Origin of the sequence: Ensifer sp. NPDC090286 (assembly GCF_044769565.1) — a bacterium.
Taxonomy (GTDB): Bacteria; Pseudomonadota; Alphaproteobacteria; order Rhizobiales; family Rhizobiaceae; genus Ensifer.
Window position 1 is genome coordinate 166,737 of sequence record NZ_JBIVYF010000005.1, and the last position, 112,960, is coordinate 279,696.

Sequence of the window (112,960 nt, forward strand, 5' to 3'; positions counted from 1 at the left end):
CGCCGCCCTTCGTCGAGCAGTCGACGAAACAGGCTGGTGAAGTAGGGGTTGCGTCCGCTTTCCGCGATCGCCGCATGGAAGGCAGCGTTGGTGGCGATCATCGTCAGCGCGTCGCGCGTCTGCACGGCTGCCGCATAGTCTTCGTGGAAGCCGCGAATGATCGCCAGGTCTTCCGGCCTATGGTTCTGCGCCGCAAGCCTTGTCGTGACGCGGTACATCAGCACCAACGCGTCGAAGAACGGATTGAGATTGAGGAAGTCGATGTTCGCGACCATCGTCGAGCGGTTCGGCAGGGTGTCGATCAGCCCTTCGCCGGCAAGGCGCACCAGCGCCTCGCGGATCGGCGTTCGCGACATCTTCAGCCGCTCGGCAAGCTGCACTTCGTCGATCGGGCTGCCTGGCGGCAGCACCAGGTCGAGGATCTCGTCGCGCAAGAGGTCATAGACCATCTTTACGCCGGAGCCGCGCTTGCGCTCGGGGATGGGGCTGTTGTCGGTGTCGATATCGGTCATGTCAGATTCCTTTGTCGACAAAAGAAATACTTGTCTCTGCCGCAGGGATCAACCGTTTCCGTGATGATGGGTGCATGGTGGCGGGTATATCCAATTACGTGTGTTTGCCTTCAGCGGCACTTTGTTGAAGGCCCTGCGCGGTTGCAACGCGCGTTTCATAAAAGCGCTGTTTGGAAACAGCATTGTGCAATCGGGCCGCCCGAACTTGCGGCTGACCCGGTGCTTTCTTCCGACCCATGCATTTCCCACATGGGAGCGCTGAGTTTTGAGCGCTGCAACTTACGGAAAGCCTGAGCTATAAGGTGTTCATCGAAGTGAACGAGGCGCCACGGACTGGCAGCCAGGCTTCGAAAGCCCATTGAAAGGGGGATCAAATGAACATCGCACGCTCCATCAACAACTGGCGCAAGTACCGTCAGACGGTCACCGAACTGGGCCGCATGTCGAACCGCGAACTTCGCGACCTCGGCATCGAACGCGCCGACATCGACCGCGTTGCACGCACGGCCTTCGCCCGCTAAGGCGACCTACATAGACTGAAGAATTGCCAAGCGCCTGCATCTCCTGCGGGCGCTTTTGCTTTTTGGCGCCTTCATTGCGCCATTGTCGTCGCACACATCGCTGGCACTGCGATTTGATTAATCGATTACTCCATTAATCCCATCTCTCGCCGCTTCCCGCAGGCGCGTGTTCCTTCAAGAGATAATGTGCCATGCCATCGTTTTCCCCTGAGATTGCCGATTTCTGGAGCGCATCCTTTGCGGGCGATGTTCTCGCAAGCGCGGATCGGTTCACCGTCACGGTCAATCCCGACCTGGACGACGACAGCCCGGCCATGGTGCTGCACACCGCTGAAAACGGCGTAAGGGCCGTTCTGTCGCCGACGCTCGCCGCCGCGCTACCGCCGATGGCGGGAGAGATGCTTACAGAGGCGACCCTTCGCCAGCGGCTCCGCAATGCCGGCATCGTTCTGAACGGTGCCGATAACCTTTTCTATTTCACCGAAGCCGACACGGCCGTGCTGCTGCGGGAGACGTCGAGCGACCATGTGCGCGCGCTCACGCCGGAGGATGCGGCGGCCTTCGCCCTGTTCCAGGGCTCCGCCTCGGAAGAGGATCTCGATGCGGCCTATGTGGAGTTGGATCACTGGTTGGTCTACGGCGCCTTCGATGGCGACCGGCTGGTCTGTGCCGCCAGCATGTACCCCTGGCAGGAGCGGCAGATCGCCGATCTCGGCGTGCTGACGCTTGCATCCGACCGGGGGAGGGACCACGCCCGTAAGGTCGTGCGCGCCATCAGCCGGGCTGCGCATGAAAGGGGCTACCAGCCGCAATATCGCTGCCAGCTCGACAACCATGCGTCGGTGGCGCTTGCCGGAGCCGCGGGCTTGACGCTTTTCGGCCAGTGGGAAGCGCCCTCCGAAGAGGGCTGAGACGCGGCTCGACGAGTATGCCGGGCCGTCAAAACGATGCTGACAGAATCTGGCAGGGGTCGCGCGTAAAGTGGTCGCAGGATAAGAGATCGAGGGATTGCAGATGTCGGCGCAGGATATGTTTCAGATGGGTGCAGCAAACAGGTCGGGCGAGCGCAATTTCTGGATCGGCGCGGTTTCCGGCGATGACCTGCAGCATGCTGCGGAAGACGGCTTCTCTCGCTTTGGCTACGGCTACGGCAATGTCCAGGCGATGACGCGCATGAAGGCCGGCGACGGCTTCATCGGTTATGCGCCGAACGCCGCCTTCAACGGCCGGGCGGGGCTCGCCTGTTTTGCCGCCATCGGCGTCGTCAAGGAGCGCCCGCCCTACTTCTTTGCCATGGGCGGTGTCGCGCCGCATCGCGGCGACGTCGACTGGGCCGACAGCATGGAGGCCCCGGTTCGCCCCTGGCTCGACAGTCTGGAATTTGCCGAAGGCAACCGCAACTGGGACCAGAAGCTGCGTGTCGGCCATCTCGCCATCAGCGAGCGAGATTTCCGCGTGATCGCGCGGGCCATGCATGCCGACCTCGGCATGGTTTTCCCGAGAGCGTCTGCCTATCGCCAGCAACTTGCCGGCTGACCGCCGTCGCCCTCAACCCGTCAATAGCACTGTTGCTTCCTCCCCCGTGTCGACCGGTTGCTCCACGGAGCCGGCCGGCACGCTGGCATACATGCCTGTGGTTCTGAATTCGGTCGGGCTCAGCCCGAACGAGCGGCGGAAGACCTTGGCGAAGTAGTTGGGATCCTCGAAGCCTGAAAGGATCGCCACTTCCTTGACCGGCAGGCTTGCCGTTTTCGTCAGCAGTTTGACCGCGCGCTGCAAGCGCTTCTGCAGCACATATTCGGCCGGCGCCATGCCTTCGCTGGCGGCAAAGACGCGGGAGAAATGCGCCCGGCTCAAACCCGAAACCCGCGCCAGTTCCTCCACCGGAAGCGGGTTCTGCAGGTTGTTCATGATGTGGTCGACGACGCGGTGCATCGTCTTGTGCTCATGACTGAACACCGGATGCGAGCCGAAGACGTCGTCGTAAAGCGCCATCGCCGCCTCGTAGGCGATCGCTGAGGCCTTGCCTGGCGTCTCGCCGCCGCGGATCAGCCGAAGGCTGCAGTCGGCCAGATGCTCGATCGTTTCCGGTTGCAGCTTCAATACGGGGCCGGTGACGGCAAGCAGGGCGCGGTGGATGCGCAGCGCCTCGTCGCCGTTCATCGAGATCCAGAAAAACTCCCAGCGTCCACCGTCTTCCAGCCAGTAGCGATGATTGTGCGGCACGAGCAACAGCAGCGTCTCTCCCCCGCGTATCCGATAGCTGCGGTTTTCGTAACGCAGATTTCCGGCGCCCGCGATCGTGTGCTGCAGCACGGTGAAGGGCGTGTTTCCGCGCTTTCTGCCGTCCCAGTCATAGGTCGCATTGTTGCGGATTTCATAGCCGGTGCTGGTCGGCATCGCATGCAGGCTATGGCGTCCCCGCGGTAGCGAAACCGTGCGCATAATCGGGCCGTTGTCGATCAAATCTTGCAGCATAAAATTACCCATGAAAGCACAATACCGCTCTGGCGGGGTCGGTAATTATACACATAATGACCGCCAACAGCGCAACAGGCAGTGCTTTCGGCCCATAAGAAATGAGGGGATGCATCGAAGTTGCGCGCGGAGACGGTGAGAAACCGTGAATTGATTTTACCCTTTGTCAGAAATGCATGCAGTTCATGAGGAGTGAGGGCATGGCAACGTTCAAGATCGCCATCATCGGCGCGGGCAGCATCGGCTTCACCAAGAAGCTGTTCACCGACATTCTCGCCGTGCCGGAATTGCGCGACATCGAGGTTGCGCTGACCCACCTCAGCGCCCGCAATCTGGAGATGATCAAGGCGATCCTCGACCGGATCGTCGAGGTCAACCGCATGCGGACGAAGGTGACGGCAACCACCGACCGGTTGAAGGCGCTGGAAGGCGCCCGCTACATCATCAGCTGCGTGCGCGTCGGCGGCCTCGAAGCCTATGCCGACGACATCCGCATTCCGCTCAAATACGGGGTCGACCAGTGCGTCGGCGATACGATCTGCGCCGGCGGCATCCTCTACGGCCAGCGCAACATCCCCGTTATCCTCGACTTCTGCAAGGATATCCGCGCCGTTGCCGAGCCGGGCGCGAAGTTCCTGAATTATGCCAACCCGATGGCGATGAACACCTGGGCGGCGATCGAATACGGCAAGGTCGATACGGTCGGCCTCTGCCACGGTGTTCAACACGGCGGCGAGCAGATCGCCGAAATCCTTGGCGCCGGCGAGGGCGAGCTTGATTACATCTGCTCCGGCATCAACCACCAGACCTGGTTCGTCGACGTCAGGCTCAAGGGCCGCAGGGTCGGCAAGGACGAACTGGTCGCGGCCTTCGAATCGCACCCGGTGTTCTCCAAGCAGGAGAAGCTCCGGATCGACGTCTTGAAGCGTTTCGGCGTCTATTCGACCGAGAGCAACGGCCATCTCTCCGAATATCTTCCCTGGTATCGCAAGCGCCCGGAGGAAATTACCCGCTGGATCGACATGTCGGACTGGATCCACGGCGAGACCGGCGGCTATCTCAGGCATTCGACCGAGACGCGCAACTGGTTCGAAACCGAGTTTCCGCAGTTCCTGGAAGCGGCCGGAAAGCCGCTCAATCACGCCAAGCGCTCGAACGAGCATGCGAGCCATATTCTCGAGGCACTGGAAACAGGCCGGGTCTATCGCGGTCACTTCAACGTCAAGAATAATGGCGTGATCACCAACCTGCCCGCAGACGCCATTATCGAATCCCCCGGTTTCGTCGATCGTTTCGGCATCAACATGGTCTCGGGCATCACCCTTCCTGAGGCCTGTGCTGCCACCTGCCTTTCCTCGATCAACGTCCAGCGCATGTCGGTCCATGCGGCCGTGACCGGCGATCTCGATCTTCTGAAGCTGGCGATGCTGCACGATCCGCTGGTCGGCGCGATCTGCACGCCGGACGAGGTCTGGCAGATGGTCGACGAGATGGTGGTCGCGCAAAACCAGTGGCTGCCGCAATACGCGCACGCGATCGATGGTGCGAAGGAGCGGCTTGGCCGCGCCACCGTCAAGACCCGCGAGTGGAACGGTGCCGCGCGGCGTCAGGTACGCTCGCTCGACGAGTTGCGCGCCGAGCGCCAGGTCCGCGCCGCCGGCTGATGATTGCAGTGCCGCTTGCGTGAGGAGACGCGATCAGCGCTGCCTGAACTGCAGACTTTTCAAGGAGGAGGCCGCGTTCCGGCGCGGCGAAAGAGGGAGAATCTGAGCCAATGACCAGCCACAGACTGACGAAAATGGCGAGCCTGCTGCTTGTCGGCATCTCGACCTTTGCCTTGGAGGCGGCCGCCTCCGAGCCCACCGTCGTGCCGCAGCAGCCGGCATTTCCGGCCGAGGGCAAGATTACCTATGTGCCGCGCGACTCGATCGCCGAATTCAAGGCGCTGCCGGAATACAAGGAACCGGTCTGGGTTACCGAGAAATACGTCAAGACCGGCAAGCTGCCACCGGTCGCCGAGCGCCTGCCGAAGGAACCGATGGTCTTCAAGACCGGCAACATGCCCGACGGCGTCGGCGTCTACGGTGATACGCTGCGTCACGTGATCGGCGGTCGGCCGGAAGGCTGGAACTACTCGGCCGGCCAGAGCCAGGGCTGGGGCGGCATCGATATCGGCATGTCCGAATGCCTGACGCGCACGGCGCCGCTCTTCCAGGTGGAGGCCAAGGACGTCGAGCCGCTGCCGAACCTTGCCAGGAGCTGGGACTGGTCTTCTGACGGCCACAAGCTGACGATGCATCTGGTCGAGGGTGCCAAGTGGTCGGATGGCGATCTCTTCGACGCCGACGACGTGATGTTCTACTGGGAAGACAACGTGCTCGACCCGAGCGTGACGCCGTTGAACGGCGCAACGCCGGAGACTTTCGGCGCTGGCACGACGCTGAAGAAGATCGACCAGTATACGGTCGAATGGACCTTCAAGGAGGCGTTCCCGCGCCAGCATCTCTATGCCATGGCCTATGGCACCTTCTGCCCCGGCCCGTCGCATATCTTGAAAGCCAAGCATCCGAAATACGCCGGCACCACCTATGACCAGTACAAGAACGCCTTCCCGCCGGAATACATGAACATCCCGGTCATGGGCGCCTGGGTGCCGGTCGCCTATCGTCCCGACGATATCATCGTGCTGCGCCGCAATCCGTACTATTGGAAGGTCGACGAGGCGGGCAATCAGCTCCCCTATATCAACGAGCTGCACTACAAGCTCTCGACCTGGGCCGATCGTGACGTGCAGGCAATCGCCGGCTCCGCCGACCTCTCCAACCTGGAGCAGCCGGAAAACTTCGTCGAATCGCTGAAGCGCGCAGCGCAGGACACGGCGCCCGCTCGGCTTGCCTTCGGCCCGCGCCTTATCGGCTACAATCTGCACATGAACTTCTCGGCCAACGGCTGGGGTGAGCCGGACGAACGCGCCAAGGCCGTGCGTGAGCTCAACCGCAACGAGGATTTCCGCAAGGCGGTGACCATGGCGGTCGATCGCAAGAAGCTCGGCGAGGCGCTGGTGAAGGGCCCCTTCACCGCGATCTATCCCGGCGGGCTTTCTTCCGGCACCAGCTTCTACGACCGGGAGTCGACCGTCTACTATCCCTTCGACCTCGATGGCGCGAAGGCTCTGCTTGAGAAAGCTGGCCTGAAGGACACCGACGGCAACGGCTTCGTCAACTTCCCGGCTGATAAAGCCGGCGGCAAGGACGTGGAGATCGTGCTTCTGATCGACAACAGCTATGCGACCGACCGCAACCTCGCCGAAGGCCTGATCGGCCAGATGGAAAAGCTCGGCCTCCGGGTGGTTCTGAACTCGCTTGACGGCAAGCAGCGGGACGCGACCAATTACGCCGGAAAATTCGACTGGATGGTTCATCGCAACGCGGCCGAATATGCCTCCGTCGTGCAAAACACGCCGCAGCTGGCGGCCGCCGGTCCGCGCACCAGCTGGCATCACCGTGCACCGGAAGGCGGACAGCTTGACCTGATGCCCTTCGAACAGGAACTCGTCGACATCATCAACAAGTTCATCGCCACCAACGACAATGCCGAGCGCGCGGAGTTGATGAAGCAGTACCAGAAGGTCGCGACGACGAACCTCGATACGGTCGGCCTTACCGAATATCCGGGCGCGCTGATCATCAACAAGCGCTTCGCCAACGTGCCGACGGGCGCGCCGATCTTCATGTTCAACTGGGCCGAAGACACGATCATGCGCGAGCGCCTCTTTGTTCCCTCGGACAAGCAGGGTGATTTCGAGCTCTTTGCTGAACAGCTTCCGGGCAAGCCCGGCGACAAGGGCTTGAGCAACTAATGCAACCGCTCCTCCGGCTACAGGCCGGAGGAGCGCTCGATCACCCCAACGACAGAAGGAAACGGCATGTTCAGGTTTCTGCTTGTCCGCCTCGCCTCTGCCATTCCGGTGCTGCTTGTCTTGAGCGTGGCGACCTTCGCCATCATCCAGGCGCCGCCCGGAGACTATAGCGATTACATTCGGTCGCAGCTGATCAACCAGGGTGGCGCGTCCTACGAGGAGGCCGAAGCCCAGGCGCAGGCCTACCGCAAGGAGCATGGCCTCGATAGGCCGCTGCCGGTGCAATACCTCAACTGGATGACCGGCATCCTGACGCGCGGCGATTTCGGCCACAGCCTCTATTACAACAAGCCGGTTGCCGATGTCGTCGGCGAACGCTTGCCGCGCACGCTGGCCTTGGCACTCGTCTGCCATATCCTCGCGTCCATCATCGGCATCTCCTTCGGCATCATCGCCGCGACACGGCAATATTCCTGGATCGACAGCCTGCTTTCGACCGTGGCCTTCCTCGGCATGACGGTGCCGCGCTTCCTGATGGCGCTGATCATCGTCTATATCCTCGTCTTCCATTTCAATGTCAGCGAAATCAACTCGTTCCACTCGGCCCGCTACGGTGGTGCGCCCTGGTCCTGGGACAAGTTCGTCGACCTCGTCAAACATGTCTGGCCGGTCGTGGCGATCGCCACCTTCGGCGGCCTCGCTTACAATATGCGGGTGATGCGCGGAAATCTGCTCGACACGCTCAACGCCCAGTATGTCGAAACCGCCCGGGCGAAGGGGCTGAGCGAAGGCGCCGTCGTCATGCGCCATGCCGTTCCGAACGCCCTGCATCCGCTGATCATGTACCAGGGCGTCGTACTGCCCTACATGCTGACAGGCGAAATCGAGACCGCGATCATCTTCGCGCTGCCGACCGTCGGCCCGGCCATCGTCGGCTCCATGTGGGTGGGCGACGTCTATGTCACCGCCACCTTCATGCTGGTTCTGTCGGCAACCCTTATCCTCGGCAACATCATCGCCGACATGCTGCTGGCCGCGCTTGATCCGCGCGTGCGTCTCGGAGGAGCCCACGCATGACCGCCGAGATGCAAACGACAATTCCGCTCGCCGCCGAACCCCGGCAGGAACATCACAACGAAAGCTACCAGGCGCTCGTCTGGCGCCGGCTGAAGCGGTCCTGGACCGGCATGCTCGGCCTCGTCCTCGTCGGCCTGCTGATCTTCATGGCGGTCTTCGCCGACTTCCTGTCGCCGGTCGATCCGAAGGCGACGGGTGTCGCCTTTGCGCCACCGCAGGCGATCAGCTTTGCCGACAGGGACGGCAATTTCGTCTTCTCGCCGCGCAGCTATCCGCTCACCGAAGGCACCGAGCTTGACCCGATCACCTTCCAGCCGATCATCGGCCCGGACTACGACAACCCGCAGATCCTCGGCTTCTTCGTCAAGGGCGCGCCCTATCGCCTCTTCGGCCTGATCCCGGCCGAACGGCATTTCTTCGGCGCGGTCGATGGTTCGCCGGTGCATCTGCTTGGCACCGACAAGTTCGGTCGCGACGTGCTGTCACGTATCCTCGTCGGCTCGCGCATCTCGCTGATGATCGCGCTGATCGTCGTCTCGATCGTCACCGTCGTCGGCACCACCGTCGGCATGGCGTCCGGCTATTTCGGCGGCCGCTTCGATGTCTGGACCCAGCGCTTCGTCGAGCTGGTGCTCGCCTTCCCGCAACTGCCGCTCTACCTGGCGCTGACCTCGCTGATCCCGGTCACAGCGCCGACCAACGTCTTCCTCGCCTTTGTCATCATCGTCATGTCGGCGCTCGGCTGGGCGCAGATGTCGCGCGAGGTGCGCGGCAAGACGCTGGCCTTGGCGCGTATCGACTATGTGCGTGCGGCGATCGCCGTTGGCGCCAGCGACCGGCGCATCATCTTCCAGCACATCCTGCCGAACGTGATGAGCCACGTGATCGTCGCGGTCACGCTGTCGATCCCGCAGGTGGTGCTCTTGGAATCCTTCCTTGGGTTCCTGGGCTTTGCGGTCAAGCCGCCGCTCATTTCCTGGGGGCTGATGCTGCAGGACACCTCCACCTATTCCGTCATCGGGTCCTATCCGTGGATCCTGTCGCCCGTCGCCTTCGTGCTTGTCACTGTCTTCGCCTTCAATGCCCTTGGCGACGGCCTGCGCGACGCCATCGATCCCTATTGAGGAGGACGCATTATGACAGAAACAATCGACGTCCTCACCGCCGCGCCTTCCGAGCGCAGGGACCTTGCCGAACGGGATGGCCGGCCGGTCATCGACGCCCGCAATGTCGCGGTTCGTTTCAAGGTCGAGCATGGCACGGTAGACGCCGTGAAGGACGTGTCCTTCCAGCTTTACCGCGGCGAGACCATCGCCATCGTCGGCGAGTCCGGCTCGGGCAAGTCGGTCACGGCGCGCAGCGTCATGGGGTTGCTCTCCAAGCGCGCGACGATCGCCGCCCAATCGCGGATCGAATATGACGGCAAGGACGTGCTGAAATTCTCGCCGCGAGAACGGCGGAGCTTGCGCGGCAACCGCCTGGCGATGATCTTCCAGGAGCCGATGAGTTCGCTGAACCCGGTCTATACGGTCGGCACGCAGATCATCGAGGCGATCCGGGCGCATCGCCGGATGAGCCGCCGTGCGGCAACCGAACGCGCGCTCGAACTGCTGCGCCACGTGAAGATCCCGGATCCGGAGCTTCGCATCAACCAGTATCCGCACCAGCTCTCCGGCGGCCAGCGCCAGCGGGTGATGATCGCCATGGCGCTCGCCAACGATCCGGATGTGCTGATCGCCGACGAGCCGACGACGGCGCTCGACGTGACCGTCCAGGCGCAGATCCTCAACCTCATCCGCGACCTGCAGCGCGAACTCGGCATGGCGGTGATCCTGATCACCCACGACCTGACGGTGGTGCGGCAGTTCTCGGACTATGTCTATGTCATGCAATATGGCGAGGTGAAGGAGCACAACACCACGGCTGATCTCTTCGCCAATCCCTTGCATTCCTATACCAAAAGGCTGCTTTCGTCGGAGCCGTCGGGTGCTGCCAAGCCGTTGCCGGACAATGCGCCGATCGTGCTCGAGGGGCGGGACGTGAAGGTCTCCTTCATGCTGAAGAAGGGCGGCCTTTTCCGCTCGCAGTTTTCCGAGTTGGTGGCGGTCGACAGGCTCAGCCTCAACCTGCGCAAGCACGAGACGCTCGGGCTCGTCGGCGAATCCGGCTCCGGCAAAACGACATTCGGCCAGGCGCTGATCCGCCTTCTCAACGCCGATGGCGGCGAAGTCTTCTTCGACGGCATCCCGATCCACGACAAGGACCGTACCCAGATGCGGCCCTTGCGCTCGCGCATCCAGATCGTCTTCCAGGATCCTTTCGCCTCGCTCAACCCGCGCATGTCGATCGGCCAGATCATCGAGGAGGGCCTGGTCGTCAACGGCATCGGCGAAAACCACAAGGAGCGGGTCGACCGGGTGGTGGATGCGCTTGTTGCCGCCGGCATGCCCGGCAATATCCTGTCGCGCTTTCCGCACGAGTTCTCCGGTGGCCAGCGTCAGCGCATCGCCATCGCGCGGGCGATCGCTCTCGAGCCGGAATTCATCCTGCTCGACGAGCCGACCTCGGCGCTCGACCTTTCTGTCCAGGCCCAGATCATCGAACTGCTGCGCAAGCTGCAGGACGAGCGGGGCCTGAGCTACCTCTTCATTTCCCACGACCTCAAGGTCGTGCGCGCGCTCTGCCACCGGGTGGTGGTGATGCAGCACGGCAGAATAGTCGAGGAGGGGCCGGTGAGCGAAATTCTTTCCAATCCCAAGACCGCCTACACCGAAAGGCTCGTGAGAGCCGCCTTCGATGTGGCAGCATGACCGCTAGAAAGCAGAGGCAATCCATGACCAGACAACCCAAGATCACCTTCATCGGCGCCGGCTCCACCGTCTTCATGAAGAACATCATCGGCGACGTGCTGCAGCGCCCGGCGCTGTCGGCCGCAACGATCGCGCTGATGGACGTCAACCTTGAGCGCCTCGGCGAAAGCGAGATCGTCGCCGGCAAGCTGGTGCGCACGCTCGGCGTCAAGGCCAAGATCGAGACCCACTCGAACCAGAGACAAGCGCTCGAAGGGGCCGATTTCGTCGTCGTCGCCTTCCAGATCGGCGGCTTTGAGCCCTGCACGGTCACCGATTTCGAGGTGCCGAAGAAATACGGCCTGCGCCAGACGATCGCCGACACGCTCGGCGTCGGCGGCATCATGCGCGGCCTTCGCACCGTTCCGCATCTCTGGAAGATCTGCGAGGACATGCTGCAGGTCTGCCCGAACGCGATCCTCTTGCAATACGTCAACCCGATGGCGATCAACACCTGGGCGATATCGGAGAGGTTCCCGACGATCCGCCAGGTCGGCCTTTGCCATTCGGTCCAGGGCACGGCCTACGAGCTTTCGCGCGATCTCGACATGCCGGTGTCGGAGATCCGCTACCGCGCCGCCGGCATCAACCACATGGCCTTCTTCCTCAAGTTCGAGCACAAACAGGCCGACGGCAGCTTCCGCGATCTCTATCCGGATCTGGTGCGCGGCTATCGCGAAGGCCGCTTCCCGAAGCCCAGCCATTGGAACCCGCGCTGCCCCAACAAGGTGCGTTACGAGATGCTGACGCGGCTCGGTTATTTTGTCACCGAAAGCTCCGAGCATTTCGCCGAATACACGCCCTATTTCATCAAGGACGGCCGGCCCGACCTGATCGAGAAGTTCGGCATTCCGCTCGACGAGTATCCGAAGCGCTGCGTCGAGCAGATCGAGCGCTGGAAGGGGCAGGCGGCCGCCTTCAAGGAGGCCGAGACGATCGAGGTGGCCGAGAGCCACGAATACGCCTCCTCGATCATGAACTCGGTCTGGACCGGCGAACCCTCTGTCATCTACGGCAACCTCAGGAACAACGGCTGTATCACCTCGCTGCCCAAGAACTGCGCGGCGGAAGTTCCCTGCCTCGTCGACGCGTCCGGCATCCAGCCGACCTTCATCGGCGACCTGCCGCCGCAGCTTACCGCGCTGATCCGCACCAACATCAACGTCCAGGAACTGACGGTCGAGGCGCTGATGACGGAAAACCGAGAGCATCTCTACCATGCGGCGATGATGGATCCGCACACGGCAGCCGAGCTCGACCTCGACCAGATCTGGTCGCTCGTCGACGACCTGCTCATCGCTCATCGCGACTGGATCCCGGAATGGGCACGGGTGTCGAAGAAGGTCCAAGCAGCCTGATTTTTTCTCCCGGTCAGGCCGCGTCGAGCCCCGGAACTTCATGCCCTCTTCCCCATGTCCTAGCCGATTCAAGGGAAAGCAGCGTAGGTTCCGGGGCTTGTTCTTTTCAGGCCGTCTTGGCTGCCGCCAGCGGCAGCACGATGCGCATGCAGGCGCCGCCGGACGCCGAGCGGGCGACATCGACGTAGCCGCCATGCAGGTGCACGATCTTCTGCACGAGGTTGAGGCCAAGCCCCGCGCCCTTGCCGTCCTTGCGCAGGCGCTGGAACGGCTCGAAGATCCGGTCGGTTTCGCTGCGCGGAATGCCGTCGCCGTCGTCGCAGACATCGATCGCGCCCATCCGATCCACCTTCACCGTGATCGTGCCACGCCTACCGCCGTGATCGATGGCGTTCTGCACGAGATTGGTGAGCGCCCGCTCCAGCGACGCCTCGTCGCCGGAAATCATCACGGGTCGTCGATCCGCCTCGAAACTCATCTCGTATCCGGCGCCGAAGCCGAGCGGTGCGAGCGCGACGATCACCCGCTCGGCCAACGCCGCAAGATCGACCGGCCTGAACTCGTCGTTCTCGGCGTCGAGCCGTTCGAGGTCGAGGAGCTGGCCTGCAAGAATGGAAAGGCGCGTCACGTCCTCGTTGAGCCGCGTCTTGTCAGGTCCGGGCGGCAGCGAGGCGATGCGGGCACCGAGGATCGCGACCGGCGTGCGCAGTTCGTGGGCGGCCTGCGCCAGGAAGCGCTTGTGCCTCGTATAGCCGTCGTCGAGCCGCGTCAGCGCATCGTTGACCGCCGTCACCAGTGGCAGGAACTCGTTGGGAACGCCCGTCACCGGCATCTGGATGCCGCGCTGGTCATATTCGATGTGGGCGGCATGCGCGGCCGCGTGCGACAGGCCAGAAAGCATCCGTCGTACGACGATCGGTGTGACCACCACGGTCGCAAAGGCGAGCAGCAGCAACATCGGCACGAAGATGGTGAGGAAGGCGCCGGTGGTTGTGAGCAACAGACGGCCGAGGGTCAATTGTCCCTCCGTGCCGCTGAAGATCTGGACCATGCCGGCGGGCGCCTCGAGCCATTTGACCACCGCCTCCGGGCGCGCGTTCTTGTCGGGGGAGCGCCGGAAGCGGGCGTCGTTCATGCGCTCGAGTCCGGCGACGGCAAAGGCGAATTCTTCCGGCACCGTGCCCTCCGCGAGGCTGTGCCCTTGCTTGTCGCGGACGATGAACCAGATCGTTCCAGCCTGCTGGCGCAGTCGCTGCAGCTCGGGCGTTTCATGAAGTTCGAGCCCGCCATCGGCTTTGCGGGTGATCGCATCCTTCAAGACGTCGACATTACCGTTCTCGTAGCCGTCGATGAGATAGCCGGTCACCCAGAGCAGGCCGACCGCAATGGCGATGACGATGAGGATCGCGACCGTTTCGAACAGCACGAGCCAGCCGACGAGCCGCCATTTGAAGGAATGGGAAGCGCGGACGCTCATTGGTCTTCCCGTAGCAGATAGCCGACGCCGCGGATGCCGTTGATGGTCACGCCGGCGTCCGCGTCTGCCAGCTTGCGGCGCACACGCGAGATATGGGTGTCGAGCGCATTGGACTGGATCTCGTCGTCGAGGCCGAAGACCGCCTCCATCAGCGCGGCGCGCAGCACCATGCGCCCCATGCGCCGGGTGAGTGTTTCGAGCACCAGAAGCTCGCGCCGCGGCATCTTCAGCGGTGTGCCAGCCACGCTCGCCTCGCAATGGGCGAGATCGAAGGAGAGCCGCCCGACGGTGACGACATCGGATTGCACCGGAACCGGGCGACGGGCCAGCGCCCGCAGCCGCGCCAGCAGTTCCTCGAAGGCGAAGGGCTTGCCGATATAGTCGTCGGCACCGCCATCGAGCCCGGCGACGCGGTCGGCGAGATCGTCGAGCGCCGTCAGCATCAGCACCGGCACGGTGTTGCCGCGCGCCCGTATCACGGGGATGAGCGAAAGCCCGTCGCCATCGGGCAGCTTGCGATCGAGCACGACCACGTCATAGACGGCATCGTTCAGGATCAAGGCGGCCTCAGTGAGATCGCGCGCATGATCGGCGATCATTCGGTGATGGCTCAATGCGGCCTTAAGCGCCCCCGCCAGTTCCTTCTCATCTTCGACCAGCAAGACCCGCATGAATGCGCTTTACCCCGTGCAATGTGCCTACGCGCGCGACCTTAGTGCCGCTTCATTGAGGGAACCTGTCATCCCGCCGCAAGGTAATCCCGATTTTTCCCGCCGCACAATCATTCGTTGCGAGCGCCCTGCATGACATGCAGGCTCAATCTTGATCCTTAGGCTTGCGCGCCAGTGACACCTGGAAAGACAGGTCTCGCGGGCAGAGCCAACCCGGATCACGGCGCATGACACTGAGCAAACGGACGTCGATTACAATCAGGCAAGGCAGGCAAAGGCCGGCTGGTGACAGCGTGGCCCGCCCGGTTGTGCTTGCGCGCGCCACCCGGTTCCTGCGCCACGGTACCCTGGCGCTCGCCTTTGCTGCAGCCGGCTGCGCCGGCCCGGACGTGACGCCCACCAACAGGCGACTTGAACTGACGACGGGCGCTGTGCCGCTTGCGCAATCGACGCCGGATGTGAGCGATACCGGCATCATCCTTGCCTTATCCGGCGGCGGCGCCCGTTCTGCTGCCTTCGGCTACGGCGTCCTGTCGGCGCTGGCCGAGGCGCCGTCTCCGGGTGGGCGAGGGCGTCGGCTAGCCGACGATGTCGCGGTTGTTGCCGGCGTCTCCGGTGGTGCTGTGCTCGCCTCTTATTTTGCCTTGAACGGCCGCGCGGGCCTTGAGGGCTTCCGCAAACGGTTTCTCGGGCGCGATGTCGAGGCCTCCCTCAGGACGTCGTTTTCACCGCCCAATATTCTGCGCGGTTATCGTGGCGGCGTGAACGATCGCACCGGGTTCCCAGCCTGGCTCGATGCCAACCTGTTCGAGGGCGCGACGCTCGGCAGCCTCGAGCGTCGCCCTGGTCAGCCGCGCTTAGTGATCCACGCGACCGATCTCTACAACCGTGCACCGTTCATCTTCGACCGCGCCTCGTTCACCGCCATCTGCAGCAGCTACGACGACTATCCGCTCGCCTATGCGGTCGCGGCCTCGGCCGCTGTTCCGGTCGTTTTCGCGCCGCTGACCTTGCAGAATTTCCGAAGCGGTTGCGAGGCGCTACCGGAGGCGAAAACATCGAAGACAGGGCCCCGGGCGCCGGGCTCGCTGGTTGCGCGCGAATACGCCGGTTCCCTCAGGCGCTACGAAACGGCAAAGGATCTCAACTATCTGAAGCTCTACGATGGCGGTCTCGTCGATGGCGTCGGTACACAAAGCCTGCTGCACCTGATGGGTCGGCCGGCCCCGGACCCCGTCCCGGTGGAGCGTGCCTTGCGGCTCAGGCATCTGGTCGTCATCGTCGTCGATGCTTCCACGCGAATTGGCGGGGACCTCTCGAAGACCGTCGACAGCCCCAGGGCTCCCGATGCGATCGTCGCCGCCATCGACGCGATGATCAATATTCCCAATCTCCAGAGCTTCGACGCGCTGCGCGATCAGCTGCCGGCCTGGCGGCAGAAATTCGTGAGATGGCGGTGCGGCAGTGGCGGCGGCAAGCGTGGCTGCGGCGATCTCGATGTGGATATCGTCCGGCTGGCGCTGTCGGATGTCTCCGATCCGGCGCTGGCGGAGCGGATCCTCGGGCTGCACAATCGGCTGAGCCTCAAGGAGAAGGACGTCGATTTTCTTGCCGGTCTCGGCCGGCGCCTGTTGCGCGACCATCCCGGCTATCGGCGGTTCCTCGACCGTATCAACCACGGCGGGCCGAAGGTGGCCCGCGCGGGTTGAGAAGGCGTAAGGTCAGATCAGAGAAACGAGAGGCGTGCCCGCCGGCTCAGTTCGCCCGTGCCTCCAGCCAGTCGTGCCACTGGTCCTCGCTGCCGTGGAAGACGTTGAGGTCGATCTTGCCATCGACGCCCTGCGAAAGGCCGGAGCCGGAATACTGCCAGAACAGCCATTTGCGGTTCGGGTAGACGATCGACGGGTGCTGGGCGACGGCACGCAGCCAGAACGGATAGTTCTTGAACGCGCCCTGCAGGTTGTCGGCATAGAAATCCGGCGCCGTGTAGATGATCGGACGCTGGCCGTAATGGGCCTCCAGCTTGTCCATGAACACCTGCATCTTTTCGCGCACGCGCTCGGGCGACAGGCGACGCTTGCAGCTGGATTCGCCGTTATATTCGACGTCGATCACAGGCGGCAGCGCGCCCGGTTCACGCGGAACGTTGCGGATGAACCAGTCGGCCTGTTCGCCGGCGGTGCGGCACCAGTAGAAGAAGTGATAGGCGCCGCGGCGCATGCCGGCCGCCTTGGCGGCACGCCAGTTCTTCTTGAACATCGGGTCGAGATGGTCACCGCCATCGGTCGCCTTGATGAAGGCGAAATTGGCGCCTTGCGTGCGCAGCTTGGCCCAGTCGATGTCGGCCTGCCAGCGGGAGACGTCGACGCCATGCACCGCCATCTTGCGCGGATTTTTGGCGCGGCCGAAGTTGATCGGCTTGGCGTCGCGGAAACGGTGACCGTAGATCCGCGAGCGGCCCTGCGGCATCGCCTGGGTCACCGGATTTTCCGGGGCGACGAAGGCGACCGGACGCGCGTCCGGAACAGGCGCGGCGAGCGTTGTCGTCGTCGTCGTGTTTGCCGCGGGAGCGAAGGCTTCCGGTTCCGGAACGGGGCCGGCCCAGGCGAGCATTTCCTGCGGCGGTGCCGATTGGACGCTCTGCGGTGGCGTCACCTGCCCGACCCGTGCACCGACATTGGCGGCGGGCACCGGTGCGGCCGACATCGCGACCGAACTGGTCGTTTCGCGCGAGGGCGGCGCGATGGTGTCCAGGCTGGAACTGGAGGAACAGCCCGAAATGAGGCCGGCAAAAAGGATTGCGGTTGCAGCTGAAAGACGCATGGGCACCCGTACGCAAAACAAGGTCGACGGCGATCGCCGGCCGACAGGTGTGAAATAGCTAACGGAAGCTTACTCAAAAAGTTTGAATCCAATCTTACCAAGCGAACCCAATTTCACGCACTGGAGGTTGCATCGGGCCGGGCACTTTGACGCAGGCGTGGTGGCGCCTTCAGCCGGACGAATGTTCGATGCCGGTACCCGTCCGTTGCCGGCGGCTGTTGCGGAATTCGAGGTTGCGGGCGATGGTTTCGTCGAGCGCGCCGGACGCGTCGGTGATCATCGTCGGCGCAAAATGCGAACGGAAACATTCTCCGACCCGGAAGGCCGGCGTGTAGAGCGGGCCGAGCGGCTGCGTCGTCGTCACGTAGGTGAGATTTTCGTCGCTGCCCGAGCGCGTCGGCAGGCCGTGGCGATGGAGGACGGAAGGAAGCGCCAGGCGCAGGCTGTTGGCAAGCAGATGGATCATCTGCCGCCCGGAAAGCGAATGGCGGTAGTTGCGGTAGAACCCCAGGCAATGGCGCAGGATCCTGGCTCGGTTGCCATCGAGGCGCGACAGCTTGCGGGCAAAGAGCGCCACCTCCTCGAGACCGTCGAGCGGACGGGTCATCAGGGTGAACCCATCCATGTCACGCAGCTTGGCCGAGGGCAGGAAGCGTTCGTCGGCGACGCATTCGTCGAAGAGCGGCGTGCCGAGCAGCGGGATCGTTAGGCTCAGGAACGCCGGCAAAGGCATCGTGGTTTCGCCGGTGATGAAGGAGAGTTCTTCCTGCATCGCCTCGATCGTCTGCGACGACGGGTCGAACATCAGGCCATACTGGAAGGCGACGCCGGCATTGAGGCAGGTCTTGATCGCCTCCAGCTGCGGCACCACCAGGTTCTGCTTCTTCTGGTAGCGCTTCAGCTGCGCTTCGCTCAGCGTCTCGACGCCGCTGAACAGACCGAGACAGCCGGCCGCCCGCACCGCTTCGAGATTTTGCGGATCGCGGTAGAAGTCGCCGGTGACAAGGGCGATCCAGCCCTGAAACAGGCCCTGTCGCCACAGCGAGCGGATCACCTCGAGCTTGGCATGGAAGACGTCCTTGCTGTTGCCGTAGAAGTTGTTGTCGATGAACAGCACGTATTTCTTCGGCGGGGCGTTGCGCAGCTGCGCCTCGATATAGACGGGGTCGTAGCTGTGGTAGCGCCGGCCTTCGGCGGTCAACGCACAGAAGCTGCACTTGAAATTGCAGTAGCGGCTCGTCTCGACGTAGCTGACCGGACCGCGCCAATTGGCAAGGTCGAAGCGCGGCAGGATCGTCTCGGAGACGGCCCATTCGCCAAACACCTCCCGGATGACCGCCTGCATCTCCTCGACGTCGCCGTCGCAGGCGTAATCGAAGGTCTCGGCGCTCGAAACCGGCAGATTGCGCACGACCGGCCCGCCAGCGACGACGACGCAACCGGGCGACTTGGTGCGGGCATAGGCCGTCAGGTGCTGCATCCGGTCGAAGGCCGCGGTCACGCCGGTCAGCACCAGCATGTCGAGTTCGGCGAAGGCTGCCTCGTCGACGAGTGGTCCGTCGTGGAACTCGCTATAGGCGCGAAGATCCACGCGGTCGCGGGCGAAGGCGCCCGCCAGGAACAGGTGACCGGTTCCCTGGGGAATGAAGTCGGGGCGGCCCCTGGGGTTCCGGGTTTCATCGAAATGGGCAAGCACGATCAGGATGCGGGGAGGACTGGTACGGTTCATGCGCGGCTTCCCTGGGATCTGGCAAACTGGACATCCGGCGCCTGGTCGGTTTGACCAAGCGGAAGAACCTCGCACCAGGTGGCCCGGCGCAGAGAAAACATCGTCTCGAACGCCTGGCGCGATTCGGCATCCCGGGGGCCGGCGGCATGCTGCAGGGCGGCGAGCGCCACGGCCGGCATCTCCAGGCGGATCGCTTCCGCGAAGGCATATTGGGTGACGCGCTCGGCGCGGCGTTGCTGGCCGCGGCGCAGGTGCAGGGTCGCTTCGCCGAGCGCCGCCGCCGGACGGCCGATCGGGTAGACCCGCGCGAAGCGCTCGAGTTTTCTAAGGACAAGCTGAGCTGCCAGCAGGTCGCCGCCATCGGGGTCGCTTGCGACATCGAAGAGACGGGCAAGCGCCGGCAGCGTCCGCGTCTTCATCGCCGGGTTGAGCGTCTCGCACCAGGATAGCGCCCGCTCGAGCCAGCTTGCGGCCTCCGTCGTGTTGCCCCGTCGCCGCGCGGCCTCGCTCAGGAGCGATGCGCCTTCGATCGAATGGACGAGTTCCAGCCCGTCGCCCTTTTCGCGAAGGATCTGTTCGAGTTCGTCGAGGTCGGTCTCGATCGCGTTCCACCGGCCAAGCGCCGCATGGCCCCGGAGACGGCCGAGCAGGCCGCAGCCGAGCACCTGCATGTCCCCGCGCCGGCGTCCTTCCTCGCAGATCCGTTGCACGAGGATCTCCCAGGGCGCGATGCCCTCGAAGGCGGAGGTCAAAAGCCATGGGCCGGAAATCGTCTCCAGCCCGACCGCCACCTCGCACCAGCGCCTCAGGTCGCCGACCGTCGCCGCATTGTTGAGGCCAGCCTCGAAGGCCCGCTTGCCCGCGTGCCAATGACCGATGCCGATCTGGTACATGCCCGACAGCAGGTCGACGCGCACGCGCGTTCCCAACTGGTCGACGCGTTCGGACAATGCCGCCGCCAGCCGGCTGTAGTGTTCGGCCTGGCTGTGCAGCGGGATCACGCCGCAGATGGCGCCGAGGCTGGCGTAATTGGCGGCGGTCGTCGGCGAGACGTATTTGTTTCTCTCGGCAAGGTTCGTCGCTCGCAGCGTCGCATGGATCAGCCGCAGCTTCTCGCTGGTGAAGTAGTAGATCCGTGTCAGGTCCTCATGCGCCTTCGCCGCCAGCAGGAAGGGATCGGACGGCGATCGCGAGATTTCACGTTTCAGGATCCAGTCCGCGTCGCGATGGGTGGTGCGGCGCCACACCTGTTCGGCGAGATCGAGCACGAGATGCAGCGCGAGGCCGGCGGAGGTGCGCGGCAGCGGCAGGCCGGAAAGCCGCAGGCCTTCCTCATAGGCATGGCGGGCCGCTTCGGCGCGGCCAAGATTGAGGCTGGCTTCGCCGAGCAGGAAACAGGCGGCCGCCCGTCTGGCCGGTAGAATGGTGATCGAAAGGTCGCGCGCCGTCTTGAAGAAGCGTTCGATCAGGTCGACGACGGCGGCGTTGTCGAACTGGCGCAGCCGCAGTTCGGCAACGCGGTCCAGATAGTTGAAGGCCTGCGCGGCGTCGCCGGCGCGCTCCCAGTGGCTGAGCACGCGCGGCAGGTTTTCGGCATTGTCCGGCTGCCCGCCTTCTTCCATCGCCTTGGCGATGGCGCGATGCGCTTCATGGCGCTGTTCCGACAACAGGCTCTCGTAGATCGCCTGGCGGATGACGGCATGGCTGAACATGAACCGGCCCGGGCGGTCGTCGGCAGGCTTGATCAGGTGCGCCGCCTGCAGCCGCTCGATGCTCGCCTCGATGTCCAGTGCCGTCTTCCTGATCGGGGGCAGCGCGCCAAGCTCGGCAAGCGAGAAGGTCGCGCCCATGGCGCTTGCGATCTTCAGCAGCACTTGCAGCTCCGCCGGAAGCTGGTCGGTCCGGGCAATCACGGTCACCTTGGCGGTGTTGAGCAGGGTCGCATCGTTCGAGCGGGGCTCGGAGAGCAGCGAGACGGCTGCGGCAGGCTCGGCCGCCTTGGGCAGCCGGCGCTCGCCGATCATCCGGCAGATCTCGCAGATCAGCAGCGGGTTTCCGGCCGATTGCGCATAGACCGCCTCACCGAAGCCGTCGGCGGGCGAGTTGCTGCCGATCGATGCGCGAACGAGCGCGATCGTGCCCTCGAAATCGAGCGGCAAAAGATCGAGCGTCTGGGCGCCGTTATGGTGCAGGCCGGTCCACCGGGTCAGGTCTTCCTGCGTGCGGGTCGTCCGGGTCGACACGACGACCGGTACCGGTGCCGCCCCTGAAACCAGCCGCCCCAGCAACTGACCGGACGCCTCGTCGAGCCAGTGCACATCTTCAAGTACGACGAAGCCCTGCCCTCCGGCGAGGCTGTCGGTCATGAGTTCGCTCAGCAGTTCGCGCAGCCGGTGGGAGCGCCCGTCACCGGACATGGCCCGCGTCTCCGGTGTGTCCGGCAAGGTGAGGTTGATGGCGTCGTTGAGCAGCGGCGCAAGGGACGCAAGCTCCGGTCTCTCGGCAAAGAAGAGCCCCACCTGGTCCGTGGCCTCGGCGCCGCGCAGGTCGCCGATGCCGAGCAGGTCGCGGATGACCCCGCGCCAGGCAAAATAGGGCACGTCGCTCTCGATGTCGTCGGCATTGCCGACGAGCACGCGGCTGCCGCGGTCGCGACAGCGCTCCACGAAGGCGCGCAGCAGGGCCGACTTCCCGACGCCGGAATCGCCCTTGACGATCATGATGCCGGACCCCCTGGGCGCGCTGTCGAGATAGGCCGAAAGGGCCGTCATTTCGGCTGCGCGGTTGAGGAGTGCCGGCGACTTGGTGTCGATCGTCGCGACCGTCTCGGCGATCGGCGCGAAGGCGGACACGCCGCCGCGCACACCCGGTATGGCCAGCGACCACGGTCCGGAGAAAGCGATCTGGCTGGCCGTCTCCTTGGCCGTCGCCTGGTCGACGAGGATGCGCCCGGCGGCGACGCTTGCCAGGCGTGCGGCCATGTTCACGGCGGCGCCGACCACCGTGTAGTCCGCGCGGTGGCTGGCGCCAAGCGCGCCGCAGAAGCTCTCGCCGGTGGAAATGCCGGCCGAAAGGCCGATATCGGGATCGTCGAGCTCGCCTGAAAGACGCAGTGCGGCAACGATCGCGCGACGTGCGTTGTCTGCATGTTTGGGGCCGGGCAGGCCGAAGACCGCGAAGATCTCGAGACTGTTTGCGTGAAGTGCCGTATGGAGGATTTCTCCGCCGGTGCGGCCGACGACGGCGATCGATCGCGCGACGAGCTGGTTCAGCCGGTCGAGATCTTTCTCGAGGTCCGGGCCGACGATATGCACGAACAGGGCGGTCACGGTTCTCAGGTCCGCCAGCCACTCCGAAAGCGGCGACAGAAGCCGGCCGCGCAGCGAAAGCGGCAGATAGGTTTCCAGCCGCTTGCTGGCGGCGCCCGAAAGGGCGCGGGGTGGCCTGGTCGCGGTCGAATAGGGATCGATGCGTTCGAGGCGGGCGGTGCCTTCCCGGCCGGGCGCGCCTGTTGCCCGCTTGCCGATCAGCCGCCACACGGCGTCGGAGACGAGAATTTCGCCGGCATCGCTCAAAAGGCCGCAATGGTCCGCCTGCGCCAGACAGTCGCCGCCGACGATCAGCCAGCGCTGATCGACACGGGGAACGAGGTGCAGCAGGGTGATGGTGCCGACGCCGACGGCGATGCGTAGTTGCAGCGCGTCCTCCGGCCCGCCGGGGCCGCCGATCTCTTCACGGATGCGGCCGGCGCAATAGCAGCTGCGCCAGGCGGCCTGCTCCAGCTCGCTGTCGGAGGCAGCCTGCCAGCCGGCAAGCAGGCTGTCGCCGGCAAAGCTCAGCACCGTGCCGCCATGTTCCTCGATATGCCGGACGAGTGGTCCCATGTAGCCGTTGAGCAGCCGGCTCACCCGTTCGGCGCCGGCGGCGCGGTCGCTTTCGGACCATTTAGCGGTCAGCCGGGTAAAGCCGGAAATGTCGGCGAACAGCAATGTGCCGGGAAAGTCCTCGCGCGTCGGGCCAGCCGAATCCGTCGCCGCCGGGGCAGACCATCGAACCAGGGCTCCCGACAGGTAACGTTGGAATTCATTCTTGCCGGCGCCACCTACCACGCAAAATTCTCCCCAAGATTTTAGAGTAACATGCCTCCTTTCGCACTTAAAGTCCGCCCGTGTTGACCTACGGGGTTCCAGTAACGGCAAGTAAATATCTGTTCCACGCCGCTTGCGAACGGAGTAATGTTTGCCCGATTGTTCGAGGGGGTCTCGCAACAGGAGGGGACGATGGGGGTCGACTGGGGTGGTCCGGTCGCCGCCGTGACACGCCGCAATGTCTTGCGGCTGTTCTCGGCAGGCGTGATGGCGAATGTGCTTTCGGGATGCCGACACGACTGGCCACCGGCTGCGGCCTGCGAGCTGCCCTATCCGATCGTCGACGTTCACTGCCATTTCTTCAACGCGGCCGATGTGCCGGTGGAAGGTCTGGTGCGCTATGTGGCGCTGCGGGAAAAGCTGCCGGAGGCGAGGCTCTCCGCCGATCCTCTACAGTCGAAGCGCCTGGAAAACGCCCTGGTGGTCTTTCTCGTGACGGCCCTTGGCGACGTCGCGCCCAAGGCCAAGGTCGAGGACGCCATTCTCAAGAGGCGGATGCCGCGCCCGTCCGACGCCGAGTTCGAGCGGCAGAAGGACGAGCAGTTGCGCACCGCCGTCAAGCAACTGGTGGCGCTAGCGGGCGAGCAGCGCGCGTCGTTGACCGCACGAAGCGGCGCCGAAACGCCGGATTATCAGGGCCTGCTGGAACAGATCGGCGGCGCCCCCGGCCTGCCGCAGGGCCTGCAGCGGCGCTCCGGCAGCGTGGAGGAGACGGATGTCGATGCGCTCGCGTCGGCCGCCAAGGCCCACGACCAGATCGGCAACTACCTTTCCTTCGTTCGCCTCATGCAGGACTACCGGGAAAACCTCGCGGAAACCTATGCCCGGATCTTCGCGTCGAAATGCCGATTTTCAATGATCACGCCGAGCATCCTCGATTTCGAGAAATCGATCGGCGGCAGGGCGTCGCCGCAGCGCGACCAGATCGACGTGATGGACGAGATCCAGCAACTGGTGATCAAGCGGCATGGCATCCACATGCACAGCTTCGTCGGCTTCGATCCGCACCGGGAGGCGCAGAAGCGCGGCTCGTCGCTGGAAAACGTCCGCTATGCGATCATGGAAAAGGGCTTCATCGGCGTGAAGATCTACCCGCCGATGGGCTTCAAGGCCTGGGGCAATGCGGATCCGGCGATCGATGCGGCGCTGAAGCGGCTCTACGACTGGTGCCGCGACAACAGCGTGCCGATCATGGCGCATGCGGAAAACAGCATCGGCGCCGGCTGCGGCTATGGCAACATGGCGAGCCCCGCCTACTGGAAGAAGCTGCTCGATACCAACCGTTACAATGACTTGCGCATCAACCTCGCGCATTTCGGCGCCTTCGATGAAGTCATTCGCCCTGGCGCGCCGACGGGGGTCATGGTGTCCTGCGCGAAAGACAAGTTCTCCGGCCCGCCGACCTGGGAGGACATCATCGGCAGGACGATCGACCACGGGCGCCGGCCGAACCTGTTTGCCGACCTGAGCTACCTCAGCGAACTCGTCACCGACAACACGCCCGGGCTGCACGAAAAGATCCGCGCGCTGCTCGACAAATGGCTGAAGGACTACGATCCCGGTGCGCGCCATCTGATGTTCGGCACCGACTGGTCGATGATGGCGCTGGAGAAGGACTACAACGCCTATGTCCCGCGGATCGCCCAGCAGCTGAAAGAGGCCAATGTCAGCGAGGAGGACCAGCAGAACATCTTCTGGAAGAACGCCTCCCGCTACCTCGGCCTCGACCGGCCGGGGCCGACCCGCCAGCGGCTCGCCACCTATTGCCGCAAGCGCGGCCTGGATGCCTCCTGGCTCTCGCAGCTGGAGATCGCCTGACCGCGGAGATCGACGCCCGCGATCTGGCACCTGCTCATCGCCACGGTGCAGTCCTGGTAATCCATTCGCGGGTCCGGCCTTCCGGGTCGGCATTGCGGGTGATGTCCGTCACCACGGCGGCGATGTCGGCGCCGTGCTCGAAGACGCCGGCAATCCGCTCGACGTTGAGGCCGCCGATAGCGACCAGCGGCAGGGACCCGACGCGGCTCCGCCAGGCGGCAAGGCGCGGCAGTCCCTGCGGCGCCCACTTCATCGCCTTGAGGCTGGTCGGGTAGACCGGCCCAAGTGCGATGTAGTCCGGGTCGGCTGCCAGCGCCGTCTCCAGTTCCACCTCGTCATGGGTGCTGAGGCCGAGCTTCAGGCCGGCGGCGCGGATAGCAGCAAGGTCGGCCTCCGCCAGGTCCTCCTGACCGAGATGGACGAAGTCGCAGCCTTCGGCGATCGCCAACTGCCAGTAGTCGTTGACGATGAGCTGGCAGCCCTGCTCGTCGCAAACAGCCTTGGCCGCGCGGATCTCGCGGCGGATCTCCGCTTCCGGACGATCCTTGACGCGCAGCTGTACCAGCTTGACGCCGAGCGGCACCAGCCGCTCGATCCAGGCCGCGCTGTCGACGATAAGGTAGAAGGGGTCGAGTTTCACGCAAACACCGCCTTTCCGATGACGGGGGTGGAAGGAACGGCAAAATCGCGCGGTTCGAGCATGCCTGCCTCGAAGGCCTGCCGCCCGGCATCGATCGCGCCCGCAAACGCCGAGGCCATCAGCGCGGGCCTGGCGGCGCCGGCGACGGCCGTGTTGAGCAGGACGGCGGCGAAGCCGAGCTCCATCACCGTCGTTGCGTGCGAGGGCCGGCCGATGCCGGCATCGACGATCAGCGGCACATCGGGGAAGTTCGCCCGCATTGCCCGAAGCGCCTGGATGTTCTGCGGCCCCATGGCGCTGCCGATCGGCGCGCACCAGGGCATCAGCACCTTGCAGCCGGCTTCCAAGAGTCGCTCGGCAACCACCAGATCATCCGTGGTGTAGGGAAAGACCTCGAACCCTTCGGCCGAGAGGATGCGCGCCGCCTCGACCAGCCCGAAGACATCGGGCTGCAGCGTGTCGTGGTGGCCGATCACTTCGAGCTTCAGCCAGTTGGTGCCGAAAACCTCGCGCGCCATCTTGGCCGTCAGCACCGCCTCGGACACCGAATGGCAGCCGGCAGTGTTCGGCAGCACGTGCACCCCGAGCGCCCGGATCAGTTCGAAGAAGGCGCCGCCCTGGCGGCCCCCGGCAGTTTCGCGCCGAAGCGAGACCGTGACGATCTCGGTGCCCGAGGATCGCACCGCATCTTCGAGCACGGCGGGGGAGGGATAGCGGGCGGTGCCGAGAAGCAGTCTCGAGCGCAGGTCCTGTCCATAAAGCGTCAGCATGTCTCAGCCTCCTTTCATCGGCGAGAGAATTTCGATGCGGTCTCGGTCGCAAAGCGCATGACCCGGACGGTCGGCCCGGTGCACCAGTTCGCCGTTGACGGCGGTGGCGAGCCAGTCGCCCTCGAAATCGAGCGCGGTCAGAAGCTCGGCGAGGGTGGCGACGGCGAGGTCGTGATCCTCGCCATTGACGGTCAGTCTCATGCGGCATCTCCCTTCAGGTCCCGCGCAAGCGCAAGGTCGGCTGCTTCCGCCGCCAGGGCCGGCGAAAGCAGGAAGCCGTGGCGGTAAAGTCCGTTGATCGTGATGGTCTGCCCGGCGCGCAGGGCACGCGGCAGGTTGTCAGCGAAGGCGGGGCGGACGCCGGCGCCGGTCTCGACGAGGCGCGCTTCGCCGAAGGCCGGATGCAGGGCATAGGCGGCGTTCAGCAGTTCCATGAGCGAACGGGCGGTGATCGGTCCGCCGTCATCCGTCTCGATCATCGTCGCCCCGCACATGAAGAGGCCGCCGCCGCGCGGCACGATGTAGAGCGGGATGCGCGGATGAATGAGCCTGACGGGCCGCGACAGTTCCACGTCGCTTGTCTCAAGATAGAGCATTTCGCCGCGCACGCCGCGCAGGCCGGGCGTGTCACCGATACGTGCCGCACCGGTGCAGTCGGCGACGAGATCGTGCTGTCCGTTGTCGCTCGCCTCGGTGACGAAGGCGATGCCGCGATCGACAAGCTTCTTCCGCAGCCGGGCGATCGCCCGGCGCGGGTCGAGATGCGCCTCTCCCGGAAAGAACAAGGCCTCTCGGAAGCGCCCGGCAAGTGTCGGTTCCAGCCGTTCGATCGCCGCTGTGTCGAGCCATTCGAAGCCGGAGGTGCGCGAGGCAAAGCGCCTGAGTTCGCCGGCGTCCCGTGGCGGGGCGACGACCAGCGTACCGTTGCGGGAAACTTCGCCTGGCAGGACGTCGTCCCACCAGTCGATGGCGCCGATACCCTTCGTCAGCACCGCCTCTTCGGCGCTTTCGCGCTCGCACCAGGGCGCCAGCATGCCGCCGGCACACCAGGAGGCCGCACCGGCAAAACCTGGCTTACGCTCGACGACCGTCACCGCGACACCGCGGGCGCTGAGTTCATGGGCCAGACAGAGCCCCGCGACGCCGGCACCTTTCACGAGGACCCGCATCGCTCAGCGCTCCCGTGCGGCGCGAACGGGCCGTCGTAGGCAACGAAGCGGGATGGTGTTGGCGGTGTGCATGCCGAGGCTCCAAAGGTGGAGACCCAGTTCACGAGCGGGGGAGGGGAAGGACGCCCTGCCGATTGATCCGTCACGTGAGCGCGACGTTTGCGGCAACGAATCTGCACCGTCCCTACGCCAGTATGAACTGGATCAGGTTCAACGGGTCACTGCGCCGCGCAACCGCATAGCAGAATCTCAGCCCCTTGGCGGGACACCCCTGGTGAATGCTCCAAGCTGACCGCTCGGGGCCGTTTTTGTCAAGAGCCAGCATTCGTGCTGACTGTGATCTGACTGCCGAAAAAATTATCTATAATTTGCGGCGACAAAGCGGAGGCGTCGGTGGCGTGATGGAAGGAAGAGTGTTGGCCGACCGGAGTGAAGCTTGGAATGCCGGAGAAGTCCGGATTCGCAATGGTTTCGGTGGCGGCGTGCGCGAGACTTCGGGGTTGGCGCGCGAATGATTGATTGTCGGTCCTCGCCCTCTGTCGACGGCGTCCGGACCTTCATGTGATCCAAAAATACAACCAGAAGAGTATGTTATGTAAACATTTCTCCGCTTGGGTGCTTGCGAATTTCCGTTTCCGACAAAATTATAGATAATATTGGATTCTATCTATTTTACGATGGCGACGACCTGGAGGACGAGCTGAAATGCTGGACAAGAACCGACCGACTGGTGCTGATTTTATCCCGGGCGACAAGGCCCAATCCCGCTGGACCCAGGCGGAAGCGGAGAAAATCTATAATCTGCCGTTCAACGATCTGCTCTACCGCGCCCACACCGTCCACCGTGCGCAGTTCGATCCCAACGCCATTCAGATGAGCCGGCTCCTCTCGATCAAGACCGGCGGCTGCGCCGAGGATTGCGGCTACTGCAGCCAGTCCGCCCACTACCCGACAGGGCTCAAGGCATCGAAGCTGATGGAGGTCGAGCGTGTGCTTGCCGAGGCGCGCAAGGCGCGCGACGGCGGCGCGACCCGCTATTGCATGGGGGCCGCGTGGCGCAGTCCGAAGGATCGCGACATGGATGCCATCGTCGCCATGGTCGGCGGGGTGCGGGCGCTCGGCATGGAAACCTGCATGACGCTCGGCATGCTGACGCCGGCCCAGTCTGCGCGGCTCGCCGAGGCCGGGCTCGATTACTACAACCACAATGTCGATACGTCCGAACGCTTCTATAGCGAGATCATCACCACCCGCAGCTTTGCCGACCGGCTGGAGACGCTCGCCAATGTCCGCGACGCCGGCATCAAGGTCTGCGCCGGCGGCATCCTCGGCATGGGCGAGACGGCCGACGACCGGATCTCGATGCTGGTGACCCTCGCCAACCTGCCGGTGCCGCCCGAAAGCGTGCCGATCAACATGCTGATCCCGATCCCGGGCTCTAAGCTGGCCGATGCGGCACCCGTCGATCCGATCGATTTCGTCCGCACCATTGCCCTTGCCCGCATCCTGATGCCGCAATCGCATGTCCGGCTTTCGGCCGGACGCACCGACATGAGCGACGAGACGCAGGCGCTCTGTTTCTTTGCCGGCGCCAATTCTATTTTCGTCGGCGAAACCCTGCTGACCGCCGACAATCCCGGCGAGGACCACGATGCAGCACTCTTCCGGCGGCTGGGATTGAAGCCGATGGCTCCGCCGGCAAGGCAGGACGCGGCGGAATGACCGCGGGTCTTTTTGCGCGCTACGAGAAGACGCTGGAGGGCCTCGAACGCAAGGGCCGCCGGCGCGCTCTTGCCCCCGCCGGCGGGATCGACTTCACCTCGAACGACTATCTGGCGCTCGCCGCCTCGCCACGGCTGAAGGCGGCGATAACGGCCGCAATCGCGCGCGGCGTGCCTGTCGGCTCCGGCGGCTCAAGGCTGTTGCGCGGCAATCACGAAGAACACGAGGCGCTGGAGGCGGAAGCGGCCGCCTTCTTCGGCGCCGAACGGATGCTCTTTTTCGGCAGCGGCTATGCCGCCAATGCTGCCTTGTTTTCGACGCTGCCGCAGCGTGACGATCTCATCGTTCACGATGCCCTGATCCATGCGAGCGCCCGTGAAGGCATCGCCGCAAGCAAGGCCGATGCGGTGGCAGCAGTGCACAACGATGTCGGCGCCTTTGCCGATGCCATCGGAAAATGGCGTCGGGCCGGCGGAGCGGGGCGCCCGTGGATTGCCGTCGAAAGCCTCTATTCGATGGATGGCGACCGCGCGCCGCTTGCCGACCTCCTCGCGCTTGCCGCGCAGCATGACGGCTTTCTCGTCATCGACGAGGCGCACGCGACCGGCGTCTTCGGACGGGAAGGTCGCGGTCTGGCGGCGGAGTTGGAAGGCCGGGAGAACGTCGTCGTGCTGCACACCTGCGGCAAGGCGCTCGGTGTTTCCGGCGCGCTGGTCGGGGCAGGCGCCGTCCTTTGCGACTATCTCGTCAACCGCGCCCGCAACTTCATCTATTCGACCGCGCCTTCGCCGCTCGTCGCGGCTGCGGTGCGTGAAGCGCTCGTAGCCCTCGTCGATGAGCCGGAGCGCCGTGCCGCATTCGACAGCCTCAGGTCCTTCACCAACCGGGCGCTCGCCGAGATGCTCGACATCGAAGGCAGCGGCTCGCAAATCCTGCCCATCCCGATCGGCGACAACGGCCGAGCGCTCCGCATCGCCGCCCGCATGCGCGCCGAGGGCCAAGATATCAGGGCAATCCGCCCGCCGACGGTGCCGGAAGGCACCGCGCGTCTTCGGATCGCCATCACCCTCAACGCCGACCAGGCCGCAATCGCGCAGATGCTGCAGCAGTTGAAGAGCGCGATCGCCAAGGAGCGGACATGAAAACCCGTATCGTGGTCACCGGTACCGATACCGGCATCGGCAAGACCATCTTTTCCGCAGCCCTCACCGACGCGCTCGACGGCTGCTACTGGAAGCCTGTGCAGTCAGGTCTCGACGAAGAAACCGACAGCGAAACCGTCGCCCGGCTTGGCCGGTTATCAGCCGACTGCATCCTGCCTGAGACCTACAGGCTCGCAACGCCGGCCTCGCCGCATCTGTCGGCACGGCTCGACGGCGTCACCATCGACCCGGAACATCTGTCCCCGCCCATGGTGGATCGACCACTGGTGATCGAGGGTGCCGGCGGGCTTCTGGTGCCGCTGACGGAGCGCATGGTCTTTGCGAATGTCTTTGCGCGCTGGCAGATCCCGATGGTTCTCTGCGCTCGCACCGGGCTCGGCACGATCAACCACACCCTGTTGTCGCTCGAAGCGCTGCGTCGCCGCGCCATTCCCGTTCTCGGCGTCGCCTTCATCGGCGACGCGCAGGAGGACAGCGAAGCGGTCATATCCGAACTTGGCGCCGTGCGGCGTCTCGGCCGGCTGCCGCGGCTCGATCCGCTGACGCCCGACCGCCTGCGCAACGCCTTCGCTGAAAATTTCAACATCGCCGATTTCCTGGAGGTGCCGGCATGAGAAACTCCGCCGTCTGGTATCCCTTCACCCAGCATGCGCTGGAACCGGCGATGCGCCGCATCGTCGGTACCGAGGGCGCCTACCTCGTCGACGAGGACGGCGCGTCGATCCTCGACGCGATTTCGTCCTGGTGGGTCATCACTCACGGCCACCGTCACCCCACCATCATGGAGGCGATCCGCAAGGCCACGGAGACCTACGACCAGATCATCTTCGCCGAATATACCCATGCGCCGGCTGAGGAACTCGCGCGCGGGCTGATCGAGATCGCCCCGCCCGGGCTCGCCCATGTGTTCTATTCCGACAGTGGTTCGACCGCGGTCGAGGTCGCGCTGAAAATGGCGCTCGGCTTCTTCCACAACAACGGCCGGCCGCGAAACCGCATCTGCGTGCTGGAGCACGGCTATCACGGCGACACGATCGGCACGATGTCGGCGGGCGAAAGAGGCGTCTTCAATGCCGTCTACGCGCCGCTGCTCTTCGCCGTCGATCGCTTGCCCTTTCCGGAGACGGGCCGGGAGCAGGCGACACTCGACGCCTTCGAGCGGGCTTGCGCCTCCGGCGAGGTTGCCGCCCTGTTGATCGAGCCACTGCTGCTTGGCGCCGGCGGCATGAAGACCTATCCTGCTTCCGTGCTGTCCGAGCTCAAACGCATCGCCGAACGGCATGGCAGCCTGCTGATCGCCGACGAGGTGATGACCGGTTGGGGGCGGACGGGCCGCCTGTTTGCCTGCGAGCAGGCCGGGATCACGCCCGATATTCTCTGCACCTCGAAGGGGCTGACCGGCGGCGCGCTTCCCCTGGCCGCGACGCTTTGCAGTTCGGAGATCTTTACGGCGCATCTTTCGGCCGACCGGCGCAAGACCTTCTTCCATTCGAGTTCCTACACGGCCAACCCGATCGCCTGTGCCGCGGCACTCGCCAATCTCGCCGTCTGGAGACAGGAGCCGGTCGAGGCGCGCATAGAAACCTTGGTCGCACACCAGCATCGGCATCTGGCGCGCTTCGCTGATGATCCGCGCTTCGCCGACGTCCGCCAACTCGGCACCATTACGGCCCTCGATCTCGTGGTGCCGTCCGGCGGCTACCTCGCCGAGGTCGGCCCGCGGCTCCGGGCGTTTTTCCGTAGGCGCGGTTTGCTGATCCGTCCGCTCGGCAACGTCATCTATCTGATGCCGCCCTATTGCGTCACCGATGCCGATCTCGGGCGGGCCTATGACGCGATCGACGAGGGGGCGTCGCTCTTCGGGGCCGGGCAGCTATGAGGCCGGCTCGCTCCTCCCGGATCGTCGGTTTCGGCCATGCGGTGCCGGAGCGGCGTGTCGCCAACGGCGAAATCGAGATGACGCTCGGGCTTGAGCCCGGCTGGATCGAGCGCCGCACCGGCATTCGCGAGCGGCGCTGGGCCGCGCCTGACGACACGCTTTCGGGGCTCGCGGCAAAGGCGGGCGCAATGGCGCTCGATGATGCAGGCACCCCGCCCGACGCTATCGCCCTGGTCCTGCTTGCGACCTCGACGCCCGATCACCTGCTGCCGCCGTCCGCGCCCCTGCTTGCCCACCATCTCTGCCTTTTGAAGGCAGGCGCGATCGACCTTGCCGGCGCCTGTTCGGGCTTCCTCTACGCCCTGACGCTTGCCGACGGCTTCGTGCGGACGCAGGGAAAGCCGGTGCTGGTGGTGGCCGCCAACGTCTTGAGCCGCCGCATCAACCCGGCCGAACGGGCGAGCGCCGTGCTCTTTGCCGATGCCGCCGGTGCCGTCGTCGTCGCTCCCTCCGATGATCCGAAAACCGGTCTGCTCGGCGTAGACCTCGCCGCCGACGGCAGCCGCTACGATCTGATCTCGATTGCCGCCGGCGGCAGCAACAGGCCGTTTTCTGCCGACACCAGGCCCGAGGATCTGCTGATGACGATGCGCGACGGGCGCGAGATGTTTGCGCAGGCGGTGGAGATGATGACGGCCTGTGCCGTCAACGCCATGGACGCCGCCGGCTGCGTGGCTGCGGATATCAGCCGCTTCGTGCCGCACCAGGCCAATGCGCGTATCTTCGATGCCGTCTGCGACCGGCTCGGCATTGCGCCGTCGAAAACGGTGCGCACGATCTCGGACTACGGCAACTCGTCGGCTGCGACCATCCCGCTGTCGCTATCCCTGTCGCACCGGCAAAAGCCCTTCATCACCGGCGAAAAGCTGTTGCTGACGGCGGCCGGCGCGGGGCTTGCGGGAGGGGCGGCGGTGCTCGCAATCTGATGAGACGCCGAGGATGGCAACGCCCCGTATCGCGAGGCGCCGTGATTTCAGCGCGTTGAGGGCGCAGCGCACGAGCCGCGTTTCATCAGCATTGGCTGCAGCTTGTATTCCTCCTGCAGCGCATGGCTGCCGAGCACGCCTTCAAGCGCCAGCCGGGCGATCTCGTCGATCGGCTGGCGAATGGTGGTGAGCCGCGGCAGCACCAGAGAGGCCAGCGGGATGTCGTCGAAGCCGACGATCGAAAGGTCGATCGGAACCCGAAGCCCCATGTCGTCGGCAGCGCGCAACAGGCCGATCGCCTGCTGGTCGCTGGCGGTGGCGATCGCCGTCGGGCGGGTTGCTTCGGATTGCGTCAGCAGCTGCTTACCAAGTTCTTCGCCCGAGCGGTAATCGAAATGGCCCTCGACGATCTGCGGCTGAACGTACTCGCCTGGGTGGCTCTTCCGGAATTCGTCGAGCCGTTGAACGAAGCCGCCGCGGCGCTCGCCGGAGACCTCGGTCGTGCCGGGACCGCTGATGTAGCCGAGCCGACGATGGCCGAGCGAAAGCAGATGGTCTGCGGCGAGATAACCGCCCTGGCGGTTGTCGACGGAGACGAGCGCATGCCCGCTCAAGGGCCGGTCGACTGTCACTGTTCGCGTGCGCGACGCCAGCCCGTCGGCAAGGCTGTTGCTGACCGGCACGAGGATCAGCCCGGCCGGCAGGCGTCCGAGCAGGGTTTCGATCTGCTGCTTCTCGGCGCCCGGGTCGTCATGGGTGTTGGCGAGCAGCACCGAGTAGCCCTCGGCGGAGGCCAACATCTCCACCTGTTTGGCAAGCTCGGCAAAGAACGGGTTGGTGATGTCGGGCACGACGAGGCCGATGATGTCGGTCTTCGCGAGCCTGAGGCTGCGGCCGAGAATGTTCGGCCGGTAGCCGATCGCGTCGATTGTCGCTTCGACCTTCGCCCTGATGTCCTCGCTCACCGTCTTGTTCTTGGCAAGCACACGCGAAACCGTGCCGACAGAGACGCCGGCGCGCTGTGCAACATCCTTGATCGTCGGGTTCAAACGTTGTCTCCCACTTACGCATGTGCGACCGGCGACAAGCGAAAATCGCGCGCCAGATCAAAGTCTTGCGCCAGCGACCGCGGGTTCGCCCAACGGCGCTGGCCTTCCTCTTAAATCAGAGAATGCCGCGAACGGGTAGCAGCTTCCAGCACAATTTTCTTTTCGATGAAACGTTTCATATTGACAGCGATGCTGCCTTTCTATCTTCTAAAGTTCGAAACGGAACACGCAGGCTCATGTGATGAAACGTTTCATCGATGGTTGGAGGACCATCTTTTCACCGGAGGAGAACCCATGAAATTTTCCCTGTACGCATCTATCGTCGCACTTACCGTTGCCACCGCATTGCCGACGCTTGCCGTGGCTGCCGACAAACCCGTCGTCGGCCTCGTCATGAAGTCGCTGGCCAACGACTTCTTCAAGAACATGCTGGAAGGCGCCGAAGCGCATGCCAAGAAGCGTGGCGACTACGAACTCAAAGCCATCGGCATGCAGAACGAGACCGATTTCGAAAGCCAGTTGAACGGTGTCGAGAACTTCATCACGCAAGGCGTCGACGCGATCGTAATTGCGCCGGCGGACTCCCGTGCAATGGTCGCGCCGCTGAAGAAGGCGATGGATGCCGGCATTGTCGTCATTAATTTCGACGTTTCGCTCGACGAGCAGGCGAAGAAAGATGCCGGCGTCGATCTGGCCTTCGTCGGCCCCGACAATCGCGGCGGCGCCAAGATGGTCGGTGATGCGCTCGCCAAGGATCTCGGCACCGGCGGCAAGGTCGTGATCCTCGAGGGCAATCCGGGCGCCGACAATGCGGCGCAGCGCAAGCTCGGCTTCGAGGATGCGATCGCGGCAGGCAAGCTCGATCTTCTCGATTCCCGCACGGCGCATTGGGAAACGGAAGAGGCCAATTCCGTCTTCTCGACCATGCTGACGGCACATCCCGATATCCAGGGTGTGCTCGCCGCCAACGATTCCATGGCCATCGGTGTCGTCAAGGCGCTGGACGCGGCGGGCCGCAACGACATCAAGGTCGTCGGCTTCGACAATGTGCCGGCGGTCGCCCCGATGCTGAAGGATGGCAAGCTTTTGGCAACGGTCGACCAGTTCGGTTCGCAGATGGCGGCGAACGCCATCGACAAGGCGCTCGAAGTCGTGGCCGGCGGGCCCAAGCTCGAAGGCTGGGTGAAGACCGACATCGAGCTCGTGACCAAGGACAACGTGAAATAACCCTGAGACCGCGCGTGCGCACCGGGCGCTGCCCGGTGCGCTTCGGCAAGGACAGCATCCGCCGCAAGCCAATGGTTTGCGCGCGTGATTGCTGCGTTTCAAAAGGGCTAGGTCATGATGAACACGCAAACCGTGAAGGCGGAAGCGGCTGGCGTTTCGATGCCGCCGGTTCTGGAACTGCACGATATCAAGAAGGCCTTCGGTGGCACCAAGGCACTGAACGGCGTCAGCCTCTCCATTCAGCCGGGCGAAGTGCACGGCCTCATCGGCGAGAACGGTGCCGGCAAATCGACTTTGATCAAGGTTCTCTGCGGTATCGTCCGTCCGGACGAGGGCGCAATCAATCTCGCGGGCCGGCCTTACGCGCCGGCAACACCGCGCGAGGCCAAGGCCAACGGCCTCCAGGTGGTGCACCAAGAATTCAACCTTCTGCCCCATCTGTCGGTGGCGGAGAACATCTTCATCGAGCATCTGCCGCGCAACGCCTTCGGCGTCGTCAGGCGGCCGGAAATGCATGCCGGCGCACGGGCCGCACTCGACGCCATCGGCCTCAGCGATATCGACGTGCACTGGCCGGTCTCGCGCCTCGGCATCGCCCACCGACAGTTGGTCAAGGTGGCGCGCGCGTTGATGACGGAAAGCCGTATCCTCATCCTCGACGAACCGACGGCGACGCTGACATCGCGCGAAACCGAGCGGCTGTTCAAGATCGTCAGCGACCTTCGCAGTCGCGGCGTCTCGATCGTCTTCGTGTCCCATCATCTCGACGAAGTGTTCCGCATCTGCGACCGGGTGACGGTGTTGCGCAACGGTGAGACGGTGTTCTCGCGGCCGATCGCCGAGACCAATCAGGATGAGCTGGTGCGCGCCATGGTGGGCCGCAAACTGCAGCAGCAGATGGCGAGCGAAGTGGTCTCGTTTGCTCGGCCGGCACAAGCGTTGTCGCTTAACCGGTTTCGGCCGCCGCAATCGCCGCACGCCGAGGGCATTTCACTTGAACTGCACAAGGGCGAAATCCTGGGGATCGCCGGGCTTGTCGGCTCCGGTCGAACCGAGCTTCTGCGGGCGATCGCAGCCGCTCAACTGCCGCTCTCCGGCGAGCTCTTCCTTGAGGGGAAACGCACCTCCTTCCGCTCGCCGCGCGAGGCGATCAATGCCGGCATCGGCTTCGTGACCGAGGACCGGAAGGAGGAGGGTCTGATCCTCAATATGCCGATTTCGGCCAATGTCACGCTCGCGTCCCTCTCGGACATCTCGCGTGCCGGAATTCTCGACAGGAAGGCGGAAATCGAAGTGACGGAACGGCTCGGCGCCGAGCTCAAGCTGAAATATGGCGGCCCCGGCAAGAATGCCGCGACGCTTTCGGGCGGCAACCAGCAGAAGGTGGTGCTCGCCAAATGGCTGGCACGCAACCCGAAGGTCCTGTTGCTCGACGAGCCGACACGCGGCGTCGACGTCGGCGCCAAGGCGGAGATTTATGCCCTGATCCGCCAGTTCGCCGAACGCGGCTTGGCGTTGTTGATCGTCTCGTCCGAGCTGCCGGAACTGATGACCCTCTCGGACCGCATCCTCGTGATGTCGCAGCACCGTGTCGTCGGCGAGCTGTCGCGGCCGGAATTCTCCGAAGAACGTATCCTGCAATTTGCCTACCAGGGCGAGCAGCAACAGGTGAGGCAGTAAGATGCAAGCACTCGAAAAGACACAATCCGGCGAAACCATTGACACGCGCCGGCTTTCGGGCTGGTCGCCGAAGGTGCTTTTGCGCGACGCCGGCATCGGCCTGGCGCTCCTGCTCCTGATCGTCTTCTTCTCGGTCTCGACCGAGCACTTCCTGACGGCCAACAACGTCTCCAACATCCTGACGCAGATCACCATCAACCTGATCCTCGCCGTCGGCATGACCTTCGTCATCCTGATCGGCGGCATCGATCTCTCCGTCGGCTCGATGCTCGCCTTCTGCGCCGTCGTCGGCGGCACGGTGCTGACGATCCCCGATCTCTCGGTGTTTCAGGCAGTCGCGCTGGCAACGCTTGCCGCTGTCGGCACCGGCGTCGTCTGCGGTTTCCTCAATGGCTGGATCAGCGCCTTCTGGGGGCTACCCTCCTTCATCGTCACGCTCGGCATGCTCAATATCGCCCGCGGTGCAGCACTTCAGGTGACGGATGCGCGCACGATCTATTCGTTTCCGCCGAGCTTCAACGCCTTCGGCTCGCAGATGATCTTCGGCATCCCGGTGGTCTTCCTGATCGCGCTGCTGCTCGTCGCGATCGCCTGGTTCGTGCTGTCGAAGACGGTGTTCGGTCGGCTGCTCTATGGCATCGGCAACAATGAGGAGGCGGTGCGTCTCGCCGGCCATTCGCTGATGTTCTACAAGGTGGCGGCCTTCACCATTGCCGGTGCGCTCGTCGGCATCGCCGCCATGGTCTACATGGCCCGCCTCAACATCGCGAGCCCGATCATCGGCATCGGCTTCGAGCTGAACGCGATCGCCGCCGTCATCATCGGCGGCACCAGCCTCAACGGTGGCCGCGGCACGGTCATCGGCACCCTGCTCGGCGCCTGCATCACCGGGGTGCTTGCCAATGGCCTGATCCTGTTCGGGCTCAGCGACTTCATGCGCCAGATGATAACAGGCGTCGTCATCATCCTCGCGGTCATCATCGACAAGTATCGCGAGCGGCTAACCGGCATTTAGGACCGGGAGCCACGTGCGAGCGGATCGTCGCCCGCCGCGACCGACGAGACACGGTGAAGGACAGGGTGGTCGGATCGATGGACCTGCCCGCGGGGACCTCTGCGGCCTGGCTTTCACCGCACAAGCAAATGAGGAAGGTAAGGCTGATGCTCAAGAACATCGATCCGGCGCTGAACGCCGACGTGCTGCATGCGCTGCGCTCAATGGGACATGGAGACCGGATCGCGATCGTTGACGCGAATTTTCCCGCCGACACCGTCGCCCGCCACACCCGGCTCGGTCTGCCGCTGCACATTGCGAATGTCTCGGCCGCGCGTGCGGTGCGCGCCATACTTTCCGTCATGCCGCTCGACACGCCGCTACAGCCTTCGGCGGCGCGGCTGACGCCGGACGGGGCGGCGGGCGAGCTGCCGGAGGTCCAGCGCGAGGTGCTGGCCGAGGTCGCGCGCGCGGATGGTCCTCTTTCGAAGATGTATGCGATCGAGCGTTTCGCCTTCCACGAGGAAGCCAAGCGCGCCTATTGCGTCATCGTCACGGGCGAGGCGCGCCGCTTCGGCAGCTTCCTCTTCACCAAAGGCGTGGTGCCGCCAGCCAGCCACTGGGACGAGACCGTCGCCGGGTGAGAGCCACCTTGGGGAATAGTCGCCGGCGGCGAGCGCCGCCAATCAAAGGGTCGCAAGCTCCCGATTGGAAAGCATGCCATCATCGGCGCGCCTTATCTCGACCTTTCGTTCGAGCTCCGCGACGATGTCTTCGCTGAACTCGATCGAGGTCAGCTCGGCGATTTCGGGCAGGGCACCGGGCGTGAAGACATTGACCTCCACTAGCTTGTCGCCGACGACGTCGAGGCCGACCAGGAACATGCCGTCGCGCACCAGCTTGGGGCGCATTTCCTCGGCGACGGCGAGCATCGCCGGGGTGACGACGGCGGCGACGGGCCGGCCGTTGACATGCATGTTGGAGCGCAACTCGCCTTCCGCCGGAACGCGCCGCACGGCGGCGTAGGTATCGCCACGCTTGAGCGGCCTGCCGTTCATCAGGAACAGGCGGACGTCACCTTCCTTCGCTGCCGGCAGATACTCCTGCGCGATCACATAGCCCATCTCGCTGACGGCCTCGAAGATCTGGTTGAGGTTCGTCTCATGGCTGGAGCCGACCTTGAAGACGTTCTTGCCGCCGGAGCCCTGCAGCGGCTTCAGGATGACGCCCTCGGGATGGGCGTCGAGGAAGGACCGGACCTCCTCCATGTGCTTCGTAATCAGCGTGGTCGGACGGACGACCTCGGGAAAACCCTGCAGATAGAGCTTGTTCTGTGCTGAGGACAATCCCTCGGGGTCGTTGACGACGATCGCGCCGCGCTCGGCGGCGAGCCGTCCGAAGATGATGCCGGCCTGGGCCGCCCAGGGCCGTGTTGCGACATCCTCCGACGGGTCGTTGCGCAGAAAGAGGATCTGGATGTCCGTAATGTCCAGGACCTCGCGCCGGGTCGTGTCGCCCCGCAGCGCCGTTATGAAGGTTTCGGCCTTGCGCGGCTTTGCCGTTCCGAGAGAAAGCGCATGGACGATCAGTCGGCCGTCGGGTGTCAGAACGAAATCGCCGGGCGTGAGGTAGACGATCTCGTGGCCGCGGGCGAGCGCTGCGAGCGCCAGCGACGTCGTCGCATAGAACGTCTCTTCACCCTCGATGGAGTTTACGAGAAAGGCAATGCGCATTCGGTTTCCTACTCTGCGATCAAGTCGAGCGGGGACAGTCCCCCTTGGGCTCGCTGAAGTCGGTCGCGCGCTTTGACCTCATCGAGAAAGATAGGGCGGAGCGCTGCGGCACCAAGGAGGCCGCGCAGGCTCAGCTCCTGGATCGCGCCGAAATGCGAAGCGGCGATCTTGCCCATCCAGAACGGTTCGAGACTGCCGCCGCGGGCCAGATGATCGAGAAGCTGCAGCAGGCCGCGCAGGTAGATCGCGTCCTTGACCAGCCCGCCGCCGCGATAGATCCGCAGCGTGATGTTGAAGGCTTCGGCGGCGGCAAAGCCATGTCCGTCGACGAGCAGCCGGTAGGTCTGCGGAAAGGGTGCGCCGTCGAGCATGGCGGCGCAGCCGACGACCCGTGCCGCCAGGACGCGCAACCGGTCGATCGTCATGCCGGCGCTCAGATATTCGGCAAAGACCGCGAGCCCCTCCTGCATGCCTTCGTAACCGGCCAGTCCGGAGCGGAGGATCCTCAGCCCCTGGGCAGAACCGTTGAAATAGGTCAGCAGATGCACGCCAACCTCGTGGTTGAGCAGCGCCTCGACGCGATCGGCGTCGAGCGCGGAACTCCTGGCGATCAGCAACTGGCCGCGCGAAACGAGCAGGCCGGCCGGCAGGTCGTCGCGGATGTCGATGGAGGCGGAAAAATCGGCCGACTGGCGCCGATAGGCCGCTATCATCGCCTGGGCGCGCTCCCTTATGTACTCGCAATCGCGCCGGTCTGCGCTCGATGACGGGGCGTCGGGATCGGGCGCCGTGCGCGCCAGGATTTCGGAGGCGGCGTCATGAAGCGTGGCTTCCACCGGGCCGTAGAGGGCGCGGCCGAACTCGACGAAGGTGCGGGTTTCCCGCGCCGAGATCATCGACAGCTGCAGGTCGACCTCCTGCTGCTTTTCCCGGTAGAGGGCATAGAGCAGCGGATCTTCGAGGTGTTCGAAGTTGAGGGAAAAGAGCTTCCGCTTGGCCGTCTCGATCTGCAGCGTCAGCGGCCGGTAGTAGAGGCGCGGGCTCTTGGAGAAGCCGCCCGAGGCGAACTCCGCCCAGGCTGCTTCCGCGTTGATGGGGGTCACTGCCAGCAGGAAGTCGAAGCTCGACGCGATTTCGTCGATGCCGCGGTCGGCGCGCACGACGGCATCGACGAAGGCCTTTCGGCCAAAAGCGCGGTGCGTCGGCAGTCGAAAATTGTCCGATCTTGCGCGAGCGAAAGCGGCAACGGCTCTCAGCCCAGCGTCGAAGACGCTCGCGACCAGCCGCTCGCGCAGTTGCGGATAGATGCGGCGCGTTCCCGGCTCGCAGTAGATCGGCGCGAAGCGCACCGTCAGATGCGGATAGTCGAGCGCAAGCGCCTTTCGGCCTGTCGTCGTCGGACGCTCGACGAGCGTCACATGCGGCGTGCGGAACTTGCCTTCGATCGTCGCTGCCGTCTCGATCAAGGCCTTGGCGGCGACCTGTTCGGCGGCGCGCGCGCCGGCAACCACCTCGATCAAGAAGGGCGGCAGGAAGGGCGCGTCCTTGGCCGGCGGTTCATCGCTTTCGAGCTCGCCGAATTCGAGCACGATGAACAGGCCGAGGCGCTGTTCAATCACCCGCCCGACGCGCTCGATGATTGCGGCGGCAGTATCGATGTCCGGCGCCAGCAGATAGGCGGCGTTTGCTTGGGCGATGTCGCGCGCCACCGGCTGCTGGTACCCGGCGGCAATGTGCACGCAAAGGAAGGGAACGAGGCGGTCGATGTGCAGCCGCCCACCCTCGCCGAAGTCCCGCCGAACAGCGCGGCCTTCCGTCAGCCGGCCGATGGCTTCGTCGAGCCAAATCGGGGCCGTGCTTGTGGGTGCCGCTTTCTCCTCCATCATCCCTGCCTCGCCAGCGTTTCGGTCAGGATCGGGACGAGCGAGCAGACCAGCGTCCGCAGTGAACGAAGCGCCTCGATATCCGGCTTGCCGGTCCACTCGTCCATAAAGGTCTTCTTGAATTCGATCGCGATCGCGCAGCCGGTTTCGGGAAAATGTTCGTGGATGAAGCGCGTCTGCTCTCCGCGTCCCTGGAAGGCGACGTTCTCGCGCACATCCACCGGTCGGCCGTCGATCCGCGCGGCACTGAGCGCCGACATCAGCATATCGATGACGCCGGCCCATCTGAGCCGATCCATCGAGGCGGTCCCGATGTTGATTTCCGGGGCTTCGTCGGGGGCCGTGGGCGCGGCCTCCGGTCCCTGTCGCCGGTGGTTGTAGCTGTGCATGTCGAGCACGATGAAGCGACCGTGGCGGCGCTCGATCGCCGTCAGCATGGCATGCAGCATGGCATAGTATTCGTCATGGACGGCGAGCGACGCCTCGATCAGATCGATGGGCGGATGTTCCCGCCAGACGGAAAGGCCCCAGGCCTGCGCCGGCTGGAGATAGACCGCGCCCGTGCGGGCCCGGTTGAGATCGACCTCGAAGCGGGACCTGTGAACGACGATGCGGTTGGCAAGATCACGGATGACGAATTCCGTGTACGGATCCTCCTCGCGCAGCCGTTCCTCGTCCGTCAGGGCGGTGAGCGCGCGGGCGTCGCCGCGCATGGCATGCCCGTTGTGGATCGCGGTGCCGACGATTGGCCCGTCGCCGCGTTGCACGGTCCACCAGGTGGTTTCGCTGGCTGAGCGGAACTGTTCCGTCGGCTCGCTTGGCATCTTCGCTCCGGCACTCCCTCGCTCTGGTCGCTACGGGGGTGCAACTCCCCGGCGGCCCGAAGGGTTCCGGGGCGCAGGAAAATTCCCGGGGGCCGTCGAGACGCAAGATCACCTGCTCCGACAGCGGTCTTCACGGTTTTTGCTGGCCGATCTCGCCGAGAATCCACTGGCGGAAGGCGCTGATTTTCGGGGAGTTTCGCCGGCTTTCCGGATAGACCAGCCAATAGGCTTGGCTCTCGTCGCAGAGCAGATCGAAGGGTTGGATCAGGCGCCCGTCGGCAAGTTCCGCGGCAAAGAAGGCCGGCGTCAGGATCGCGACGCCCTGTCCGGCGGTCGCCGCATTCCCCTCATAGACCTGGGCGCCCATGCTGGCGCCGGGCCGGCTCGCAAGCCCTTCCACCGGCACGTTGGCGGCGGCAAACCACCGTGCCCACCAGGGATCGCCGGGGTCGAGAAGCGGCAGCCGCAGCAGGTCGGCCGGTTCCTTCACGCCGCCGATGCTGGCCGCAAGGCCCGGGCTCAGCATCGGTGAAAAATCAGCGTCGATCAGCCGGTGGGCCACAAGTCCCGGCCACGCGCCGCGACCCGAGCGGATGCCGATATCGACCTCCTCGCGGCTGAAGTCGACGAGATGCGGCTCGGTCTGAAGGCGCACGGCAAGCGAGGGGTGGGCGATCTGAAACGAGCCGAGGCGCCGCGCCAGCCAGTTGGAGGCAAAGGTCGCGATCGTGCTGATGACCAGCGTTCCCTGGGCACCGCCGCGCGCGTTCACATAGGCTTCGCTGAGCTGCTCGAAGACCTGCGTCACCACGGGGGCGAGCCGCTGGCCGACCTCGGTGAGCGCGATCTGGCGCGGGCGGCGCAGGAACAGCGGCGCGCCGATCCGATCTTCGAGCACCTTGATCTGATAGCTCACCGCGGCTTGCGTCATGCCGAGTTCGCTTGCGGCGTTGGTGAAGCTTCCATGGCGCGCGACCGCCTCGAAGACGCGTATCGCCGTCAATGGTGGGAGCGGAAGTGTCTTATGCATTAAATGGCCTTATGCATGGTGACCGATATTCGATTGGAAGTTGATGCCGCCCACAACCATTTTCAAGGTCCGTCCATTAGACGGATTGATGAAGAGGATGACGGCTATGACAACCATTCAAGTACGTAGTTTTTCGTCGACAAACGATTTTTCCGTCGGTTCCTGGCTGGCGTTCCTGTTCGCGAGGAAGAGCCGGACGACCGATGTCGTCGACGTCAGGGATCTGTCGGATCACCTGAAGCGGGATATGGGCTTTCTCGACGGCAACCGCCCCGAGGAGCACGACCTCCCGACCACGTGATTTCGCCCGTCCGCATGATTTCGCCCTACCGCATGATCTCGAAAGACCCGGGCGGCCCTCCCACCGCCCGGGTCTTTTCATGCCCGCGACGCAGCGTCGTCGGGGAGCAGTTTTCCACGACCCGCCCGCTCTTTGGGTCACAATTCCTTTAATCTACTAGTTAAGTGGATAATCATCGGTGATGTCCGGTCGACGCAGCTTTGCGGCGGCCGCCTGAGATGAGGTCCATGATGAGCATGCTGCGGCAATATGAGCGTTTGAGTGCGATCCGCGAGGTCCTGCAGGGCCGGCTGGAACTGCACGAGGCACGCGATTGTTTTGGTTTCGAGGATATCGAGGATGGCACGGTTCACGAACTCAAGGACCGTATCGCCGAACTCTCCGAGGAGATTTCGACCTTGAAAAGCCGCTGCGATCGCTATCAAAGCTTCGGCCGTCGGTGATCAAACCCTCCAATAATGACCCCAAGTGACGGCGGAACGCCGTCGATGAATGGAACATCCCCATGACATTGCATGTGAATTCCCGCGTCGCAGATTATGCGATCAACCCGCTTTTCCTCGAGCGCTGGTCTCCGCGCGCCTATTCGGGTGCCGAGATTTCCGAGCCCGAACTGTTTCAGATTCTCGAGGCTGCCCGCTGGGCGCCGTCCGCCTACAATGCCCAGCCTTGGCATTTCGTCTATGCGCGCCGCGGCGGCGAAGGCTGGGAGAGCCTGCTCGGCCTCCTCAACGAGTTCAACCGGAGCTGGGCAGCGGAGGCCTCGGCGCTGATCTTCGTGCTGTCGAAGACCTCTCTGCTGCCACCGGGCGCCAGCGAGGAAGTGCCATCCTACACCCATTCCTTCGACGCCGGGGCCGCTTGGGGTGCGCTGGCGCTGCAGGCCGCCCATTCCGGCTGGCAGGCGCACGGTATGGCCGGTCTCGACTATGAGCGGGCGCGCGCCGAGCTTGGCGTGCCGGAGAACTTCCGGATCGAAGCGGCCGTCGCGATCGGGCGCCTCGGCGACAAGGCGCTGCTGCCGCAAGCGCTGCAGCAGCGCGAGCAGCCTAGCCCGCGCAAGGCGCTGTCGGAGATCGTATCGGAAGGCCGGTTCGTCGCTGGCTGATCCGTGAAACCAGGTACCGCGGGGAGGTGGGGCTTGCCGGCCCGACCTCTCAGGGGTCGTCGGTCTCATCCCGACCGGTCTCGTTCAGCGCCTGCACGGTGACAGCTGCGACGAGGCCGGTGAGGACGATGCCGGAAAAGCCGATCACCAGTGCCAGCACCCGCGCGCTCAGATGTTTGGGCGTGATGTCGCCATAGCCGATGGTCAGGCCCGTGACGAAGGTGAAGTAAAGCGCTTCGTCGAGCCGCCAGTCTTCGATGCGCCAGATGATGATGCCGGCCCCGACCATCACGATCAGGATCGCCGAGAAGATCGGCCAAAGCAGCTGAAGCTGCTGGTAGAGATTGTAGAAAAAACGGCGTCGCATTCTTTTCGTCTGTCGCCGGCGTTGAGACTCTGCCACGCCACCCTCCCTCTCGCGGGTAGGCCCAAGGCGAACCAGCCACGCCCTCGTGACGCTCCGCCCACGGCCCGCTTCCCGTCGTCGAAATCCCCTCTCGGCGCGAACTGCCGTGATCAGGATAGACCTGAGTCGGGATGGCTTCCAGCGCCTGTTTTGCCGGTCGCCAAGCTTGGGCGGATGCGGACAATTGCATTTCTTGCAACCGCTTTGGTCGAGTGTTATCGAATTAGAATAATCTCATGAATCTCCTGCCGAAGGACGATCCCGATGGCATCGCATGAGCATTCACTTGCCGGCGACGGCCGCGGCCTCTCCGCTGGCCTGCGGCTCGACGTGATCGCAGGCCTGACGGCCGCTGCCGTGGTCCTGCCCAAGGCGATGGCCTATGCCACGGTCGCGGGCCTGCCCGTCAGCGTCGGTCTCTACACCGCCTTCGTGCCGATGATCATCTATGCGCTTCTCGGCACCTCCCGCGTCCTGAGCGTTTCGTCGACCACCACCCTTGCGATCCTTGCCGGCACGCAGCTCGGCCTTGCCGTCCCCGACGGCGATCCCGCCAAGCTCCTGACGGCAACCGCGACGCTGACCGCCCTGACGGGCGCGCTTCTCTTCCTCGCGTCGCTGCTGCGCTTCGGTTTCGTCGCCAACTTCATCTCGTCGCCGGTGCTGATCGGCTTCAAGGCCGGCATCGGCCTCGTCATCGTGCTCGATCAGGTGCCGAAGCTGCTCGGCATCCACATCACCAAGGAAGGCTTCTTCCGCGACATCCTCAGCATCGCCGGCCACCTCTCCGAGACTTCGTTGCTGACGCTCGTGATTGCCGCCGCGGCGCTTGTGGCGCTGCTGGCGATGGAACGGCTCTGGCCGCATTCGCCGGCGCCGCTTCTGGCCGTGGCCGCGGGCATCGCGCTTTCCTGGTTTGCCGGGCTGCAGGCGCTCGGCGTCTCCACCGTCGGCTTCATCCCGCAGTCCCTGCCGTCGCTGACGCTTCCGAGCCTCGGTCTTGTCCAGGAACTGTTGCCGGGCGCGCTCGGCATCGCGTTGATGAGCTTCACCGAAACCATTGCCGCCGGCCGCGCCTTTGCCGCGCCGTCTGATCCGCCGATCCGGGCGAACCGGGAATTGCTGGCAACGGGTGCTGCCAATTTCGCGGGCGCATTCTTCGGCGCCATGAGCGCCGGCGGCGGTACGTCGCAGACCGCCGTGGTGCGGGCTGTCGGCGGCCACAGCCAGATGGCGTCGCTGGTCACCGCGGCGGCAGCGGCGGCGACCATGCTGGTGCTGGCGCCACTTCTCGGTCTCCTGCCGCAGGCCGTCCTTGCGGCCATCGTCATTGTCTACTCGGTCGGGCTCATCAAGCCGGCGGATTTCCTCTCCGTCCGCAAGGTTCGGCTGATGGAGTTTCACTGGGCGCTGGCCGCCTTCCTCGGCGTACTGTTCTTCGGCACGCTGCAGGGCATCATCGTCGCGATCGTGCTGTCCTTCATCGGGCTCGCCCGCCAGGCGGCCTCCGCAAAGGTCTATGTCGTCGGGCGCAAGCGCGGAACCGATCGGCTGCGGCCGCTCTCGCCCGAGCACCCCGATGATGAGACCTTCGAGGGGTTGCTGATCATTCGGCCGGAGGGCCGGCTCTTCTTCGCCAATGCCCAGCAGGTGGCGGACCAGGCGCAGATGCTGGTCGCGCAGCAGAAGCCAAGGGTTCTCGTGCTCGACATGAGCCGGGTGATCGATATCGAATATTCGGCGCTGCAGATGATGATGGAGGGCGAGCGGCGCATCAGTGGGCAGGGCGTTACCGTCTGGCTGTCCGAACTGAACCCGGATGTGCTCGCCTATGTGCGCGCATCCGGCTTTGCCGACCAACTCGGCCCCGACCGCCTGTTCGTCAATACCCGCACGGCGCTGCAGCATTATCTGGCCGGCACCGCGGCGGCCTAAAGCAATTCCAGGAAAAGTGCGCAGCGGTTTTCCGTCCGGAGTTGCGGGGCAGGAAAACCAATTCCAGGAAAAGTGCGCAGCGGTTTTCCGTCCGGAATTGCGCTCTATTCCGGCATCATTTCGCCCGTTCCGCCGAAGGCCGGCGGGAAGTCGCGATATTTCGGCAGGCCGTCCTTCATCGGCAGCACTGTCTCCTGATAGTTGACGTGCAGCATCGGTTTGAAGGCAAGCGACGGGATTGCCGCGGCAAAGACGTCGGTGACACCCCAGAGCGGATGCTCGGTCATGAGATGTCCGCCGCAGGCCTTGCACCATTTGCGTACGCTCGTCGCCGTCTTCTGGTAGCCGACGAGATTGTCCGCACCCTTGACGATCTTGACCTTTTCCGGTGGCCAGAGCGTGAAGGCGTTGACCGGGCCTGCCGACCAGCTGCGGCAGGAACTGCAATGGCAATAGCCCATGGCGGCCGGATCGCCGCTCACTTCGATCTCGACTGCGCCGCAGAAGCACTTTCCGTTGAGGCTGCCGTTTCCTGCCATGACTTTCTCCTTTCGGCTCTTGTCACCCGGAAATCTGGCTCTAGCGGATCACCGGCGTGAACCCTGACTGAGGGTCTCACTCTGAGCCCTGAGGTCAACGCCTCCTTTCGAGCTAGTTGCATTGCCGGCGGTTTCGGAAATAAAAGATGAGTACAATACTCATATTTGTTGTGTGTGCTGCGAGGACGCGCTAATGAACGCCGGCGCTGCCTCGTGCGCGCCGCGCCATGTCTCTCATCTTCGCTCTGCCGACGGCTCCGGATCGGCCCTGAAAATTGTCATGCCAGAGAAATCAGCTTCGCATTTGATGCTCGACGACGCGATCGTGGCCTACTACGACGAGCTTTGCGCGATGACGCGGCGACGTGGTCACCAGGCGGCAACCGCAAACGAGGTGGTGCACGAGCTTTATGTCCGGCTGGTCGATCGGCGCACGCCGCTTGAGGGCAAGTCTTCGCTGAGGGCGTTTCTGCGCCGCGCCTGCGCCAATCTCGGCATCGACCGGCTGCGGCGCGACCGTTTCGAGCTCAAGCTCTTCTCCGGCAGCGAAGAAGACGCGCTGGCGGTCGCCAGCGATATCGCCTCGCCCGACGCCAACATCGATCTTCCCCGGCGGCTGACGATCCTGAAGAGGGCGATCATGGAGATGTCGCTGCAGCGGCGGCGCGTCTTTCTCGCAAGCCGTATCGGCAACCTAACCTCGGACGAAATCGCCATGCGCACGGGCATCAGCCGCAACATGGTCGACCGCCATCTGCGCAAGGCCTATCTGCATTGCCTCGACCGGCTGGAGGAGGTGTTGTGACGGCGCGTGACAGGCGGGTGCGCGAGCAGGCGGTGGATTGGCTGGTTCGCCTGACGGGCGATCCCGGCGACGAAGCGTTGCGGCTCGCCTTCGAACGCTGGCGCGCGGCGGATCCTGCCCATGCCGAGATTTTTGCCCGCGCCCAAAGGGCGATCGGCGACGCATCGCTGTTGATCCGGCGCGAACCGGAATTTGCCCAAAAGGCTGTGACAGCGACCGGGACGCGGCGAAAAACCGTGACAGCGCTGGCGGCCATCGTCAGCATCGGCGCCGGGCTCTTTCTTGCGTTCGACGGCCCCATGTGGATGCGGGCGGACGTCATCGCCGGCAAGGGCGAACGGCCGATCCTTGCGCTTGAGGATGGCTCGACCCTGCAACTCAACGCCCAGTCGGCCGTCGCCTATCAGTTCACTTCCGCCGAGCGGCGGATCGTGCTGCTGCGTGGCGAGGCCTTCGTCCAGGTCGCAGCCGACAGCAGCCGACCCTTTGTCGTCGAGGCTGGAGGCGGCAAGACGACCGCACTGGGCACGGCATTCGACGTCAATCTTACCGACGACGGCACCAGCGTCACTGTGCTCGAACACGCGGTATCGGTCGCGACCGACGCAGCGATGCTGCCGCGCCGCGTCGCGGTCAACGAGCAGGTCCGCTACGACCATGACGGCCGTCTCGGCGATATCACGCCGATCGATCCGTTCGTGGCGGCAGCATGGCGACAGGGGCGCCTGGTCTTCGAGGAACGCACGATCGCCTCGGTCGTCGAGGAAATCGGGCGCTACGTTCCCGGCAAGATCCTGATCGCCGATGCCGGCGTCGGCGCCAGGCGGGTGTCCGGCAGCTTCGATCTCTCCGATCCCGTCGGCGCACTGCAAGGTCTTGCCGAAGCCTTCGACGTCAAGGTCACTCGGATTGGACCCTACGTCACGATCCTCCGCTAAAAAAATCGAGGACGAGGTATCCCTGAACCGGCACCTCGTTCGTCCAGAAACCAGACCCCGGCCGTTTCGGCCATCTCTCTGTCTGGAACCATCATGCCATATTCGAATACGACCGGCCGCCGCCGCCAATCCGGAATTTTCAGCCTGCTGACGGCAGGCACCGTTTTTGCCCTCACCACGACTGTCGCGCTCGCGCAAGATGCGTTGCGGTACCCGGTCGACGTGCCCGCGGGCAAACTGACGACTGCCGTCAACCGCCTGGCCGCGCAGCTCAAGCTGCAGGTGGTGTTCGACAGCTCGGTCGCCTCAGGTGTCTCCACGCCAGGCCTTTCCGGCGAGATGACGGCCGAAGAGGCGCTGGCGCGGCTGCTGAGCGGAACGGGTGTCCGCTATCGCTTCGTCGGCGGCTCGACGGTGAAGCTGATGGGGGCGGTGGAAGCCGCGGCGCCGGCAGACGGCGAAGGCACGAAGCTCGCACCCATCGTCGCCCGCGGCGACGCCAAGGACGGTGACCGCGCGCCGAACATCGCTGTTCTTGACGCCGAGGATATCGAAAAGGCCCAGGCATCGAGCCTTCCGGAATTGCTGCAGAAGACGCCCGGCGTGTCGATGGGCGGTGGCGTGCGCATTGAAGGACAGACGCTCGCCATCCGCGGCTTTGCCCGGCAGTCGGACGTTCGCATCATCCTCGACGGCGCGCCGAAGAACTTCGAGAAATACGACCAGGGCACGGTCTTCATCGAGCCCGAACTGTTGAAGCGCGTCGAGATCGAAAAAGGCGCCACCTCCGTGCGCTACGGCAATGGCGGCTTCGGCGGCACCGTGCTGATGGAAACCAAGGACGCGGCCGACATGCTCCGGCCGGGCGAAGAATGGGGCGTCTGGGCCAAGTCCGGTTTCCAGAGCGCCAACAAGCAGTTTCTCGAAACCGGCGCGCTCTACGGAAGGTCGGATTTCGGCGGCCCGATCACCTATGACGGCCTTCTGGCAGGCACGTGGCGCAAGAGCGACGACATGCGCGTCGGCGGCGGAGAGGTCTACAACTATTCCAACTCGAAGCTGACCACCCTGCTTGCCAATGTCGGTGCCGAATATGACGGTCACGAGATCAGGGGTACGGTCGCCTACGGCCAGAACGACAACTGGGGACCCGTGGCCGCCATCCGCGGCCAGTCGGCGCCGTCGGACTACAACATCACCCGCTACGGCTACAAGGAAGCGATGCGCCGGCTGCTCACCTGGCGCGAAATCGAGGATTTCACCTCGACGCTCACCTACACCTACACCGGCGACAGCGACCTGGTGAACTACCGCATGATGGGAAGCTTCTCGTCGACCGGCCAGCATGCCAGGCGGCCCGACATTCCGGGGCTCAATCCCAGCGCGTCCGTCGGCGGCTACGAAAACGACGCCACCTACACCGACATCAAGTTCGAAGCGGAGAACACCTCCAATTTCACGCTCGGCGGCCTGGCGCACAGCCTGAACTATGGCATTCAGTACCTCGATCATGACCGTGACATCTGGATGTACGACATCGCCAACCGCACCCAGGCCCAGTACAACTACGGCTACTACGCCCCGTGGTTCATGCCCGAGGGCACGCAAAAGACCTTTGCCGCCTTCGTTCGCGACCGGATCGAACTGACCGACACGTTCGCCGTGACGCCCGGCCTGCGCTATGACCATGTGCGTTCGAAGGGCGTGCCGAACGCGGCGCCGCGATTCAACAATCCGATGGCCGGCCACGACTATTCCGCAGTCTCCCACCAGGGCGTGACGCCGGCGATCAGCCTGGCATGGGAAGCGACGCCGTCCGTACGGTTCTTCGCCGACTGGGCCTATGCGATGCGGGTGCCCAACATCGACGAACTCTATTCGACCCAGAGCGCTCTCACCAAGGCGTCCGGCACCAGCCGCGGCCTGGAGGTCGAGCGCAACAGTACCTTCAACATCGGCGTCGACTTCAGCTTCAACGACGTGCTGACGACCGACGACATGCTGTCGACGCGCATCTCGGTCTACAACAACCACGTCTCCAACCCGGTAACGCGCCGGTTCGGCACGGCCAACCTCGCCGACGTCACCGGCAACGTGCCGTTCTACTGGAACACACCGTCCTACGATATCCGCGGCATCGAGTGGCAGGCGCGCTACGAGACCGAGCGTATGTTCGCCGATCTCGGCGTGTCCTGGATGACCGGCGAGCGGACCGGAGCCGTCAACAACGTCTGGGGCCCGGACACCTATATCAACGACCTGGCGCCCCTGACCGTGATCGCGACGGCCGGGATCAAGGTGCCGGACCGGGATCTCGCCTTCGGCTGGACGGGCACCTTCGTCGACGACCAGAACCGCACACCCTACAACCAGGGTGGACAGACCTACGCGCGCCCGCCGAGCGCCGGCTATGCGGTGCACGGCCTCTTCCTCGACTGGACGCCGACATCGGGCTTCATGGAAGGCGGCGAAGTGCATCTCGCCGTCGACAACATCTTCGACAAATATTACGAGCCCTATCTCAGCGACGGGATCTCGGCGATGCCCGGCCGCAACTTCAAGATCGCGATCAGCCGCAAGTTCTGACCGGCATCTGGACCCAACCGGCTCGCATGCGAGCCGGTCGAATTTCTTCGTACGTCCCTCCACGCAGCAGTGGCGCTTGATTGCGGGGCTCCACCCGGCTCTGTGTATAAAGTTGCGCACAATCGCGTATGAGCTTGCCAATCCTTGCTTGACAGTCGTCGATTGCCCGTATCTTAATCATGCTCTCAGATTGAGCATGATCAATCCATTCACATGACCTCGATGGTCGACGGGCAGTTTGGCCCCATGATGCCCCCATCTTCGATGGGCACGGCGTCGTGGGGTTTTTGGTTTTTGGCGGGTACATGAGCGGCGCGGTAAAGATCGGCATCCTCTATTCGACCACCGGACCCTACGGGACGATGGGCCGCGACTGTCGCGATGGCGCGGAACTGGCGATTGAGGAAATCGCGGCAAGCCATCCGGGTCGGATCGAACCGGTTTTCATCGATCCGGAAGCCAATATCGACCGCTATCTGGAAGGCGCCAGATCTCTGCTGCGCGACCACGGATGCCGCCACATTATCGGCACCATCACCTCGCTCGCCCGCAAGGAGGTCATTCCCCTCGTCGAAAAGCACGACGGCCTGCTCTGGTACATGTGCCCCTATGAGGGCTTCGAAGCCAACGACAACGTCATCTATACGGGCGGCTGCCCGAACCAGCATTTGCTGCCCTTGCTCGATTATCTGCTGCCGCGCTTCGGTAACCGGCCCTATCTGATCGGCGCCAACTATGTCTGGGGCTGGGAAATGAACCGCCTGGCGCGCGAACTGGTTGAGGAGGCCGGCGGTGCCATCCTCGGTGAGCGCTATCTGCCGCTCGAGGAAATCGCGGTCGAGCGCATCGTCGCCGAAATCGAGCAGCGTCGGCCGAGCTTCATCCTCAACAACCTCGTCGGCCCTTCGAGCTACGCCTTCCATGCGGCGATCCGGGCGCTGGCTGAACGCAATCCCGCCTTCCGCCCGGAAAATTGCCCGGTCGTCAGCTGCGACCTGCAGGAATGCGAGTTGACGGATATCGGCCTCGGGGTTGCAACCGGCCAGCTCTGTGCGGCTTCCTATTTCGACACGGTGGTCTCGCCCGACAATGCGGCCTTCAAGCTGCGCGTCGCCAGTCGCTTCGGACCCGGGCGGCGCATTTCCAGCCTGTTTGCCAGCGCCTATGCTTCCGTCAAACTCTGCGCCGAGGCGATCATCGAGGCGGGCGTCGACGACCCCGCGACGATCACGCAGCTTGTTTCGGCCGCGCCGCATCAGAGCGTGCTCGGCCCGCTCAGGATCGACGCGCAGACCCACCATGCGGCGTTGCCGTTCCATCTCGGCCGCATCAGCGACGACGGCGGCTTTGACATCGTCACGTCGCTGCCCTCGATTGCCGCCGACCCCTATCTGACCGGCCAGCGCAAGCGCAAGGCGCCCCAATTGCGGATCGTCTCATGAGGGAAACACCGAACTTCACCGGCTGGCGTGCGGCGATCCTGCACCGCGAAGACCAGACGACGGAGCGGCTCGTGCGACAGCTCAAGCTCTTCGGCTTCGACGTCACCGTGCAATGGCAGCCGCTCGACGCGCGCGACCTGCCCGATATCATCCTCGTCGACGCCGACCAGGGTTGGAGCGGGCTGTTGCCCTGGAAGGACGAACAGGCGCCGCGGCCGTTGATCGCCCTGCTCGGCTCGGAAGCACCGGGTCGGGTCGCCTGGGCGATGGGGCAGGGGGCAGCGGCCATCATCGCCAAACCCGTCGCCTCGTCGGCGGTCTATCCGGCACTGGTCATGGCCGTCGGCATCCACCAGGAACGCCGGGCGGTTGCCGACAAGGTCGCCCATCTCGAAGAACGCGTGCGCATGCGCCCGCTCGTTCATGCCGCCGTACAGAAGATCGGCCAGGCCTGCCACGTCGACGAGGAGCGGGCCTACGGCATCCTGCGCAATTGCGCGATGAAGAAGCGCCTGTCGATGGAGCAGGTCGCCGGATCCATCCTCGGCGGTGCCGAGCCGCTGCCGGAGGCCGGTTGATGCAGGTACTGAAATCCATGTTCAGGCAGCCGGCGGCGCTGTTCGGTCTCGTCGTCGTGGCGCTGGTCGTCCTGCTCGCTTTGGCCGCGCCGCTGATTGCGCCCTATAGCCCGGACGAGCAGATGTTCGACGGGCTGACGCTCGAAGGCGCGCCGCTGCCGCCAAGCGCGCAGTTCCTGCTCGGCACCGACACGCTCGGCCGAGACCTCTTTTCGCGGCTGCTCTATGGCGCCCGAACCTCGCTCGTCATCGGCCTCGTCGCCAATGGCGTCGCTGTCTCGATCGGTCTCATGATCGGCATTCTTTCGGGCTACATGCGGGGTCTGGTCGGCAATGCGCTGATGCGCTTTACCGATCTGATGATGGCGTTTCCGGCGCTGCTGCTGGCGATCGTGCTTGCGGCCCTGCTTCGCCCGAGCCTCTGGATCGTCGCCATGGTGATCGCGCTGGTCAATTGGGTCCAGGTCGCTCGCATCGTCTATACCGAGACCCGCGGCCTCGTCGAGCGCGACTTCATCCTCGCCGAGCGTTCGCTCGGTGCCGGACACGGCCGCATTCTCTTTCACCACATCCTGCCGCATCTGGTGCCGACAGCGATCGTCTGGGGCACGCTCGGCATCGCGACGACGGTGCTGCTCGAAGCGACGCTTTCCTTCCTCGGCATCGGCGTCCAGCCGCCGACGCCATCCTGGGGCAACATCATCTTCGAAAGCCAGAGCTATTTCCAGGCCGCGCCCTGGCTGGTGTTCATCCCCGGCGCCGTCATCCTGTTGACCGCGCTCTCCTTCAACCTGGTCGGCGATGCGCTTCGCGATATCCTCGACCCGACGCAGCGCGGGAGGGGTTGAGATGGCGTTTCTCCTGCTGCGCCGTCTCGTCCAGACCGCGCTCATCCTGCTCGGCGTCGCCGCCATCACCTTCCTGCTGCTCTACGCGCTTCCGGCCGATCCGGCGCGCATGATCGCCGGGCGCAGCGCGACGGCGCAGACGGTCGCCAATATCCGCCGCGAACTCGGGCTCGACCAGCCGCTGCTCGTGCAGTTCTGGAGCTATCTGCAGGGCCTTGTGCAGGGCGACCTCGGGCGCTCGTATGCGCAGAAGACCGATGTGGGCACGCTGATCGCGGCGCGGCTGCCGGCAACGCTGATCCTGATGGCGGCCGGCATCTTCGTCGAAGTCCTGCTCGGGGTGTTTCTCGGTGTCGTCGCGGCCATCCGGCGCGGCGGTTTCGTCGATCGGCTGGTGATGATGGCGTCCTTCGTCGGCGTCTCGGCGCCACAATTCGTCGCCGCGCTGCTGCTGCTCTATGTCTTCGCGGTCACGCTCGCCTGGTTCCCGATGAGCGGCTTCGGCAGCTTCGCCCATGTGGTCCTGCCGGCCTTGACGCTCGGCATTCTCGGCGCTGGCTGGTATGCGCGCATGGTGCGCTCGGCGATGATCGACGTCTTGAACCAGGACTATGTGCGCACCGCACGCGCCAAGGGCCTGTCGTCGTTCCGCATCATCTTTCGCCATGCGCTGCCGAACGCGCTTCTGCCCGTCATCGCCATGATCGGCATCGACATCGGCCAGTTCATGAGCGGCGTCGTCGTGGTCGAGGCCGTCTATGGCTGGCCGGGCATCGGCCAGCTCGCCTGGCAGGCGATCCAGCAGGTCGACATCCCGATCATCATGGGGGTGACGCTCGTCTCGGCGCTGGCGATCGTGCTCGGCAACCTCCTTGCGGACCTCATCGCCCCGCTCATCGATCCGCGCATCCGCGCCCGCTAATCCGAAACCAACCAAAAAGGGGAACAACAATGTTCAAAAGCTGGCTTCGTACTTCAACCGTCGCTGCAGCACTGCTCGCAGCACCGCTCTCGGCCCTGGCGCAGGACGCGCCGAAACAGGGTGGCGACATCGTCATCACCTACAAGGACGATATCGCCACGCTCGATCCGGCCATCGGTTACGACTGGGTCAACTGGTCGATGATCAAGAGCCTGTTCTCGCGCCTGATGGACTACAAGCCCGGCACCACCGAGCTGGTGCCGTCGCTTGCCGAAACCTTCGAGGTGGCGCCCGATGGCCTCACCTATACCTTCAAGCTGCGCAAGGGCGTGAAGTTCACCAATGGCCGAGAGATCGTCGCTTCCGACGTGAAATACTCGATCGAGCGTGCCGTCGACCCGAAGACGCAAGGCCCGGGCGCCGGCTTCTTCGGCGCGATCAAGGGCTTCGACGATCTCTCCGGCGGCAAGGCGACGGTGCTTGAAGGCATCGAGGCACCTGACGATGCGACCGTGGTCTTCCATCTGTCGCGTCCGGACGCAACCTTCCTGCACGTGCTCGCCGTCAACTTCGCCTCCGTCGTGCCGAAGGAAGCGGTCGAGGCGGCGGCTGGCGACTTCGGCAAGAAGCCAGTCGGCTCGGGCACCTTCGTCCTCAAGGACTGGACCGTCGGCCAGAGCCTGACCTTCGAACGCAACCCCGACTACTTCGTCAAGGATATGCCGCATATCGACAAGTTCACCGTCGAGGTCGGCCAGGAGCCGCTGGTGGCGCTGCTGCGCCTGCAGAAGGGTGAGGTCGACATCGCCGGCGACGGCATCCCTCCGGCGAAGTTCCTGGAAATCAAGAATTCGCCCGAGGGCGCCGAGATCATCGTCGACGGCCAGCAGTTGCACACGGGCTACGTCACGCTCAACACCAAGGTGAAGCCCTTCGACGACGTGAAGGTTCGCCAGGCCGTCAACATGGCGATCAACAAGGAGCGCATCACCCGCATCCTCAATGGTCGCGCGACGCCCGCCAACCAGCCGCTGCCGCCGTTGATGCCGGGCTACGACAAGGCGTTCACCGGCTATGGCTATGACGTCGAGAAGGCGAAGGCGCTGCTCGCCGAAGCCGGGCATGGCGATGGCTTCGAGACGGTGCTTTATTCGACCAACACCGATCCGCAGCCGCGCATCGCCCAGGCGATCCAGCAGGATCTCGCCGCCATCGGCATCAAGGCGGAAGTTCGCGCCCTTGCCCAGGCAAATGTCATTGCAGCGGGCGGTACCGAAGGCGAGGCGCCGATGATCTGGTCGGGCGGCATGGCCTGGATCGCCGACTTCCCGGATCCGTCGAACTTCTATGGCCCGATCCTTGGCTGCTCCGGTGCGGTCCAGGGCGGCTGGAACTGGTCGTGGTACTGCAACGAGGCGCTCGACAAACGTGCGGTCGCAGCCGACTCCATGTCGGATCCGGCAAAGGCCGCCGAACGCCAGGCGGAATGGGGCAAGATCTTCACCGACATCATGGCCGATGCGCCGTGGGTGCCGGTCACCAACGAGCGCCGCGTCGTCGCCAAGTCGCCGCGCATGGGCGGCGAGGGCGAGATCTACGTCGATCCGACCCGGGTCATCAACTACGACGCCATCTTCGTGAAGCAATAAGCGGCGGGCTCCCCGGGACGCGTTTTCGGGGGAGCCTTTCTTACGTTTGGGAGAGAGTTCATGTGCGTTGCCTGCACACACACCATCCATCGCGCCAAGCACCATTTCGGCTGGAACCGCGACTTCAAGCCGACGCTGATTGCCAAGCCCGGTGAGACCATCCATTTCGAATGCCTCGATTCCTCCGGCGGCCAGCTTGGCGCCGGCTCGACGCTCGAGACCTTGGCCTCGCTCGATTTCGACAGGATCAACCCGGTGACGGGTCCTGTTTATGTCGAGGGCGCAAAACCCGGCGACGCACTGAAGGTGACGATCCGCCGCTTCGTGCCCTCGGGCGTCGGCTGGACGGCCAACATTCCGGGCTTCGGCCTGCTTGCCGATCAGTTCACCGATCCGGCCCTGCACATGTGGTCCTACGATGCGAATACCATGGCGCCGGCGCTCTATGGGCCGGGCGGGCGCGTGCCGCTGAAGCCGTTTGCCGGCACGATCGGCGTGGCACCGGCAGAACCCGGCCTGCATTCCGTCGTGCCGCCGCGCCGGGTCGGCGGCAATCTCGACATTCGCGATCTGACATCGGGCGTCACGCTCTATCTGCCGGTCGAGGTCGAGGGCGCGCTGTTTTCGATCGGCGACACGCACGCGGCGCAGGGCGACGGCGAAGTCTGCGGCACGGCGATCGAAAGCCAGATGGAGGTGGAAGCGACGATCGAGCTCGTCAAGGACGCGCGTCTCGCGAGCCCGCGCTTCACCACGCCGGGTCCGGTGACCCGTCATCTGGATGCCGCCGGCTATGAGGTGACAACCGGCATCGGCCCGGATCTGATGACCGGCGCGCGCGAAAGCCTGATGCGTATGATCGACCTGCTTGGCGCCGAACACGGCTTGAGCCCGGTCGATGCCTATCTGCTCTGCTCGGTCTGCGGCGATCTCAGGATCAGCGAAATCGTCGACCAGCCGAACTGGGTCGTTTCCTTCTACTTCCCGAGGATCGTCTTTTCGTGACAACGGCAGTACCCGTGCTCGGCATCGATGGCCTCTGCGTCGATGCACTGACGCCGCAAGGACCGCGAAGGGTCCTTGATGCCGTCAGCTTCAACCTCATGAACGGCGAGACGCTGTGCATTGCCGGCGAGAGCGGCTCGGGCAAATCCGTGACCTCGCTCGCCGTCATGGGGCTGCTACCGAAAGCCTCGCTCCGGATCGCCTCCGGCAGCATCAAGCTCGAAGGGCGCGAACTCTCGAAGCTCTCCAACAGCGCAATGCGCAGCGTGCGCGGCGGCGATGTCGCCATGGTCTTTCAGGAGCCGATGACATCGCTCAATCCGGTGATGTCGATCGGCGAGCAACTGACCGAGGCCATCCGCGAACATCAGGGATCTGAGGGAGGAACGGCGAGCGCCGTCGCCCTGCGCATGCTGGATGCGGTGCACATCACCGAGCCGGCGCGGCGCATGACGCAATTTCCGCACGAGCTTTCGGGCGGCATGCGGCAGCGCGTGATGATCGCGATGGCGCTCTCGTGCCGACCCAAGGTGCTGATCGCCGACGAGCCGACGACGGCGCTCGACGTCACCGTGCAGGCGCAGATCCTGACGCTGATGAAGGAGCTGAAGCGCGAATTCGGTGCCTCGATCGTGCTCATCACCCATGACATGGGCGTGGTCGCGCAGATGGCCGACCGCGTGGTCATCATGCAGCAGGGCCGCATCGTCGAGCAGGGCGACGTGCTGCCGATCTTCCGCTCGCCGCGCGAGCGCTACACGCAGGAGCTATTGGCGGCCGTGCCGAGGCTCGGGGCGCATGCCGGCACCGACGGCCCACCGCGTATCGCCGCCGCGGCTGCGGCAGCGGTCCCGCGCACCGCAAGCCCGGTCCTCTCGGTGCGCGACCTTGCCGTCTTTTACGGCAAGAAACCGGGTGGTCTTCTGGGCGGAAAGAAGCAGGCGGCCGCCGTCAGCGACGTTTCCTTCGACATCTTCCCCGGCGAAACGCTGGGGCTCGTCGGCGAAAGCGGATCGGGCAAGTCGACCACCGGCAAGGCAGTGCTCGGCCTCATTCCATTCGATGGCGATGTGGCGATCGACGGCCAGCAGATCGGCGCGCTGTCGCAGCGCCAGATGCGTCCGGTGCGCCGGTCCGCGCAGATGATCTTCCAGGATCCCTATGCATCGCTCGACCCGCGCATGGCCGTCGGTGCGGCGATCGCCGAGCCGCTGCTCATCCATGGCATCGGCAATCGCAGCGAACGCACGGATCGCGTTGCCGACCTGTTGCGCCGTGTCGGCCTTGGACCTGATGCCGCCAGCCGCTATCCGCACGAGTTTTCCGGGGGGCAGCGACAGCGCATCTGCATTGCCCGCGCGCTGGCGGTCAACCCGAAGCTGATCGTCGCGGATGAAAGCGTGGCCGCCCTCGACGTTTCTGTGCGGGCCCGCGTGCTCGACCTGATGCTCGAGCTGCAGGAGACGATGGGGCTCGCCTATCTCTTCGTCTCGCACGACATGGCCGTGATCGAGCGGATGTCGCACCATGTCGCCGTCATGCGCGGCGGCCGCATCGTCGAGATGGGAACGCGCCGCGCCGTGTTCGAGGATCCGCAGGACGCCTATACCCGGGCGCTGATGGCCGCGGTGCCGCTGCCGGACCCGCCGATGCGGAAAAGCGCCTAGAGCGATATCAGAAGAAGGCGGGTGCGGTTTGCCCCCGCATCCCGCTGCTGCTCGAAACAGCCCGGCTCGCTCATTGCGCGAGGGCCTGCGGCAACACGATGCGGGCCGAGAGACCTCCGCTCGGTCGGTTGCGCAATTCGAGCTCGGCGCCGGTTCGGTCAAGCGCCCGCTCGACGATGCTGAGGCCGAGCCCGCTGCCGGCAGCCGCCTTGAACCGGCCGCGGAAGAAGCGCTCGGTCACGCGCGGCATTTCCTCCTCGGGAATACCGGGCCCTTCGTCGTCGATCGCGATCACCAGATGCTGGCCCCGACGCTCGGCGTGACAGCGAACCGTTGCGCCCGGTGGCGAATGGTTGACGGCGTTTTCGAGCAGGTTGCGCGCCGCGAGCCGGAAGAGGTCCGGATCCATGCTGATGCGCAGACCGGACATCGCCGCGTCGATCACGACATCGACGCGATGCGCCTGACCGGCAAGTTCGGTCCTGAGACTTGCCAGCATCTCGCCGACATCGAAGCCGGCTGCCGGCCTGGCGCTCTCGGTGGCTTCGACCGAGGCGATGTCGAGCAATTGCCGCACCAGCTTGCCGGTGCGGTCCACCCCGGCGACGATCTGCCCGAGCGCCTTTTCGCGGATTTCTCCGTCGTCGCTGGCGAGCGCCACCTGCGCTTGCGTCTTCAGGCCGGCGAGCGGCGTGCGCAATTCGTGGGCGGCAAAGGCGATGAAGTTCTGCTCGCGTTCGCGGGCGCCGGCAACGCGGGCAAAGAGGCCGTTCAGCGACTTCAGCACCGGGCTGATCTCGCGCGTCGTGCCGGTGTCCTCGATCGCGTGCAGGTCGGAAGCTTCACGCGCGGCAAGATCGCCGGCAAGCTTGCGCAGCGGCGCGAGGCCACGCCCGACGCAGAGCCAGATCAAGACGGCCAGAAGCGGAATGATCAGCAGCGCCGGCAGCAGCAGCCCCTTGACCAGGTCGTTGACCAGCCGGTCGCGGATGCGCAGGTTGTCGCCGACGAGCACGCGCACGCCGAGGCTCGCATTCTCCACCGCAAAGACGCGCCAGGTCTCGCCGTTGATGACGGTTTCGGAGAAGCCCATCGCATGGGGCGCAAGCGTCGTGTCGGGCGCGCTGTCCGATTTGCCGATCAAGGTTCCGTCCAGCGACCAGATCTGGCAGGAAAGCTGGCGGTCGTAATGCGGGTGCTCGAGCAGCGGGATCCGGATCGCGCTCTGCGCCGGGCGGCTGACGGGGGTATCGCCTTCCTCCTTCATCATGTCGGGGCTGACGATCAGCGAATTCACCATGCGCGCCGCCTCCATCAGCCGCGCGTCGAGCACGCGCTCCACTTCGGCGCGGGTGCTGAGGAAGATCCAGACGGTGGCCGACAGCCACAGAAGGCCCGTCGTGATCAGGAGGATGGCGAAAAGCCGGGCGCGCAGCGATTGCATCAGCCGGCTCCGCCGAGCCGATAGCCGATGCCGCGGATGGTTTCGATCAGTCCCGGGCCGAGCTTGTTGCGCAGATGGTGGATGTGCACCTCGACGGCATTGCTCTCGATTTCCTCCTGCCAGCCGTAGAGTTTGTCCTCCAGCTTGGTCTTGGAGAAAATGACCCCCGGGTGCGCCATCAGCGTATGCAGGATGGAGTATTCGCGCCGCGACAGCTGCACCGGCTTGCCCGCCTGTTCCACCGATTGCCTGGCCGGATCGAGCCTGAGCGTCGACCATTCCAGCGCGGCGGTCGCCCGGCCGCTGGAGCGTCGCGCCAGCGCCCGAAGCCGGGCGGCGACCTCGTCGAGGTCGAAGGGTTTGCCGAGATAGTCGTCGGCGCCGGTATCGAGGCCGGCGACGCGGTCGCGCACGGTGTCGCGTGCGGTCAACAGCAGCACCGGAATGTCGCTCTGCCTGGCGCGCAGGTCCCGCAGGATGTCGAGGCCGGAGCCGTCGGGCAGCATCAGGTCGAGCACGACCGCGTCGAAGCCGTTGGCGGCAAGCGCCGTCGCGGCCGCGTCGCAGGTGCCGACGGCATCGGTGGTGAAGCCCGCCAGCGCCAGGCCGACCTTCAGGCCGTCTCTAAGGATATCGTCGTCTTCGACGATCAGGACTCGCATCGCTACTCCTAACATTTTTGAGAGCGCGATCCTTTAACCGCTCCCTTAAGGCAGCCTTAAGGTAGGACTTCCCTCTGAGGCAGCATTGCAACAATCGAATCGTTGAATGCCCGATATGACCGAAGCACACGAGCCTTCTTCTTCCACGGCCGATCACAAGACCGGCATCACGCTGACCCGCCGCAGTCTCGTCGTCGGCGTGGCCTCGCTGTTCATCACCGGCTGCGCGACCGCCCGCCCGACGCCGGCGGTGGTGCCGGCGGCCATGACGCCCGTGCGCCCGGCAGCCGGGCGCACGGTGCCGCCGATGTACTATGCAATGCCCGACGAACAATTTCCGATCCCCGAGGTGAAGATCGCCGAGGTCGATCCGAAGTTCTGGCGGCAGGAGGTGGACTATCCGACCAGCGAGCGGCCCGGAACGCTAATCGTCGATACGCCGGCGAAATATCTCTATCACGTGCTGCCGGGCGGCCGGGCGATGCGCTACGGCATCGGTGTCGGGCGCGAGGGCTTTGCCTGGTCGGGCCGGGCGATCGTCGCCTACAAGCGCAAATGGCCGCGCTGGACGCCGCCCGACGAGATGGTGGCGCGTCAGCCGAAGCTCGCCCCCTACAGCATCGCCAATGGCGGCATGCCTCCGGGCATCAAGAACCCGCTCGGCGCCCGCGCGCTCTATATCCACAAGGACGGCAAGGACACGCTCTATCGCATCCATGGCAGTCCTGAGGCGTTTTCGATCGGCAAGGCGGTCTCTTCCGGCTGTATTCGCCTGCTCAACCAGGATGTCGTCTACCTTCACGATCAGGTCCGCGACGGCAGCACCATCGTCGTCATTCCGGATCCGACCAAGGGCGACATGGCGATCGGTTAGGCGAGCGCAGGCGGCGAGCGCGGGAATTCTGCAACACTTCGAAGATGAGTCCCGCCTCGCGCAAGCGATCCACGCCAAAGAAAGATTTTCACCACATTTCGGTCACGGTTCGGCCCAACAGCCTTGGGCCTCCCCTCGGATCCTCCCAACCGAAATCTCCAACCCTGGAATGAATTAAAGTGTCGATGAATTTGTCCCGCCGGTCGCTGCTCGCGGTGGTCGCCAGCTCTGTTTTGAGCGCCTGCACGCAGATCCCGAAACCCGAACCGAAGCCGAAGCTGATCGAGCCGATCGCCGGTGACGGCGGCTCGCCGGAGAAGGCGGCGGATGCGGCGGGCGTGCCGACGAAGACCTTCGACTATGCGAAGGTCTACGCCCCGGTGAAGGACGAAGGTTACGACGTTCCGGGCATCCAGTACACCGAGATCAAGTCCCAGTTTCTGCGCCAGGAAGTGGCTTACGCCACCAACGAGCCGCCCCATTCGATCGTCGTCGATACCAACACGATGTTCCTCTACTACGTGCTGCCAGGTGGCCGTGCGATCCGCTACGGCGTCGGTCTCGGCGCGGCCGGCCGCGCCTGGAAGGGACGCGCCGTGGTGCAGTGGAAACGCAAATGGCCGCGCTGGACCGTGCCGGACGATATGGTGGCGCGCCAGCCCCATCTCAAGAAGTACGGCATCGATGCCGGCGGCATGGATCCGGGCCTCGACAATCCGCTCGGCGCCCGCGCCATGTACATTTTCCAGAACGGCCAGGACACGCTCTACCGCATCCACGGCTCGCCGCAGTGGCGCTCGATCGGCAAGAATGCGTCGGCCGGCTGCGTGCGCATGCTGCAGCAGGATGCGATCGACCTCTATGATCGCGTCAGAGGCAAGACGCCGCTGCTCGTCCTGTAACGGGTGACACTCTGGCGGAATTTCATCGCCCTTGCCGGACGGATTGCCTCAGAGCGGCTGCGGAAGCGGCAGCCCGTCCGGTCCCATCAGCATATAGTCCGGCGACCGCCGCACCGGCTGCGAGTCGGGCAACGGTTGCCCATCCGGCAGGGGCTGCGCGTCCTGCATCGGCTGGGATTGCACCATGCCGCCGCCCGAGAGGTCGGTGACGACGATCGGCGTGCCGTTCGGCACGCGGTTGTAGAGATCGACGACGTCCTGGTTGATCATGCGCACGCAGCCCGACGACACCGACTTGCCGATCGTCCACCATTCCGGCGAACCGTGAATGCGGTAGAGCGTGTCTTCGCCGTTCTGGAAGATGTACATGGCGCGGGCGCCGAGCGGGTTCTTGAGGCCGGGATCCATGCCGCCGGCCTCGATGCTGAATTGCTGCAGCTCGGGCTGGCGCGCCACCATCTCGTTCGGCGGCTTCCAGCGCGGCCATTCGCGCTTGTACTGGATGACGCCGCGGCCGGCCCAGGCGAAACCGGCGCGCCCGAGGCCGACGCCGTAGCGCATCGCCTGGCCGCCTTCATAGACGCGGTAGAGAAAGTGGCTGCCGACATCGACGACGAGCGTTCCCGGCTTTTCACCGGTCGGATCGGCGACCATCTGGCGATAGAAGCGCGGATCGATCTTCTCGTAGGGAATGGCCGGCAGCGGGTAGGTCTCGTTCGGCTTCTCGCCGTACATGTCGGCCAGGAACGTATTGGTCTCGGGCATCGGTTCCGGCGCGTAGGAGCGCGTCACCGTTGGCCGCGGCGAGGCGCAGCCGGCGAGACCAGCGGCCGCCAACCCGGCGGAAAGCTGCAGGAAGGCGCGGCGGCGGATCTCTCTTTCGGGCATGGAATCCTCGATCGTCCTCTATTCGCTACCGGCGATGCAACCGACCCTTTAAGTCAATTGTGCGTCTCCAGCCGACGGAACGATCACAGGCCGGCGTAAGGGTCCGCCAGCGCCGCTTCGGGTCGGCTGATAGGATACTTAGTTCCCGAGATCTTCGCGGCCAGCTTTTCAGCGCCGTTTTTCTCAAGAAGCGCCCGGAAGCTCGGATGCATGCCGCCGTCGACATAGGCGTTGATGGGCGCCGACGTCTGATTGGCCATCATGCCGGCGAGCTTCGCGTCCTCCGATTGCAGCCGCGCCACCAGTCCGGCATCGGGCGTGGAGATCGCCGCCGGGCAGGCGGCAAGCGGGTCGGACGGTTCGCCATCGGCAAAATCGGTGTTGAAGACGTAGCGGCGGCCGCAGGCCGCAACCTTCGGCTGGCGCTTCGTCGCCTCGAAGATGTCGTAGCCCTGCTTGATGTTCTTCCAGAAATCGAAGTTCGGGTCGCCGCGGTGCTTGGCCATGTTCTCCGCCGTCATGCGGAAGGGATAGGCCTGCACCTGGAACGTGCCCTGGCCGCCGGCGAGCGCGCGTTGCACCACGGCATAGATTTCGCCGACGCCCTGGTCGGTCATGGCGTAGCAGCCGGACGACGAACAGGCGCCGTGCACCATCAGCGCCTCACCGGTGTAGCCGAGCGCGGATTCCAGCCGGTTCGGGTAGCCGAGGTTAAACGACAGGAAATATTGCGATTTCGGGTTCAGCATGCCGGCCGAGACGTGGTAGAAACCTTCCGGCGCCTGGCGATCGCCCGACTTCGTCTTCGGGCCGAGCTTTCCGGACCAACGGCACATGGGGTAGCTCTTCAACAGCGCGTACTGGCCCTGCTTGTTCTGCTTCCAGACCTCGAGTTCGCTTTCCTGCTTGAAGATGCGGATCAGCACCGGGCTTTCCGGCTTGCTGCCGTTCTTTGCCATCGCGGCGATCAGCTTCGCCGGGATCGGCGGCGGCTCGCGCACGTCGTCGGCGTCGAGCGCCATGCAGCCGGACAGCGCGAGAGCCATCGCGCCGATCGCCAGGGCATGCCGCATCCGTCGCAACTGCGCGAATATCCTGCCGGCCTGGGGTGTCTCGGAAGAGGGGCTCTTGATCGTCTCGCGCCGCATGCGGGCTCCTGGAAATGCTTCCGCCACCAAGCGTCCTCGTGTGGCGTGGTGCCGACCCGAAGCGTTCGACGCAGTTCGGTTCAGCCTTGAGTTCAGCGATTAAGCGGTGACAGCCCTGGCTGCAAGCCTTTGTCCCTGGCACTCGCGATCAACAATTCTTGAACGCGCGCCGCCATAGCTGACCGCCGATTGGGTCGATGTTGAGACAAGATGGTGAATTTTTTCTCAACGCCGGCGCCGGGACGTCCCGATGCGTCAGTCCCGCGGTTCGCTGCCGGGCGCGTAGACGGTCTTCTGCTTGAAGGCGAAGACGTTGCCGCAGCGGCAGCGCACCATGTGCTTGGCGGGGTCGGGAGAATTGCGCTCGGTGGAGAAGCCCTTCGGCATCACGTCGATGGTAAAGCCGCGACTGCTGCCCTTGCCGCTGTCGTTTTCCGACGCTTCGGCGAAGCCGGCGGCGCCGCATTTGGCGCATTCCAGCTTTCTCGAATACCGATCCCGCGATGCCATGTTCAATCACACTCGATAGCGCTGCCGCATCCAGAAGGGGGCCGGCGGCGCTGGGGTTGCCCGAAACACCGAACTATAGGAGCCGGCTCGCCGTTTCAAGTTTGCCGGTGACGGGTTTTGGCGGCACCGCCTAGCGATAGCCGGTCGCGTCGGCCGGCTTGTTTGCCTCCATGACCTCGCGCATGTAGCGCCAGCAATCGGGCCGCGAGCCGTCGAGATCGGTAAAGCCGTAGACCTGCGCCAATCCGCCGCTCGACAGGGACTGGCCGTTCCAGCGGGCCTTGTCCGGATCGGCCGCGAGCGCCGAAATGGCGCGGCCGACGAAGCGCGGCGTTTCCGAAATGACGAAATGCGGCTGGTTCTTCGTGGCGTCCTGCCAGTTGTCTTCGCGGACTTCGAAATGTTCGAGCATCATCTCCGAGCGCATCCACCCCGGCGTGATCGAAACCGCGGTCGCACCGTGCGGTGAAAGGTCCTTGGCGTGGGCCCAGGCCATGCGGTTGGCCGAAACCTTGGCGAGATCGTAGAAAGGCGACAGCCGGTAGTTTTCTGCATTGTATTCGGCGGTGCCGTCGGTCACCTCGACCAAGAGGCCGCCGGGTTTCTCGATCATCAGCGGCAGGGCGTAGTGGGCGGTGATCAGGTGGGTATCGACACCGAGATGCAGAAGCTTCAGCCCGTTTTCGAGATTGTGCTCCCAGACCGGCTTGTTCCACTCGAACAGCAATTCGCCGCCCCAGACGTCGTTGACGAGGATGTCGAGCCGTCCCTGTTCACTGCGGATGCGCTCGACGAGCGCCTTGACCTGCTCCGGTTGCAGATGGTCGACCTGGACGGGAATGCCCTTGCCACCGAGGCTGGTGACGATCTCGGCGGTTTCCTCGATCGTTTCGGGGCGCCTGTAGTCGGACTGCTGTTGCCGCGTCGTACGACCGGTCACGTAGACGGTGGCGCCGGCGGCGCCAAGTTCGGTCGCGATGCCGCGCCCGCCGCCGCGCGTCGCGCCAGCGACGAGGGCGACTTTGCCTTCGAGCGTCATGATTTTTCTCCTTCATGGCCGACTGCCAACTGGCATTTCCCGGCTCGTATGATATATAAATGATTGTTCGGTTATAAATGAGAGTCAAGATGCCTCGCCCAAAAACCATGCCAGACGAAGAGGTGCTGGCCGCCGCCTTCGCATTGATGCGGGCCGATGGACCCGATGGCCTGACCTTCGCGGCGCTCGCCGCGCGCACGGGCCTTTCCGGCGCAACGCTGGTGCAGCGCTTTGAGAACAAGGCGAAGTTGATCCAGCGGGCGCTCATCCAGGCCTGGGATGGCCTGGACGGGCAGACGGCGGAGCTGATGGTGAGCGTGCCGCGAACACCGGAGGGCGCTGTCGCGCTGCTGGTGGGTCTCTCGGGCGATTATGGCGGGATCGACAGCTATGCCGACGACCTCCGGATACTCCGCGAAGACCTGCGCGATCCTCTGCTGCGTGCCCGCGGCGCGAAATGGCGTGACGTGCTCTCGGGTGTGCTCGACGAATGTCTCGCCGGTCTGCCCGCTGCGAGCCCGGGGCTCGGTCTTCTGATGGCGTCGCAATGGCAGGGATCGTTGCTCTGGTGGAGTTTCGACCCGAAGATGCCGGTGACGGCCTTTGTCGAGCAGAGCCTGACGCGTTTCGTCGAAGCCTTCGCACGGCGGCCGGAGGGCTGAGTTCGACGGTGGCGCCCCGTTCACCGGGCTGTCAAATCGCCGTGAGATGGCCGTGCGGTGGATGACGGCGGCGCAAGCCGGTCTTAGATGCTGATCCATGATCAGATTTGCCGCAGTCATCGTCGCCCGCTTCGCCGCCTTGGCCCTCGTCGTCTCGACGCTCGTAGCCATGCTGGCCGTGGCCCAGACGCCATCGCCGGTTTCGGCCTTGCTGGACGAACTGGCCTCGCGGCCGGACCTCGATCCTCTGAAGACCGTGATCGTCGCGCGCGAGGGCAAGATCGTTGCCGAGCGTGGTTACGGTCGCAACCGCGTGACGGACTCGACCAACATCAAGTCGGCCTCGAAATCGATTATCTCGGCGCTGGTCGGCATCGCTATCGACAAGGGGCTGCTCGACGGGACGGATCAGAAGATCGCGCCGATCCTGAAGGCGGACCTGCCGGCCTCCCCGGATCCGCGCATCAACGACATCACCATCGGCCACTTGCTTTCGATGCAGGCGGGGCTTGGCCGTCTCTCGGGGCCGAACTACGGTCGATGGGTCGCCAGCCGCAACTGGGTGCGCACCGCGCTCGCCCAGCCCTTCGACGACGATCCCGGCGGCGAGATGCTCTATTCCACCGCCTCCACCCATCTGCTTTCGGCGATCCTGACGAAAGTCAGCGGCAAGTCGACCCTGACGTTGGCGCGCGAGTGGCTGGGGCCGCTCGAAGGCTTCCGCATCGGGGCCTGGGACCGCGATCCGCAAGGCATCTACCTCGGCGGCAACCAGATGGCGATGAGCCCGCGCTCGCTGCTTGCCTTCGGCGAACTCTATCGCAATGGCGGTCGCACCGCGGCAGGCCAGCAATTGGTCTCGGCAGGGTGGATCGCGGCCTCCTGGCAGCATCGCACCAATTCGCGCTTCTCCGGCGACGAATACGGCTATGGCTGGTTCGAGCGCCAGATCGCCGGCGAGGAGGTGCATTTCGCCTGGGGCTATGGCGGCCAAATGCTCTACATCGTCCCGAGCCTCGATCTGACCGTGGTGATGACCTCGGCCGAAAGCGGTCCGTCTGCCCGCAACGGCTACCGCGACGCGCTGCATCTGGTGCTTGGCGAGATCATCACGAAGGTGAAGGCCGAACCGGAAACGGACGGGTGACGAGGCGTCGACCGCGCTGACTCGATACTGATTTGCGTCAGGCCAGCAACGGTTCCACGATGCCGAGCAGGCATTCGATCGCAGCTTCATCTCTTCGCACGTCCTCGGACGCTTCGAATTCCGCGAGTTCGATGCCGGCGATCTGATCTTTCGGGATCGCCGCGAAGATGGCGCGCAAGGTCTGCGGATAGAGGCCGTCGCCGATGGCATAGGCGGCCGGCACATGGTTCGGCTCGAGCACGTCCCAATCGACATGGATCCAGACCGGCGCATCGCCGATCAACAAAAGAATGGCCTCCGGGGTCGCTTCCGCGGGCGGTACGATGCGCACGCCCGCCTGCTGCAAGAGATCCATCTCCGCGGGATCGATGTCGCGCGCGCCGACGATGACGATCTGTTCCGGGTTGAGCCCGCTGCCGTGGCCGCTTTCCCAAAGCCCGCAGGCGGCGGCCAGCACCATGCCGCCGAGATAGCCGCTTTCGGTTGTCTGCGGCGTGTTGAAATCGCCATGGGCGTCGATCCAGAGCACCACCGCGTCGGCGCGTTCCCGCGCAACGACAGGCAGTGTCGCAAGGCTGGCGGAGCAGGTATTGGCGATGAAAAGCGGTTTGTGGTCACGCGCAAGCGTTGCGGCAATCGCCGCCTGCAGGCCGGCCAGGGTCTCCCCGGCCTCGGGCAGGCTTGCCGACCAATCGTCTTCCTTCGCCGGTGACGGGCTGCCGATAGTGATCGGCTGCAGCCCGGTGCGCTTGCCCAGAGCTTCTGCCGTCAGGGCCGCCCCGGGGATGGCGCCAGGCGTTCTGTCGGCGATGCGTCCCTGGGAGACGACGAGTTCGTAGGGCACGGGCATTCTCCTTGCATTTTCTTCGGGCGTTTACGCCGGCCTTTTCGCGCGCCGCGAGGCCGCCTGTTTGGGCGCTTTTGGGCGGATGTGTTGGGATTGGCCTGAAAGGAAGCCTCGAAGAATCGATATATCTGATTGAATATATTGATTGCCCGGCTGCCGCAATTTCATTTGGGCGAGCGTTGATGCGATCGCTGTGCACGGGGCGCCGAGTCGCGGCGATCGGCAATGTTGCCCGGCGGTTTGGCGCGGCGCGGTTTGCTGCCGAAATTTCAGAGGGGGGCGCTTGCCGCAATCTGTCTCGCGGCAAGCGATTTCAATTTGGATCGACGATTGTGGCGGTTAGCCGCCAAAGCCTTCGATGACGATCTTGCCCTTGGCGGCCCCGGTCTCGATACGGCGATGCGCTTCGCGCAGGTTCGCCGCGTTGATCGGCGACAGCACCTCGGCAAGTGTCGTCTTCAGCCGTCCGGCGTCGATCTCGTCGGCGACGAAGCTGAGCAGATGATGCTGCTCGATCATGTCGGGCGTCTGGTGCATCGGACGGGCGAACATGAACTCCCAGTGCAGGCTCGCCGCCTTGGTCTTCATGCCGGCCATCGGCATCGGCACGTCGGTGTTGTCGATCGAGACGATGCCGCCTTGCGGCCGGATCAGCTCGACGGCGTCGTCCCAGTGGCGCATGTCGTTGAAGATGGCGATGTGATCGACATGGGTAAAGCCGAGCGCCCGGACCTGCGCGACCAACGGTTCGCGATGGCTGACCACGTGGTCGGCGCCGAGTTCCTTGACCCAGGCGATGGTTTCCGGCCGCGATGCGGTGGCGATGACGGTGAGGCCGGCGCGCTTTGCCAACTGGATGCCGATCGAGCCGACGCCGCCGGCACCGCCGACGATAAGGATCGACTGGCCGCGGTCGGCGCCGTCCCGGTCGATGCCGAGCCGGTCGAAGAAGGCCTCATAGGCGGTGATCGTCGTCAATGGCAGGGCGGCCGCTTCCGCAAAGGACAGGTTCTTCGGCTTGCGCCCGACGATGCGCTCGTCGACCAGTTGATACTGCTGGTTGGATCCCGACCGCGTCAGGTCGCCGGCGTAGTAGACGGCGTCTCCAGGCTGGAACAGCGTCACGTCAGGACCGACGGCCTCGACGATGCCGCTTGCGTCCCAGCCGAGCACGCGCGGCGTTTCCTCGACCTTGTCCTTCGGCGCGCGCATCTTCACGTCGACCGGATTGACCGCGACGGCGCGGACGGCGACCAGGATGTCATGCCCCTTGGGTTCCGGCTTCGAGAGCTCGACATCGAGGAAACTCTCCGGGTCGGAAACCGGGAGATAGCGGGTGAGGGCGACAGCTTTCATGAGTTGCTCCTTTGTGGGGTGAAGAGGTGTGATTGCCGCGGTCATGCCACGCGCTCGAGTGTCGGATAGCTAGAGTAGCCTTCGGCGCTACCGCCGAAAAGCGTGGCCCCGTCGAAGGTTGCGAGCGGCAGTCCATCTTTCAGCCGGCGCGGCAGGTCCGGATTGGCGATGAACGGGCGGCCGAAGGCGACGATGTCGGCAAGACCGGCGGCAAGGATCGCCTCGGCCTTGTTGCGATCATAGCGGCCGGCGACGATGATGCGGCCGGAATAGGCGGCGCGCAGTTCGCGGCGGAAGTCGTCGGGGATAACGGGCGCATCGTCCCAATCGGCTTCCACCAGATGGATATAGGCAAGGCCGACGCGGGCGATTTCACGCACGGCTTTCAGGATCGTCGGGATGATCTCGTCGTCCTCCATGTTGCGCTGGGTGATATAGGGCGAAAGCCGGATGCCGACGCGGGAGGCGCCGATCTCGCCGGCAACCGCCTCGGCGACCTCGGCCAGGAAGCGGATGCGGTTATCGGCCGGGCCGCCATAGCGGTCGTCGCGTCGGTTGGACGAGCGGCGCAGGAACTGGTCGATCAGGTAGCCGTTGGCGCCATGGATCTCGACGCCGTCAAAACCGGCTTCGATGGCGTTTGCTGCCGCCTGGCGGAAATCCTCGACGATGCCGGCGATCTCGCTCAGCGCCAAGGCGCGCGGCACGGGACTGTCGACCATCGCGCCGATGCCGGTTTCCCGATCAGCCACCCAGACCTTTGCGTCCGGCGAAATCGCAGACGGTGCCACCGGGCTGGCGCCGTCGTGGAAACTCTCATGGCTCATGCGGCCGACATGCCAGAGCTGCAGCACGATGCGACCTCCGGCCCGGTGCACGGCGTCGGTGACGAGCCGCCAGCCGGCGATCTGCTCGGGAGAGTGGATGCCGGGTGTAAACGAGTAGCCCTGGCCCTGCGCCGAGATCTGGGTGGCCTCGGTGACGATGAGGCCGGCCGAGGCGCGCTGGGCATAGTACTCGGCCATCAGGGCGTTGGGCACGTTGCCCGGCTGGCTGCTGCGGGCCCGCGTCATCGGCGCAAGCGCGATGCGGTTGGGCAGGGTCAGCGATCCGAGCGAGATCGGAGAAAAGAGCGATGGCATGGTGAGATCCTTGGTGAGGGGCGGTCGCCGAGCGACCGGGCAAAGCGTGGAGAGGCGCGTCAGTTGATCAGCGCGCCGCCTTCGATGTCGATTACCGAGCCGGTGACGAAGGGATTGTCGATGGCGAAGAGATAGCCTTGGGCGATATCTTCGGGTTGCCCGGCGCGGCCGGCCGGCAGGGTTGCTGCAGCGCGATCGAACATCGCGTCGCGCGCCTCGCCGGTCATGCCGGCATAGGCTTCCGTCCGCGTCAGGCCGGGGCTGACGACGTTCACCCGCAGCGGGGCAAATTCCCTGGCCATGACCTTGGCGGTCGCTTCGAGTGCCGCGTTCATCGCCGTCTTGACGAAGGTGCCGGGGACCGTTCGGCGGGCGAGGAAACCCGAGGTGAAGGTGATCGTACCGCCGGCGCGCATATATCGGGCAGCCTCCCGAGCGAGCACGACCGATCCCCAGAACTTGACGTCGAAGGCCGCCTTGGCGGCATCGAGATCGACATCGCTCACCTTGCCGCCGGGCGCGGCCGAGCCGGCGGTCATGATCAGGTGGTCGATCGGCCCGAGCCTGCGGAAATAGACAGCCACTGCTGCGGCATCGGCAAGATCGAGACCGGTGGCGCGGCTGGCGATCTCCACCCGGCCCGGGCGCTTGGCAAGCGCCTTGGCGACGGCGGCGCCGATGCCGCTGGTGCCGCCGATGACGACGGAGACGGTGGTGTCAGTGAAGGTCATGGTCATTCTCCGGGATAAACGGTGGGAACGGGTTCGGAAAAGACGGCTTCGAGCAGCGGTCCGCCGGGTGCGCGCAGGAACAGCCGGCGCTCGCCGATGTCGGCAAGGTCCATGGTCGAATAGGGAATGGCGAGCCGGTCGAGCCTGGCGCGAAAGGCGGCGTAGCCTTCGAGCCGGAAGCCGACATGGTCTATCGCCTCGGCCGCCCGCTCAAAGCCCATGCCGCGGCTACCGATGATGTGCACGATCGGCTTGCCTTCGGCATAGAGCCAGCAGCCGGGTATGTGGCGGATCGCGGCCGGACGTTCGCCGACGGTGAGATGGAAGACCGTTTCGAAGAACGCGCGCGTCCCGTCGATATCGGCAGTGCGAATGGTGACATGGTCGAGCTGCATCACGCGTCTCCTTTCGCTACGGAATTTAGCGCTTGCGGCGCATCCGGATAATTGGCTTAGTTCCAAAATTATATTTCGGAGAAATCGAAAGATGCTGCTCGACAATCTGGCCCTGTTCCTTTTGATCGTCGAAAAGGGCGGGCTTTCCGCTGCCGGTCGCGAGAAGGGGTTGTCGCCAGCCTCTGTGTCCGAGCGGTTGGCTGCACTGGAAGCGCACTATGGCGCGGCACTTCTGAAACGGACGACGCGGGCGATCAGCCTGACGGAGGAGGGGCGCCTGCTGGTGGACGGTGCCCGCCGGTTGCTGGCGGAGGCCGACGAACTGGAAAGCGGCATCCGCTCGGGCACGCGCACGATCTCCGGCCCGATCCGGCTGAGTGCGCCGGAGGATATGGGGCGGCGCTATATCGTGCCGATCCTCGACCGGTTTCTCGCCGAGCACCCCGACGTGACGGTCGACCTCAATCTCACCGACGGCTACCTCGACCTGGTTGGCCAAGGCATGGATTTCGCGATCCGCCACGGCGTGCTTGCCGACAGCACGCTGCGGTCTCGGCCGCTCGGGGAGAACCGGCGCGTGGTGTGTGCGGCGCCGGCCTATCTCGATGCCATTGGGCGACCGGAGCACCCCGACGATCTCTCCCGCCACGACTGCATCATTATGCGCTTCGGCGCCAATCTCGATCGCGAATGGGCCTTTCAGGTGGACGGCAAGCCACACAGGGTGATGGTGCGCGGCCGGCGCGTCGCCAATGACGGTGGGTTGGTGGCGCAGTGGTGCCGCGACGGCCACGGCATCGCGTTCAAGTCCGTCTGGGACATCGCCGAAGACTTGGCGTCCGGCGCGCTCATCGAGCTGTTGTCCGAATTTGCGGTGGGCGAAACCGGGCTTCAGATCGTCTATCCGCCGCTGAGCGTGCAGCCGCGCCGGGTGCGACTGTTGATCGACCGCATCGCGTCGGAGTTGGGATCGATCGCGAACGGTGTAGCAGCTACGAAGCGAAGCTGAGAGCGGACGCAGCCGTCCATCCCTTGCGCCCGGGTTGCCGCAGACGCGCAAGCGTCCAGCTCTCTTAGCGTACAGTTTCCAACATCGACCGGCTGCGGAACTGCCGGCGATAGCTCGCCGGCGAAATGGAAAATGCCCGGGTGAAATGCTGGCGGAGCGAGACGGTGGAGCCGAAGCCGGCCATGTCTGCGATGTGATCGACCGCACAGGAACCGGTTTCGAGCAGGCGCTGCGCCACCGCGAGCCGCTGCGCCAGCAGCCATTGCGTGAAGGTCGTCCCGGTCTTCTTGCGGAAATGACGGGTGAAGCTGCGCAGGCTCATGCCGGCGTGATCGGCGAGGCGCTCGAGCGACAGCGGCTCGTCGAGATGTTCAATCGCCCAGGCGATCGTCGCTCCGAGCGGGTCGCCGCTGCCGGGGGCGGGGAGCGGCGCTTCGATATATTGCGCCTGGTCGCCCTGGCGGTGCGGTGCGACGACCAGCCGGCGGGCGATGCGGTTGGCGATCTCGGCGCCATGGTCGTTGCGCACGATGTGCAGGCAACAGTCGATCGCTGCCGCCGTTCCAGCTGATGTCAGGATATCGCCTTCGTCGAGATAGAGCGCGTTCCGGTTCAGCGCGACTTGCGGATAGGCGCGTTCGAATTCGTCGGCCCAGGCCCAGTGCGTCGAGGCGGCCCGCCCGTCGAGCAGACCGGCTTCGGCGAGCACGAAGGTGCCGAGGCAGAGACCGACAAGCCGGGCGCCACGGGCATGGGCGGCGCGCAAAGCGTCGAGCAGCCTTTTCGACGGGCGGTTGCCGGGATCATCCCAGGCCGGCACGACGATCGTATCCGCCCCCGCGAGGCTCGCGAGATCGTGCTCCACCTCGATACTGAAGCCGGACATGGTGCGGATGGACCCGGTCTCTTCTCCAGCGACCAGCAGTCGGTAGCGCGGCGCCCCAAGCTTCAGGAGGTCGTCGCCGAAGACGATGCAGGGCACAGAGAGGTGAAACGGGCTGATGCCCTTAAAGGCGACGATGGCGATGGTGTGCATGTCCTGGCCGATACTCATTCACTCAACTTGGCCGGAACCTATCACATATTGTCGTTCAGGCCACTTTCGCGTGGAGGCCGCTTTGACGATCTTCGCGGGCGTCGAAACGCGAAAGGAAACCTCTGATGACACAGCACCCGACCATCCGCACGATTGCCGGCGCTCCGGCGCCTAAGAGCCTCGATCCCCAGACGACGGCGCTTTTGGTGATCGATTTCCAGAACGAGTATTTTGCCGGCCGCATGCCGATCCCGGACGGCGAAAAGGCGCTCGTGAATGCAAAGCGGCTGATCGCGCGCGCCGATGCCGAGGGCATGAAGGTCTATCATGTCAAGCATGTCACGCCGGCCGGCAGCCCTGTGTTTGCCGAGGACAGCGAGACCTCGGCGTTTCACCGGGACATTCAGCCGGCTGCGAACCATTCGGTGGTGCGCAAATCGTCGGTCAGCGTTTTTGCCAGCACGGATCTCAGCACCCAGTTGAAGCAGGCGGGCGTCGATACGCTCGTCATGTCAGGGCTGATGACCCATGCCTGTGTTGCCGGCGCAGCACGCGATGCGGTGCCGCTCGGCTTCAGTGTCATCGTCGCTTCGGACGCCTGCGCGACGCGTGATCTCGACACGGGGGATGGCGAGGTCGTTGCGCATGCGATGCTGCATCGCGCATCTTTGGCGACGATCGACGACACCTTCGGCGATATCCTGACGACCGACCAGGTTCTGGCGCTGCCGCGCCGATCCTGATTGTTGGCGTCTGCCTGGACGGCTTTTCCGAAGGGTCGCAGTCCGGGAAATTGCTGGTCGACGTCTGCTAGGCGGAACCGCGCAGCATGATCTCGGCGCTCAGGAGAATGCGCTCGTCCTCGGGGAAGGCGCCGCCGTCGTCGGTGGTTTCCCCGAGCTTGAACAGAAGCAGTTCGATCGCCAACCGACCGATCTCGTTGTAGTTCTGCGCCACGGTCGTCAGCGGCGGGCAGGTATAGCGCGACAGCGGATGGTCGTCGTGGCCGGCGACACGCAGATCCGCGTCGGCATCGCGCCCGACCTTGAGGCCCGACTGGAAGGCGGCGGCGATCACGCCGAAGGCGACGCGGTCGTTGGCGCAGAGTACTGTCTTTGTCGGAAAGCCGCCGGCGCCGAGGATGCGCAGCGTCTCGTCGAAGCCGAATTTTTCAAAATCCCAGGCGGCGTTTGGTGTGGTTTCGACCAGCGCCGGCTCCATCTTCAGCTGCTGCATCGCTTCCAGATAGGCGTCACGCCTTGCGATCGCGTTGTTGTTGACCGGTGGCATGCCGAAGTAGCAGGGCGGACTGCCGGAACGGCAGAGATAGTCGACCATCAGCCGGAAGCTCTGGCGGTTGTCGGTGCCGACGAAGGAGGAGCTGTCGTCGAGCGGCGAGTCCACGTAGATCAGCGGAATGCTGGCGCCGAGCGTTGTCAGCGTCTTGTGGTGCGATTGCACGCCGAGCGGGGCGATGATGGCGCCGGCGACGTTCATCGACTTGAAAGTCTCGATCGCCCGTTCCTCCATCTCCGGCCGCCCGTCGGAGGAGAGCACGAAGGCGAGGAAACCCGCCTGGTTGGCGATGTGCTCGATCCGGCGCGTTAGCGCCATGTAGAACGGGTCGGTCGAGTTCGGAACGATGACGCCAAGGATGTTGGTGCGGCGGCGGTTGAGGTTGACGGCGAAGATGTTCGGGCGAAAACCCGACTGCTTGATCGCCGCCTCGATGGCATCGCGGGTCTTCTTGCGGACCGAGCCTGGATCATTGAAGTATTTGGAGACCGTCGGGCGCGACAGGCCGACGAACTCCGAAAAATCCTCCATGGTCTTGATCTGTCTGTCCACGGTCGCTGTGCCCCATATTGTTTTGATTTCGTTTATAGGTTCATTTCGAGGGGATAGGCAGTACCGGCTCGCAAATATTCACCGAACATCCGACCTGCCGCTAAGCGCGGCAGGCCATGAAATAATCCTCGAGAACCCGGTCGACGGCAGCAAGTGCCAGCGGTTTTGCTTGAGCGGCGACTTCGCCGTCGCGGACCCGCCCGTAACTGCCAGGGAGATACTGGCTGATCAGCGTTTCCGGAATGGTGACGCCGTCGAGCAGCGCCAGAAGTTCTTCGACCGCTGCCGCGACCTTCGGATGCGGCCAGTAATAGCGGATGCGGTCGCTATAGGAGAAATGCCGCTGCAGCCGCTGGGCCTCCGCCGAGCCGTGATAATACTTGCCCCAGTTGGCCGGCTCCTCGCGCATCACGTCCTCGGTGACCGCCGCCAGCGTCTGTTTGCGGGCGTCCGGAAAGAGGAAGGCGGCGATCTGGTCGAGGCCGTAAAGCGCCTCGCGCAGCGCGAAGGTCAGGCCGGGGCCGACCTTCAAGATGGCGAAGCCGTCGGAAACAAGATCGCGCAGCGCCTCCGGTGTCTGGTAGTCGGTCGAATGTGCCTCGAAGACGACGCCGTCGAGCTGTTTCAGGCTGGCGCTGAGCTTGGCGGCCTTTGCCCTGTCATAGGCGATGACGTTCTCGTTGCCGAATTCGACGCCCGGCTGGACCACTGCGCCGACGACACGTCCGAAGGCGTCGGCAGCACCGGCTTTCTCGAAGGCTTGACGATGAATGGATACGGTCTCGATCGCCGCCTCGGGAGCGGTGACTTCCAGCGTGCCGAGCTCTTCCAGCGCGCCGCCCGGAACCGGCACTTCGGTGCCGATAATATAGACGGGAGCGGTGTGGCTCTCGCCACGAAGGGCGGCTTCGGCGGCGGCCGCCAGACGCGCGGCGCGCTCCGCAGTCACGGCATCGGGCAGAGCCACCGGCTCGCCGGCGCAACCCATGCTGGTGTCCAGATGCAGCTTGGTGAAGCCGGCCTTCGCATAGGCCTTGATCATCGTCTCGGCCTTGTCCATGGCTTCCGCAGCCGGCAGGTGCTTCCATGGGTTCGGGCCTAGATGGTCGCCGCCGAGGATGATCTTTTCCTTGGGGAAGGCGACGCGATCGGCGATCTCGGCGACGAAGCGGGTGAAGTCGGCGGGCGTCATGCCGGTATAGCCGCCGTCCTGGTTGACCTGGTTGCAGGTCGCCTCGATCAGGAGCGCCGCATCCTCCTTGAGTGCCCGCAGCATGGCGGCTTCGATCACCAGCGGGTGGGCCGAGCAGACGGAGGGAATGCCGCGCGGGCCGGGGCGTCCGGACCAGCGGGCAATGTCGATCAGAAGGTTCTGTTGCATGGCGGTCAGCCCTTTTTCGCGGTGATGAAGGTTTCGAGATCGGCGCGTGTCGAGGCGCCTTCCATCGGGCCGGAAATCATGACGGCGCGCGCGCCCGAAGCATTGGCGAATTCCAGCGCTTCAGCGGGTTTGGCTCCGTTCAGCCAGAAGGTGACGAAGGTCGCGCCAAAGCAGTCGCCGGCGCCGGTCGGGTCGATTTCCTCGACGGCAAAGCCCGGGTGCGAAAGCGTCGTTTCACGATCGAAATAGCTCGCGCCTTCGGCGCCGCGTTTGACGACGACGGCCTTGATGCCGGTGGCGAGCAGTTCTGCAACCGCTTCCGCCTCAGTCTTTGCCTGCGTGAACAGGAAGAGTTCCTGTCCGCTCGGCAGGAAGAGGTCGGTCTTGGCGAGCACCGTCTGCAGCGCCTCGCGCATGCCGGGGCTGTCGAGGATTTCCGGCCGCAGGTTCGGGTCGAAGGAGACCGTGCCGCCAGCCGATTTGACGATCTCGATCGCGGCGATGATGCTCTCGACGACGCTCGGCGCGTAGAGCGACGAGCCCATCACATGCAGGTGGCTGCAGGTTCTGACCAACGCGCGACTTGCCTCGTCGAGCCGGATCGTGCCGCAGGCGCTGTGGCGGATGTTGAAGACGAAGGCGCGGCTGCCGTCGGGACGATAGCGCACGAAGGCGCTGCCGGAGGTGCCGAGCGGATCGACGGCTATGCCCGAGATATCGACGCCATCTGCCTTCAACCGGTCGAGGTTGACGTGGCCGAAATCGTCGTTGCCGACGCGCGAGATCATGGCCGCTGCCTGGCCGAGCTTGCCGACCTGGTCGATGAAGATCGCCGGCGCGCCCGACGGGTAAGGGCCGATCAAAGGGGTCGCCTGGCGAAAGCCGTCGCCCTTCTCGGTGGCGATGATCTCCACGAGGATTTCGCCGATCGTCAGTATCTTGTGCATGGGAATGTTCTCTTCGGAAAGATCAGCGTTTTGCCTGCTTGGCGCGCACGTCGAGCCAGACGGCGATCAGGATCACCAGTCCCTTGACGATGAGCTGGTAGAAGTAGGGGACCGACAGCATGTTCATCCCGTTGTTCATGACGCCGATGATGAGGGCGCCGATCAGCGTGCCGACCATGGTGCCGACGCCGCCGGCAAGCGAGGTGCCGCCAAGCACGGCAGCCGCGATCGCGTCGAGCTCGTAGCTCATGCCGGCATTGGTCTGGGCAGAGAACAGGCGAGAGGACAGAAGCACGCCGCTGATCGCCGCCATCACGCCGGAGATCATGAAGATGGTGATCTTCAGTCGATCCACCTTGATGCCGGAATAGACCGCCGCCTCGCGGTTGCCGCCCGTCAGATAGGCGCGACGGCCGAAGCTCGTCTTGCTCAACAGGATGTGGTTGACGAGGAAGAGCACGGCGACGACCCAGATGATGATGGGCAGGCCAAGGAAGCTTTCGGTGCCAATCGCGGTCCACGTCGGGTTCTCGATCATCGCCGGCGCGCCGTTGGTCGGCAGGCTGACCATGCCGCGGTAGATGCCCATGGTCGCGACGGTGACGATGAAGGAGGGCAAAAGCAGCTTCGCCGTGAGCACGCCGTTCAGCATGCCCATCAGGGCGCCCGCGAGAAGCGTGACGACCAGCGCCGGCGCGAAGCCGAGGCCGAAGGCGAAACATTGCGCGCCGACCATGCCGGCGACCGCAATGATCGAGCCGACCGAAAGGTCGATCTCACCGAGCAGGATCACCCAGGTCATGCCGAAGGCGGCGATCGCCACCACGGCCACCTGCTGCAGGATGTTCATGAAGTTGACGACCGACATGAAGCGCGGGTTGAGGAAGGAGAAGATGACGCAGAGCATCACCAGCGACAAAAGGATGCCGCCATATTGTTTCAGGGCACGCAGGAAGGCGGCCTGGACTTCGGATTGCTGTGTCATGATTGGAATCCCGTTGCGTGCGCCATGATCGTTTCGGGGTTGAGGTCGGCGCCGGAAAGCGTTGCGCCGATGACGCCTTCGTGCATGACGACGACGCGGTCGCTCATTCCCAGCACTTCCGGCAGCTCGGAGGAGATCAGCAGGATCGCCGTTCCCTCGGCCGCCAGCTGGCGGATGATCTTGTAGATTTCGAACTTGGCGCCGACATCGACGCCGCGGGTCGGCTCGTCGAGGATCAGCACCTTGGGCCTCGTCAGCAGCCACTTGGCGAGCACGATCTTCTGCTGGTTACCGCCGCTCAAGGAGCCGGAGGGCGTATCGAGCGAGTGGGTCTTGATCGCCAGCCGGCCGACTTCCTGGGCTGCCGCCGTGCGTTCGGCGCGGCTGCGGGTGAAGCCGAGCGGGCCGGTGAAATCCGAGAGGGCGGCCATCGAGATGTTCCAGCCGACGCTGTGGCTGAGCACGAGGCCCTCTTCCTTGCGGTTTTCGGTGACGAAGCCGATGCCGCGGGCGATCGCCTCTGCCGGCGAGCGGAAGCGGACCGGTTGCCCCTCGAAGCGCACGGTGCCGGTCGCAGTCTTCATGCCGAAGAGCGCGTTCATCACCTCCGAGCGACCGGAACCGACCAGTCCGAAGAAACCGAGGATTTCGCCGGGCCGGATGTCGAAGGAGATGTCCTCGAATTCGCCGTCGCGGGTCAGGCCATCGACGGCCAGAACCGGCGTGGCCTTCGCCTTCTGCTCGTGCGCCGGCGGCGGATAGATTTCGTCCATGCGGCGGCCGACCATCAGCGCGATCAGCGCCTCGATGGTGACGTCGACACGGTCATGGGTGGAGACATATTCACCGTCGCGGATGACGGTGATGTCGTCGCTCAGCCGCATGATCTCTTCCATGCGGTGCGAGATGTAGATGACGGCGACGCCGCGGCTCTTCAGCCGCGCGATGATGTCGAAGAGGATCTCGGCCTCGCTGTCGCTGAGCGACGACGTCGGCTCGTCGAGAATGACGACCTTGGCCTCGTGGCTGAGGCCCTTGGCGATCTCGACCAGCTGGCGCTGGGCGATCGAGAGATTGCCGACCTTCTCGCTCACATCGATCGGCAAGCCGAGATCGGCGACAATCGCACGGGCTTTGGCGACCAGTTCCTTGTCGTTGATGAAGCCGAAGCGGCGTGGCTCGCGGGTGGCGAGAATGTTCTCGGCCACCGTCAGGTTGCTGCAGAGGCTGAGTTCCTGGAAGACGATGGCAAGCCCGAGGGCGGCGGCATCCTGCGGGTTGCGCGGCTGGTAGGGGCGTCCGTCGAGTGCGATTTCCCCCGAGGTCGCCGCGTGCACGCCGGCAAGGATCTTCATCAGCGTCGATTTGCCGGCGCCGTTTTCGCCGAGCAGCGTGTGCACCCGGCCGCGCCGGACCTTGAGGCGCATGCCCTTCAGTGCCGCGACCTGGCCGAAGGATTTGGTGACGTTGTCGATTTCGAGAATGGTATCGCTGGTCGAACCAAGCATGGCGGCCTCCTTCAGGTCAGCCGAGAGCAGCGCCTCCGGCCAGAGGACGGAAACGGACCCTGATGGGTGCCGCCGCCCCTGAGGTGAGGCGGCGGCTGTCCTGGGAGGACTTATTTCGCGGTGTAGACGCCCGGAACGATCGGCTGTTCGGCCGGGACGGTTTCGCCGGCGGCAACCTTGACGGCGGTGTCGACGGCCTGCTTGCCCATCTGGTCCGGGAACTGCTGGATGACGCCGACCATGACCGGGTTGGTGTCGACGGCGTCGCGGGCTTCCTTCATGCCGTCAAAGCCGATGACCTTGACCTGGGATTCGAGACCAGCAGCCTTGACCGCGACGGCGGCAGCGAGCGCCGCATCGTCGCCGAAGCCGAAGATGCCGGTGATATCGGGATTGGCCTGCAGCATGTTCTGGGCGGCCGCCAGCGCTTCGGCGCGGGTAATGCCGGTCTGGATCGCGACGATCTCCATGTCGGGATGCTTGGCGATCGCTTCCTTGAAGCCGTTGACGCGGTTCACCACCGACTGGACCGTCGGGTAGTCGATGACGGCAACCTTGCCCTTGTTATCGAGGACCTTGGCCATCAGCTCGCCGGCCTTGACGCCGCCGGTGAAATTGTCGGTGCCGATATGCGAGGTCACGGTCGCGCCGTTGGCCGGAACGTCGACCGTGATCACCTTGATGCCGGCCTTTTCGGCCTTCTCGATCGCAGCGCGTACGCCCTGGCTGTCGACAGGCGAGATGACGATGACGTCGACGCCCTTGACGATGAAGTCCTCGACATCGGCGAGCTGCTTGTTCAGATCCTGGTTGGCGATCGAGACCTCGAGCTTGACGTTCTTGGCTTCAGCCTCGGCTTTCATCGCGTCGGCGAGCTCGATGTAGAACGGATGCTGCTGGGTCAGCAGCGATGCGCCGATGCCGTCGGCGAAGGCGGTGGAGGCGAGGAGCGACAGCGCCGTGCCGGCGACGAGCGACTTCAGAATGCGGGACATGTTCATGGTTTCCTCCCTGGAAACGGCGCGGGCCTTCTTGTGTCTCAGCCAAGCTGGCGAGGCCCTCCCATCGCCGTCTTGGTGAGGTCGTAAAAACCATAAAAGTTTTCGCGCGTCAACTTTTAAAAATACACGAACAAAATATTTGAAATGTAGTGTGGAAATTTTTAGGTTGCAGTGGTCGCCTTTCAGTCCGTTTGCGGGTGGCTTGTCTTTCCACCGGGCTGCGCCAGATTGCGTGATAGACGACAAGGGAGACGAGCCATGGCTGAGGTTGATAAGACGGCACTGGTCCGGATTCTCGGGCGGGTGCAAGGCGTTAGCTTCAGGGTCTGGACGCGCGACGAGGCGCGCAAGCTCGGTCTTGTGGGATGGGTTCGAAACGAAGCGGATGGCTCGGTGGCTGCATTGATCAGCGGCCCGGAGGCGGCGGTCACCCTCATGCTAGAGCGCCTGCATGACGGCCCGCCGGGTGCATGGGTTTCGAAGGTCGTTGCCGAATTTGTCGACGCGCCCGAGCACAGCGGTGATTTTCGCATCACCAGATAGGTCGGGATTGGTTTCTGGTACCGGGTGGCGTTAGCCCGCCGAGGCCGCTGCCGGCCGGCCATAGGCGCGCAGGAACGTCTTCACCGCCCTGCGGGCGCTGATCTCCAGGTCTTCTTCGCTCGGCGTTTCGCCGAAGAGCCCGCCCATCTGCAGGTCCGCCTTGATCAGCGCGATGAACTGGCGCGCTGCGAGGTCGAAATCGTCGATGTCGAGCGGTGCGACGTGGGCAAGGCGCGCAAACAGCGCCGCCAGCGCCCGGTCGGTCTTGCCCGGTCCCTGCTCCCGCCAGAACTGGAACAGGTGCGGATAGCGGTTGCCCTCGGTCGAGATCAGCTTCTGGATGAACTTGGCGTCCTGGTTGCAATTGCAGTTCTTGTTGAGGCGCACGGCAAATTTGGCCAGGTCTTCCTCGAGATTGTCGGCGTTTTCGGGAAAGGTCGCGAGGATGGAGAAAAGCACGCCGTTCACGCGATCCATGATGTCCTGGATCACCGCCATGAACAGCGTCTCTTTCTCGCGGTAGTGATTGTAGATGGTCTGGCGCGAGACCCCGGCAACGACCGCGATCTCGTCGATGCTGGCGCCGGAAAAGCCTTCCCGACAGAAAACATCGGCCGCGGCCTCCAGGATCGAGAGGCGTTTCGCGAATTGCCCTTTCTGGGGGCGAGCGTCAGCCGAGGCCAAATCAAATTTCTTCATGGATCGAAGATAGGCCCCATTGACGATTTAGACAATACTGTCTAATTTTACACTTGTGTCCAAATTAATGGACGAAATAGTCAGCGCAGGATGCGGTTCCCCAACGCTCGATCCTGGCACGACGATGTCTTTGAGTTTCAATCCGGGCGGCAGCGGTTCGGCTGGCGCGATTTCTGAAAGTTCATTGCCATGACAACGTCCTTCCTCCGCACGGCGATCGTGCTCGGCCTGATCTCGGCGATCGGCCCCTTTGCAATCGACATGTACCTGCCGGCCCTGCCGTCGATTGGCAAGGATCTGGCGGCCGAAAACGGCGTGGTGCAGCTCAGCCTGCTGGCCTTCTTCATATCCTTTGCCATCTCGCAGCTGATCTATGGGCCGCTCTCGGATATCTGGGGCCGCAAGGCACCGCTCTACCTCGGCATCGGCCTCTTCACCGTCGCCAGCATCGGCTGCGCGCTTTCGACCGACATCGAAACCCTGATCGCCTTCCGCTTCCTGCAGGGCATCGGCGGCGCCGCCGGCATGGTCATTCCGCGCGCCGTGGTGCGCGACATGCACACCGGCGTTCAGGCAGCACGGCTGATGTCGATGCTGATGCTGGTCTTCAGCATCTCGCCGATCCTGGCGCCGCTTGCCGGCAGCATGGTGATCGAGTTCTACGGCTGGCGCGGCGTGTTCTATGCGGTGACGATCGCCGCCTTTATCGGCCTGATCCTGTTGTCGACCCAACTTGAGGAGACCCGGCCGAAAAAGGATCGCGCCGACAGCAGCATTGCAAGCGCGCTTGCCGCCTACCGCCTGCTCCTGTCCGACCGCAACTTCCTGACGCTCACCTTCATCGGCGGGCTTGGGATCTCCGGGTTCCTCGTCTATCTCGCCAACTCACCCTTCGTTCTGATCGACCACTATGGGCTGACGCCGACGCAATATAGCATCGCCTTTTCGATGAACGCCGTGTCGTTCTTCGCGGTGTCGCAGGCGACCGGCTGGCTCGGCGAGCGTTTTGGGCTGGTGCGCGTCATGCATCTTGCCGTCGGCGCCTTCGCGCTCACCATGGTCACTATGTTCATCGTCATGAGCCTCGGCTTCAACCAACTGCCCGTGATGGCTGCCTTCCTGTTCGTCGGCTATGGCGTGCTCGGCCTGGTGATCCCGACCTCGGCGGTGCTGGCACTCGAAGACCACGGCGAGATCGCCGGCACGGCGTCGGCGCTGATGGGTACGCTGCACTTCGTCACCGCTGCCGTCGCCATGGTGGTCGCGACCATCTTCTTCGACGGCACGGCCCTGCCGATGGCCGGCGCGATTGCCGCTTGCGCCCTTGCCGCCTTCCTGCTGACCCAGGCTACGATCGGCCGCAGCCGGGTGGTCGCTGCGGAATAGGGGCTGCTATTGCTGAACCAAAAGGCCGGCGAGGGTGTTCCTCGCCGGCCTTTTGTTTTCAGGTGTGACCGGATGGGCTGTCTTTAAAAATCCCAGTCTTCGTCCTCGGTCGCGACCGCCTTGCCGATGACATAGGAAGAGCCGGAGCCGGAGAAGAAGTCATGGTTCTCGTCGGCATTCGGCGAGAGGGCCGACAGAATGGCGGGATTGACCTTGCACGCTTCCGCCGGGAACAGCGCCTCGTAGCCGAGGTTCATCAGCGCCTTGTTGGCGTTGTAGTGCAGGAACTTCTTCACGTCTTCGGTGAGCCCGACGCCGTCATAGAGTGCCTCGGTGTATTTTGCCTCGTTGTCGTAGAGCTCGAGCAACAGGTCGAAGGCGAAATCCTTGATCTCCTGGCGGCGCTCCTCGCTCAGACGCTCCAAAGCGCGCTGGAACTTGTAGCCGATATAGTAGCCATGCACCGCCTCGTCGCGAATGATCAGGCGGATCATGTCGGCGGTGTTGGTGAGCTTGGCGCGGCTCGACCAGTACATCGGCAGATAGAAGCCGGAATAGAACAGGAAGCTTTCGAGGAAGACGCTCGCGACCTTCTTCTTCAAGGGATCGCCGGAGGCATACTCTGCCATGATCAGCGCCGATTTCTTCTGCAGGAACTCGTTTTCCTCCGACCAGCGATAGGCGTCGTCGACATCCGGCGTCAGGCAGAGCGTCGAGAAGATCGAGGAATAGGAGCGCGCGTGCACCGCCTCCATGAAGGAGATGTTGGAAAGCACCGCCTCCTCGTGCGGCGTGGCGGCATCCTCCATCAGCCTGACGGCGCCGACGCCGTTCTGGATGGTGTCGAGCAAGGTAAGCCCGGTGAAGACGCGGATCGTCAGCGTCTGCTCCTCGGATTTAAGCGTCGCCCAGGAGGGAATGTCGTTGGAGAGCGGCACTTTTTCCGGCAGCCAGAAATTGCCGGTGAGCCGGTTCCAGACCTCCAGGTCCTTGTCGTCCTCGATGCGGTTCCAGTTGATGGCGCGGATGCGGCTTGCGGGTTTGGTGTGCATGTTCATTGGTTAGCCTTTTTTGGGTCGTGTCGGCCCCACATCCGCCTGCCCTCACCCTCTCCCCACGTGCGGGGAGAGGGTGAGGGGCAGCTTGGGCAGTTGCTGGAATGCAAAGTTACAGAGCGCAGGAAACGCAGCCCTGGACCTGCGTGCCCTCCAGCGCCATCTGGCGAAGGCGGATGTAGTAGATGGTCTTGATGCCCTTCTTCCAGGCGTGGATCTGGGCGCGGTTGATGTCGCGGGTCGTCGCCGTGTCGCGGAAGAACAGCGTCAGCGACAGGCCCTGGTCGACGTGCTGGGTGGCCGCCGCATAGGTGTCGATGATCTTTTCCGGGCCGATCTCGTAGGCGTCCTGGTAATATTCGAGATTGTCGTTGGTCATGAAGGCGGCCGGGTAGTAGACGCGGCCGATCTTGCCTTCCTTGCGGATCTCGATCTTGGACACGATCGGGTGGATCGAGGACGTCGAATGGTTGATGTAGGAGATCGAGCCCGTCGGCGGCACGGCCTGAAGGTTCTGGTTGTAGAGACCTCCTTCCATCACTGCCCGTTTCAGTTCCAGCCAGTCTTCCTGGGTCGGGATGGCGATGCCGGCCTCTTCGAACAGCGCCTTCACCTTTTCGGTCGCCGGCAGCCATTCGGCCTCGGTGTATTTGTCGAAATAGTCGCCAGAGGCGTATTTCGAGTTTTCGAAGCCGGCGAAGCTCTTGCCCTTTTCGACCGCCAGCCGGTTCGATGCGCGGATGGCGTGGTAGGTCACCGTGTAGAAATAGATGTTGGTGAAATCGATGCCTTCTTCGGAACCGTAGAAGATGCGCTCGCGCGCGAGATAGCCGTGCAGGTTCATTTGCCCGAGGCCGATCGCGTGGCTGTCGTCGTTGCCCTTTTCGATCGAGGGCACGGACGAGATGTGGCTCATTTCGGAGACGGCTGTCAGCGCACGGATCGAGGTCTCGATGGTCTGGCCGAAATCCGGGCTGTCCATGGCAGCGGCGATGTTCAGCGAGCCGAGGTTGCAGGAGATGTCCTTGCCCATGTGCTTGTAGGAGAGGTCGTCGTTGAATTCGCTCGCCTCGCTCACCTGCAGGATTTCCGAGCAGAGGTTGCTCATGGTGATGCGGCCGGCAATCGGGTTTGCCCGGTTCACCGTGTCCTCGAACATGATGTACGGATAACCGCTCTCGAACTGGATCTCGGCGATGATCTGGAAGAAGTCGCGCGCCTTGATCTTGCGCTTGCGGATGCGGGCATCCTCCACCATCTCGCGATACTTCTCCGTCACCGAGATTTCGGTGAGCGGCACGCCATAGACCTGCTCCACGTCATAGGGCGAGAACAGGTACATGTCCTCGTTGTTGCGGGCGAGCTCGAAGGTGATGTCGGGGATGACGACGCCGAGCGACAGCGTCTTGATGCGGATCTTCTCGTCGGCGTTCTCACGCTTGGTGTCGAGGAAGCGCATGATGTCGGGGTGGTGGGCATGCAGGTAGACAGCACCCGCACCCTGGCGCGCGCCAAGCTGGTTGGCGTAGGAGAACGAGTCTTCCAGCAACTTCATGACCGGGATGACCCCGGAGGATTGGTTCTCGATCTGCTTGATCGGTGCGCCCATCTCGCGGATGTTGGTGAGCGACAGCGCCACGCCGCCGCCGCGCTTGGAAAGCTGCAGCGCCGAATTGATGGCGCGGCCGATGCTTTCCATGTTGTCCTCGATCCTCAGCAGAAAGCAGGAGACGAGCTCGCCACGGCTCTTCTTGCCGGCATTGAGGAAGGTCGGCGTCGCCGGCTGGAAACGGCCGGAAATGATCTCGTCGACGAGGTCGCGGGCAAGCGCCTCGTTGCCGCGCGCCAACGCCATCGCCACCATGCAGACGCGGTCTTCGTAGCGTTCCAGGTAGCGCTTTCCGTCGAAGGTTTTGAGCGTATAGGACGTGTAATATTTGAAGGCGCCGAGGAAGGTCGGGAAACGGAACTTCTTCGAATAGGCGTGGTCGTAGAGATCGCGCACGAAGTTGAACGAATACTGGTCCAGCACTTCCTGCTCGTAGTAGCCCTCGGTCACCAGATAATCGAGCTTTTCCCGCAGGTTATGGAAGAAGACCGTGTTCTGGTTGACGTGCTGCAGGAAGTATTGCTTCGCCGCCTGCCGGTCCTTGTCGAGCTGGATCTTCCCCTCCTCGTCGTAGAGGTTCAGCATCGCGTTCAGCGCGTGGTAATCCAGCGCCGCTTCCGTCGCCTTCAGGGGGCGTTCGAGTGTTGTGACGTCCAAAATCGTTCCATCCCGTTTTTGACATTGGCGACGTCCTCGTCGGTTCCGAGCAGCTCGAACCGGTAGAGGTAGGGCACCCGGCACTTGGCCGAGATCACCTCGCCGGCGATCCCGTAGGTCGCGCCGAAATTGCTGTTGCCCGCTGCGATCACGCCGCGGATGTGAGAGCGGTTGCCCGCGTCGTTCAGGAAGCGGATCACCTGTTTCGGCACGGCACCTCGGCCATCGTCGCCGCAGTAGGTCGGTACGACGAGCACATAGGGCTCCGAAACCGTAAGTGCATCCTTACTTTCCTTGAGCGGTATGCGGGCCGCGCGAAGGCCGAGTTTCTCGACGAAGCGATGGGTGTTTTCCGAGCGGCTGGAAAAATAGACGATCAGCCCCATCGCTTCTCTCCTTCAGGAAAGCGCGCTGATCATGTCCGGGCGGAACCCCGCCCAATGCCGCTCGCCGGCGACGACCACTGGAACCTGCCGGTAGCCGAGATCCTGCACCAGCGCGAAGCCATCGGAATCCTCGGAAATATCGACGATGCGATAGTCGATGCCCTGGCGGTCAAGCGCGCGGGTGGTGGCGGTGCATTGGACGCAGGCGGGTTTGCTGTAGACTGTGATCGACATGGGTTCCTCGTGAGGGTCTGGCAAATGGGCGCAAAAAATCGGCGGGTCGCGCGAACGCGAACCGTGGGCTTGGCGATAGGGCACGAAACATCGCTCCCCGGTCGCCTCGATCGGAGTGGATGTCGGCAAGCTGGCCCAAGGTCGATTAGGCAGCCGGGCCGGCTCGTTCTGGTCGGGCGCTCCGGAATTTCCGCAGATGCGGGCTCTCAGGGCGCGGCCTTTCGATCAGGCGCGCAACAATGCGCACCCGTCCGCAGAAGGTGGATCTGAACTGGAAGAAACTGACATGACTTCACCCCGAAGCTTTCGACAGGCTGCCGGGGAGATGTCGAGACGATCGGGCAGGCTCATCCTGCCACGCACTCAACCCCTCCGGACACCCCGCCCGTGGACGTTTGTTGCTCGAGGCAGGTCTCCTGGCTTACGGGTCAAAGCTTCCATCCCGACCTTCCCGAGGCCTCATGCCTCAGTGGTCCAATTCCGGACAGTTGCTCGCCGTCTACAGTTGCGGGGGCAGCTACGGCATAGCCTGAGCGGAAAACCCGCCGGCGCACCGTATTCCCGTCTTAGCTCCCAATCCTTGCGAATCGGAAGAACCTCGAACACTAGATATAGTAGTTCATCGCAAATCTGCGTCAATAGGTTCTATATGCTGAAGGCGGGGGTGCAGCGGTCTTTTCTTTTTCGGTGTGGATAACGGGGAGTAAATGGCGGCGCGCAATCAATCCTGTGGACCGAGGGCGCCATTGAGCGGCGCCCCCGGCTTGCTCAGGCGGCGAAGGCCGCAACCGGGCGGTTGCGGCTGTCGACGGCCACCATCACGAAAGTCCCGGTGACGGTCAGCAGGCGCCCGCCGCTGAGCAGTTCTTCCGACCAGAGCTCGACCTCTATCGTTGTGGAACTGCGTCCGGTCCGGGTGACGCGCGCCAGCGTGTCGACGATCGTTCCGGCGGCGACACGCCGCTTGAAATCGCTCCTGCAGGAGGCGAGCACCATCGCTTTGCCGGTCAGCCGGGTCGCGGCGACGAAGGCCGCCTTCGTCATCTGGGCGAGTGCATCGCCGCCAAAGAGCGCGCCGGCGCTGTTGGTCTGGCCCGGAAAAACGATGTCGGTCATGCCGACGAAATCGGCGGCGGGAGCAGCCGGCGCGGGCTCGGCGAGCGGCGGAAGGTGCCAGTCGGCACCTTTGTCCCGCGGCATCCCAACCATGGTGAACTGTCCGCGTGAGCAAAGATCGCGGCCGCCGGTCGCAAGGTCTTCGGCCACCATCTCGACGTCGACGACCATCGAGCGCCGCCCGACGCGCACCGGGCGGCCAGAGAAACTGACGATCTGGCCGATGCGGGCGGGTGCGCGAAAGTCGATCCGGTCGCAGGAGGCGGTGACGAAGGGAACGCGGCCGTGGCGGGTGGCGACGATGAAGGCGATCCGGTCCATCAGCGCCAATGCGGCACCCCCAAAGAGGGTGCCGTGATGATTGGTGTCGCCGGGAAAGACGATATCGACGAGGGTCTGTGGCACCGGGGTTTCCCCCGACGCCGCTTCCGTGTGGTCCGTCATGCGCGAAGCGCCTTGCGGGGATCATCCGCGAAGGCCTGGCGCAGGGCACGCGCCGCCGCCACCATGTTGACAAGCGCCGGCCGGGTTTCCTCCCAGCGCCGGGTCTTCAGCCCGCAATCCGGGTTGACCCAGATCTGCGCCGGCGTCAGCCCCTCGGTCGCGCGCTCGATGAGGTGCACCATTTCATCCACCGCCGGCACCCGCGGTGAATGGATGTCGTAGACGCCCGGGCCGATCTCGTTCGGATAGGCACTTCCGGTGAAGGCGCCAAGCAGTTCCATCTTCGACCGGGAGGTCTCGATGGATATGACGTCGGCGTCCATCGCCGCGATCGCCGCCATGATGTCGTTGAACTCGGAGTAGCACATGTGGGTGTGGATCTGGGTGGCGTCGCCGACGCCGGCGGCGCTGAGGCGGAAGCACTCCACCGCCCAGTCGAGATAGGCCTTGCGGTCGGCGGCCTTGAGCGGCAGGCCCTCGCGCAGCGCCGGCTCGTCGATCTGGATGACGGCGATGCCCGATGCCTCTAGGTCCCTGACTTCGTCGCCAAGCGCCAGCGCGATCTGCCGGCACACGACCGACCGCGGCAGGTCGTCGCGCACGAAGGACCATTGCAGCATGGTGACCGGACCCGTCAGCATGCCCTTGACCGGGCGATCGGTCAGTGACTGCGCAAAGGCCGCCCATTCGACCGTCATCGGGTTCGGCCGGGAAACGTCGCCGAAGATGATCGGCGGGCGCACGTAGCGCGAACCGTAGCTCTGTACCCAGCCGCCTTGGGTGAAGGCGTAGCCGGAAAGCTGCTCGGCGAAATACTGCACCATGTCGTTGCGCTCGAACTCGCCGTGAACCAGCACGTCGATGCCGATTTCCTCCTGCCAGCGCACGGCCTGCTCGGTCTCTTGGCGCAGATAGGCGGTGTAGTCGACATAGCTGAGCTCGCCTTTGGCATGCAGCGATCGGGCCTGGCGGACTTCTGCCGTCTGCGGGAAGGAGCCGATCGTCGTCGTCGGGAAGAGCGGCAGCGACAATCTTTCCGCCTGAAGCGCACGACGGGCGGGGAAGGGCGATTGGCGTTGGCTGTCGGCGGCGGTCAATGCCTTCAACCGGCCGGCGACCAGCGGATCATGGATCCTGAGCGACGTCAGCCGCGCCTTGGCCGCTTCGCTCGAGGCCGCAAAGACCCTTTCCGGATTGGCAAGCCCCGGCTCGAAGGCACGGGCGAGAAGGCTTAATTCATCGAGCTTCTGGACGGCGAAAGCGAGCCACGAGGCAAGCTCCAGGTCGAGCGCCTGTTCCATGTCGAGGTCGACGGGCACATGCAGGAGCGAGCACGAGGGCGCAAGCTCGATCCGGTCGCGGCCATGGGCAGAGACCAGCGGCTGCAAGCGGCGGAACAGGCCGGCAAGATCCGTCCTCCAGACGTTGCGGCCGTCGATGACGCCGAGCGACAGTACCCGGTTAGCCGGAGCGGATTGGAGGAGGACCTCGATCTGCTGCGGCGCGCGCACGAGATCGACATGCAGGCCCGCGACCGGCAGCGCCAGGGCGCTCACCATATTGTCGCCGATCGCGCCGAAATAGGTCGCAAGCATGATCCGGAGTCCGGGAACTTTCGCCCGGAACGTATGATAGGCAAGGTCCAGGGCCTGCCTTTCCCGGTCGGTGAGATCGAGCACCAGGCAAGGTTCGTCGATCTGAACCCAGTCGGCGCCGGCATTGGCAAGTTCGGTTAGCAGCTCGACGTAAACGGGAAGCAAGCGTTCGATCAGGTCGAGGGGATCGAAATCTCCGCCCTTCGCCTTGCCGAGCTTGAGGAACGTCACCGGGCCAAGCAGGACCGGGCGGGTTCGATAGCCGAGGGCCTCGGCCTCGAGAAAGGCTTCGAGCGGCCGGTTATGCGTCAGCGCAAAGCGTTGATCCGCTGCGAATTCGGGCACCATGTAATGGTAGTTGGTGTCGAACCACTTGGTCATCTCGAGTGCGGCGTTGCCGCCGTCACCCGCATGCGTGCAACCGGAAGCGCAGGGCGAACCGGTCGAGCCGCGCGCCATGGCAAAGTAAGTGTCGAGATCGACCGGCCCGCCCTTCCAGCCATAGGTAGCCGGGACCGCACCGACGAGCACGGCAGTATCGAGCACGTGGTCGTAGAACGAGAAATCGTTCGAAGGGAGGATATCGATGCCGCGCGCCTTTTGCGCCGCCCAGTTTTCGGCCCGAAGCCGGCGGCCGACGTCGAAAAGCTCGTCACGGCTGATCTTGCCGGACCAGTAGCGTTCAAGCGCAAATTTCAGTTCGCGGTGTCGGCCGATGCGCGGGAAGCCGAGATTGGCAGTCTTGATGGTCATTTCCTTACCCCGAAGGTTGAAGGGCAAGGCTTGAATGCGACGCATCCGCGACGCGAGAAGAATCCCGCGTCGTCAACGCGCCTCATCGGACACCCCGCCCGTGGACGTTGTTCATCGCGGCAGGTCTCCTGGCTTGCGGGTCAACGCGGACCGTTCCGTCTTCCCGAGGCGTCTTCCTCAGTGACATCATCGAACGGCCGCTCTCCGCCTACAGTTGCGGGGGCAGCTTCGGCCTGGGCGCTTGTCGGCGCCGCACCGAATTCCCTCTTAGCTCCGTCCCGCCGGATGGCGAGGCGCAGAACCACGATGTCGGGACAATGCCCTGCAATCGCTCGGTCGTCAATCGCATAAAGAAATGCTTATGTCTTTATTCTCTCCAACCAGGGCGCGAGGCGAGACGCGGGCAATGCGCGGTCCTTCGCTGCAAACTGTTTTCGCGGCGGGTTGCACCGGCACGGGATCGGGCTCCTCCGGCCAGTGCCACGGATCCGCTGTGTCGCCGACGCGCGCACGGATATGTTCCTGGTCCCGCGTCAGGCCGATATCCCGGAGCTGGAACTCGTTGAACGTGTCGATGGCGACCGGAGCACTGAGGGTCCTGTCGGCCCAATTCAGGGCATGGTAAATCATTGATCGCACTGCGCTAAGCATTGCTATCCTCACTTCTCTGGAAGGCGTGTGTTCGCGAAAAAAGTGAGGTTTTTTGCTGTTTCGCGCAAAGCGATTTCTCGCATGCTGGCATAAAGAATGCTTATCTCAGCGTCATGAGCAAGATTCCCCCTATGAGTGCTGTGCGCGCCTTCGAGGCCGCCGCCAGGCACCTGAGTTTCACCCGCGCCGCCGAAGAACTCGGCATGACGCAGGCGGCCGTCAGCTATCAGATCCGGTTGTTGGAGGACCGCATCGGCGCGCCGCTCTTTGTCCGCCTTCCGCGCGAGGTGCGATTGACCGGCGCCGGACGGCAACTGGCGCCAAAGGTAACCGAAGCGATCGATCTTTTGGGGGCGGCCTTCTCGGAGATTGCCGACAAGACCGAACACCACCTGCACATCTCGGTGCTGCCGACCGTCGTTTCGAGCTGGCTCGGCCAACGGCTCGCCAGCTTCCAGACCGCGCATCCGAACATCAGCATCAGGGTGCACATGTCGACCGAGCTGGTCGATTTCAAGCGTGACGCTATCGATCTCGCGGTGCGCAGCGGCGCCGGCGACTGGCCGGGAAACGATGTCTTTCCCTTGTTTCCGCTCGATTACGTGCCGGTCTGTACGCCGTCCTTCCTGGAGAAACATCAACTCAAGGAGCCCGCCGACGTCTTGAGGATCCGGCGTTTCGGCAACGCCACCTGGTGGCGGCGCTGGATGATTGAAACCGGCGTCGAGCCGCCGGCGAGCAACGGTACCGAGCTGATCTTCGACGTCCAGGCGATGGATGTCGCCACCATTCTGGCGGATCACGGCATGGCCATTGCCGTCTCGACCTTCCTAATGGATGAACTGAAGAGCGGCCGGCTGATCCGGCCGTTCGAGCATGTGGTGCGCGACGGCCGCGCCTATTGGCTGGTCTATCCGCAAAGCACCAGGCGGCAGAAGAAGATCCAGGCCTTTCGCGACTGGGTCGTCGCCGAAGCAGACGCGTCGAATGCGATGCTTGCGACCGTCATGGAGCAGTCCTGTCCGGCATCAATTCGGGGCGAACTCGGCGCAAAGTGGTGAGCTTGGGGAAATAAGACGCAGACGCATCCGGTGCGCGCGTGCCGGTTCGCGCCGGCCGGGCTTCTGAAAATGACGCTTTCATGGAGAAACTGAAAATCAGCTGAGAACGGCTGTTACCAAACTGACATGGCGGCTCCCTAAAGACTGCGGCTAACCGCAGAGAAGGGAAGAGACAGCCCTCCGACGCGGATACCGCAAGCCATCGTCGGAGGCCCGTTTCCATGAAAATCGTCCAGATCAGCGACACCCATCTCAGCCCCGCCAAAAGCCATTTCAACGGCAATTGGGAACCGGTTCGCGCCTGGATCGAGGCGGCGGCGCCCGATCTCGTCATCCACACGGGCGACGTCACTATCGATGGTGCCGACCACGAAGACGATATCTCCTTCTCGCTCGATCTGATTGGCCAGCTCTCGATGCCGGTCGTGATCGTTCCCGGCAATCACGATGTCGGCCATCTGCCGGGCTCGCACCAGCCTGTGGATCCCGTCCGGCTTGCCCGCTGGCGCCGGCTCGCCGGCCCGGACTATTGGGGCCGCGACCACGGGGACTGGCGGCTGCTCGGCCTCAACAGCCTGCTGATCGGCTTCGAGGACGAGGAAGAGGACAGGCAATTTGCCTGGCTGGAGGAACAACTGCTTGGTCGCGACGGCCGCCGGGTGGCGGTCTTCGCCCACAAGCCGCTCTTCGTCGACGCCCCGGCCGAAGGCGACACCGGCTACTGGGGCATCCGTCCGCGCCAGCGCCTGCGTCTCTTTGATCTTTTCGCAGAAGCCGAGGTGGCGTTGCATGCCAGCGGTCACCTGCACTGGGCCTGGACCGGCGAACATGCCGGGACCTCGCTCGTCTGGGCGCCGCCGACCTCCTTCATCATCGACACGCTGGAACGGCCGATGCCGGGCGAGCGGCTGGTCGGTGCCGTCGTGCACGAACTCACTGATGCCGGCGTGACCAGCGAAATCGTCGCTGTGCCGGGTCTGACGAGCCACGTGCTCGACCCGATCGTCGAGGACGTCTATCCGCTCGCCGCCAAGAAGAAGCCCCAAGTGGAGGCAGCGCAATGAGCGTGCTTTCGCTGGATGGCATCACCAAGTCCTATGGCGGCAACGCCATCCTGAAGGGCGTCAGTCTGGAGGCGGAAGCCGGCGAGTTCATTGCGCTCGTCGGCCCTTCCGGCTGCGGCAAGAGTACGCTTCTGCGCATCGTCGCCGGCCTTGATCACGGCGATGCCGGCGAGATCGTGATCGGCGGTCGTAGCGTTGTCCGCATGGCGGCGGCCGACCGCAACGTGGCGATGGTGTTCCAGTCCTACGCGCTCTATCCGCACCTGACGGCAGGTCAAAACATTGCCGTACCGCTCGCCATGCGGCGCCTGACGGCGATGCAGCGCCTGCCCATGATTGGCAGTCTTCTGCCTGGCCAGAAGCAGATCCGCAGCGATATTCAGCGCCAGGTCAAGGAGATGGCCGGAGCGCTGAAGATCGATCATCTGCTCGACCGCAAGCCCGGGCAGATGTCCGGCGGTCAGCGCCAGCGCGTGGCGCTCGCCCGCGCCATGGTGCGCCGTCCGGCCGTGTTCCTGATGGACGAGCCGCTCTCCAATCTCGACGCCAATCTGCGCGTCCATGCCCGCGGCGAGATCGTCGACCTGCACCGCCGCGCCGGCGTGCCGACACTCTATGTCACCCACGACCAGTCCGAAGCGCTGTCTATGGCCGACCGCGTCGCCGTCATGATCGGCGGCAATCTCTTGCAGCTGGCGAGCCCGAAGGAGATCTACGACAACCCCTCCCATATCGAGGTTGCGCGCTTCCTCGGCCAGCCGAAGATCAACGTGCTCGAAACCCGCACGGATACCGCAAGCATCGTGCGCTTCGGCGATCTCGTGCTTCTGGCAAGCCGCGGGCAGGCACCGGATGCGCCGGTGAAGCTCGCGATACGCCCGGAATTCGTGCGCTTTCATGCGGCCGGTGCCGGCCGGCTGACTGCGCGGGTCGAGCGCATGGAGTTTCTCGGCTCCGAGGTGATCGTCCACGCCCGCCTCGATGCGATCGGCGAGGTGGTCGCCGCCAAGTCAGCACCCGCCGAAGCCGCGGCACTCGCGATCGGTCAGCCCGTCGATGTCGCGTTCATGCCGGAACGGGCGATGCTGTTCGACGGCGAGGGCACCCGGGTGGCAGCCGAGCAGATCGCTATCGCCGCGACGCTGGAGAAGGTCCATGGCTAGTGTCGCGACCTTCGAAACGGCGATTGCTGCGCCCCACCCCGATCGCCGCGAAGCCCGCATCGCCTGGTTGCTGGCGCTGCCGGCCATCACGCTGCTCTCCCTCTTCATCCTGCTGCCGACCGCTGCCGTGATCGTGCTCGGCTTCACCGATTTCGAACTCGGCTACGGCAGCTTCCGTTTCGTCGGTTTCGAGAACTATGCCGAACTCTTCGGCGACCGCACCTTCCGTCGCTCGCTCTGGAACACCGCCGTCTACACCGCGATCGTCACGCCGGTATCGATCGTGCTTTCGCTGGCGATCGCCATGTTGATCGAGGCGGAAACCAAGGGCCGGGCCTTTTTCCGGACCGTCTATTTCCTGCCGGTCGCCTCGTTGCTCGTTGCCATGGCGACGGTCTGGCAATTCCTGTTCCACCCGAGCATCGGCCCGATCAACACCTTCCTCGCCGTTTTCGGCATTGCCGGGCCCAACTGGCTCGGCGCCTCCAGCACGGTGCTCTATGGCCTGTCGATCATCGGCATCTGGCAATCGGTCGGCTTCAACATGGTGCTGTTCCTCGCCGGCCTCACCGCCATCCCGCGGGAACTCTACGCCGCAGCCGAAGTCGACGGCGCGAAATCCTGGTTTGATCGTTTTCGGCTCGTGACCTGGCCGATGCTCGGGCCGACGACGCTGTTCGTCACCACCATCAGCATCATCAATTCGGTGAAGGTGTTCGAGACGGTGAAAACGCTGACCGAAGGCGGCCCGAACAAGGCGTCGGAGGTACTGCTCTTCACCATCTACCAGGAAGGCTTCGTCTATCTGCGCGTCGGCTATGCCTCGGCGATGACCGTGGTCTTCCTCGCCATCCTCGTCGTCCTGATGTTTCTGCAGTACCGCGTGCTTGACCGGAAGGTGCACTACGCATGACCAGCAACGCCTTCTCCGTCGCCCGCATCGCCCGTCTGACGGTGCTGTCGCTCGGCGCTCTTATCTTCCTAGCGCCCTACATCTTCATGGTCTCGACCGCAGGCAAGGCGCAGAGCGAGATCTTCTCCTCGTCGCTGTCGCTGATCCCTGAGCAGTGGTCCTACATCGAGAACTTCTCGAAGGCGCTGTCGCGCGTCTCGATGTCGACGCTGCTCTTCAACGGCGTGATCGTCTGCGCGCTGATCTTCGTCATCCAGATCGTCGTCGCCATACCTTGCGCCTATGCCATGGCGAAGCTGAAGTTCCGGGCCGCCCGCACGATGATGGTTCTGGTCATGCTCGGCCTCCTGGTGCCGATCCACGCGACGGCGCTGCCGATCTACGTGGCCTTCGACAGGCTCTCGGTGTTGAACAGCTACACCGCACTTGTGGCGCCGTTCTCGATCTCGGTGTTCGCGATCTTCCTGTTCCTGCAGTTCTTCCGGGCCATGCCCGACGATCTGGTCCATGCGGCGCGCCTCGACGGCATGTCGGAGGCGGGCATCGTTGCGCGGGTCATCGTGCCGAATGCCTGGCCGGCGATCACGGCTTTCGCGATCTTCTCGGTCGTCGCCCACTGGAACGATCTCTTCTGGCCGCTGATCGTCGTCACCAACCAGGATTATGCGACCCCGCCGCTCGGTCTTCTCTACTTCCGCGCCGCGGAAGCCGGCGACGACTACGGCGCGCTGATGGCCGCGACCCTCATCATCACCCTTCCCCTCGTTTCTGCATTTCTGCTGGCGCAGAAGCGCTTTGTCGAGGGCATCACCATGACCGGTCTCAAAGGCTGAACGGTCCAACCAGGAGCGCAACCATGACACATCTGAGACAGCTTTTTACCGCGGCTGCCGCATCGCTGATGCTCGCTGCCCCCGCCTTTGCCGAGACCCAGTTGACGGTGCATTATCCGATGCCCGGCTTCTTCAAGGACGTGATGGACACGATCTCGAAGAAATTCATGGAAGAAAACCCCGATATCAAGATCACCTTCGCCAATCCTTCGGCGACCTATGAGGAAGGCATTCAGACGATCATGCGTCAGGCCGGAACGGCCGAGATGCCCGATCTCACCTTCATCGGTCTCAACCGCCTGCGCATGGTCAACGAGCGCGACATCCCCGTCGACCTCGGCCCGTTCATTGCCAAGGACGGCAACATGGCCGAGCAGGGCTTTTCCGAAAACATCCTGAAGCTCGCCCAGGTCGCCGGCAAGCAGGTGGGCCTTGCCTTCGCCACCTCCAATCCGATCATGTATTACAATGCCGATCTCGTGCGCAAAGCCGGCGGCGATCCGGAAAACCCGCCGAAGACCTGGGACGAGGTTATCGCGCTCGGGGGCAAGATCAAGGCGCTCGGCGACGGCAACGAGGGCATCGATTTCCGCTGGCAGGGCGACGACTGGATGTTCTCCGCCCTGCTTTTCGGCGCCGGCGGCGAGATGCTGAGTGCGGACGAAAGCAAGGTTGCCTTCAATGGCCCCGAAGGTGAGAAGGCGGTCGAGGCGCTCGACCGCATGGTCAAGGAAGGCGGCCTGCCGGTTCTGACCAAGCAGGCGGGCGAACAGGCCTTCGTCGCCGGCAAGGTCGGCTTCGCCTTTCAGACGACGGGTGCGCTGCGCAACACCATCAAGAATGTCGGCGACAAGTTCGACCTGCGCACGGCCCACATTCCGCTGATTGATCCGGTCAACGGCAAGCTCCCGACCGGCGGCAATGCCGTCGTCATCCTGACCCGCGACGCCGACAAGCAGGAAGCGGCCTGGAAGTTTGCAAAATTCGCCGCCGGTCCCTATGGCGCCTCGGTCGTCGTGCCCGGCACCGGCTACGTTCCGAACAACGAGCTTGCGGCCAAGTCGCCCGACTATCTCGCCAACTTCTACAAGGAGAACCCGCTGTTTCGTGCCGGCCTCGAGCAGATGCCGCTGATGCGCCCCTGGTATGCCTTCCCGGGCAGCAACGGCGTGAAGGTGACACAGACTATCGTCGAGAACCTGTCGCGCATCGTTGAGCAGCAGGCGACCCCGAAGGAAGCGCTCGACGAGGCTGCAGCCGAAGTCGAAAGCCTGCTGCCGCGCAGCTGATCCTGTAGCCGAATCGATAGACGCCGCCCCGAAGGAAATTTCGGGGCGGTGTTTTCGTGTTTGCTCAGGCGAGGTGGCGAACCGTCCCGCCCGGATAAAGGCGGCAGTCGAGATTGAGATGGCGGCAGCCCGACGCATTTTCGGCGATGTCGAGCAGCAGGGCGGCCGCCGCAAGCCCCATATCGCCGTCGGGCATGGAGATCGTCGTCAGCGTAGGCGTCATCAGCCGGCCAAGCGCGATGCCGTCGAAGCCGGCGACGGAGACATCGTCCGGCACGGCAAGGCCTTCACGCCGAAGCGCCGCGATCACGCCGAGCGCCAGAAGATCGTTGGAAGCGATGATCGCCGTTGGGCGGTGCTGTGCGACAACGGTCGCGAGGTCGAGGTTCTCATAGCCGTCGACGAAGGGGATCTCCACCGCCGCCATCGGCTCGACACCGGCCCCCTGCATGGCGGCGGAATAGCCGTCGTAGCGCAAGCGCGCGCGGTCGGACGAACGGAAGTGGCCGGAGACGACGAGAATACGGCGATGGCCACGGTCGAGCATGTGGCGGGTGAGGTCGAAACCGGCCCGGTAATTGTCGACGGTAACGGCGGCGGCGAAGCGGGCAACCGGACGGTTGTTGAGAAGCACCGTCGGCGGCAGCGCCGCCGAAAGTGCTTCGCTGGTCTTGGCATCGCAGAGCGTCAGGATCAGTCCGGTCGGCCGCTGTTCCAGCAGCGAGCGCACGGCGCGTGCCTCGAGTGCGGGATCGTAGTTTGACTGGGCAATCAGCACGCCATGGTTTGCGGCCTGCAATCGATGCTGGATGCCGCCGAGCGATGCCGCGAAGACCGGATTGGTGACGCTTGGCACCAGTACGCCGACGACCGGCTGGCTGCGGTTGGTTGCACGGCCCGTGGCCGGCGGCTGCCGGTAGCCGAGTTCGGCCGCGGCCCGGCGCACGCGGCGCACCATCTCGTCACTGACCGGGCCTTCGCCCTTCAGCACCCGCGAGACGGTCGCCAGCGAGCAGCCGGCATGAAAGGCGATCTGTTGCAGGGTAACCATGTGCGCGCTCTAAAGGGTCTCCGTGACAGCTGATTGAAGGACCAGATCCGAGGTTTTCCACGGCGCGTATGAATTATTATTCATGCCTTGAATTATATTGACAGAAGCTGAGTCCCCGGCTTAAATCGCAATCGTCGGAAGTCGAGGAGGAGTTCCGGCAACTCATACATTCAGTGGTCGCGAGCAGCGATCCTATCGGTTTTGGGAGGGGCTTCGGCCTCGAGGAGGATACGTGCGCAATTTTTTCAGCACGACCGCTCTGGCGGTCATTGCAGCTTCATTCTTTGCAGGCTCGGCTAGCGCCGAAACGGCGAACCCGTTCCGCTGCCAGCCCGGCGAAAAATACGTCATGAACGTCATGGTTTCCGGCGTCGAATACTGGTTCCCGGTCTATGAAATGTTCAAGCAGGCCGGCCAGCAGTTCGGCTGCGAGACCGAATATACCGGCACGCCGGAATATGACGTCAACAAGCAGATCGCCACTTTCGACCAGGCGCTTGCCCAGAACCCGGCCGGCATTCTGGTGCATCCGATGAACTCCGATCCGTTCATCGAGCCGATCAACCGGGCGATCGATCAGGGCACGGCGGTCGTGACCTTCGCTGCGGATTCGCCACTGTCGAAGCGCGTCTCCTTCATCACCTCGGACAACACTCGCGAAGGCATCTACGCGGCTGACGCGATTGCCGAGAAGATGGGCGGCAAAGGCGAGTATGCCGTTCTTGAAAACCCCGGCCAGGACAACCACGACAAGCGCATCACCGCCTTCGTCAACCGCATGGGCGAGAAGTGGCCGGACATGAAGCTCGTCGGTCGCGCCGCCTCGAACCAGGATCCGAACAAGGCCTATCAGGGCCTGATGAGCCTTATCCAGGCCAATCCGAACCTCGGCGCCGTGTTCATGCCGGAAGCCAACTCCGCGATCGGTGCGGCTCAGGCCAGCAAGGAAAGCGGCGGCAAGGTGCTCGTCATGTGCGCCGACGTCAACGCCAACATCCTCGACATGATCAAGGCCGGCGAAGTCTTCGGCTCGATCAACCCGAACCAGGGCATGCAGGGCTACATGGGCTTCATGCTCCTGTGGATGGCCAAGCACCCGGAACTGATCGACCCGATGAACGATGCCAAGCGTTCCGGTTTCAACCCGATGAGCATTCCCTTCGTCGACAACGGCCTCTCGATCGTTACCGCCGAAAATGCCGACGACTTCTACTGGGACAAGTACCTGAAGCGTCGTGGCACCAAGGGCATCGACGAGTAAGATCGTGAATTGGCTGCCCGGGTGTTTCCGGGCAGCCAGGACTGCGGGTGGAGGACAGCATGACAGCACAACCGGTTCTGGAGGTCCGGCGCGTCACCAAGCATTTCGGTGCGGTGAAGGCGCTGACGGAGGTGGATTTTCGCCTCGAGCGGGGAGAGATTCACGCGCTCTGCGGCGAAAACGGCGCGGGCAAATCGACGCTGATGAACATCATTGCCGGTGTGCTGCAACCGAATGAAGGCGAGATCCTCGTCGACGGATCGGTCGTCAGAATTGGTTCGCCGGCGATCGCCCAGACACTCGGCATCGGCCTCGTCCACCAGGAAATCGCCCTCTGCCCGGATGCGACGGTGGCGGAAAACATGTTCATGGCGGCCACCAACCGCCGCCGTTCGCCGCTGATGAATTACGGCGCGCTCGAACGCGAAGCCCAGGTCGTGATGAACCGGCTGGCGCCGATCGACGTCCGCCGCAAGGTCGCCGACCTCGCCATTTCCAGCCAGCAGCTCGTCGAGATCGCCAAGGCGCTGACGCTCGATTGCCGCGTGCTGATCCTGGACGAGCCGACCGCGGCGCTGACGGAAGCCGAAGCGCAGGCGCTGTTCGCCATCATCCGCGACCTGAAAGCCGCGGGCATATCGATCATCTATATCAGCCACCGCATGGCCGAAATTTTCTCGCTTTGCGACCGCGTCACCGTGTTTCGCGATGGCCGCCATGTGGTCACCGAGAAGATCGCCGACGTGACGGCCGACGACGTGGTGCGCCGCATGGTCGGGCGCGAGATCAGCCAGCTCTATCCGCAAAAGCAGGCGCCGGAGGCGCGCTCGGACGAGACCATTCTTTCGGTCCGCGCCTTGAGCGACGGCGACCGCATCGACACCGTTTCCTTCGACCTGAAGCGCGGCGAGATCCTCGGCATCGGCGGCCTGATCGGCTCCGGCCGAACCGAGATCGCCGAAGCGATCTGCGGCCTCAGGGCCAAGTCGAAGGGTGAGATTACGCTGCGCGGAAAGCCGCAGCGCATCGGCAATTACCGCGATGCGGTCGATGCCGGCATCGTCTACCTCTCGGAAGATCGCAAGGGCTCCGGCGTCTTCGTCGATCTGTCGATCGCCCAGAACATTTCCGTGCTTGACCTGAAGACGCTGACCGGGCCGCTCGGATTGCTGAATTCCAGGGCCGAGGCTGATCTCGCCCGCGATTTCGTGCGCCGGCTCGGCGTGCGCATGGGCGGCATCGATATGCCCGTCTCGTCGCTGTCGGGCGGCAACCAGCAGAAGGTGGCGATCGCCAAACAGCTCGCCGTTCGCCCGCAAGTGATCCTGATGGACGAGCCGACGCGCGGTATCGACGTAGGCGCCAAATCTGAAATCCATCGGCTGCTGCGAGAGCTCGCCGAAACCGGCATCGGCATCGTGGTGATCTCGTCGGAATTGCCGGAGCTGCTCGGACTTTGCGACCGGGTGCTGGTGGTGCGCGAGGGCGCGATCGCCGGCGAGCTTGATGATACGGACATGAGCGAGGAGGCGGTGATCCGTCTGGCCTCGGGGGTGACGCAGACGGCCGAGGCCGGCCGGATGGTGGATCATGTCGCCTGAAAGAACTGACAGAGCCGGGGAGGCGGAAATGGCTGTTGATACGATGGTTGCAACGCAAGCACAGGCGCCGGCCTGGAAACGCATCGGTACGATGCGCGAGGCGGGGCTGATCGCCATCATCCTGGCGCTCGGCATCATCATGAGCTTCGCCTCGCCGCACTTCCTCACCTTCGGCAACATGCGCGCCATGCTGATGAGCTTCTCGGTCGAAGGCATCGTTGTCGTCGGCATGACGATCCTGCTCATCGTTGGCGGCATCGACCTTGCGGTCGGTTCGGTGGTCTGCTTCGCCATGGTGCTGGCCGGTTCGCTGTTCCTCGCCGGTGTCGATCCCTGGACAGCCTCGCTGGTCGGTATCCTCGCCAGCAGCATGATCGGCATGATCATGGGCTTCTTCGTCACCGTCGTCGGGCTCAATCATTTCATCACGTCGCTGGCGGCAATGGTGATCGTGCGTGGCCTCTGCCTCGTGATTACCAAGGGCACGCCGCTGTCGCTGTTCACGTTGCCGGCGTCGTTCAAGGCGGTGGGGCAGGGCACCTTCCACGGTGTTCCCTATGTCATCCTGATCTTCGTCGCCGTCGTCGTGCTCTTTGACTTCCTGCTGCGCCGGGCGACCGCCTTCCGCAAGGTGTTCTATACCGGCAGCAACGAGAAGGCGGCGCTCTATTCGGGCATCAAGACCAAGCAGGTGAAGTTCTGGGTGACGGTGCTGTGCTCGACGCTCGCAGGTGTCGCCGGCGTCATCTACATGTCGCGCTTCGGGGCGGCGACCCCCACCTTCGGCGTCGGCATGGAGCTCAACATCATCGCTGCGGCCGTCATCGGCGGCGCCTCGCTCAACGGCGGCTCCGGCACCATCCTCGGCGCAATCCTCGGCATGGCCCTGCTCTCGGTCGTCACCAGCTCGTTGATCCTGCTCGACGTCTCCGTCTATTGGCAGGACATGATCAAAGGCTGCATTCTCTTGGCTGCCGTTTCCATCGACCACTTGCTGCACAAGCGGAAGGCAGCCTGACCATGCCGATTGCCAAACCCATTTTGTCCCAGGCCCCAACCGCGCGAGAAGAACTCGTCGTTGCGCGGCAGATGCACCAGGCGCTCGTCCTTCATTTTCTCGAAGGACTGACCCAGTCGCAGATCGCTGACCGCCTCGGCATCTCGCAGCCGACCGTCAACCGGCTGATCAAACGCGGCCGCCAGCTCGGCCTGGTCGAAATCAAGATCAAGTCGCCGATCGAGCCCTTGGTCGACATGGAAGAGCAGTTGCTTGCGATCGGCGGCATTCGCCGGGCAATCGTCGTGCCGACGGTTTCCGACAACCAGCAGACAGCACTCCAGGCTGTCGGCGAGGCGGCGGCACGGCTGTTGCTTGAAGAGATCGGCGATGGCGACACCATCTGCATCACCGGCGGCAAGGGCGTCAGCGCCGTCGTCACCGGGCTGCAGGCGCCGCGCCGCTTCGATGTCGAGGTTATCCCCGGGACGGGCTGCGTTCAGGGTAAGCACTATACGGACGTGAACCACGTCTCGACGATGATGGCCGATCGGCTCGGCGGGCGGTCCTTCCAGATCCACGCGCCGCTCTTTGCCGACAGTGCCGCCGAGCGGGCGATGCTCATCAACATGCGCTCGGTGGCCGATGTCTTCGGACGGGCGCGCGAGGCGAAGGTGGCGGTCGTCGGCATCGGTTCGATCCTTTCGGACGATTCGAGTTACTACGACCTGCATCCGTCCTCGAGCACGGACCGGGCGGCGATCGAGCGCTCTGGCGCAAGCTGCGAACTGCTCGCCCATCTGCTCGATGATAAGGGCCAGGTCTGTGACTACAGCCTCAACCGTTCGCTGGTGTCGTTGACGCTCGAGGAATTCGCCTCGATCCCGACGAAGATCGGGGTCGCGAGCGGACCGAACAAGGCCGGGCCGATCCTCAGCGTCATGCGGGGGCACCACCTCGACACGCTGGTGACGGACGAGGCGACCGGCGAGCGCGTGCTCGCCATGGCACAAGAAAAGGGACTTCTGGCATGAGCGGGGATCAATTGATGCGGGAGATCGGCCGGTCGGGCGTGACGGCTTCGGCCGTCGGGCTCGGCACCTGGGCGATCGGCGGCTGGATGTGGGGCGGCACGGACGAGCGGGAATCGATCGCGGCGATCCAGGCCTCGCTCGACGCCGGTGTGACGCTCATCGATACGGCACCGGCCTATGGCCTCGGCCGCTCCGAAGAAATCGTCGGCAAGGCTTTGGTCGGCCGTCGCGACAAGGCAATCATCGCCACGAAATGCGGCCTCGTCTGGCATACGGACAAGGGGCGGCACTTCTTCGATCAGGACGGCAAGCCGGTGCATCGCTACCTCGGCCGCGATGCCATCCACCATGAAGTCGAGCAGAGCCTGAAGCGGCTCGGCACCGATTACATCGACCTCTACATCACCCACTGGCAGGACCCGACGACGCCGATCGAGGAAACGATGGCTGCACTCGAGGAGCTGCGCCAGGCCGGAAAGATCAAGGCGATCGGCGCCAGCAATGTCGGGCGCGGCGAGTTGGAGCAATACATCGCGATCGGCGGGCTCGATGCCATCCAGGAGCGCTTCAGCATGATCGATCGCGAGATCGAGGCGGAGCTTTTGCCGCTGACGCGGCGCAACGGTGTTGCGACGCTGAGCTACTCCTCGCTGGCGCTCGGGCTACTCTCCGGCGGCATCGGACCGGAGCGGGTGTTTTCCGGCGACGACCAGCGGCGCGACAATCCACGCTTCTCGGTCCGCAACCGCGAAAAGGTCGCGGCCTTTGCCAAGGCGATCCGTCCGGTCGCGGAGAAACATGGCGCGACGATCGCGCAGATCGTCATCGCCTGGACGCTCTGCCAAGAGGGCGTGACCTTCGCTCTGTGTGGCGCGCGCAATCCGGCGCAGGCACTCGACAATGCAAGGGCCGGGACGATCCGGCTCGACCAAGACGATCTCACGGGGATCGACGCGGCGATCGCGGCGACGCTCGTCAACATGGACAGCTAACGGACTGCCATCATGAACCGGGAAGAGATTTTCAACGGGCTCGCCAAGAGCCCGAAGGTGGACGTGTGCGTCCTCGGCGGCGGCATCAACGGCCTCAGCGTCTTTCGTGAACTGGCGCTGCAAGGGGTGAACGTGTTGCTGGTCGAGAAGCACGACTACTGTTCCGGCGCCAGTGCGGCACTGTCGCGCATGGTGCATGGCGGGCTTCGCTATCTCGAAAATGGCGAGTTTAGCCTGGTCCGGGAATCGCTGGTCGAGCGCGACCGGCTGCTGAAGAACGCGCCGCATTACGTGGCGCCGCTGCCGACGACCGTGCCGGTCTTCGACATCTTCTCGGGCCTTGCCAATGGCGCGGTGCGCTTCCTGGGATTGACACGCCGGCCAAGCCGCCGCGGTGCCATCGCCGTCAAGATGGGCCTCGGCATCTACGATTTCCTGACGCGCAAGCGGGCGCTGATGCCCAAGCACGCCTTTCGCGGGCGGCGCGCCACGCTTGCCCGCTGGCCGGCGCTCAACCCTGACATCAAGAGTTCCGCCACTTACTACGACGCCTGGGTTAGCCAGCCGGAGCGCCTCGGCATCGAACTCTTGAAGGACGGCCTTGCCGCCGGTTCTCACGCCCAGGCGCTGAACTACACGGAACTGACGCTGGCCGCACCCGGACGCTACGAACTGAAGGACGGCGTCACCGGCGCGGTGGCTGCGATCGAGCCCGGCCTCATCATCAACGCCACCGGCGGATGGATCGATATCGCCAACGGCGCGCTGTTTCCCTCGACCTCGAAGCCGGCGCCGCTGATGGGCGGCACCAAGGGTTCGCATCTGATCATCGACAATGCCAAGCTCATGGCTGCGCTCGATGGCCACATGATCTACTACGAGAACGAGGATGGGCGGATCTGCATCCTGTTTCCGTATCTCGGCAAAGTGCTGGTGGGCTCGACGGACATTCGCGTCGATGATCCGGAAACCGTGCGCTGTGAAGTCGACGAGCGTGACTACATCCTGCAGTCGCTCGCCTTCGTCCTGCCCGATATCCGCATCCGGCCGGAAGAGGTGGTCTTCCAGTTTTCGGGCGTCCGGCCGCTGCCGGCAAGCCAGGACAGCTTTACCGGACGCATCCCGCGCGACCATTTCTGCACCTTCGTGGAGGGCGCCGACGGCGGCCCGCCGGTGCTCTGCATGATCGGCGGCAAATGGACGACATTCCGCTCCTTCGGCGAAATGGCCGCCGACCTCACCCTGGAACGGCTTGGACAGCAGCGCCGCGTCAGCACGGGCGAGCGCGCCATCGGTGGCGGGCAGCACTATCCCGCCGACCGCGACCGGTGGATCGACGAGGTCGCAGCAGCCACCGGGCTTTCGCGGGAGCGCTTGCGCGTGCTTTTTGCCCGCTATGGAACGGCCGCGCGCGACGTCGCCGATTTCATCGCCGGCGGTGCCGACCATGCCTTGCCGCACCCGGATTACTCCGCGCGCGAGCTGCAATATCTGATCCGCAGCGAAGCCGCCGAACACCTCGACGACCTTTTGCTGCGCCGCACGACACTTGCAATCACCGGCGCGCTCTCGCTCGACATAGTGGACGCGGTGCTCGTTCTGCTTGCGATCGAAAAGCAATGGTCGCCGCCACGTGTCGCTGTCGAGCGTAAGCGATTTCTTACCCTTCTCGCCGAGCGCCATGGCGTCGACGAGGAAACCCTATCCGTACGGAACGAACAAAGGAGTGCATTATGCGAAACAACAGCAAGGTCCGGATGAACCGTCTGTTCGGTGGTGGACGTTGCCTCGACGTGGCGATCGACCACGGCGTCTGCAACGAACCGTCCTTCCTGAACGGGCTGGAGGACATGTCCGCCGTCGTCAAGGCTCTGGTTGCGGCCGCGCCGGACGCGATCCAGATGAACTATGGCCAGTCGGATCTGTTGCAGGAGGTACCGGGCAAGGACAAGCCGGCGCTGGTCATGCGGCTCGACATGGGCAACCCCTACAACCGCATCCGCCACCGGCACATGTGGGCCGTGTTGCAGAACGAGGCCGAGCCGCTGATCGGCGCGCTGGCGATGGATGCGGCCTGCGTCGTCGTCAACCTGTTCATGCTGCCGGACGAGCCCGATCTCTTCCGCCAATGCGTCGCCAACATCTCGCGCGTGCGGGCCGACTGCGACAAGTATGGCATGCCGTTGATGATCGAGCCGCTGGTGATGCAGCCGGTCACCGAGCATGGCGGCTACATGGTCGATGGCGACGCCGAGAAGATCGTGACGTTGACCCGGCTTGCGCGTGAAATGGGTGCCGACATCGTCAAGGCGGATCCGACCACCAATGCCGAGGATTTCCACAGGGTCGTCGAGGCGGCACGCTGCCCGGTTCTGGTGCGCGGCGGCGGCAAGGAGGATCTGCGCAACGTCTTCGACAAGTCGGCGGCCTTGATGCGCCAGGGCGCAATGGGCATGGTCTATGGGCGCAACATCTACCAGCACGCCAATCCGAGCGCCGTCGTGCGCGGCCTGATGGCGATTATCCACGAGGATGTCAGCGGCGAAGAAGCCTACGCGCTCTACCAGCGCGGTTGAAATCGCTCAGCCGGAACCGCTTCATAAGCGAAGCTCCGGCGCAAGAGGAACGCTGCCGCTGTGAGGACACCGGCGGCGTTCCGGCAAAGGAATTAAGGACCTTGGGAGGGGTTCGGCAATGGGTAAATATCTGCTCGGGATCGACGCCGGGAACACCGTGATCAAGACGGTACTTTTCGATCGCGACGGCAACGAGATCGCGATGGCTGCGGAAGAAGGGCACAGCCACGTGCCGATGCCCGGCCACGTCGAGCGTGGGCTCGGCGAACTGTGGAGCCATGCCAAGGTGGTGATCCGCGCCTGCATCGAGCGCGCCGGCATCGATGCCAGCGAGATCGCCGCGATCGGTTGCGCCGGGCACGGCAACGGACTTTATGCGCTCGATCGAGACGGGGAACCGCTTGTCGGCATCCAGTCGCTCGACACGCGCGCCGCTGGCCTCGTCGAAGAGTGGCAGGCTGTAGGTGTCGGTGAGCGAACCTATCCGATCGCCGGACAGAAGCCCTGGCCGTCCCAAACGCCGACCTTGCTCGCCTGGCTGAAGCGCCATCGGCCGGAGCAGTTTGCAAAGATCGGCACGGTGTTTCTCTGCAAGGACTTCGTCGTCAATCGCCTGACCGGCGCGCGCGTCAGCGACGTCTCGGACATGAGCGGCGCGGGTCTGCTCGATGTCGCCGGTCGGCGTTACGACGCGGCATTGATGAAGGCCTATGGCCTCGGCGACGACATGGCGCTGCTGCCCGATCTCGCCGAAAGCGCCGATATCGTCGGACGCGTCACCGAAGAGGCGGCGGCGCAGACGGGTCTGGCTGCCGGCACACCCGTCGTCGGTGGGCTCTTCGACGTCGTCGCCTCGGCGATCGGTTCTGGCGTCACCCGCACCGGCGCTGCCTCGATCATCGCAGGCACCTGGAGCATCAACCAGGTGATCATCGATCAGCCGGATCTCTCACGCCCGCTCTTCATGTCTTCGACCTTCGACCGCGAGCGCTACATGGCGATCGAGGCGAGTGCGACATCCGCCGCCAATCTCGAATGGCTGGTGCGCGAACTCTTCCCGCATGACGGCAAGGACGGCCGGTCGCCCTTCGATCTCTGCTGCCAGCTGGCCGCCGAGGTCACGCCGGCCGCGGATGATCCGCTTTATCATCCGTTCCTCTATGGCGCGCAGCAGGACGGCAACGCGCGCGCGGGCTTCTACGGCGTTGCCGGCTGGCACGGAAAGGGGCATCTGGTCCGCGCCGTGCTTGAAGGCGTCGCCTTCGGCCATCGCCAGCATATCGCGGCGTTGCGCGCGGCCGGCGCGCGCTTCGAGGAAGCGGTCCTTTCGGGTGGCGGATCGCGCAGCCTGATCTGGCCACAGATCTTCGCCGACGTTCTCGACGTGCCGGTCACCGTCGCCCGTTCGCGGGAGACCGGTGCCCTCGGTGCGGCGATCACGGCAGGCGCCGGCATCGGCCTTTTCGCCGATATCTCCGCCGGTGCAGCGGCGATGGTCAAGACCGAGCGCCACTACCGGCCGAACCCTGCACTTGCCGCGCATTACGACAGGCGCTTTGCGCTTTACGGCGAGATCGCCACCGCCATGGCGCCGATCTGGCGTCGGCTGGCGACGCCCGAGCGATCGGCGCGGGAAGCGGCGGAGTGATCAGGGCAGGGGCATCGATCTGTGGGGGCGCTGCGGGGAGGAACGTTGCAGCGCCGCCGCGAACCGTCGGACCCGTCAGAAACGCATGT

General features: G+C 64.3%; 102 protein-coding genes, 1 pseudogene and 3 riboswitches (2 of these 106 only partly in view). Of the genes and pseudogenes, 57 read left to right on the forward strand and 46 right to left on the reverse strand.

Translation table 11 applies throughout. The features are described 5' to 3' along the window. Positions 1-512, reverse strand: the 5' portion of a protein-coding gene (locus ACIQUG_RS25025) for a GntR family transcriptional regulator (RefSeq protein WP_043613006.1). The gene continues 199 nt to the left of window position 1, outside the view; the window shows 512 of its 711 coding nt (coding positions 1-512); it begins with the start codon at positions 510-512; its stop codon lies off the left edge, out of view. A 374-nt stretch (positions 513-886) separates the two neighbouring features. Here ACIQUG_RS25025 and ACIQUG_RS25030 point away from each other — a divergent pair, with 374 nt between their 5' ends. The 3 genes from ACIQUG_RS25030 to ACIQUG_RS25040 all read left to right on the forward strand — a co-directional run bounded on the left by ACIQUG_RS25030 (position 887) and on the right by ACIQUG_RS25040 (position 2,569). Next, on the forward strand, positions 887-1,033 hold the full coding sequence (locus ACIQUG_RS25030; protein ID WP_064817045.1) for a DUF1127 domain-containing protein: 147 nt from the start codon (positions 887-889) through the stop codon (positions 1,031-1,033). A gap of 191 nt (positions 1,034-1,224) precedes the next feature. Next, entirely contained in the window at positions 1,225-1,944 is a 720-nt protein-coding gene (locus ACIQUG_RS25035) for a GNAT family N-acetyltransferase (protein ID WP_402324809.1), read from the forward strand. A 127-nt stretch (positions 1,945-2,071) separates the two neighbouring features. Then, positions 2,072-2,569 (forward strand): EVE domain-containing protein, encoded by a 498-nt coding sequence (locus tag ACIQUG_RS25040; protein WP_402324810.1) that lies wholly within the window; start codon positions 2,072-2,074, stop codon positions 2,567-2,569. A 12-nt stretch (positions 2,570-2,581) separates the two neighbouring features. Here the strand turns inward: ACIQUG_RS25040 and ACIQUG_RS25045 are convergent, their stop codons facing one another. After that, a complete protein-coding gene (locus ACIQUG_RS25045; RefSeq protein WP_402324811.1) occupies positions 2,582-3,523 on the reverse strand; it encodes a helix-turn-helix domain-containing protein in 942 nt (313 codons plus the stop codon). Positions 3,524-3,711: 188 nt separating this feature from the next. Here ACIQUG_RS25045 and ACIQUG_RS25050 point away from each other — a divergent pair, with 188 nt between their 5' ends. From ACIQUG_RS25050 to ACIQUG_RS25075, 6 genes are all read left to right on the forward strand, one after another. Then, positions 3,712-5,175, forward strand: coding sequence for an alpha-glucosidase/alpha-galactosidase (locus ACIQUG_RS25050; RefSeq protein ID WP_402324813.1), 1,464 nt, complete (start codon positions 3,712-3,714; stop codon positions 5,173-5,175). A gap of 110 nt (positions 5,176-5,285) precedes the next feature. Continuing rightward, a complete protein-coding gene (locus ACIQUG_RS25055; protein WP_402324815.1) occupies positions 5,286-7,370 on the forward strand; it encodes an ABC transporter substrate-binding protein in 2,085 nt (694 codons plus the stop codon). Between the two features lie 66 nt (positions 7,371-7,436). Continuing rightward, entirely contained in the window at positions 7,437-8,447 is a 1,011-nt protein-coding gene (locus ACIQUG_RS25060; protein WP_402324817.1) for an ABC transporter permease, read from the forward strand. 8 nt (positions 8,448-8,455) lie between these two features. Then, positions 8,456-9,571: an ABC transporter permease gene (locus ACIQUG_RS25065; protein WP_402325197.1), complete on the forward strand. Its 1,116-nt coding sequence runs from the start codon at positions 8,456-8,458 to the stop codon at positions 9,569-9,571. A 12-nt stretch (positions 9,572-9,583) separates the two neighbouring features. Then, a complete protein-coding gene (locus tag ACIQUG_RS25070; protein WP_402324819.1) occupies positions 9,584-11,257 on the forward strand; it encodes an ABC transporter ATP-binding protein in 1,674 nt (557 codons plus the stop codon). Positions 11,258-11,280: 23 nt separating this feature from the next. After that, positions 11,281-12,654 carry an alpha-glucosidase/alpha-galactosidase gene (locus ACIQUG_RS25075; protein ID WP_402324820.1) on the forward strand — a complete coding sequence of 458 codons (1,374 nt, stop codon included), beginning with the start codon at positions 11,281-11,283 and terminating at the stop codon, positions 12,652-12,654. A 106-nt stretch (positions 12,655-12,760) separates the two neighbouring features. On the opposite strand, the gene ACIQUG_RS25080 is transcribed toward ACIQUG_RS25075, so the two are convergent. Continuing rightward, on the reverse strand, positions 12,761-14,131 hold the full coding sequence (locus ACIQUG_RS25080) for a sensor histidine kinase (protein ID WP_402324821.1): 1,371 nt from the start codon (positions 14,129-14,131) through the stop codon (positions 12,761-12,763). Continuing rightward, positions 14,128-14,802: a response regulator transcription factor gene (locus ACIQUG_RS25085; protein WP_402324822.1), complete on the reverse strand. Its 675-nt coding sequence runs from the start codon at positions 14,800-14,802 to the stop codon at positions 14,128-14,130. The genes ACIQUG_RS25080 and ACIQUG_RS25085 overlap by 4 nt, the downstream gene beginning before the upstream one ends. Before the next feature lie 293 nt (positions 14,803-15,095). Here ACIQUG_RS25085 and ACIQUG_RS25090 point away from each other — a divergent pair, with 293 nt between their 5' ends. Beyond that, on the forward strand, positions 15,096-16,511 hold the full coding sequence (locus tag ACIQUG_RS25090; protein WP_402324823.1) for a patatin-like phospholipase family protein: 1,416 nt from the start codon (positions 15,096-15,098) through the stop codon (positions 16,509-16,511). 46 nt (positions 16,512-16,557) lie between these two features. Here the strand turns inward: ACIQUG_RS25090 and ACIQUG_RS25095 are convergent, their stop codons facing one another. The 3 genes from ACIQUG_RS25095 to ACIQUG_RS25105 form a co-directional block, all read right to left on the reverse strand. Beyond that, complete coding sequence (locus ACIQUG_RS25095; protein WP_402324825.1) at positions 16,558-17,625, reverse strand: GH25 family lysozyme; 1,068 nt, start codon at positions 17,623-17,625, stop codon at positions 16,558-16,560. Between the two features lie 169 nt (positions 17,626-17,794). Next, complete coding sequence (locus tag ACIQUG_RS25100; RefSeq protein ID WP_402324826.1) at positions 17,795-19,354, reverse strand: B12-binding domain-containing radical SAM protein; 1,560 nt, start codon at positions 19,352-19,354, stop codon at positions 17,795-17,797. Further along, positions 19,351-23,463, reverse strand: coding sequence for an AAA family ATPase (locus tag ACIQUG_RS25105; protein WP_402324828.1), 4,113 nt, complete (start codon positions 23,461-23,463; stop codon positions 19,351-19,353). The genes ACIQUG_RS25100 and ACIQUG_RS25105 overlap by 4 nt, the downstream gene beginning before the upstream one ends. A 171-nt stretch (positions 23,464-23,634) precedes the next feature. Between ACIQUG_RS25105 and ACIQUG_RS25110 the strand changes: the two genes are divergently transcribed. Next, positions 23,635-25,320 (forward strand): amidohydrolase family protein, encoded by a 1,686-nt coding sequence (locus ACIQUG_RS25110; RefSeq protein WP_402324830.1) that lies wholly within the window; start codon positions 23,635-23,637, stop codon positions 25,318-25,320. 34 nt (positions 25,321-25,354) lie between these two features. Here the strand turns inward: ACIQUG_RS25110 and ACIQUG_RS25115 are convergent, their stop codons facing one another. From ACIQUG_RS25115 to thiO, 4 genes are read right to left on the reverse strand one after another with little or no spacing between them, the layout of a single operon-like run. Beyond that, positions 25,355-25,960 (reverse strand): thiamine phosphate synthase, encoded by a 606-nt coding sequence (locus ACIQUG_RS25115; protein WP_402324831.1) that lies wholly within the window; start codon positions 25,958-25,960, stop codon positions 25,355-25,357. Continuing rightward, the gene (locus ACIQUG_RS25120) at positions 25,957-26,730 is read right to left on the reverse strand and encodes a thiazole synthase (RefSeq protein ID WP_402324832.1); all 774 of its coding nucleotides are present in this window, start codon (positions 26,728-26,730) and stop codon (positions 25,957-25,959) included. The genes ACIQUG_RS25115 and ACIQUG_RS25120 overlap by 4 nt, the downstream gene beginning before the upstream one ends. A gap of 3 nt (positions 26,731-26,733) precedes the next feature. Beyond that, the gene (thiS, locus tag ACIQUG_RS25125; protein ID WP_402324833.1) at positions 26,734-26,931 is read right to left on the reverse strand and encodes a sulfur carrier protein ThiS; all 198 of its coding nucleotides are present in this window, start codon (positions 26,929-26,931) and stop codon (positions 26,734-26,736) included. Then, positions 26,928-27,899, reverse strand: coding sequence for a glycine oxidase ThiO (gene thiO, locus ACIQUG_RS25130; RefSeq protein WP_402324835.1), 972 nt, complete (start codon positions 27,897-27,899; stop codon positions 26,928-26,930). Before thiO ends, thiS begins: the two co-directional genes overlap by 4 nt. Before the next feature lie 163 nt (positions 27,900-28,062). Next, positions 28,063-28,182, reverse strand: a riboswitch (TPP riboswitch). Between thiO and ACIQUG_RS25135 the strand changes: the two genes are divergently transcribed. From ACIQUG_RS25135 to ACIQUG_RS25160, 6 genes and pseudogenes are all read left to right on the forward strand, one after another. After that, a complete protein-coding gene (locus ACIQUG_RS25135) occupies positions 28,178-28,414 on the forward strand; it encodes a hypothetical protein (protein WP_402324837.1) in 237 nt (78 codons plus the stop codon). (Overlaps the previous riboswitch by 5 nt.) 265 nt (positions 28,415-28,679) lie before the next feature. Then, positions 28,680-29,621 (forward strand): annotated as a pseudogene (gene bioB / locus ACIQUG_RS25140) (biotin synthase BioB); the annotation flags it as partial. Next, positions 29,618-30,763, forward strand: coding sequence for an 8-amino-7-oxononanoate synthase (locus tag ACIQUG_RS25145; RefSeq protein WP_402324838.1), 1,146 nt, complete (start codon positions 29,618-29,620; stop codon positions 30,761-30,763). The pseudogene bioB and the gene ACIQUG_RS25145, both read left to right, overlap by 4 nt. Next, positions 30,760-31,398, forward strand: coding sequence for a dethiobiotin synthase (gene bioD / locus ACIQUG_RS25150; RefSeq protein WP_402324839.1), 639 nt, complete (start codon positions 30,760-30,762; stop codon positions 31,396-31,398). The genes ACIQUG_RS25145 and bioD overlap by 4 nt, the downstream gene beginning before the upstream one ends. Beyond that, positions 31,395-32,663, forward strand: coding sequence for an adenosylmethionine--8-amino-7-oxononanoate transaminase (locus tag ACIQUG_RS25155; protein WP_402324840.1), 1,269 nt, complete (start codon positions 31,395-31,397; stop codon positions 32,661-32,663). The genes bioD and ACIQUG_RS25155 overlap by 4 nt, the downstream gene beginning before the upstream one ends. After that, on the forward strand, positions 32,660-33,649 hold the full coding sequence (locus ACIQUG_RS25160) for a beta-ketoacyl-ACP synthase III (protein ID WP_402324841.1): 990 nt from the start codon (positions 32,660-32,662) through the stop codon (positions 33,647-33,649). Before ACIQUG_RS25155 ends, ACIQUG_RS25160 begins: the two co-directional genes overlap by 4 nt. A 47-nt stretch (positions 33,650-33,696) precedes the next feature. Here ACIQUG_RS25160 and ACIQUG_RS25165 read toward each other — a convergent pair whose 3' ends face one another. Further along, entirely contained in the window at positions 33,697-34,698 is a 1,002-nt protein-coding gene (locus ACIQUG_RS25165) for a LacI family DNA-binding transcriptional regulator (RefSeq protein WP_402324842.1), read from the reverse strand. A gap of 294 nt (positions 34,699-34,992) precedes the next feature. Here ACIQUG_RS25165 and ACIQUG_RS25170 point away from each other — a divergent pair, with 294 nt between their 5' ends. The 4 genes from ACIQUG_RS25170 to ACIQUG_RS25185 all read left to right on the forward strand — a co-directional run bounded on the left by ACIQUG_RS25170 (position 34,993) and on the right by ACIQUG_RS25185 (position 39,243). Then, positions 34,993-35,925, forward strand: coding sequence for a sugar ABC transporter substrate-binding protein (locus ACIQUG_RS25170; protein ID WP_402324843.1), 933 nt, complete (start codon positions 34,993-34,995; stop codon positions 35,923-35,925). Positions 35,926-36,042: 117 nt separating this feature from the next. Continuing rightward, a complete protein-coding gene (locus ACIQUG_RS25175; RefSeq protein ID WP_402325198.1) occupies positions 36,043-37,605 on the forward strand; it encodes a sugar ABC transporter ATP-binding protein in 1,563 nt (520 codons plus the stop codon). Position 37,606: 1 nt separating this feature from the next. Further along, positions 37,607-38,620: an ABC transporter permease gene (locus ACIQUG_RS25180; protein WP_402324844.1), complete on the forward strand. Its 1,014-nt coding sequence runs from the start codon at positions 37,607-37,609 to the stop codon at positions 38,618-38,620. Between the two features lie 146 nt (positions 38,621-38,766). Then, the gene (locus ACIQUG_RS25185; protein WP_402324845.1) at positions 38,767-39,243 is read left to right on the forward strand and encodes an RbsD/FucU family protein; all 477 of its coding nucleotides are present in this window, start codon (positions 38,767-38,769) and stop codon (positions 39,241-39,243) included. A gap of 42 nt (positions 39,244-39,285) precedes the next feature. Here ACIQUG_RS25185 and ACIQUG_RS25190 read toward each other — a convergent pair whose 3' ends face one another. The 4 genes from ACIQUG_RS25190 to ACIQUG_RS25205 all read right to left on the reverse strand — a co-directional run bounded on the left by ACIQUG_RS25190 (position 39,286) and on the right by ACIQUG_RS25205 (position 44,069). Beyond that, positions 39,286-40,332, reverse strand: a complete 1,047-nt coding sequence (locus ACIQUG_RS25190; RefSeq protein WP_402324847.1) for a glutathione synthetase — start codon at positions 40,330-40,332, stop codon at positions 39,286-39,288. Between the two features lie 8 nt (positions 40,333-40,340). Beyond that, on the reverse strand, positions 40,341-42,218 hold the full coding sequence (locus ACIQUG_RS25195; RefSeq protein ID WP_402324849.1) for a flavohemoglobin expression-modulating QEGLA motif protein: 1,878 nt from the start codon (positions 42,216-42,218) through the stop codon (positions 40,341-40,343). Further along, positions 42,215-43,039 carry an N-formylglutamate amidohydrolase gene (locus tag ACIQUG_RS25200; protein WP_402324851.1) on the reverse strand — a complete coding sequence of 275 codons (825 nt, stop codon included), beginning with the start codon at positions 43,037-43,039 and terminating at the stop codon, positions 42,215-42,217. The genes ACIQUG_RS25195 and ACIQUG_RS25200 overlap by 4 nt, the downstream gene beginning before the upstream one ends. Before the next feature lie 130 nt (positions 43,040-43,169). Continuing rightward, positions 43,170-44,069 (reverse strand): LysR substrate-binding domain-containing protein, encoded by a 900-nt coding sequence (locus tag ACIQUG_RS25205; RefSeq protein WP_402324852.1) that lies wholly within the window; start codon positions 44,067-44,069, stop codon positions 43,170-43,172. A 106-nt stretch (positions 44,070-44,175) separates the two neighbouring features. Here ACIQUG_RS25205 and ACIQUG_RS25210 point away from each other — a divergent pair, with 106 nt between their 5' ends. The 3 genes from ACIQUG_RS25210 (at position 44,176) to ACIQUG_RS25220 (ending at position 45,478) form a co-directional block, all read left to right on the forward strand. Next, entirely contained in the window at positions 44,176-44,370 is a 195-nt protein-coding gene (locus ACIQUG_RS25210) for a hypothetical protein (RefSeq protein WP_402324853.1), read from the forward strand. A gap of 230 nt (positions 44,371-44,600) precedes the next feature. After that, a complete protein-coding gene (locus ACIQUG_RS25215) occupies positions 44,601-44,813 on the forward strand; it encodes a hypothetical protein (protein WP_371258836.1) in 213 nt (70 codons plus the stop codon). 62 nt (positions 44,814-44,875) lie between these two features. Then, a complete protein-coding gene (locus ACIQUG_RS25220) occupies positions 44,876-45,478 on the forward strand; it encodes a nitroreductase family protein (RefSeq protein WP_402324855.1) in 603 nt (200 codons plus the stop codon). A gap of 49 nt (positions 45,479-45,527) precedes the next feature. Here the strand turns inward: ACIQUG_RS25220 and ACIQUG_RS25225 are convergent, their stop codons facing one another. Further along, a complete protein-coding gene (locus ACIQUG_RS25225) occupies positions 45,528-45,845 on the reverse strand; it encodes a potassium channel family protein (protein ID WP_402324856.1) in 318 nt (105 codons plus the stop codon). A 303-nt stretch (positions 45,846-46,148) separates the two neighbouring features. Here ACIQUG_RS25225 and ACIQUG_RS25230 point away from each other — a divergent pair, with 303 nt between their 5' ends. After that, positions 46,149-47,819 carry a SulP family inorganic anion transporter gene (locus ACIQUG_RS25230; protein WP_402324857.1) on the forward strand — a complete coding sequence of 557 codons (1,671 nt, stop codon included), beginning with the start codon at positions 46,149-46,151 and terminating at the stop codon, positions 47,817-47,819. 104 nt (positions 47,820-47,923) lie between these two features. Here ACIQUG_RS25230 and ACIQUG_RS25235 read toward each other — a convergent pair whose 3' ends face one another. Next, entirely contained in the window at positions 47,924-48,358 is a 435-nt protein-coding gene (locus ACIQUG_RS25235) for a GFA family protein (protein WP_402324858.1), read from the reverse strand. Positions 48,359-48,638: 280 nt separating this feature from the next. On the opposite strand from ACIQUG_RS25235, the gene ACIQUG_RS25240 reads away from it, so the two are divergent. The 10 genes from ACIQUG_RS25240 (at position 48,639) to ACIQUG_RS25285 (ending at position 60,798) form a co-directional block, all read left to right on the forward strand. Next, complete coding sequence (locus ACIQUG_RS25240; protein WP_402324859.1) at positions 48,639-49,163, forward strand: RNA polymerase sigma factor; 525 nt, start codon at positions 48,639-48,641, stop codon at positions 49,161-49,163. After that, positions 49,160-50,101: a FecR family protein gene (locus ACIQUG_RS25245; protein WP_402324860.1), complete on the forward strand. Its 942-nt coding sequence runs from the start codon at positions 49,160-49,162 to the stop codon at positions 50,099-50,101. The genes ACIQUG_RS25240 and ACIQUG_RS25245 overlap by 4 nt, the downstream gene beginning before the upstream one ends. Before the next feature lie 93 nt (positions 50,102-50,194). Further along, positions 50,195-52,687 carry a TonB-dependent hemoglobin/transferrin/lactoferrin family receptor gene (locus ACIQUG_RS25250; RefSeq protein ID WP_402324863.1) on the forward strand — a complete coding sequence of 831 codons (2,493 nt, stop codon included), beginning with the start codon at positions 50,195-50,197 and terminating at the stop codon, positions 52,685-52,687. 305 nt (positions 52,688-52,992) lie between these two features. Further along, on the forward strand, positions 52,993-54,129 hold the full coding sequence (locus ACIQUG_RS25255) for a transporter substrate-binding protein (protein ID WP_402324864.1): 1,137 nt from the start codon (positions 52,993-52,995) through the stop codon (positions 54,127-54,129). Next, positions 54,126-54,707, forward strand: a complete 582-nt coding sequence (locus ACIQUG_RS25260) for an ANTAR domain-containing response regulator (protein WP_402324866.1) — start codon at positions 54,126-54,128, stop codon at positions 54,705-54,707. Before ACIQUG_RS25255 ends, ACIQUG_RS25260 begins: the two co-directional genes overlap by 4 nt. After that, positions 54,707-55,555 (forward strand): ABC transporter permease, encoded by an 849-nt coding sequence (locus tag ACIQUG_RS25265; RefSeq protein WP_043612910.1) that lies wholly within the window; start codon positions 54,707-54,709, stop codon positions 55,553-55,555. Before ACIQUG_RS25260 ends, ACIQUG_RS25265 begins: the two co-directional genes overlap by 1 nt. Before the next feature lies 1 nt (position 55,556). Next, entirely contained in the window at positions 55,557-56,477 is a 921-nt protein-coding gene (locus ACIQUG_RS25270) for an ABC transporter permease (RefSeq protein WP_402324868.1), read from the forward strand. A gap of 29 nt (positions 56,478-56,506) precedes the next feature. After that, on the forward strand, positions 56,507-58,126 hold the full coding sequence (locus ACIQUG_RS25275; protein ID WP_402324870.1) for an ABC transporter substrate-binding protein: 1,620 nt from the start codon (positions 56,507-56,509) through the stop codon (positions 58,124-58,126). 60 nt (positions 58,127-58,186) lie between these two features. After that, positions 58,187-59,131 (forward strand): acetamidase/formamidase family protein, encoded by a 945-nt coding sequence (locus tag ACIQUG_RS25280; RefSeq protein WP_192450159.1) that lies wholly within the window; start codon positions 58,187-58,189, stop codon positions 59,129-59,131. Continuing rightward, complete coding sequence (locus tag ACIQUG_RS25285) at positions 59,128-60,798, forward strand: ABC transporter ATP-binding protein (protein ID WP_402324871.1); 1,671 nt, start codon at positions 59,128-59,130, stop codon at positions 60,796-60,798. The genes ACIQUG_RS25280 and ACIQUG_RS25285 overlap by 4 nt, the downstream gene beginning before the upstream one ends. A gap of 70 nt (positions 60,799-60,868) precedes the next feature. Here the strand turns inward: ACIQUG_RS25285 and ACIQUG_RS25290 are convergent, their stop codons facing one another. Together ACIQUG_RS25290 and ACIQUG_RS25295 are read right to left on the reverse strand one after the other, a co-directional pair. After that, positions 60,869-62,242, reverse strand: coding sequence for an ATP-binding protein (locus ACIQUG_RS25290; RefSeq protein WP_402324873.1), 1,374 nt, complete (start codon positions 62,240-62,242; stop codon positions 60,869-60,871). Further along, complete coding sequence (locus tag ACIQUG_RS25295; RefSeq protein WP_402324874.1) at positions 62,242-62,904, reverse strand: response regulator; 663 nt, start codon at positions 62,902-62,904, stop codon at positions 62,242-62,244. The genes ACIQUG_RS25290 and ACIQUG_RS25295 overlap by 1 nt, the downstream gene beginning before the upstream one ends. A 265-nt stretch (positions 62,905-63,169) precedes the next feature. On the opposite strand from ACIQUG_RS25295, the gene ACIQUG_RS25300 reads away from it, so the two are divergent. Both ACIQUG_RS25300 and ACIQUG_RS25305 read left to right on the forward strand, forming a co-directional pair. Then, entirely contained in the window at positions 63,170-63,778 is a 609-nt protein-coding gene (locus tag ACIQUG_RS25300) for a L,D-transpeptidase (RefSeq protein ID WP_402325199.1), read from the forward strand. 185 nt (positions 63,779-63,963) lie between these two features. Then, positions 63,964-64,680, forward strand: a complete 717-nt coding sequence (locus tag ACIQUG_RS25305) for a L,D-transpeptidase (RefSeq protein ID WP_043622551.1) — start codon at positions 63,964-63,966, stop codon at positions 64,678-64,680. 48 nt (positions 64,681-64,728) lie between these two features. On the opposite strand, the gene ACIQUG_RS25310 is transcribed toward ACIQUG_RS25305, so the two are convergent. From ACIQUG_RS25310 to ACIQUG_RS25325, 4 genes are all read right to left on the reverse strand, one after another. Beyond that, complete coding sequence (locus ACIQUG_RS25310) at positions 64,729-65,568, reverse strand: L,D-transpeptidase (protein ID WP_402324875.1); 840 nt, start codon at positions 65,566-65,568, stop codon at positions 64,729-64,731. A gap of 83 nt (positions 65,569-65,651) precedes the next feature. Further along, entirely contained in the window at positions 65,652-66,641 is a 990-nt protein-coding gene (locus ACIQUG_RS25315; protein ID WP_205237004.1) for a murein L,D-transpeptidase family protein, read from the reverse strand. A gap of 330 nt (positions 66,642-66,971) precedes the next feature. After that, positions 66,972-67,226 (reverse strand): hypothetical protein, encoded by a 255-nt coding sequence (locus tag ACIQUG_RS25320; RefSeq protein WP_043622555.1) that lies wholly within the window; start codon positions 67,224-67,226, stop codon positions 66,972-66,974. A gap of 130 nt (positions 67,227-67,356) precedes the next feature. Continuing rightward, the gene (locus ACIQUG_RS25325; protein WP_402324876.1) at positions 67,357-68,265 is read right to left on the reverse strand and encodes an SDR family oxidoreductase; all 909 of its coding nucleotides are present in this window, start codon (positions 68,263-68,265) and stop codon (positions 67,357-67,359) included. Between the two features lie 89 nt (positions 68,266-68,354). Between ACIQUG_RS25325 and ACIQUG_RS25330 the strand changes: the two genes are divergently transcribed. Further along, positions 68,355-68,927 (forward strand): TetR/AcrR family transcriptional regulator, encoded by a 573-nt coding sequence (locus ACIQUG_RS25330; RefSeq protein WP_402324877.1) that lies wholly within the window; start codon positions 68,355-68,357, stop codon positions 68,925-68,927. 169 nt (positions 68,928-69,096) lie between these two features. Next, positions 69,097-70,074 carry a serine hydrolase domain-containing protein gene (locus tag ACIQUG_RS25335; RefSeq protein ID WP_402325200.1) on the forward strand — a complete coding sequence of 326 codons (978 nt, stop codon included), beginning with the start codon at positions 69,097-69,099 and terminating at the stop codon, positions 70,072-70,074. Positions 70,075-70,111: 37 nt separating this feature from the next. Here ACIQUG_RS25335 and ACIQUG_RS25340 read toward each other — a convergent pair whose 3' ends face one another. From ACIQUG_RS25340 to ACIQUG_RS25360, 5 genes are all read right to left on the reverse strand, one after another. Next, positions 70,112-70,918, reverse strand: coding sequence for an arginase family protein (locus ACIQUG_RS25340; protein ID WP_402324878.1), 807 nt, complete (start codon positions 70,916-70,918; stop codon positions 70,112-70,114). Positions 70,919-71,260: 342 nt separating this feature from the next. Then, positions 71,261-72,277 (reverse strand): zinc-binding alcohol dehydrogenase family protein, encoded by a 1,017-nt coding sequence (locus ACIQUG_RS25345; protein WP_402324879.1) that lies wholly within the window; start codon positions 72,275-72,277, stop codon positions 71,261-71,263. Positions 72,278-72,318: 41 nt separating this feature from the next. Further along, positions 72,319-73,419: an alkene reductase gene (locus ACIQUG_RS25350; RefSeq protein WP_402324880.1), complete on the reverse strand. Its 1,101-nt coding sequence runs from the start codon at positions 73,417-73,419 to the stop codon at positions 72,319-72,321. Between the two features lie 59 nt (positions 73,420-73,478). Beyond that, entirely contained in the window at positions 73,479-74,150 is a 672-nt protein-coding gene (locus tag ACIQUG_RS25355; protein WP_402324881.1) for an SDR family oxidoreductase, read from the reverse strand. Between the two features lie 2 nt (positions 74,151-74,152). After that, the gene (locus ACIQUG_RS25360) at positions 74,153-74,545 is read right to left on the reverse strand and encodes a glyoxalase (RefSeq protein ID WP_402324882.1); all 393 of its coding nucleotides are present in this window, start codon (positions 74,543-74,545) and stop codon (positions 74,153-74,155) included. Between the two features lie 91 nt (positions 74,546-74,636). On the opposite strand from ACIQUG_RS25360, the gene ACIQUG_RS25365 reads away from it, so the two are divergent. Continuing rightward, complete coding sequence (locus ACIQUG_RS25365; RefSeq protein WP_402324883.1) at positions 74,637-75,554, forward strand: LysR substrate-binding domain-containing protein; 918 nt, start codon at positions 74,637-74,639, stop codon at positions 75,552-75,554. Between the two features lie 64 nt (positions 75,555-75,618). Here the strand turns inward: ACIQUG_RS25365 and ACIQUG_RS25370 are convergent, their stop codons facing one another. Beyond that, positions 75,619-76,608: a GlxA family transcriptional regulator gene (locus ACIQUG_RS25370; protein WP_402324884.1), complete on the reverse strand. Its 990-nt coding sequence runs from the start codon at positions 76,606-76,608 to the stop codon at positions 75,619-75,621. A 107-nt stretch (positions 76,609-76,715) separates the two neighbouring features. On the opposite strand from ACIQUG_RS25370, the gene ACIQUG_RS25375 reads away from it, so the two are divergent. Then, complete coding sequence (locus ACIQUG_RS25375) at positions 76,716-77,333, forward strand: isochorismatase family protein (RefSeq protein ID WP_402324885.1); 618 nt, start codon at positions 76,716-76,718, stop codon at positions 77,331-77,333. Positions 77,334-77,400: 67 nt separating this feature from the next. On the opposite strand, the gene ACIQUG_RS25380 is transcribed toward ACIQUG_RS25375, so the two are convergent. The 6 genes from ACIQUG_RS25380 to ACIQUG_RS25405 all read right to left on the reverse strand — a co-directional run bounded on the left by ACIQUG_RS25380 (position 77,401) and on the right by ACIQUG_RS25405 (position 84,260). Beyond that, complete coding sequence (locus tag ACIQUG_RS25380) at positions 77,401-78,417, reverse strand: LacI family DNA-binding transcriptional regulator (RefSeq protein WP_043622652.1); 1,017 nt, start codon at positions 78,415-78,417, stop codon at positions 77,401-77,403. A 121-nt stretch (positions 78,418-78,538) separates the two neighbouring features. Beyond that, the gene (locus tag ACIQUG_RS25385) at positions 78,539-79,819 is read right to left on the reverse strand and encodes a D-tagatose-bisphosphate aldolase, class II, non-catalytic subunit (protein WP_402324886.1); all 1,281 of its coding nucleotides are present in this window, start codon (positions 79,817-79,819) and stop codon (positions 78,539-78,541) included. 5 nt (positions 79,820-79,824) lie between these two features. Beyond that, entirely contained in the window at positions 79,825-80,766 is a 942-nt protein-coding gene (locus ACIQUG_RS25390; protein WP_402324887.1) for a sugar kinase, read from the reverse strand. 22 nt (positions 80,767-80,788) lie between these two features. Continuing rightward, the gene (locus ACIQUG_RS25395) at positions 80,789-81,751 is read right to left on the reverse strand and encodes an ABC transporter permease (protein ID WP_402324888.1); all 963 of its coding nucleotides are present in this window, start codon (positions 81,749-81,751) and stop codon (positions 80,789-80,791) included. Next, positions 81,748-83,259: a sugar ABC transporter ATP-binding protein gene (locus ACIQUG_RS25400; protein WP_402324890.1), complete on the reverse strand. Its 1,512-nt coding sequence runs from the start codon at positions 83,257-83,259 to the stop codon at positions 81,748-81,750. Before ACIQUG_RS25400 ends, ACIQUG_RS25395 begins: the two co-directional genes overlap by 4 nt. Before the next feature lie 110 nt (positions 83,260-83,369). Then, positions 83,370-84,260, reverse strand: a complete 891-nt coding sequence (locus ACIQUG_RS25405) for a substrate-binding domain-containing protein (RefSeq protein WP_192450180.1) — start codon at positions 84,258-84,260, stop codon at positions 83,370-83,372. Between the two features lie 258 nt (positions 84,261-84,518). Between ACIQUG_RS25405 and ACIQUG_RS25410 the strand changes: the two genes are divergently transcribed. After that, complete coding sequence (locus ACIQUG_RS25410; RefSeq protein WP_402324892.1) at positions 84,519-84,803, forward strand: acylphosphatase; 285 nt, start codon at positions 84,519-84,521, stop codon at positions 84,801-84,803. Positions 84,804-84,833: 30 nt separating this feature from the next. On the opposite strand, the gene ACIQUG_RS25415 is transcribed toward ACIQUG_RS25410, so the two are convergent. Next, complete coding sequence (locus tag ACIQUG_RS25415; protein ID WP_402324893.1) at positions 84,834-85,502, reverse strand: TetR/AcrR family transcriptional regulator C-terminal domain-containing protein; 669 nt, start codon at positions 85,500-85,502, stop codon at positions 84,834-84,836. Positions 85,503-85,691: 189 nt separating this feature from the next. Here ACIQUG_RS25415 and ACIQUG_RS25420 point away from each other — a divergent pair, with 189 nt between their 5' ends. Next, positions 85,692-86,888, forward strand: a complete 1,197-nt coding sequence (locus ACIQUG_RS25420; protein WP_402324895.1) for a multidrug effflux MFS transporter — start codon at positions 85,692-85,694, stop codon at positions 86,886-86,888. 83 nt (positions 86,889-86,971) lie between these two features. Here ACIQUG_RS25420 and nrdF read toward each other — a convergent pair whose 3' ends face one another. The 7 genes from nrdF to ACIQUG_RS25455 form a co-directional block, all read right to left on the reverse strand. Beyond that, entirely contained in the window at positions 86,972-87,946 is a 975-nt protein-coding gene (gene nrdF, locus ACIQUG_RS25425) for a class 1b ribonucleoside-diphosphate reductase subunit beta (protein ID WP_402324896.1), read from the reverse strand. A gap of 109 nt (positions 87,947-88,055) precedes the next feature. Then, a complete protein-coding gene (gene nrdE, locus ACIQUG_RS25430) occupies positions 88,056-90,209 on the reverse strand; it encodes a class 1b ribonucleoside-diphosphate reductase subunit alpha (protein WP_402324898.1) in 2,154 nt (717 codons plus the stop codon). Beyond that, positions 90,179-90,595 (reverse strand): class Ib ribonucleoside-diphosphate reductase assembly flavoprotein NrdI, encoded by a 417-nt coding sequence (nrdI, locus tag ACIQUG_RS25435; RefSeq protein WP_402324899.1) that lies wholly within the window; start codon positions 90,593-90,595, stop codon positions 90,179-90,181. Before nrdI ends, nrdE begins: the two co-directional genes overlap by 31 nt. Before the next feature lie 12 nt (positions 90,596-90,607). Continuing rightward, entirely contained in the window at positions 90,608-90,829 is a 222-nt protein-coding gene (gene nrdH, locus ACIQUG_RS25440) for a glutaredoxin-like protein NrdH (protein ID WP_402324900.1), read from the reverse strand. A 388-nt stretch (positions 90,830-91,217) separates the two neighbouring features. Then, a riboswitch (cobalamin riboswitch) is annotated at positions 91,218-91,445 on the reverse strand. A gap of 152 nt (positions 91,446-91,597) precedes the next feature. Continuing rightward, positions 91,598-92,389 carry an acyl-CoA thioesterase gene (locus tag ACIQUG_RS25445; protein ID WP_402324902.1) on the reverse strand — a complete coding sequence of 264 codons (792 nt, stop codon included), beginning with the start codon at positions 92,387-92,389 and terminating at the stop codon, positions 91,598-91,600. Further along, entirely contained in the window at positions 92,386-94,737 is a 2,352-nt protein-coding gene (gene metE, locus ACIQUG_RS25450) for a 5-methyltetrahydropteroyltriglutamate--homocysteine S-methyltransferase (protein WP_402324903.1), read from the reverse strand. The genes ACIQUG_RS25445 and metE overlap by 4 nt, the downstream gene beginning before the upstream one ends. Before the next feature lie 100 nt (positions 94,738-94,837). Further along, positions 94,838-95,058: riboswitch (cobalamin riboswitch) on the reverse strand. Between the two features lie 18 nt (positions 95,059-95,076). Next, the gene (locus ACIQUG_RS25455) at positions 95,077-95,367 is read right to left on the reverse strand and encodes a hypothetical protein (RefSeq protein ID WP_402324904.1); all 291 of its coding nucleotides are present in this window, start codon (positions 95,365-95,367) and stop codon (positions 95,077-95,079) included. Positions 95,368-95,519: 152 nt separating this feature from the next. Between ACIQUG_RS25455 and ACIQUG_RS25460 the strand changes: the two genes are divergently transcribed. From ACIQUG_RS25460 to ACIQUG_RS25485, 6 genes are all read left to right on the forward strand, one after another. Then, on the forward strand, positions 95,520-96,449 hold the full coding sequence (locus ACIQUG_RS25460; protein WP_402324905.1) for a LysR substrate-binding domain-containing protein: 930 nt from the start codon (positions 95,520-95,522) through the stop codon (positions 96,447-96,449). Positions 96,450-96,670: 221 nt separating this feature from the next. Then, positions 96,671-97,513 carry a metallophosphoesterase family protein gene (locus ACIQUG_RS25465; protein WP_402324907.1) on the forward strand — a complete coding sequence of 281 codons (843 nt, stop codon included), beginning with the start codon at positions 96,671-96,673 and terminating at the stop codon, positions 97,511-97,513. Beyond that, entirely contained in the window at positions 97,510-98,676 is a 1,167-nt protein-coding gene (locus tag ACIQUG_RS25470; RefSeq protein ID WP_402324908.1) for an ABC transporter ATP-binding protein, read from the forward strand. The genes ACIQUG_RS25465 and ACIQUG_RS25470 overlap by 4 nt, the downstream gene beginning before the upstream one ends. Next, positions 98,669-99,589, forward strand: a complete 921-nt coding sequence (locus tag ACIQUG_RS25475; protein WP_402324909.1) for a carbohydrate ABC transporter permease — start codon at positions 98,669-98,671, stop codon at positions 99,587-99,589. The genes ACIQUG_RS25470 and ACIQUG_RS25475 overlap by 8 nt, the downstream gene beginning before the upstream one ends. Further along, a complete protein-coding gene (locus ACIQUG_RS25480) occupies positions 99,586-100,422 on the forward strand; it encodes a carbohydrate ABC transporter permease (protein WP_402324910.1) in 837 nt (278 codons plus the stop codon). Before ACIQUG_RS25475 ends, ACIQUG_RS25480 begins: the two co-directional genes overlap by 4 nt. 23 nt (positions 100,423-100,445) lie before the next feature. Next, a complete protein-coding gene (locus tag ACIQUG_RS25485; RefSeq protein ID WP_402324911.1) occupies positions 100,446-101,711 on the forward strand; it encodes an ABC transporter substrate-binding protein in 1,266 nt (421 codons plus the stop codon). 64 nt (positions 101,712-101,775) lie between these two features. Here ACIQUG_RS25485 and ACIQUG_RS25490 read toward each other — a convergent pair whose 3' ends face one another. After that, positions 101,776-102,762 carry a substrate-binding domain-containing protein gene (locus ACIQUG_RS25490; protein WP_402324912.1) on the reverse strand — a complete coding sequence of 329 codons (987 nt, stop codon included), beginning with the start codon at positions 102,760-102,762 and terminating at the stop codon, positions 101,776-101,778. A 232-nt stretch (positions 102,763-102,994) separates the two neighbouring features. Here ACIQUG_RS25490 and ACIQUG_RS25495 point away from each other — a divergent pair, with 232 nt between their 5' ends. From ACIQUG_RS25495 to ACIQUG_RS25530, 8 genes are all read left to right on the forward strand, one after another. Continuing rightward, on the forward strand, positions 102,995-104,023 hold the full coding sequence (locus ACIQUG_RS25495) for a substrate-binding domain-containing protein (RefSeq protein ID WP_402324913.1): 1,029 nt from the start codon (positions 102,995-102,997) through the stop codon (positions 104,021-104,023). Between the two features lie 59 nt (positions 104,024-104,082). Further along, positions 104,083-105,624, forward strand: a complete 1,542-nt coding sequence (locus ACIQUG_RS25500; protein WP_402324914.1) for a sugar ABC transporter ATP-binding protein — start codon at positions 104,083-104,085, stop codon at positions 105,622-105,624. A gap of 28 nt (positions 105,625-105,652) precedes the next feature. Then, complete coding sequence (locus ACIQUG_RS25505) at positions 105,653-106,642, forward strand: ABC transporter permease (RefSeq protein WP_402324915.1); 990 nt, start codon at positions 105,653-105,655, stop codon at positions 106,640-106,642. 2 nt (positions 106,643-106,644) lie between these two features. Then, positions 106,645-107,655 carry a sugar-binding transcriptional regulator gene (locus ACIQUG_RS25510; protein WP_402324916.1) on the forward strand — a complete coding sequence of 337 codons (1,011 nt, stop codon included), beginning with the start codon at positions 106,645-106,647 and terminating at the stop codon, positions 107,653-107,655. Next, entirely contained in the window at positions 107,652-108,647 is a 996-nt protein-coding gene (locus ACIQUG_RS25515) for an aldo/keto reductase (protein ID WP_402324917.1), read from the forward strand. The genes ACIQUG_RS25510 and ACIQUG_RS25515 overlap by 4 nt, the downstream gene beginning before the upstream one ends. Positions 108,648-108,659: 12 nt before the next feature. Continuing rightward, positions 108,660-110,408 (forward strand): glycerol-3-phosphate dehydrogenase/oxidase, encoded by a 1,749-nt coding sequence (locus ACIQUG_RS25520; RefSeq protein ID WP_402324918.1) that lies wholly within the window; start codon positions 108,660-108,662, stop codon positions 110,406-110,408. Further along, entirely contained in the window at positions 110,405-111,223 is an 819-nt protein-coding gene (locus tag ACIQUG_RS25525) for a class I fructose-bisphosphate aldolase (protein ID WP_402325201.1), read from the forward strand. Before ACIQUG_RS25520 ends, ACIQUG_RS25525 begins: the two co-directional genes overlap by 4 nt. Positions 111,224-111,341: 118 nt before the next feature. Beyond that, positions 111,342-112,871 carry an FGGY-family carbohydrate kinase gene (locus ACIQUG_RS25530; protein WP_402324919.1) on the forward strand — a complete coding sequence of 510 codons (1,530 nt, stop codon included), beginning with the start codon at positions 111,342-111,344 and terminating at the stop codon, positions 112,869-112,871. A gap of 75 nt (positions 112,872-112,946) precedes the next feature. On the opposite strand, the gene ACIQUG_RS25535 is transcribed toward ACIQUG_RS25530, so the two are convergent. Then, positions 112,947-112,960 carry the 3' portion of an outer membrane protein gene (locus ACIQUG_RS25535; RefSeq protein WP_402324920.1) on the reverse strand. Its footprint extends 613 nt past the window's final position, so only the last 14 of its 627 coding nucleotides appear in the window; its start codon lies off the right edge, out of view; it ends in the stop codon at positions 112,947-112,949.

Excerpts from the sequence above, each read along its gene's own strand:
- ACIQUG_RS25030 (WP_064817045.1), top strand. The coding sequence starts at position 887 with ATGAACATCGCACGCTCCATCAACAACTGGCGCAAGTACCGTCAGACG.
- ACIQUG_RS25035 (WP_402324809.1), top strand. The coding sequence starts at position 1,225 with ATGCCATCGTTTTCCCCTGAGATTGCCGATTTCTGGAGCGCATCCTTT.
- ACIQUG_RS25040 (WP_402324810.1), top strand. The coding sequence starts at position 2,072 with ATGGGTGCAGCAAACAGGTCGGGCGAGCGCAATTTCTGGATCGGCGCG.
- ACIQUG_RS25045 (WP_402324811.1), bottom strand. The coding sequence starts at position 3,523 with ATGGGTAATTTTATGCTGCAAGATTTGATCGACAACGGCCCGATTATG.
- ACIQUG_RS25050 (WP_402324813.1), top strand. The coding sequence starts at position 3,712 with ATGGCAACGTTCAAGATCGCCATCATCGGCGCGGGCAGCATCGGCTTC.
- ACIQUG_RS25055 (WP_402324815.1), top strand. The coding sequence starts at position 5,286 with ATGACCAGCCACAGACTGACGAAAATGGCGAGCCTGCTGCTTGTCGGC.
- ACIQUG_RS25060 (WP_402324817.1), top strand. The coding sequence starts at position 7,437 with ATGTTCAGGTTTCTGCTTGTCCGCCTCGCCTCTGCCATTCCGGTGCTG.
- ACIQUG_RS25065 (WP_402325197.1), top strand. The coding sequence starts at position 8,456 with ATGCAAACGACAATTCCGCTCGCCGCCGAACCCCGGCAGGAACATCAC.
- ACIQUG_RS25070 (WP_402324819.1), top strand. The coding sequence starts at position 9,584 with ATGACAGAAACAATCGACGTCCTCACCGCCGCGCCTTCCGAGCGCAGG.
- ACIQUG_RS25075 (WP_402324820.1), top strand. The coding sequence starts at position 11,281 with ATGACCAGACAACCCAAGATCACCTTCATCGGCGCCGGCTCCACCGTC.
- ACIQUG_RS25080 (WP_402324821.1), bottom strand. The coding sequence starts at position 14,131 with ATGAGCGTCCGCGCTTCCCATTCCTTCAAATGGCGGCTCGTCGGCTGG.
- ACIQUG_RS25085 (WP_402324822.1), bottom strand. The coding sequence starts at position 14,802 with ATGCGGGTCTTGCTGGTCGAAGATGAGAAGGAACTGGCGGGGGCGCTT.
- ACIQUG_RS25095 (WP_402324825.1), bottom strand. The coding sequence starts at position 17,625 with ATGCGTCTTTCAGCTGCAACCGCAATCCTTTTTGCCGGCCTCATTTCG.
- ACIQUG_RS25100 (WP_402324826.1), bottom strand. The coding sequence starts at position 19,354 with ATGAACCGTACCAGTCCTCCCCGCATCCTGATCGTGCTTGCCCATTTC.
- ACIQUG_RS25110 (WP_402324830.1), top strand. The coding sequence starts at position 23,635 with ATGGGGGTCGACTGGGGTGGTCCGGTCGCCGCCGTGACACGCCGCAAT.
- ACIQUG_RS25120 (WP_402324832.1), bottom strand. The coding sequence starts at position 26,730 with ATGCTGACGCTTTATGGACAGGACCTGCGCTCGAGACTGCTTCTCGGC.
- thiS (WP_402324833.1), bottom strand. The coding sequence starts at position 26,931 with ATGAGACTGACCGTCAATGGCGAGGATCACGACCTCGCCGTCGCCACC.
- thiO (WP_402324835.1), bottom strand. The coding sequence starts at position 27,899 with ATGCGGGTCCTCGTGAAAGGTGCCGGCGTCGCGGGGCTCTGTCTGGCC.
- ACIQUG_RS25135 (WP_402324837.1), top strand. The coding sequence starts at position 28,178 with ATGCTCCAAGCTGACCGCTCGGGGCCGTTTTTGTCAAGAGCCAGCATT.
- ACIQUG_RS25145 (WP_402324838.1), top strand. The coding sequence starts at position 29,618 with ATGACCGCGGGTCTTTTTGCGCGCTACGAGAAGACGCTGGAGGGCCTC.
- bioD (WP_402324839.1), top strand. The coding sequence starts at position 30,760 with ATGAAAACCCGTATCGTGGTCACCGGTACCGATACCGGCATCGGCAAG.
- ACIQUG_RS25155 (WP_402324840.1), top strand. The coding sequence starts at position 31,395 with ATGAGAAACTCCGCCGTCTGGTATCCCTTCACCCAGCATGCGCTGGAA.
- ACIQUG_RS25160 (WP_402324841.1), top strand. The coding sequence starts at position 32,660 with ATGAGGCCGGCTCGCTCCTCCCGGATCGTCGGTTTCGGCCATGCGGTG.
- ACIQUG_RS25170 (WP_402324843.1), top strand. The coding sequence starts at position 34,993 with ATGAAATTTTCCCTGTACGCATCTATCGTCGCACTTACCGTTGCCACC.
- ACIQUG_RS25175 (WP_402325198.1), top strand. The coding sequence starts at position 36,043 with ATGAACACGCAAACCGTGAAGGCGGAAGCGGCTGGCGTTTCGATGCCG.
- ACIQUG_RS25180 (WP_402324844.1), top strand. The coding sequence starts at position 37,607 with ATGCAAGCACTCGAAAAGACACAATCCGGCGAAACCATTGACACGCGC.
- ACIQUG_RS25185 (WP_402324845.1), top strand. The coding sequence starts at position 38,767 with ATGCTCAAGAACATCGATCCGGCGCTGAACGCCGACGTGCTGCATGCG.
- ACIQUG_RS25190 (WP_402324847.1), bottom strand. The coding sequence starts at position 40,332 with ATGCGCATTGCCTTTCTCGTAAACTCCATCGAGGGTGAAGAGACGTTC.
- ACIQUG_RS25195 (WP_402324849.1), bottom strand. The coding sequence starts at position 42,218 with ATGATGGAGGAGAAAGCGGCACCCACAAGCACGGCCCCGATTTGGCTC.
- ACIQUG_RS25200 (WP_402324851.1), bottom strand. The coding sequence starts at position 43,039 with ATGCCAAGCGAGCCGACGGAACAGTTCCGCTCAGCCAGCGAAACCACC.
- ACIQUG_RS25205 (WP_402324852.1), bottom strand. The coding sequence starts at position 44,069 with ATGCATAAGACACTTCCGCTCCCACCATTGACGGCGATACGCGTCTTC.
- ACIQUG_RS25210 (WP_402324853.1), top strand. The coding sequence starts at position 44,176 with ATGACAACCATTCAAGTACGTAGTTTTTCGTCGACAAACGATTTTTCC.
- ACIQUG_RS25215 (WP_371258836.1), top strand. The coding sequence starts at position 44,601 with ATGAGCATGCTGCGGCAATATGAGCGTTTGAGTGCGATCCGCGAGGTC.
- ACIQUG_RS25220 (WP_402324855.1), top strand. The coding sequence starts at position 44,876 with ATGACATTGCATGTGAATTCCCGCGTCGCAGATTATGCGATCAACCCG.
- ACIQUG_RS25225 (WP_402324856.1), bottom strand. The coding sequence starts at position 45,845 with ATGCGACGCCGTTTTTTCTACAATCTCTACCAGCAGCTTCAGCTGCTT.
- ACIQUG_RS25230 (WP_402324857.1), top strand. The coding sequence starts at position 46,149 with ATGGCATCGCATGAGCATTCACTTGCCGGCGACGGCCGCGGCCTCTCC.
- ACIQUG_RS25235 (WP_402324858.1), bottom strand. The coding sequence starts at position 48,358 with ATGGCAGGAAACGGCAGCCTCAACGGAAAGTGCTTCTGCGGCGCAGTC.
- ACIQUG_RS25240 (WP_402324859.1), top strand. The coding sequence starts at position 48,639 with ATGCCAGAGAAATCAGCTTCGCATTTGATGCTCGACGACGCGATCGTG.
- ACIQUG_RS25250 (WP_402324863.1), top strand. The coding sequence starts at position 50,195 with ATGCCATATTCGAATACGACCGGCCGCCGCCGCCAATCCGGAATTTTC.
- ACIQUG_RS25255 (WP_402324864.1), top strand. The coding sequence starts at position 52,993 with ATGAGCGGCGCGGTAAAGATCGGCATCCTCTATTCGACCACCGGACCC.
- ACIQUG_RS25260 (WP_402324866.1), top strand. The coding sequence starts at position 54,126 with ATGAGGGAAACACCGAACTTCACCGGCTGGCGTGCGGCGATCCTGCAC.
- ACIQUG_RS25265 (WP_043612910.1), top strand. The coding sequence starts at position 54,707 with ATGCAGGTACTGAAATCCATGTTCAGGCAGCCGGCGGCGCTGTTCGGT.
- ACIQUG_RS25270 (WP_402324868.1), top strand. The coding sequence starts at position 55,557 with ATGGCGTTTCTCCTGCTGCGCCGTCTCGTCCAGACCGCGCTCATCCTG.
- ACIQUG_RS25275 (WP_402324870.1), top strand. The coding sequence starts at position 56,507 with ATGTTCAAAAGCTGGCTTCGTACTTCAACCGTCGCTGCAGCACTGCTC.
- ACIQUG_RS25280 (WP_192450159.1), top strand. The coding sequence starts at position 58,187 with ATGTGCGTTGCCTGCACACACACCATCCATCGCGCCAAGCACCATTTC.
- ACIQUG_RS25290 (WP_402324873.1), bottom strand. The coding sequence starts at position 62,242 with ATGCAATCGCTGCGCGCCCGGCTTTTCGCCATCCTCCTGATCACGACG.
- ACIQUG_RS25295 (WP_402324874.1), bottom strand. The coding sequence starts at position 62,904 with ATGCGAGTCCTGATCGTCGAAGACGACGATATCCTTAGAGACGGCCTG.
- ACIQUG_RS25300 (WP_402325199.1), top strand. The coding sequence starts at position 63,170 with ATGACGCCCGTGCGCCCGGCAGCCGGGCGCACGGTGCCGCCGATGTAC.
- ACIQUG_RS25305 (WP_043622551.1), top strand. The coding sequence starts at position 63,964 with ATGAATTTGTCCCGCCGGTCGCTGCTCGCGGTGGTCGCCAGCTCTGTT.
- ACIQUG_RS25310 (WP_402324875.1), bottom strand. The coding sequence starts at position 65,568 with ATGCCCGAAAGAGAGATCCGCCGCCGCGCCTTCCTGCAGCTTTCCGCC.
- ACIQUG_RS25315 (WP_205237004.1), bottom strand. The coding sequence starts at position 66,641 with ATGCGGCATGCCCTGGCGATCGGCGCGATGGCTCTCGCGCTGTCCGGC.
- ACIQUG_RS25320 (WP_043622555.1), bottom strand. The coding sequence starts at position 67,226 with ATGGCATCGCGGGATCGGTATTCGAGAAAGCTGGAATGCGCCAAATGC.
- ACIQUG_RS25325 (WP_402324876.1), bottom strand. The coding sequence starts at position 68,265 with ATGACGCTCGAAGGCAAAGTCGCCCTCGTCGCTGGCGCGACGCGCGGC.
- ACIQUG_RS25330 (WP_402324877.1), top strand. The coding sequence starts at position 68,355 with ATGCCTCGCCCAAAAACCATGCCAGACGAAGAGGTGCTGGCCGCCGCC.
- ACIQUG_RS25335 (WP_402325200.1), top strand. The coding sequence starts at position 69,097 with ATGCTGGCCGTGGCCCAGACGCCATCGCCGGTTTCGGCCTTGCTGGAC.
- ACIQUG_RS25345 (WP_402324879.1), bottom strand. The coding sequence starts at position 72,277 with ATGAAAGCTGTCGCCCTCACCCGCTATCTCCCGGTTTCCGACCCGGAG.
- ACIQUG_RS25350 (WP_402324880.1), bottom strand. The coding sequence starts at position 73,419 with ATGCCATCGCTCTTTTCTCCGATCTCGCTCGGATCGCTGACCCTGCCC.
- ACIQUG_RS25355 (WP_402324881.1), bottom strand. The coding sequence starts at position 74,150 with ATGACCTTCACTGACACCACCGTCTCCGTCGTCATCGGCGGCACCAGC.
- ACIQUG_RS25360 (WP_402324882.1), bottom strand. The coding sequence starts at position 74,545 with ATGCAGCTCGACCATGTCACCATTCGCACTGCCGATATCGACGGGACG.
- ACIQUG_RS25365 (WP_402324883.1), top strand. The coding sequence starts at position 74,637 with ATGCTGCTCGACAATCTGGCCCTGTTCCTTTTGATCGTCGAAAAGGGC.
- ACIQUG_RS25370 (WP_402324884.1), bottom strand. The coding sequence starts at position 76,608 with ATGAGTATCGGCCAGGACATGCACACCATCGCCATCGTCGCCTTTAAG.
- ACIQUG_RS25375 (WP_402324885.1), top strand. The coding sequence starts at position 76,716 with ATGACACAGCACCCGACCATCCGCACGATTGCCGGCGCTCCGGCGCCT.
- ACIQUG_RS25380 (WP_043622652.1), bottom strand. The coding sequence starts at position 78,417 with ATGGAGGATTTTTCGGAGTTCGTCGGCCTGTCGCGCCCGACGGTCTCC.
- ACIQUG_RS25385 (WP_402324886.1), bottom strand. The coding sequence starts at position 79,819 with ATGCAACAGAACCTTCTGATCGACATTGCCCGCTGGTCCGGACGCCCC.
- ACIQUG_RS25390 (WP_402324887.1), bottom strand. The coding sequence starts at position 80,766 with ATGCACAAGATACTGACGATCGGCGAAATCCTCGTGGAGATCATCGCC.
- ACIQUG_RS25395 (WP_402324888.1), bottom strand. The coding sequence starts at position 81,751 with ATGACACAGCAATCCGAAGTCCAGGCCGCCTTCCTGCGTGCCCTGAAA.
- ACIQUG_RS25400 (WP_402324890.1), bottom strand. The coding sequence starts at position 83,259 with ATGCTTGGTTCGACCAGCGATACCATTCTCGAAATCGACAACGTCACC.
- ACIQUG_RS25405 (WP_192450180.1), bottom strand. The coding sequence starts at position 84,260 with ATGAACATGTCCCGCATTCTGAAGTCGCTCGTCGCCGGCACGGCGCTG.
- ACIQUG_RS25410 (WP_402324892.1), top strand. The coding sequence starts at position 84,519 with ATGGCTGAGGTTGATAAGACGGCACTGGTCCGGATTCTCGGGCGGGTG.
- ACIQUG_RS25415 (WP_402324893.1), bottom strand. The coding sequence starts at position 85,502 with ATGAAGAAATTTGATTTGGCCTCGGCTGACGCTCGCCCCCAGAAAGGG.
- ACIQUG_RS25420 (WP_402324895.1), top strand. The coding sequence starts at position 85,692 with ATGACAACGTCCTTCCTCCGCACGGCGATCGTGCTCGGCCTGATCTCG.
- nrdF (WP_402324896.1), bottom strand. The coding sequence starts at position 87,946 with ATGAACATGCACACCAAACCCGCAAGCCGCATCCGCGCCATCAACTGG.
- nrdI (WP_402324899.1), bottom strand. The coding sequence starts at position 90,595 with ATGGGGCTGATCGTCTATTTTTCCAGCCGCTCGGAAAACACCCATCGC.
- nrdH (WP_402324900.1), bottom strand. The coding sequence starts at position 90,829 with ATGTCGATCACAGTCTACAGCAAACCCGCCTGCGTCCAATGCACCGCC.
- ACIQUG_RS25445 (WP_402324902.1), bottom strand. The coding sequence starts at position 92,389 with ATGACGGACCACACGGAAGCGGCGTCGGGGGAAACCCCGGTGCCACAG.
- metE (WP_402324903.1), bottom strand. The coding sequence starts at position 94,737 with ATGACCATCAAGACTGCCAATCTCGGCTTCCCGCGCATCGGCCGACAC.
- ACIQUG_RS25455 (WP_402324904.1), bottom strand. The coding sequence starts at position 95,367 with ATGATTTACCATGCCCTGAATTGGGCCGACAGGACCCTCAGTGCTCCG.
- ACIQUG_RS25460 (WP_402324905.1), top strand. The coding sequence starts at position 95,520 with ATGAGTGCTGTGCGCGCCTTCGAGGCCGCCGCCAGGCACCTGAGTTTC.
- ACIQUG_RS25465 (WP_402324907.1), top strand. The coding sequence starts at position 96,671 with ATGAAAATCGTCCAGATCAGCGACACCCATCTCAGCCCCGCCAAAAGC.
- ACIQUG_RS25470 (WP_402324908.1), top strand. The coding sequence starts at position 97,510 with ATGAGCGTGCTTTCGCTGGATGGCATCACCAAGTCCTATGGCGGCAAC.
- ACIQUG_RS25475 (WP_402324909.1), top strand. The coding sequence starts at position 98,669 with ATGGCTAGTGTCGCGACCTTCGAAACGGCGATTGCTGCGCCCCACCCC.
- ACIQUG_RS25480 (WP_402324910.1), top strand. The coding sequence starts at position 99,586 with ATGACCAGCAACGCCTTCTCCGTCGCCCGCATCGCCCGTCTGACGGTG.
- ACIQUG_RS25485 (WP_402324911.1), top strand. The coding sequence starts at position 100,446 with ATGACACATCTGAGACAGCTTTTTACCGCGGCTGCCGCATCGCTGATG.
- ACIQUG_RS25490 (WP_402324912.1), bottom strand. The coding sequence starts at position 102,762 with ATGGTTACCCTGCAACAGATCGCCTTTCATGCCGGCTGCTCGCTGGCG.
- ACIQUG_RS25500 (WP_402324914.1), top strand. The coding sequence starts at position 104,083 with ATGACAGCACAACCGGTTCTGGAGGTCCGGCGCGTCACCAAGCATTTC.
- ACIQUG_RS25505 (WP_402324915.1), top strand. The coding sequence starts at position 105,653 with ATGGCTGTTGATACGATGGTTGCAACGCAAGCACAGGCGCCGGCCTGG.
- ACIQUG_RS25510 (WP_402324916.1), top strand. The coding sequence starts at position 106,645 with ATGCCGATTGCCAAACCCATTTTGTCCCAGGCCCCAACCGCGCGAGAA.
- ACIQUG_RS25515 (WP_402324917.1), top strand. The coding sequence starts at position 107,652 with ATGAGCGGGGATCAATTGATGCGGGAGATCGGCCGGTCGGGCGTGACG.
- ACIQUG_RS25520 (WP_402324918.1), top strand. The coding sequence starts at position 108,660 with ATGAACCGGGAAGAGATTTTCAACGGGCTCGCCAAGAGCCCGAAGGTG.
- ACIQUG_RS25525 (WP_402325201.1), top strand. The coding sequence starts at position 110,405 with ATGAACCGTCTGTTCGGTGGTGGACGTTGCCTCGACGTGGCGATCGAC.
- ACIQUG_RS25530 (WP_402324919.1), top strand. The coding sequence starts at position 111,342 with ATGGGTAAATATCTGCTCGGGATCGACGCCGGGAACACCGTGATCAAG.